Source organism: Allobosea sp. 01N443 (genome assembly GCF_056399325.1).
The window spans coordinates 1-115343 of the sequence record NZ_JBFTRC010000004.1 but is presented as its reverse complement, the minus strand read 5'-3'; the positions used below and the strand labels follow the sequence as shown (position 1 = coordinate 115343).

Below are 115343 nucleotides of genomic sequence, written 5' to 3'. Positions count from 1 at the left end.
GCCCTGCTGGACGGGGCGAAGCCCTACACGCCCGGTTCCGCCCGCGGACCCTTGGGCCGCGCCCGCGCACGCGCTGCGCTCGAACTGGCCTAAAAAGAGAAGCCGCCGGCCCCTCGGGACGGGACCAGCGGCCGATAGGCATAGGCATCTGAACTGCCGAGCATATTAGCCCAGCCTGTCGCCCTCTGTCCAAACTCGCCCGAAGGCCAGCGGCTTTCCTCCAACCCCGGAGTGAAAGCCCATGCCTCATATCCCTGACCCACGGTACGAAGCCYTCGCCGACGCCTGCCGGCGGCGATATCCGCCCCCGGCAGGGCATGTCCTGCCAGTCCTGACCCGTGAGGGCGAGGGCCGCGCGGGAACACCCGGCCCGGCGCCATTCGACATCCTTACCCCGGATTTCCAAGCCCGCCTGGTGATCGTGGAATTCACGCCGTGGGATGTCGCCGCGCAATTGCACGCGCTGACGGCGCGGGGGCTCGTGCAGGCCGATCCCCGGCAGCTCGGGCCAACCCTGATGACCCTGATCGCAGTGGAGCTGATGCTTCGCGACTGGAAGGCGTATCGCCCTGACGACGACAGGGCGGTGATGTTCTGGGTGCATCTCGGCCAAGTATCGCCTGAATACACCTTCACCGCAGCGGAGGCATCGGCCCATGTCTGACGCCTTCAAGCAGAAGCTGGCGCGCGCGTGGGGCAAGCGCGCGCTGGTGGAGACCACCAACATGCTCGCGCACGCCCACGCCAAGGGCTACGGCGACGACCTGACACCCGTGGGGAGGCTCAAGCGCAACCCCGGCTTCAACCCGGCGGCCTACGACCCGGACGACGACAAGACGTGGCCCTTCGACCCTAAGAGCGGCAAGGGCGCGTTCCTGAGCGACAAGGCCAACCATCCGAACGACCCCAACGCAGTGCCGGGCGGCTGGCGGCGATACCGCCTGACGGCACAGGACATCGTCCGCTTCGACCGCGAGGGCGACGGCCTTGGCATCGTCTGCCGGGACGATCCTGCGGACGGCAAGGCCGTCGCATGGATCGATTGCGACATCACGGAATTCGGCGCCAGCTCCAACGCGCTGCACACTCTGCAAAGCTGGATGGCGGCGCCTGGCATGCAGTTCTTCGTCCGCCGCCGGGGCAGCTATTCATGGCTTGTGCCTGTGCGGATCACGGACGGCGTTCCAGCTTACGCAAAGTGGACGACGAAGCGAGGCGGATACTCGCTTGAACGTGGCGGCGCCGGGCATCAGTTCGTCGCGGGAGGGCCGCATGCCTGCGGCGCGTGGCGCTACTGGACACGCTACGACCAGACGACCGAGACCCCGCTTGCCGAGATGCCGGCATGCGATGAGCTACCCGAGCTGACCCTTGACCAGTTCTACAAGCTCTTCGAAGCCGTGGCCGCCGCCTGCGGCGCGGCCAAGGGCAAGGCCCAGGGCGGGAGTGGGGCTGCACCCTCCCCCTCTGGCAGCGGGTTCAAGTTGCTGCCGGCCGAAGACTTCGACCATCACGCCATCCCGAAGGGCAGGGAGGCCGTGTTCCTCGCCGTGCTGGCCGCACTGCCGAACGAGAAAATGCGTGATCCGTGGGTTGGCTGCATGAGCACGCTCATCGGCGCCATGCGCAAATGGCCGGAAGCCGAGGTGCGCGAAGCCGCGCTCGGCTGGTGCGACAAGTATGGTGGCGACCCGAAGAAGGACAAAAAACTGTTCGATGAGAAATGGGCCGAGCGGGGCCGGCTGCCGGGGGGCTGGCCGGAATTCCTCAATTGGGCGAGGACCGAAATAGACTACAGCCATCTGCGGGCGCTCGGCGTCACGGATGAGGACATGGCGCTGGCTGACGCCGAGCGCGGCGAAAGCCGGGCGGCGCTGGTCCAGTTCGAGGCGGCCTTGCAGTCCCTGAGGGAAGCGTGCACCGAGGCGGGGCAGGCCCCCGCAAAGGTACAGCGGCGTCGGATCATCGATCTGGCGGCCCCCATGAGGCTGCCGCAGGAGCCCCCGACGATCACAGACTGGCATGTGCGCGGGGTGATGGGCATGCTGTCGGCCGACCCCGGCAGGGGCAAGACCACACTCGCCATTTCGACGGCGCTGGCGATCGCGCATGAGCGGCCGGAGCTGATCGGCTCGACCATCATGGATTGGTCTGGCGCGGTCGTGCTCGTGCTGAACGAGACGAACCGGAACATAACGCATGGGATGCTCACGGCTGCGGAAAAACATTTCGGGCTCAAGCATGCCGACCGGAAGCACCCCATCATCGTGTGGCCAGAGCCATTGACACTGCTGGCCAAGGACGGCCGGGGCGCACCGGCCCCTACCCCCGCGGCAACAGCATTCGTGGCGGATCTGGCAGAGTTGCGGGGCGATTACCCGATAGCGCTCGTCATCATCGACACGCTGGCGTCTGCGATGAGCGGCCTGGACGAGAATTCGGCGTCCGACATGCAAGCAGCGGCGCGCGTGCTGAGCGAGATCGCGCAGGCCGGATATTGCGCCGTGCAGATCGTGCATCACACGCGCAAGGCGGCCGCAGGCAAGCAGGCCACGGCATCGGACGCACGCGGCAGTAACGCGTTGCTCGGAGCCGCCCGCTGCGTCACGGCGCTGTCGTCGGCTCCGTCGGAGGACCTGCGGCGCTTCAAGGAGGACACAATCCTGCGGCTGAGCTGCGAAAAGCAGAACGACGCCCGGCAAGCCGCCCCGGTCTTTTTGGCGCGCTCGTCGGTATCCATGGATGTGGAAGACCCGCGCCAACCCGGCAAGCCGAAGCAGCGTGAATATGCGGTCCTGTTCCCCGCATCGCCGGTTTCAGCCTTCGGGACGCGCCATGATGTCTATACGGCCTATGCCGCGCTGGAAGCGGCGCAGGTCGCAGGTATTGAGCTGCGCGAGGCCAAGCAGGCGAAGCGCGACGGCTGGGCACGGCCGCAAACCGTCATCGTCGAATATCTCGGGGTGAAGCCGCAGCAGGCCGAGGCACTGTTCACTACGCTGCTGGACCTCGATTGGGTCAGGCTCGTGGTCGCGCGCGCGCCGCGACTGAACGAGCGCGGCCAGAATAAAGGTATGCGCAGCCATGGGGTCTATGAGCTGACCCGGCCGGCGGCTGTCGGGGATGTGGTCTAGGGCGGGTCGCAGCGCGCAGCTGTATTGGTGCACCCCTCCTCTCCCAAAAACCGGCCATCTCCAAAAAACTTTCCCGCTGACGAATGTTTTTGGGGATGCTGCAAATTTCCAAATTAATGCCGCCCCAAATCCCAGAAAAAACACCCCCCTATAGGGGGGTGGATTTTTTGGGGATAGATTTTGGGTCGATGGCGCAGGCCCCGCGACGCCATTCCCCCAAATCCCCAGAAGGTTTTGGAAAGCCCACGCGCGCGACCATCCGCGGCAGAGCAGGAAGCGGAGATGCACCGATGCGCGCGGCAGCAGCGCCTTACGCGGGGCCGTCCGCTGCATCACGGCGCTTACCCTGTCTTCGTCAGAGGATCAGCGGCGCTTTACCGAAGACACCATCCTGAAGCTGAGTTGCGAGACCCATCACCACCCTCACCGCCATCACCACGATGCGCGCGCACGCGCACGCGCCTAGCAGAGCCGTCTCAGAAGCATGGACAAGCAGCCGGCTCCCTATTCCGGCGACCGGCGGAACGCAGTTCTTCTTTCGAAGGGCGGAACGCGGCGGTAGATGCGTGCCCTGCCATCGCCAAGGCAGGCTAGGTCCGCTGGCCGACCCAAGTGTCATTCCTCAGCGCTTAGGCCCCTGCGCCGCATAATCACTAGACGGCCCCACCGCGCGAATTTTAGAAGGCTTCAACCCCTTACATACGTTGTCTTCGCACATCTCCGAGCGTTTCGAGCCTGCGCAAAAATGCTCCCACGCAAACGGTCAACGAGGCGGAAAGCAAAAATTGAAAGTAGGCAATTAAATTAAATCATCACGAGATCGAGATGATCGATCATTGTTGCTGAGTTTCGTCATCGATACTGTCAGATATCGTCAGCTGAAAAATGGAACTATCATCCCATTCAAGTAATTGACGAACCTTCACATTCAAAGTGCCCTTCATTCCCTCGCCAAGGTCAAACGTCAGTTCGGCATGACGGCTGGCCACGCCGGTTTGAGCATACCGAACAGCGCGAAGCGCGGTGGCAGAGAAGAGCCAAGCTTCGCCCGGCGTAAAATCAGCAACAAAAACGTCTATCCCTTCGATCGTAGCGATATAGCCGTGCCCTCCAACGGACGCGCGCTGCTCAATGGATAGCTCGGGACGCTCTATGCGCGGATTGTACAGTAGGCGCCTTAACAACCGTCCTTCGGCATTCCGGGAGACGACTAAAGCAGGGGCAGCGCCGACTGCAGCAGCGAGCGGTTCAATCTCGCGCCAGAAGGCCCGCTCGTCGATTTTGACGCCCAATGCAGTCGGGGTTCGAGGTCGTTGGCAAAACGCCCTCCAAGCGTAATTACCGGCCATCTGACGGCAGCTTGATACAATCATTTCGACAAATGCCGAGCCCGGGGGCTCCATCGGCGGCTCGGTGAGCTGGGCTTTCCCGATCCCGGATATTGCCATTGTACGCCACTCTGCGCCCTCGCCGACGTCGGCAGGGCCGACTTCAACGCCGCGAAAAAACGGCGCCTCCGGTTGTGCGGTCAGCAGCGCCCTCTCGACTGCAGCACGAATTTGTTCGAGCTTTGACGCGTCGACAGGTCGGGCGGCTAAGCGCTGCTTGCGCTCTAACTCAATGGCGGAAATGGCCTCGGCCACGATCTTTCCAAGCCGCGATCTCGACTGCTCTGCATTGCAGTCTGGCGTTAGCAGCGAAACGCTTCGGGCGAGYTGGGGCAGCGGTTGCTCCAATGTCGTACGGAGCTGGTCGAGTTCGTGTTGAATGTTTCGAAGCGCCCCGTCGCGACCTGGAAGCACCTCTTCTTCGCGTGCTAACGCGGAAATCCGGTCAACCAGTCCATCATCACCGTTGTCCGGAACATGCGCCAGCAAAATCGAAAGCTTGGCCAATGTGAGATCGCCATGGCCGTGCAGTGTAGAGGGCGTGAAGACCCGTCCCGGGACCACGCGCCTTTCGGTCATATTGTCGAGCGTTGCAACGAGGCCGTCGAGGTCGTTCGCGTAGGAGCCATCGAGATGTGGCTCACCCGCCATCTCGAAACGCAGAAAATCGAGGAATAGCGATCGGAAGCCGACCCACTCTCGAACGTTGGGCCGATGCTCAGCATCGATCAATTCTCGGTGGAGCAGCGCCCGCGCAGTTCGCCCGCCAATCTCTGAGGCCTGCTTCTGCTTAATTGTCCAAAATAGCAACAGAGCTGCCGTCAACAGGACTGTATCGTTGTGTGCACCATGAATGACGTTCGAAAAGATTTCATCTGGCCTCAACGCTGGTAAATAATCATGTCCGAGCGGCGCAGCCTTTGCGCTGGCCTCTGCCCAAGTGAGGCTAAGGATGTCTGGAAAAAGCAGTCGGCGATGCCGAAGCTCGCTCCGAATGTTCAGGCGGTGATCCATCCCATCCGGCCATCGAACTAGCGCTTCACGGAACAGCGTGGCTCCGGGCTCGTCCTCGTTCCACACAGCGGTAGCGAGACAATACGCGGTGTTAGTCAGATGCTGCCAAAGGAACGGCCAGCTTGCCCTGAAGGCGTCCCAGCGCTCCGCGTCACTTTGGTCGCCTTCATCGCGCCATCCGTACATGGATGCGGGGTAGTGAAGAAGACTTTCCCAGGCACCGACGATTTCGGGTAGCACATTGATGTAGGACTTGGCATCCGAGCCTGCGAGTGCGAGCCGCGGCTCGGCGGTTTGCCCCTCTCGGGTTTCCACCGTCGTACGCTTCGTGACCCAAGCTTCGAGCCTTCCGACGAGTAGCGGGCCAAGGTCTAGAATTGCGCGCACGACGTTGGGCGATAGTTCGGGATCGCCAGACCGAGGAAGCAGGCGACTGGGTGCGTAAGCCAAAGCGCGGATGAAATGGCCATCGTCCACGAGCCGATCAGCGGCACGCTCGAACAAACGTCGATACTGCCTGATCCATTCCTTGTGCGGGGCATGCCAAGCATTTCCGGCAACTTCCCCGAAGTTGAATGCGGCTCCGTCGGGTGTTCGCGAAGCTCCGAGGCCAAGAAGGAAGCGGTGATAGCTCGTCATCTCGCGATAGGCGCTATCAAACGCGACTGGCGCGAGACGCTCAATCTGCGCCGCAGTCTTGTCGCCAAGCTCTTCCAGTATCTCGTCCGGCCTCGGGAGCTTATTCCGCATCACGGCTGCTCCTGAAGCGGAAGGCGTGCCGCAACACAAATCTCTCGATGGCGGTCAGTGGCACGCCCCCCCGCCGTTGGCACCACCCGACCCTGCCCGTGATGGGCTGGTCGATTTGGAGTGTGAACCAAATCCGCGGCTCCCGATGGCCGGCTCCTCGCGAGCGCAAGTTGGGCTGCGTAGAGGCTGCGGCTATGCAACGTGCCGACCACCTCGCCAGCGCCCAGCGCACCCAAGTCATTCGGACATCGTATAGTGCTGCCGGCCGCTTGAAAATTGTCTCGACCTCAATATTGCGCGGATGACCGTAATCGAAGCCGAAAGTCACGCTTGGATCATCGTGATCCTCATCCTCTCCGTCTGCCCTGCCTAAGAGCTCCTTTGATGCCACCCCGTAAATCTGCTCGCGCAGGCGCTGGGTGAGATCGAGTGGTAAGATAATATTGGCAGTATAGCGCTCGCGAATATCCTCGCGCTCCGATTGTTGGACAAAACGGAAAGTTGTCGCAATGAAATATGCGACCGCACTAAGATTTACGAGCAACCAAGCTGTGTGCAAACTGATCAGAACTAGTTTGAAAAACTGAAGATCGGTACCAAATCCTATTCGATGCAGAAAGAACTGCATTGGCCAAAGCAACTGTGCACATAGAACCGCGGCAAGGGAAACGCAACTCGCAACAAGTTCGAATGAAAAAGATTCGTGATAGTATACTTGGACGTCAGTTGCAGATCCTTCTCGCTGCGCTATCAATGTCACGAGAGCAAGAGAAAGTGAAACAACACCAAGCAATCCGATCTGTGCGCCGAGGAGATAGCTGGAGACATTCAACATCAGCACTTTAATGTCGGTCGCCGGTGGTGGACCCGAGGCGGTCCAAGTCGGCAACCAGTGAGGCACAAGCCAAGCGCTGATTGCTTCAGCCAACACAAATATGACGTTCACAATGACATAGAGACCGGCGAAACGAATGAACGTTCCGGCACCAAAAAAGCGGCGAAACGTGCGGTGAGCAAAGCTGTAGCGCACGCGTCGTGCGACTGGGTTTTCGTGAAGCTGCTCGCGCACCTCCCGCCGAACCCAACGGTTCACACTTCCTGACCATCCGCCGCGCCGCCAGTCGATCATGTCGAAATCAGGCCAGACGATCGATATTGTAAACGCTGGCGCTGTTGAGCGAACCCGCCGCGGTGCGCGTCATGGCAAGCCCCTGTAGAGCGAACGCACGACTAGCCAGTTTGCTCAGCGGCCTTTGGAACAGCGCGAGCCGGCCAATATGCCGCAGCATTGTCCTAGCATCTGACGGCAACATTTTCGAATTCCCCCAACGGGAAAGACTTAACCGGTGGCGCCTCAACTTGCTAGCGCCGCACGTTCAATCGATCCGCAAGCGGCTTATCCTTGGTGCAGGGCATCTTGCTGATCGCGTGGACATTCCAACGTGGAGCCATCTGCTACAAAAACTCGGTTGCGGGCGCCGCGCAGGAATTGGGGGTTACCCGGTCAGAGAGCCGCAAGCTTCGTGTCCTCATTTCGAAATTCGACTGAATGCCAGCCGAGAACTGTCACCAGCAGCTCTTTGAGGCGTTGGCGCTCGGACCGGTCGACCTCTAATGCAGCGATAAATTGCTGCACCAGCATCACGCGCTCGATGTCGCGGCACGTCTCGCCCCAGGCCAGCGCCAGCCGCGCAGACGCTATGAGACAATCAACCGGACGATAGGGGCGTACCGCCACGGCCGCCGCATGGACTGCGCGGGCCATTGCCATTGCGCCCCTCTGTGATACCTCCCGTATCAGCCGCTCAGCCTCTGCCACACAGGCACGCTCGTGGCCCGCGCTGTAGGCTCTCGGCCGGTTACGATCCGTCCTGGCCAAGCGTTGCACGAGCCATTCCAGCCGGCCGGCTCTGACCTTGCCCCGGCGCCGATGCGTGCAGATGGCATGCAGTTCCTCGCGATAGCGCCTGACGGCGGCAGCCCCTCCGCCATGCATGCGGCAGCAGCTATGGCCGCGCACCCGGATGGCCTTGCAGCGCTGGCCCGTCACGCGCGCCACCGCGACGCAGCGCAGTTCCGGGGGCCTGTCCACGAACGGGCTTTCCCGGAGCAGGCCGTGGCCGTGCGATGGGCGGAACATATGACCTTATAACACCGCAGCGGGGACGGGGTGCACCCCCGCGCCCCTGCCCCGGCGCGACGCGACCGCACCTTGCCCAAAAATCGGCAAAATGGCGCGTTTGGTCCGGGCGCCTGCGCCCGCGCACTAGCCGGCAATCGACCGTAGGCAGGGGGCTGGCGCAAGCGCCGGGGATGCGGCCGGATACGTCCCGGCATGCGCTCAGTGTGGGAAGAAAGTGTGGGAAATTTCGGCTTCCGCGCCTAACCGAATGAGAAAGCTCAGCGCTTTCAGACGATTAGAGTGGCGCTCCCTAGGGGACTCGAACCCCTGTTTTCGCCGTGAGAGGGCGACGTCCTAGACCGCTAGACGAAGGGAGCAGCGCGGCACGGGCGGTGTTTAGTCGGGCTTCCGCGCCGCTGCAACTGTTTTCGTGCATAAGCCTTGGGATAAATCGAATGAAGGCGGACGGTGCGCTCGCCCGCCCTCATGGTTCCATGCGTCGCGGCGGCCGATCAGGCGGCCTTTTCCGCCAGTGAAGGGTAGTCCGTATAGCCCGTGGCATCGCCGCCATAGAAGGTCGCGACATCCGGCGCGTTCAGCGGTGCATCCTGCTGCAGCCGCTCGACCAGATCGGGATTGGCGATGAACAGCCGGCCAAAGGCGATGAGATCGGCCCGGTCCTCGGCCAGCGTCTCGATCGCAAGTTCGCGGGTGAAGCCGTTATTGGCGATATAGGCGCCCTTGAAGGCCTTGCGCAGCGCCAGATAATCGAACGGCAGATAGTCGCGGGCCTCGCGCGTCGCGCCTTCGACGACATGGATGAAGGCGATACCGGTTTCGTTGAGCCGCTCGACCAGATAGCCGAACAGCGCCTGCGGATCGCTGTCGCGCGCATCATTGGCCGGGCTCACCGGCGAGATGCGGATGCCGATGCGGCCTCTCGGAAATACCGTTGCGACGGCCTCGATCACCTCGAGAACGAGCCGCACGCGATTTTCCAACGAACCACCATAGGCGTCGCTGCGCCTGTTGGATCCGTCGCGCAGGAACTGGTCGAGCAGATAGCCATGCGCACCATGAAGCTCGATGCCGTCGAAGCCGGCCGCCCTGGCGTTCTCCGCCGCCCGAACATAATCGGCGATGATGCCTGGGATTTCGTCGGCAGCGAGCTCGCGCGGCTCGGAGACCGCTGTAAAGCCGCTTTCGATATAGGTCTTGGTATTGGCCGGGATGGCGGAGGGCGCGACCGGCGCCTGCTGGCCGGGCTGCAGCGAGACATGGCTGACGCGCCCCACATGCCAGAGCTGCGTGATGATCTTGCCACCGGCCGCATGGACCGCGTCGGTCACCTGCCTCCAGCCGGCGATCTGCTGGTCGTTATAGATGCCAGGCGTCCAGACATAGCCCTGGCCCTGCTGCGAGATCTGCGTGCCTTCGGTGACGATAAGCCCGGCGCTGGCGCGCTGGCGGTAGTACTCGACATTCAAGGCATTCGGGGCATCGCTGCCCCGCGTCGCGCGGTTGCGCGTCAGCGGCGCCATGACGATGCGGTTCCTGAGTTCGATCTCGCCGAGACTGAACGGAGTGAACAGGGAGGCAGCGTGATCACCGGACTGGCTCATTGGATGGTTCCTCTTGGCTCGCGGCCCTTGCCATGAAGCGCTTGAAAACCGCATGGCAAGACAAGTCACCTCGCCTTGCCATGCGTTGGACGCAAGAGGAGATAAGACTTGCATGCGGAATTGGCAGGGCCGCAAATGCTGGCATGGGATGAAAGCAATGCAGCCACTCATTCCGGGCCGGGATCGACACAGGTATGGTCGCGCGGGGAACCGACGATAGAAAATCCTTCTCCCTGGCCGGCACCGGCTCTCGCTGGCTGAACGTTGTCGGGACCGCCTCCCGGCTTGGGATGCGCAGTGCGATAAGCCTCGTCTATCCACCGTCCTGCGTTGCCTGCAAGGGAGCGACCGCCGAGGCTCAGGGCCTTTGCCCGGCATGCTGGAGCGGAATTGGCTTCATCGAGCGCCCGTATTGCGAGTGCCTCGGCACGCCCTTCGCCATCGATCTCGGCGATGGCATCGTCTCGCCTGCGGCGATCGCCGAGCCGCCGGCCTTTGCCCGCGCCCGTGCCGTCTGCCGTTTCGACGGGACGGCGCGCGAGCTGGTTCATCGCCTGAAATATGGCGACCGCCTCGAGCTCGCGATCACGCTCGGCCGGATGATGACGCAGGCTGGCCGCGAAATCCTCGTCGAGGCCGATTGTGTCGTTCCAGTGCCGCTGCATCGCACACGCCTCTGGCGCCGCCGCTTCAACCAGGCTGCGGCACTTGCAAGGGTCGTCGCGCGCCAGAGCGGCGTCGCCCTCGCTCCAGAGGCGCTGACGCGCGTCAAGCGGACGAAACAGCAGATCGGCCTGACGCGTCCCCAACGTATCGAGAACCTGCAGGGCGCCTTCAAGGTCCTGCCGGCGATGAGAGCCACGATCGCGGGCCGCCGCATCCTGCTTATCGACGATGTCCTCACCACCGGCTCGACCGTCAATGCGGCCGCACGGGCCCTGCTGCGTGCCGGCGCCAGCCATGTCGATGTCCTCACCTTCGCGCGGGTGGTGACGGATGCCTGATGGCACACTACATGATGTGTCAGAACAGTATCGCCGGAACCGTCATGCCGCAGATCACGCTCTACACCACCAGCTGGTGCCCCTATTGCACCGCCGCCAAGTCGCTCCTGAAGAAGAAGGGCGCGGCCTTTGAAGAGATCGATGTCGACGGCAAGCCGGAGCTGCGCCGCGCCATGAGCGAGAGGGCCGGCGGCCGCAGCTCCGTCCCGCAGATCTTCATCGGCAACCGTCATGTCGGCGGCTCCGACGACCTGCATGCGCTCGATGCCCGCGGCGAACTCGACACGCTGCTCGCGGCATGAGGCCGCATCATGAGGAATGACAGAATTGCCGGGCGTCCGCGCCAGGTGGCGCGGCGACGGTCCGGGTGTATCACGGCGACCAGCCGCCTCATGAGTCAACGATGATCCGCTATTCCCTTCTTTGCGACAGCGCCCATGAGTTCGAAAGCTGGTTCGCGAGCTCCACCAGCTTCGAGGAGCAGTCGCGCCGCGGCCTCGTCTCCTGCCCGGTCTGCAACAGCAGCAAGGTCGAGCGCGCCATCATGTCGCCGAGCGTGACGCGGACAGATCGCGGACCGCGCGCCGAGGCGCCTGGTTCGGAGGCTCTCCCTGCCCCGGCAACGCCTGCACCAGCCCCCGTCGCTCTGATGGGCGAGAAGGAAATCGCCTTCCGCGAAATGCTGACGGCTCTGCATAAGCACGTCACCGAGACCGCCGAACATGTCGGTCCCCGCTTTGCCGAGGAAGCTCTCAAGATCCATCACGGCGAAGCCGATGACCGCGCCATCTATGGCGAAGCGACGCCAGACGATGCCCGCCTGCTGCATGAGGAAGGCGTCGAGTTCATGCCGCTGCCGCGGCTGCCGGGCGGTCGAAACTAGTTTTTCCTACCAGTCACCCGGCACGCCCAGGCTATCCACGCGCTTGTCGCCCATTAGTCCAAGACGGGATGCTCCCCCTGTGATGTGAGCATCCCGGAGGGCACCTGAAGGAAGCACCGCAGCGCGTGCCCATTCCAGCACCCCTTGCAAATTCATGATTACGGGCATATACCCGCACCCATGTCCAGCCCTTGCATCTGCACGACCTTGCGTTCGGCCTCTCGCCGCATGGCTGCCTTCTACGACGAGGCCATGGCGCCGGTCGGGGTCAATATCGCGCAGTTCAGCCTGATGCGGACGATCGCGCGCTCCGCCCCCGTCACCTTGACCGAACTCGGGCGGTTGACCGAACTCGACCGCTCGACGATCGGCCGCAATGTCCGCGTGCTCGAGAAAATGAAACTCGTGGCGCTCGGCCGCGGCAAGGACCAGCGCGAGGCCACGGTCTCGCTCTCCGATGCGGGCCGAAAGGTCCTCGAAGACGGCGCTCCGCTCTGGCATGCAGCGCAGAAGGCGCTGGATGACCGGCTCGGCGCCGAGGCCATGCGGAACCTTCGCGCGGCACTCGATTCACTTTGATCTCTCGCACAAATGCGGGCATATACCCGCAACTAGGAGACTCGCATGCCCACTGACGCTCTCGCTCCCGCGGCCCCGACCGGGCTTGCAGCGCTCTTCGCCCGGCGCGGCGTGCATTATGGCTGGGTCGTTGCCGCCGTGACCTTCCTCACCATGCTGGTGACGGCCGGCGCGGTCGGCGCGCCGGGCGTGCTGATCGGACCTCTTCAGAAGGAATTCGGCTGGGCAACCTCGGAGATTTCCTCCGCTCTGGCGATCCGCCTCGCCCTGTTCGGCCTGATGGGCCCGTTCGCCGCCGCGTTCATGAACCGCTTCGGCCTGCGGCCCGTCGTCGGCGTCGCCCTGACCTTCATCGCCGCCAGCGTGCTCGGCTCCTTCGTGATGACGCAGCTTTGGCACCTGATGCTGCTCTGGGGCATCGTCCTCGGTCTCGGCACCGGCATGACAGCGATGGTGCTCGGCGCCACCGTCGCGACGCGCTGGTTTGCGCAACGGCGCGGCCTGGTGGTCGGACTTTTGACGGCAAGCACCGCTACGGGGCAACTCGTCTTCCTGCCCTTGCTCGCGGAACTGACCGAGCGCGTCGGCTGGCGCTCCGCCATGGTCTTCGTGCTGGCCATGATCGTGATCGCGGCCGTGGCCGTGCTCCTGTTGATGCGCGACCGGCCCGCCGATGTTGGTCTCGCCCCCTATGGCGAGACCAGGATCGAGCCAGCGCCTGTGGCTCCGATCAGCCTGCTGACCATGCTGGCCTCTCCGCTCGTTGCGCTCCGCGAAGCGGTGCGCACCCAGACCTTCTGGGTGCTGTTCGGAACCTTCTTCATCTGTGGCGCGAGCACCAACGGCCTGGTGCAAACCCATTTCATCGCGCTCTGCGGGGATTATGGCATGGCGGCGGTCACGGCGGCCGGCGTGCTCGCAGTGATCGGCATCTTCGATTTCGCCGGCACGGTGGGCTCAGGCTGGCTCTCGGATCGCTATGACAGCCGCTGGCTGCTGTTCTGGTATTACGGGCTGCGCGGCCTCTCGCTGCTCTACCTCCCCTTCAGCGACTTCTCGTTCTACGGCCTGTCGCTGTTTGCCGTGTTCTACGGCCTGGATTGGGTCGCGACCGTACCGCCGACCGTGAAGATCGCGGCGGACCGTTTCGGCGACAAGACCAACCTGGTCTTCGGCTGGATCTTCGCCGGGCACCAGCTCGRCGCAGCCTTCGCCGCCTATGGCGCCGGCTTCAGCCGGACTGTCTACGAGAGCTATCTCCCGGCCTTCTTCATCGCCGGAGCCTTGTGCCTGTTCGCGGCTGCCTTTGCGATCACGCTCCGCGGGACCAATGCCCCGCTGGCGAGCGCCAGGGCTACTGCCTGAGAGATCAGGGCCAGCAGCAGTGCGATCCTCACAATTGCCTGCTGGGAAAGGCCGGCTGCGGCCCGGCGCGGGTTGGCACCGCGGCGTGGAGCTTAGATCATCGGATCGGATATCGTATCCGGCCCGATGATCTCGGCTTCTGTGCGCGCTTCGGCGTTCCCGAAAACCGCGGCCCACATTTCGGGCAGGCTTCAGAGTGGCTCGATCGCGGGGACCTTGAAGACCTCGACCGTCGACTTGCCGCCCGCCAGGACCCTCTCCCATTCCACCTCGGCGCGGACGCGTGCAAGGCAGGGCTCCAGCTTCGCCTCGGCCAGCGCATGCGGCACGAAAACGAGCCCGTCATCATCGCCGATGACGAGATCGTTCGGCTGCACCGCGACACCGCCGAACACGATCGGGCCGTTGACGATGCCCCGTTCCATCGAGGAGGGGCCGCGTGGCATCACCCAGCGCGAGAACATGATGAGGTCGGGCCATTGCGAGACCGGCCCGACATCCCGCACCGCCCCGTCGACGACGACGCCGGCAATGCCCTTGAGGCGCGCGGCGCCCCCGAGCAGATCGCCGATCATCGCCGCATCACGCCGCCCGCCTGCCGCGACCACGACGACATCGCCGGGGCCGGCCATCGCGATCGCATGATGCACCGGCCCGTAATCGGCGGGTTCGCACCAGGCCGTCACGGCCGAGCCAGTCAGCCGCGTGCCCGGCGCAAAAGGCCGGATCGGCCGGATGCGCGGATCGGCATGGCCGACACCGCCGAGCTGGTCGGCAATGACCGAGCTCGGGACCGCGCGCCAGGCGTCGATCAGGCCATCGGGAAGGCGGGAATTGCGCGGATTGTCGAGGCGGGTCGGCATGGTGATGGCCTTTTTTGGTAGCGGTTCAGAAACTCGGTTCACGCCCCGCCCTCCCGGGCGACCGGAGGAAGGTTTGGTGCTGGACCAGGCAGGAGGGGTTGAAGGCAGAGAACCCGGATCGTCGCTTTGCTCCGTCCGGGCGGGCATTCAATGAGCGCGAGCTCAGGCCGCCCGTCCCGAACGCCTGCCAAGATAGCGCTGAACAGCCCGCTCCAGCCGGCGCACGCCCTCGGCAAGAACCTCTGGCGAGGAGCGCGTGAAGTTGACACGCATCGCGCTGTTGAGCGCCCCATCGGGATCGAACACGCTGCTCGGCACGAAGGCGACCTTTTCCTCGAGCGCGCAACTGTAGAGTTCGTTGGTGTCGATCTCGTTGGACTTCGCCCGCATCCAAACGAACATGCCGCCGGGCGGGATATCCCACTCGAACCATTCGCCGAGATGGCGCGAAGCGGCGGCACAAAGAGCATCGCGCCGCTCGCGATAGGCTGCGACGATGCGCGGAATATGGGTGGCCTCAAAGCCGCTTTCGAGCAGTTCGAGCGCAACCGCCTGGGTGAACATGCTGCTGCTGATGTCGGTCGACTGCTTGGCGAGCGCCAATGTCGCGATCATCCCGGCTTCGGCCACGATCCAGCCGACGCGCAGGCCGGGCACGAGGCTTTTGGACAGCGTTCCCAGATAGATCACCGGGCCATCATAGGCCCCATCCGGATAGCGCGCGGCATGGGCGGCGAGAATGCTGGGCCCGGCCTCGCCATCGAGCTGCAGCGGCAGATAGGGATCGTCCTCGACCAGCCAGGTGCCGGCCTCGAGAACCTTGTCGAGCAAGGCCGCACGCTCGGCCTGGCTGACGAGCACCCCAGTCGGGTTGGAATAGTTCGGYACGGTATAGACGAACTTGGCCTGGCGCAGTGCCAGGTCGAAGCCGGGCCGTTGCAGGCTCCAGTCCAGCCCCTCATAGCGCGGGTGGCGCGGTCGCCAGGCATCGAGCGCGCCGAGATAGGTCGGGAATTGATTGACGATCAGGTCGCCCGGATCGATCAGCGCCTTGCCGATCAGGTCGAGCCCCTGCATCGCCCCTGTCGTCAGCAGCACATTCTCCGGTCCGAACCGCCTTCCCGTGCTGGCCGTGACGCGCTCGGCGATGGCCTGGCGCAACGCCGGCAACCCCTCGACCGAGCCGTATTCGAGCGCGACGGCGCCCCAGCGTTTCAGCGCCCGCTCGCTTGCGGCAGCGATCGCATCCACGGGGTAGAGCTCGGCCGCTGGCAGTCCGCCGGCAAGGCTGATGATATCGGCCCGCCCGCCGATCGCCATGAACTGCTGGGTGATGCTATTGCCGGATTTGAACCACTGCGAGAGCGCAGGACGTGCTGCCGGCAGCTGGGCATTCGATATCGCCATGACGCTTGAACCACCTTCGTTTCAGCCGGGCACGATGTCCTTTGAGCGACTATAACAGTCGCGAAGTGAGAGAATCCGTGCGATGTTCCGGCCTGCTGCGTTTCCTTTGCGGATAATCGCCATTAACCCGCAATTCCGGAGTGAAAATCACTCATGATCGAATTGGACCGGATCGACCGAAGGATCCTGGCCGCACTTCAGGATAACGGTCGGATTTCAACTCTCGAACTCGCCGAGAGAGTCGGCCTTTCGCCGACGCCATGCAGCCGCCGGATCAAGCGGCTCGAAGACGCCGGCGTCATCGAGGGGTACTCGGCGCAGATCAGTCCGACTGCGCTCGGTTTCGGCATCTGCGTGATGGTGAGCGTGAAACTGGCCAAGCAAAGCCCGGATGCGGCAAGCCAGTTCATGACCGCGATCCAGGGCCAGCCCGAGATTACGGAATGCCTGCTGGTCACCGGCAATGTCGACTATCTCTTGCGCGTCTGGGTCAGGGATATCGAGGCGCTCCGCACCTTCATCAGCGCTGCATTGCAGGCGATTCCCTGCGTCGCGGAGACCTCGACCATGGTGATCCTCGACACGCAGAAATCCAACCAGCTCCTGGAGGTAGCCAGCCACGCACCAGGCAGGAAACCACGGTTCAGCCAGCCCAGGCATGCGCCCGGCAGCGTGTAGCGCCGACTCATCCGAAGGTCGGAGACGACTTGCGCGGCCCTCTGGCGTTATCTTCGCCGCAGTGCAACATTGAGATTGCATTGGGTCCAGGGTGGAACGGCAAGGGAGCGGCGATGAACGCGATCGGCCCAATCGGCGACAAGCCGGCGCAGCGTGAGAAACCCTGGATTTTCCGCACCTATGCGGGCCATTCGGACGCGGCCGAGTCGAACAAGCTCTATCGCACCAATCTCGCCAAGGGACAGACCGGCCTGTCCGTCGCTTTCGATCTGCCGACCCAGACCGGCTACGATCCCGACCATGTGCTGTCGCGCGGCGAGGTCGGCAAGGTCGGTGTGCCGATCAGCCATCTCGGCGACATGCGGGCTCTGTTCGACCAGATCCCGCTGGCGCAGATGAACACCTCGATGACGATCAACGCGACCGCCGCCTGGCTGCTCTCGCTTTACGTCGCGGTTGCCGATGAGCAGGGCGCGCCGCGCGCGACGCTGCAAGGCACGACCCAGAACGATCTCGTCAAGGAATACCTGTCGCGCGGCACCTATGTGTTCCCCCCGCGCCCCTCGATGCAGCTGACCACCGATATCGTCGTGTTCACGGCGCGTGAGCTGCCGAAATGGAACCCGACGAACGTCTGCTCCTATCATTTGCAGGAAGCGGGCGCCTCGCCGGTGCAGGAACTCTCCTATGCGCTCGCGACCGCGATCGCGCTGCTCGACTCGATTCGGGCCCAGCCGGAGGTCAGCGAAGCGGAATTTCCGGGAATCGTCGGGCGCATTTCGTTCTTCGTCAACGCCGGCATGCGCTTCATCACCGAACTCTGCAAGATGCGGGCTTTCGTCGATCTCTGGGACGAGATCACGCTGAAGCGCTATGGCGTGCAGGAGGAGGCGATGCGCCGCTTCCGCTACGGCGTGCAGGTCAATTCTCTTGGCCTGACCGAGCCGCAGGCCGAGAACAATGTCTACCGCATCCTGATCGAGATGCTGGCAGTGACGCTCTCGAAGAAGGCACGCGCGCGGGCCGTTCAGCTTCCGGCCTGGAACGAGGCCCTGGGGCTGCCCCGCCCCTTCGACCAGCAATGGTCCCTGCGCATGCAACAGGTCCTGGCCTACGAGACCGACCTGCTCGAATTCGGCGACATCTTCGACGGTTCGGCGGCAATCGACGCCAAGGTCGAGGAGTTGAAGGCCGCAGCCCTCGACGAACTCGCGAAGATCGATGCCATGGGCGGCGCGCTGGCCGCAGTCGAGTCCGGCTACATGAAACAGGCGCTGGTCGAGAACGGCGCACGCCGCATCGAGGCGATCGAGCGCGGTGAGCAGATCGTCGTCGGCGTCAACAAGTTCACCACCAGCGAGCCCTCACCGCTCTCGGCCGGAGAGGGCAATGTCGTCACCGTGCCGGATTCCGTCGAGATGGAAGCCATCGGCCGGCTCAAGGCCTGGCGTTCGGCCCGCGACGACAAGGCAGCACAGGCTGCGCTCGCGGAGCTCTCGGCAGCCGCCAAGGAAGTCCGAAACGTCATGCCGGCCTCGATCGCCTGCGCCAAGGCCGGCGTCACTACCGGCGAATGGGCCCAGGCCCTGCGCGAGATCTTTGGCGAGTATCGCGCCCCGACCGGCGTCGACACCGGCAAGCGGGGCGACGATCCCGGCCTTGCGACCGTCAAGGCCGCGGTCGCGCGCGCGACCGAAAAACTCGGACGCCCACCGCGCTTCCTCGTCGGCAAGCCTGGCCTCGACGGTCACTCCAACGGCGCCGAGCAGATCGCCGTCCGCGCCCGCGATGCCGGCATGGCGGTGAACTATGGCGGCATTCGCCAGACCCCTGAGGAGATCGTCACGCAGGCGCAGGAGACCAAGGCCGACATCATCGGCCTCTCGATCCTTTCCGGTTCGCATCTGCCATTGGTGCGCGATGTCACGGCCCGGCTGCGCGTCGCCGGCATGRCGATCCCGGTCGTGGTCGGCGGCATCATCCCGCCCGATGACGAGAATGCCCTGCGCAACATGGGCGTGGCCGCGGTCTATACGCCGAAGGATTTCGCCTTGGACGGGATCATCGCGGATGTCGCCGGGCTCGCGGCGAAAACGCAGAAATAGGGCACTCGGCGCGCCATCGGCAAACCCGCCGGGGGTAGATGGGCGAGCCGGCGCACCGGCAGCGCAGCAGGTTACGTCACATGATCATCCCGGAGGGCCCGATAGGTCGTCTCAGACCAGCCCCGTGGTCTTCAGCTGCTGATACGCCTTGAGGATCTCCTGCAGCGTGCCTTCGCGCGAGCGGTCGCCGCCATTGGCGTCGGGGTGGAAGCGCTTCACCAGTTCCTTGTAGCGCGCCTTGATCGCGACGGAATCGGCCGTGTCGTCCAGCCCAAGCGCATCGAGCGCCTTGCGCGCCACGGCGCCGACGCGGGGCTCCGGCTTTGCAGCCTGCTGCTCCCTGCGCGTGCCAAAGATGTTGAAACCGTCCTGCACCTCGGGCCCGGCATCGCCGGCAGCCGCCGCGCGTCCGCGCTGCGACATGCGTGCCGCCTTGGAATTGACGCCGAGTTTCCAGGTTGGCCGGTGGCCGATCTCTTCCTGCTTCTGATAGGCGGCGAGCGCCTCGTCATTCATGCCGGAGAAGTAGTTATAGGTCGCGTTATAGGCCTTCACATGTTCGAGGCAGAACTGGAAGAACTGGCCTTCCCGCCCCCTGCCCTTCGGCGCGCGGAACTCACCGGCGCGCTGGCACCCGGAATGGTCGCAGCGCACAGCCACAGTCTCGACCACCTCTTCCGCCTCGGAAGGGCCGATCCTGATCCGGTCGAAAAGGCGARAATTGAAATTCATGGTCTCTCGGTTATGCGGGCGGAAAGCCAAACGGACAAGCTCTGCACGACAGGCGCTGTCAGGCGCCTGCGGCGGACACATTCGAAACGCTGCAGAGATCGGCCCCGATCGCGTCAGAATCCCAGCAATCCGGGTGGCCGTCAATGCGTCCTAGATAATGACGCGCTGCGCCAGTCTCAACGGCTGCATGCGGGATCACCGCCCGAAGCCAATATCGGCCTGGCCCCACGCGGCACGCGGTAGATCGGAGCCTCGCCCGAATCCGCCGCGACCTCGACCAAGCCGACGCCGACATGAGAGCCCGGAGAATCCGGCTCGAATGAGGCGGCGATGACATTCGCCCCCGATTGCGTCATCGGCACGAAGACTGCGGTCGCCGGAACGTCCAGCCGGCGCGGCCTGAGCTCGACCTTCACCGCCTGGTCCGGATTGATGTTCTCGCGATCGGCCTTCTTCACCGTCCCCTTCTGCTCGACGACGAAGGCCTCGACATCGAGCGAAGCCGGCCCGCCCAATGCGCAGACGGCGATGCCCTTCAGCTTCAGGGCTTCAACCGCAGGCTGGCCCGAGGCCAGCACGATATAGCCTTCCGGCCGCACCCGGCGCCCGGTGATCGTCACCTGGCGCGAGTCGCGGAAATCGACTTCCGTCGGCATGTCGGAAGCGGTGTCGGGATTGACCAGCGGGATCGCCATCTTGACGGTGGCAATGCGGTGGCCGACGACCAGCTCGCCTTCGTTCTTCGCCAGTTCGCCGCGCGCAGCCGCGACCGCCTGCAGCACCGCCTTGTCATTGGCGGCGACCGTATCGAGAACCGACCGGGAAATGACGTAATGCGTCGCGATGCGCCGCTCCAGGTTCTCGAGTTTGAGGCCGACGCCGCGCGTCTCGATCAGAAAGGAGACCGCGCCCGAAAGTCCGAACAGGTTGCGCGCGATGCCGGGCGCATTGCCGCCCATCGAGACGACCTTGTCGTCCTTGTTGTAGCCCGTCGTGAAATACCAGAAGGAGGAGAGCCCCTTCTCGGCCATTGCCTTGTCCATCGCAGGCTTGACCAGCTCGGACGCGAGCTTCGTCGTCTGCTGTGGCACGGCCGGATTGGTCGCGTAGAGGATCATAGCATCGGCGGCATTGAGCCCGCCGAACTTCTCGAGCCAGCGATTGGCGACTGAGAACTCATGCACGTCGACGATGACGTCGGGCGGCAGCTCGGCGAGCTTGGCATGCAGCGCCTTCGTCTCCGGCAAGGTCAGCAGCAGGTGATCACGGTTGAGATCAAAGCCGTTGGCACCGGTGCGCTTGTCGGCCGCTGCCCCGTCAGGGTTGGTGCGCGGCACGATCACCACCACCAGCTTGTCGAGCACGGCCTTGAGGTCGGTCGTGGCCAGATCATTGGCGAGTGCGAGCATCGCTTCACCACCGGCCGGCTCGTTGCCGTGCTGCTGGCCGACGAACCAGACGATGGGCCGCCCCAACGCCCTGAGCGCCGCCGCATCCTTGGCGCCTTCCTTGGAGAAGATCAGATAGGGCAGATCACGTCCCTGCTGCGACGTGCCAAGCGAGCCGAGCACGACCTGGGCCGGCGCCTTGGCGGCGAGATCGGCAACGAAGGCGTCGAGCTCGGCCTGCGTGGTCAGCCCGGGCGTGCCGCGTGTCAGCGACGGCGTCGCCAGCGGGATCGGCACGGATTTGTAGCGGGCAAGCACGGCCTCGCTCTGCTTGTAGTCGGCGACCTTGCCCTCCTCCTGCGCCAGAGCGGGAGCGGCTCCGAGCAGCGTCAACAGCCCAAGAGCGAACGCCGTTCTCGTCTTCATCCCAACCTCCAGCGAAATGCCGCATTCACCTGACACCAGGCGGCGACTATGAAACGGCGACGGAGACCGGACAAGCAATCCGCGATTGCTGACGGCCCAGCGGAACGAGGCGACAGATGACCAGCATGGCGGAACGCATCACCAGCAAGCTCGATTCGGCACTGGCGCCGGAGCATCTGCGTGTCATCGATGAATCGCATCAGCACCAGGGCCATGGTGGCTGGCGCGAGGGCGGCGAGACGCATTTTCGCGTCGAGCTCGTTTCCTCCGCCTTTGCCGGCAAGAGCCGGCTGGAGCGTCATCGCCTCGTCAACGCGGCGTTGGYCCAGGAACTGGCCGACCGGGTGCATGCGCTGGCGATTGTCGCCAAGGCACCGGGAGAGGCCTGAGCCGATCAGCTCTTGGCCGATCAGCTCTTGCCCGGCCGCTCCGGCATGAAGGCGTAGATCGCGCTCGGGACGAGCAGCAGCGCCGCAAAGCCCCAATGGAGATGGGCAAAGGTGGTCGCGGCGTCGAGTCCGGCCTGGCGCTGCTCGGCGATGAACCAGCCCGAGCCGGACTGGATCGCCGCTGCGCCTGCAATGAACAGGAAATTGATGCAGGTCATGCCACGCCCGATCAGGTGCTCGGGAAAGAACAGCCGTGCATGCGCCATCAACACCGCATAGGTGAACCCCGTCGCGCCGATGAGCGCGAACAGGCCGATGGCCAGCGCCGAATGCGCATCCCCCCAGAGTGCCAGGGCGATGAAACAGAACGCGGTCAGCACCGTCCCCCACAAGACCAGCGGCTTGCTGCGGCCGAGCCGCTGTTCGAGCCCACCATAGAGGAAGGCGCCCGCGATCATGGTCATCGCCATCGCCGTTGCGACATGGCCGCTGGCGATCGCATCGAAACCGTGCACGCCGCTCATGAAGGGCGCAATCCAGAGACCGCGGATCGTCGCGATGATCGCGTAGCCGGTGAGGGTGATCGGCGCGAGCAGCCAGAGCGGACGGAGCGCGAGAATGCTCCGCAGCCCCTTGAGCAGGCCTTCGTCACCGCCTGAGGCCGCCTTGGCCCTGGGCGGATCACGAACCAGCGCGGCGGCGACCACGGTCGCGGCCAGGAAGCAGGCGGCCACGACCAGCATCGACGGCCGCCAGCCGAAGCGGGCAGCCGCGACCGCCAGCGGGCCCGCGCCGACGAGATTGCCGATCGAGCCGAGGCCGATAAAGGCCGAGGTCAGGAAACCGAAGCGCTTGGGATCTTGCGTGCGTGCGAACAGGAACAGCGCAGACATGAAGATCGGCGAGCAGCCAAGCCCGAGCATCGCCATGCCGAGCGTGCCGGTGACAGCGTGGGTCGCCGTCGCGAAGAGGAAGGCGCCGGCCGAGCCGATTGCCATCGTCACGGCGACGGTCCGGCGCGGCCCCAGCCGGTCGAGCGCCCAGCCGACCGGGAACTGCGCCAGGGCGAAGGTTATGAACCAGGCCGCGCCCAGAAATCCCAGCTCGCGCGGCCCGATCCCCAGATCCGTCATCACCGGGCTGGCGATGACGCTCAGGAAGGATCGGTAGAAGATCGAGAGGATATAGGCCGGCAGCAGCGCCAGGAAGATCGTCACGTCAGACGGTCACTTGATCCGCTCGAGCACCGAGACATAGTTGGCCACCGCAGCCCCACCCATGTTGAAGATACCGCCCAGGCGTGCGTCCTGGACCTGCATGCCTTCGGGCGCCTCGCCAGTGAGCTGCATAGCGCTGAGCACATGCATCGAGACGCCGGTCGCGCCGATCGGATGGCCCTTGGCCTTCAGGCCGCCGGAGACATTGACCGGCAGCTTGCCGCCCTTCTGCGTCCAGCCTTCCTTGATGGCGCGGGCGCCCTCGCCTTCTTTCGTCAGGCCCATCGCCTCGTATTCGATCAGCTCGGCGACGGTGAAGCAGTCATGCGTCTCGACGAAGGAGAGATCATCCAGCGTGACGCCGGCATCGGCGAGCGCCTTCTTCCAGGCTTCGGCACAGCCGTCGAATTTGAGGATGTCGCGCTTCGACATCGGCAGGAAGTCCTGGACATGGGCCATGCCACGGAAGCCGACGGCCCGGCGCATTTCCATCGCCGTCGCCTGATCGGCCAGTACCAGCGCGGCAGCGCCGTCCGAGACCAGCGAACAATCGGTGCGCTTCAGCGGCCCGGCGACATAGGGGTTCTTCTCGCTCTCCTCGCGGCAGAAGGCGAAGCCGAGATCCTTGCGCATCTGCGCATAGGGGTTCTCGACGCCATTCTTGTGGTTCTTGGCCGCGATCATGGCGAGTGCATCCGACTGATCGCCATGGCGCTGGAAATAGGCGGCGGCAATCTTGCCGAACACACCGGCGAAGCCACCGGGGGTCTCGCCATCTTCCGGCAGATAGGAGGCCTTGAGCAGGAATTTGCCGATATCGGCCGAAGGTGTCTTGGTCATCTGCTCGACGCCGACGACGAGCACGATCTTGGCATCGCCGGCCTTGATGGCGCGCACGCCCTGGTGCACGGCGGCCGAGCCGGTCGCACAGGCATTTTCGACCCGCGTCGTCGGCTTGAAGCGCAGCGCCGGGTCCGCCTGCAGCACGAGCGAGGCCGTGAAATCCTGGGCGGAGAAGCCTGCATTGTAGTGGCCGAGAACGATCTCATCGACCTGTTCGGCGGGAATGCCGGCATCGACCAACGCGTCCGTCGCCACGCGGACGATCAGGCTCTCGATGGTTTCGGCATCCTGCTTGCCGAACGGCGTGTGGGCCCAGCCGACGATTGCAGCGCTCATGACGACCTCTCAGAGTAATGTGCAGTTACACTTATCTGCGCCCGACCACGGTATCGTTCAAGCCGGAAACAGCGCAATCCGGCCGTGCGCAGAAAGGGGGACTGCCCGCGAAGCCCCGCTCGTAACGATATAGCGCGTTGCCGCCCATGAGGGGAGAGGATGAGCCTGTTCGCGCATTCTGCGCCGGCTCTCTGCATGACGCTGGAGACTGTGCTGGGCTTGCCTGGTCGAGCTTTCCGCGTCCACCTGTGCCCGCGGCACGTCCAACTGACGGCCTACATTTTCTCGCCGGGCAGCTGACTGGCTTGTTTCACCCAAGCGGCGAACTGCGCCTCGTCGAGTTCGCCCTCATGGATATCGAGATAGCGCACGTCCTTCTGCTTGGACGCACCGAGCGGAACAGGGCTCAGCGATGCGCCGCGGAAGAACGCAACTTTCACGTATGTCGTGAGGCAATGAAAGCCGAGGAACCAGCCTTGGTCCTGACCCTCCACTCCGTAGAAGGGCGAATTCCATTTGACCGCCTTGCGCGCCCCGGGAACGGTGCGCTCGATGATGGCATCGAGGCGGCGTCCGACGTCGCTTTTCCAGCCCGGCATGGCCGCGATATAGGCCTGCACGGGGGCGTCACCATAGCCCTTGGCAATCTGGGGATTGCCACCCGAAAGCAGGACGACTTCGCCCGGCTGCGCCTTCAGCGCCGATCTGCGCGGTCTGGCCCGCTTCTCGAGAACCGGCTCGGCGGCCTCGTTCTCCGTGGCCTGCTCCGGCTTTCTGGACATCCCAGTCATCATCTTCACTGCTGTCTGGCGGTGCGTCGGCCGCCGCCCGATTTGGCGGCATAGGGCAGCGCGAACATGTAGAGACCGGTGGGCAGAAGCACGAAGAGCGGGAACAGCGGCAGGAAATACACCCACTCGGCAGGCTGCTTCCCAAGGCCCAAGGCGATGAAGATCGCGATGACGACCACCGTAAAAATAATCGACATCCAGCGGTGGATCTGCCGAATCCAGTCGTTCCAGTTCATTGGGACCTCCTCTGAGGGCAAGGTGCAGCGGATCGGGCGACGCAGACGTCAATCCGTCCGMGCCATGACCTCTTCCAGATTTCCAAAGAACCGCGGCCAGCCAGCCATTGCTCCCCGGTAATAGGGCTGCTGGTCCGGCCTGAACCCCGTCTGCTCCATGCGCAGAAAGGTCCCGGTGCTCGTAGGGATGAGCGTCCAGGTGACGACGCTCTCGAGATCCTTGGTGTTCCACGTGTAGGTCAGCGTCTTGTGCGGCTCGATCGCCTGAATTTGACACTCGACGACGCCCCAGTCCGCGCTGAGATTGAACCGGTGGCCCAGATCTGGCTTGAAGTTGTTCTTCATCAGCCACTCCTCGATGAGATGCGGTTGCGTGAGAGCGCGCCAGAGCTTTTCCGGCGGATGGGCTATCTCACGCTCGACAACGACCGAGAGCGTTTCGGTCGACGTTTCGTTCATTGGTCCATCCTCTTCAGCAGGTCTTCGAGGTCGTCGAATTTACTGTGCCAGAACCCGGCCATTTGGTTCGTCCAGTCGATCAGCGGGCCCAGGGCGCCGATTTGCGCGCTATAATGCGTCTGACGCCCTTCATGGCGATCCCGCACCAGCCCGGCCTGCTTCAGAATGCCGAGATGCTTTGAAACGGCCGGCTGCGAGATCCCGGCTTGGGCTGTGAGTGCCCCGACCGTCTGCTCACCTTCGCGACACAGCCGTTCGAAAATGCCCCGCCGCGTCGGATCGGCGAGCGTCCTGAAGAGCGCGTCGTGAGCGTTCAGCATCGGAACCCATAACTCATTGGCTATTGATTTGACTCATAACCGCCGAGATATGCGTAGGTCAAGCGCGGTGCTATCGCAGCACCATGATCGGTCACAGGAACCACCGGACATGTCGTACGGAGAGGCAGCCTCGCCACCCGTTGCGGCGCGGCTGTTCATCGGTCAGCCGGCACATATCGGCGCTGGGTCGAACCTGTCAGGCACCCAAGATCGGCCGTGTCCGCAAGATAGTCGCCCAAGCGGTTCCGTGGAGCGGCGGCCGGCTAAATCGCCAGCATCAGGAGCAGGCCGACACCGAAGACGATCATTGCCATGCCCAGCAGTTCGCGCCGCGTCGTACCTTCCGAGAACATCTTGCGCGAGGCGATCTGCGCCAGTGGCACTTCGATCAAAGCCAGGGTCCGGACATTGGCCGCCGTCGTCAGCGAGAAGCCGATGAACCAGAACTGCGAAGCCGCCGCGCCAAGGAAACCCGCCGTCAGCGAACGGCGCCAGTTCTTCAGGCTCAGGACCAGCGCCTTGCGGTTGGCGATCAGCATGTAGAGCGTCAGGATCAGTGTCTGCAGGCCCAGCCCCAGAGCAAGGGTCGTCGTCGCCCGGATCAGGAAGTCGCCATCCGRCAGAGACTGGATCGCGCCGCGATAGCCGATGGCCGACAGCGCGAAGCAGGCGCCTGAGCCGATGCCGAGCAGCGCGGGACGCAGGCCCGCCCGGCTCAGCTTTTCGCCCGGCTTCCAGGAAACCAGGACGACACCGGCCGTTGCGATCACGATCGCTGCGAATTTCGCCGGGCTCAGCGCATCCCCGAGCAGCAGCGCTCCGAAGACCGCCACCTGGACTGGCTCCGTCTTGGTATAGGCGGTGGTCACGGCGAAGGAGCGCTCTCTCATCGCCGCCAGCATCAGGGCCGTCGCCGCGATCTGGGTCAGCGCGCCCCAGCTCGTGATGCCGAGCGTCGCAAGGCTGATCTGCGGCGGCAGGCGCCCCAGGCCAAGGCAGACGAGGAGCAGGAACAGCAGCGCGAAGGGCAGACCGAACAGGAAGCGCACCTGCGTCGCGCCGACGACGCCGATCACCTCCGTCAGCGAGCGCTGGGTGAGGTTGCGCGCCGTCTGCAGCAGCGAGGCGACGATCGTTGCCGGGATCCAGAAGAGGGTAAAGCTCACGCGGGCATCCGGGGCTGGAACTGTGACCAAGGCTTTACGGCCGCCCGACATGACTAGGCAAATCGCTCCGCTGGGGGTAGGTATGCGTCCATGGGCGGGCCGATCGGTCGCGCCGTCTCGAAAATGCCGCACGCGTCGCGTTGAACCCTGCGCCTTCAACCCTCGTCCAGACAGGCTCAAGACCCGCCCGATGAACGCTCCCCGTCTCGCTGTCCTCGCCCTTGCCCTGTCCGTCAGCGCTCCGGCCCTCGCCGGCACGAGTCTGGTGGTCGATGCGTCCAGTGGCGCCGTTCTCTCCAGCGAGAATGYCAGCCAGGCCTGGCACCCGGCCTCGACCACGAAGATGATGACGGCCTATCTGGCGCTCAAGGCAGTGCGGGCCGGCAAGCTCGGGCTTGAAACGGCGATCCCCGCCTCGAAGCGGGCCGCGAGCCAGCCGCGCGTCAAGGTCTATATCCGCGCCGGGCAGGAGATCACGCTCGACAACGCCCTGCGCATCATGATGGTGAAATCGGCCAACGACATCGCCTATGTCATCGCCGAGGGCGTCGGCGGCGATGTCGAGACCTTCGTCGGGATGATGAATGCCGAAGCCCAGCGCCTCGGCATGAATGACACGGTCTTCACCAATCCGAATGGCTGGCATGATCCGAACCAGCAGGTCAGCGCCCGCGACCTCGCGGTTCTCGCCATGGCGCTGATGCGCGAATTCCCGGACTATTCCGATTACTGGAACACCGGCTCGGTTCAGCTCGGCAAGCAGGTTCTCCAGAACACGAACGGCCTCGTCGGACGCTATTCCGGCATCTCCGGCATGAAGACCGGTTTCGTCTGTGCCTCGGGTTTCAACGTCGTGGCGACGGCGACGCGTGGCGGCCGCACGCTCGTCGCGGTCGTGCTGGGTGCGCTGTCCGCCTCCGAACGCACCGTCAAGGCGGCGCAGTTGCTCGATGACGGCTTCTCGAAATGGGGAGGCTCCGGCTACACCCTCGCCAGCCTGCCCTCCGGCAATGGTGGACGCGCCAACAATATCTGCGACGAGGTTCGCCGCAGAGGCGGCGGCGTGGCTTTGGCCGACGATTCCGACGTGTCCGGCCCCATCGCCGCCAATGCCGCATCCGGCAGCGGCAATGACAACGCCATGAGCGAGCGCTTCGGCGGACCGCAGCCGCAGGCTCGCGCCACAGGCGCCCTGCTGATGCGCACGCCCTCCGGCCGGATCACGCTCGGGCCGCGCGCGCCCATGACACCGGTACAGGTCTCCTTCGGCCGCTCACCGAGCTCTGCTTCGGCCCCGCTCGCCGCCAATGTCACAGCGCGGCCCGACACGCAGTTCGCCCGCGATCGCGCGCCGGTCATTACGCCAGGAGCCCCGGTGTCCGCCGGAGTAGCATCCGGCCCATCGACACGCACCGCCTCGAGCAATGGCGCCATTCCGCGCGGGACGACGGCCTTCGCTCCGAGCAGCGAGGATGTCCAGCCTCCGTCGAATGCCTTCCAGAGCGGCCCCATGAAGCTGCAGGGCGCGATCCGGCCCGGCGCGGCGGCGGCGTCCAGCCTGCGCCCTGGCTCGGCCGCAGGCATCAAACAGGCCGCCCGCCCGCCAGTAAGGCCGGCCCCCGCCAAGCCCGACGCGGCGGCGAAGGCCAAGCCGGAAGCGGCGGCAAAGGCCAAGACCAAGCCGGGGCAGAGCGAACCCAAGCCTCAGCCGGCCCGCACAGGCGCCGTGAAGCCCCCCGTCAAGCCGAAAGCCAAGGTGAACGACGACGCCTGAGTCCTGGAGGGTGCGCGCCGAGACAGCCCGCACCGCCAGTCGACACGGCATCGCCCTGGCGTTTGCCTCGGCTGCCGCCTATGGCAGCAACATCGTCTCGGCCCAGCTCGCGGGCCAGGCCGGCCTGAGCGGGCCGCTGCTGGTTTTCTACCGGGTTTTCATCATGCTCGCGCTGGTGGCCGGAGCCGCCTGGCTTCTGCGGGCAAACTTCAGGGTTCCGCGGCACCAATACCGGGCGCTGCTGGCCTTCGGCCTGACCAGCGCTCTCGTCGGCTCGGCTTACCTGTCCTCGGTCGCCTTCCTGCCCGTGACCGTCGCCGCCGTCATTTTCTACACCTACCCGGTTATCATCGTCCTGGCCGAGCCGCTGCTGACGCCTGCGCGCTTCAGCCTCGACCGACTTGCGGTGGCGCTGACCGCCTTTCTCGGTGTCGGCATGGTCGTCGGGCCCGATCTGCATGGGCTCGATCCGCGCGGGCTTGCGCTCGCGCTCGCAGCCAGCCTCGCGGCCGCGGCACAGTTTTTCGCGGGCTCCGCCTGCGCCGCGACGCCGMTCGCGCCAAAACTGTTCTGGTCGCATCTGCTCATCCTGCCGGTGACAGCGGGCATTCTCGCTTTCGTTGGCGGCTTTGCCCTTCCGAGCGCGCTGGCCTTGGCACCGATGGCCGTCGCGATCACCATTGGCGGCTATCTCGTCGGCTTCCTGTTCCAGGTGATGGCATTGGCCCGTGTCGCGCCAGGCCCCGCTGCCCTCACCTTTTGTGCCGAGCCGGTCTTTGCCGTCGGGATAGCCGCCGTGATGCTCGGCGAGCGGGTCGGCGCGCTGCAATATGCGGGCGGCGCCCTTGTCGTCGTCGCGATCATGGCTAATGTAATATTGGAACAAAATCGGGCGCGACGCGTGCCTGCCCTTAGCCTTGATCGATGATGCCCGACATGACCGGTAGCGACCAGAGACCCATCCCGATCCCGTTGACCTTGCTCACGGGCTTCCTTGGAGCCGGCAAGACGACCCTGCTCAACCGGCTGCTCAAGGACCCCGCGCTTGCCGATACCCTCGTGATCGTCAACGAGTTCGGCGAGATCGGGCTCGACCATCTGATGATCGAGGGTGTCGAGGAGAACATGGTTCTGCTCGCCTCCGGCTGCCTCTGCTGCACCATCCGCGATGACCTCATCGTCACGCTGGAAGACCTCTTGCGCCGCCGCGACAACCATCGCATCGCGCCATTCAAACGCGTGGTGATCGAGACCACCGGCCTTGCCGACCCGGCACCGATCCTCAATGTGCTGATCAACCACCCCTATCTCGCCATGCGCTTCAGGCTCGACGGCGTCGTCACGCTGGTCGATGCCGTCAACGGCATGGCGACGCTCGACGCCCATGAGGAGGCGCGCAAGCAGGTGGTCGCGGCCGACAGGATCGTGCTGACCAAGGCGGACCTGGTCGCGGATGGTCAGGCGGTCGAGGTGCTACGCCAGCGACTCCTGGCGCTCAATCCCGGGATCAACCTTCTCGCGCCGGATGCTCCGGCTGCGGACTTGATCAGCGCCGGCCTCTACGACCTTGCCGACAGGCCCCAGGCCCTGCGGAACTGGCTTGCCGTCGAGGCTCTGGCGACCGGCTCGGGCGGCCATCACCATCACAATCACGATCACGATCATCACGCCGATGGACACGGGCACGGGCATGACAATCATCATCATGATGTGAACAGGYATGACGAGAGCATCCGCGCCTTCTCGCTCTCGGCTGATGCTCCGATCAATCTGGCGACCTTCGAGCTGTTCTGGACCTTGCTGCGCTCGACCCACGGGGCGAAGCTCCTGCGGCTGAAGGGGCTCGTCGCCATAGCCGAACACGCCGGCCAGCCGCTGCTGGTCCATGCGGTCCAGCAGATCCTGCATCCCCCGATCCTGCTCGACAGCTGGCCTGATGCAGACCAACGCTCGCGCCTGGTCCTCATCGTCAAGGACCTCGACGAGGCGATGGTGCAGCGCCTCTGGGCCGCCTTCCTTGGTCAGGCTTCGGCGGCGCTCACGCCTCCGCGCGCAACAGCCGCCGGATGATCTTGCCCGTCGTCGTCAGCGGCAGTTCCTCGCGAAAGGCGATCTCGCGCGGATATTCGTGCGCCGAGAGCCGCTCGCGCACGAAGCGTTGAAGTTCACCGGCCAGATCCTGCGAAGGCGCGAAGCCGGCATTCGGCACGACGAAGGCCTTGACGATCTCGGTCCGGAGTTCGTCCGGCTTGCCGACGACCGCCGCCAGCGAAACCGCCGGATGCTTCAGCAGGCAGTCCTCGATCTCCCCCGGCCCGATCCGATACCCCGATGAGGTGATGACATCGTCGTCGCGGCCGACGAAGTGGACATAGCCATCGGCATCCCGCACGGCCTGATCGCCAGTGGTCATCCAGTCGCCGATGAATTTGTCGACCGTCGCCTCCGGCCGGAGCCAATAGCCGAGGAACATCACCGGGTTCGGCCGCCGGATGGCAATCTGCCCTTCCTCGTCCGGCGCGCATTCCGAGCCATCGGGCCGGATGATCGCGACCTCATGGCCGGGAGTCGGCTTGCCGATGAAGCCGGGCCGGCTGACGCCGATCATCGCGCAGGACGACAGCACGAGATTGCACTCGGTCTGGCCATAAGCCTCGTTGATCGTCAGCCCCAGCGCCTCGCGGCCCCAGCTCAGCGTCTCGGCTCCAAGCGCTTCGCCGGCTGCCGCGACCGTGCGCAGTTTCAGGTCAARGCGGTCGCGCGGCTTGCCCACACTGCGCAGCATCCGGAGCGCTGTCGGCGGGATGAAGGCATTGCGGATGCCGAGATCGGCCATCAGCCGAAAGGCGTCTTCGGGGTCGAAACGGGTATGGGCGCGCGCCACGACCGGAACGCCGAAATGCAGCGCCGGCAGCAGCATATTGAGCAGACCGCCGGCCCAGGCCCAGTCGGCCGGCGTCCAGGCGAGGTCGCCGGGCATCGGCAGGAACTCGTGCACCATCTGCACACCGGGCAGATGCCCCGGCAGAACCCTGTGGCCATGCAGCGCGCCCTTCGGGTTGCCCGTGGTGCCGGAGGTATAGATCATCAGAGCCGGATCGTCGGGCCCGGTGTCCGCAACTGAGAAATCCTCGCTCGCATCCGCCAGCAACTGCCCCCAGTCCTCAGCACCCGCCCCGGCGCCATCCGTGGACACCATCAGGTCGAGATCGGGCAGCGGCTCGGCAATCTGCCGAACCTTCATCAAGCCCGCTGCATTGGAGATGAGCGCGCTCGCGCCGGAATCGCGCAGGCGATAGGCCAGCGCATCGACCCCGAAGAGCGCGGCCAGCGGCACCGCGATGGCGCCCAACTTATAGGCGGCGAGATGTGCGGTGAGCACGGCCTCTCCCTGCGGCAGCAGGATCGCGACCCGATCTCCGACGCCGACGCCGCGCATCGACAGCGCCGTCGCCAGTCGGTTCGATTGCGCTCGCAACCGGCCGAAGCTGACCGGCGTTACCGTCCAGTCAGGGGCGACGTCGAGAATGGCCGGCCGGTCGGGCTCCAGCGCGGCCCAGCGATCGCAGACATCGACAGCAATGTTGTAGCGCTCTGGAATCCGCCACTGGAAGGTCTCGCGCAGGCGGCCGTAATCGCGCAAATCGGGAAGCATGAAAGATTGAGGGTCCGGCGTTGATGGCGCGGCACGATAGGCAGCCCTCGCCGCGCTGTCACCTTGGCGCTAGGTCAGATCCGCTCTGCACCTTGCTCAGCCATTCGCCATCTGCGAACGCCGGGCCCAGCCCGTCATGCGGCTCTCGACAAGGTCGACGATGGCGACGAGAAGCACGCCGAGGACCGCAAGCACGATCAGCGCCGCAAAGATCAGCGGCACGTTGAAATCAGCCGAAGCGCGGGTGATCAGGTTGCCGATGCCGAGATTGGAGGCATTCTGCTCGCCGATCACCGAGCCGACATAGGCGAGCGTGATCGAAACCTTCAGCGCCCCGAAGAAATAGGGCAGCGCGCGCGGAATCCCGACCTTGGTCATGATGTCGTAGCGGCTGGCACCCAGTGCCTTCAGCACATCCTCGGTCTCGGGCTCGATCGTGGCCAGCCCGGTCGCGACATTGACGACGATCGGGAAGAACGAAATCACGAACGCGGTCAGCACCGGCGGCTGCCAGCCGACCCCGAACCAGATCACCAGGATCGGCACGACAGCGACCTTGGGAATCGAGTTGAAGCCGACAAGCAGCGGGTTCAGGCCCGCATAGATCAACCGGGACGAGCCGACGAGCAGGCCGAGCGCCAGACCGAACACGATCGAGAGCACAAAGCCGGCCGTGGTCATCCAGAGCGTGTGAAAGGCGTTCGTGTAGAGCGGCTTTTGATACTGCACCAACGCAGCCCAGATCGCGGAGGGCGGCGGCAGGATGAAGGAGGAGATCGCGAAGGCGCGGCAGGCGATCTCCCAGATCGCGAAGAAGCTAAGCGTGAACAGATAGGGCGCGAGCCTCAGCCAGAGCGAGCGCTTCATGCCGCCTCCCGCGCCGTACGGATATGGCCGCGCAACTCATGCACGACCGACGCGAATTCAGGCGTATAGGTGATGTCGAGATCACGCGGGCGCGGAAAATCGATCTCGCGCTCGGCGATGATCCGCCCCGGCCGCGCCGACATGCAGAACACCCGGTCGGCCAAGAAAACGGCCTCGCGCAGATCATGGGTCACCAGGATCACGGTGATGCCGCGCTCGGCATGAAGATCGCGGATCACGCACCAGAGTTCTTCGCGCGTAAAGGCATCGAGCGCACCGAAGGGCTCATCCAGCATCAGGAGCTTCGGCTCATGGATCAGCGAGCGGCACAGCGAGGCGCGTTGCTGCATGCCGCCGGACAGCTGCCAGGGGAATTTCTGGCCCATGCCCTCGAGTCCGACCTTGGCGAGCAGAGCCTCGGCCCGCGCGACATAATCCGACTTGTTGGCACGCAAGCGCGAACGATGCGGCTCGACGATCTCCAGCGGCAGCAACAGGTTCCGCAATGTCGTGCGCCAGGGCAGCATCACCGGATTCTGGAAGGCCATGCCGGTGATCTTGATCGGCTGCGTCACCCCCTGCCCGGCGACGATCACCGTGCCGCGCCGGGGCCGCTGCAGGCCGGTCGCGAGCTTCATCATCGTGGACTTGCCGCAGCCGGAGGGGCCGACGATCGCCGCGAACTCGCCCTCCCGGATCTTCAGCGAAAGCCCGTCCACGGCGGGGGTGCTTTCGCCTCCGCCGTAGACATGGGTAACTTCGTGGAGTTCGACGAAGGCGCTCAAGCGCGAGCCCGCAAGGTCGAGCGCATCAGAACTTCCGCTCGGCCACAGGCGGCAGGTAGCTGTCGTCGAAAGCCGCCCCGGCCTTCGCCTTGTCCTTGAACGTGAAGGTCAGCCCAATCTGGTCCAGCGCCCGTTCCCAGCGCGCCTTGTCGATACCGCCAAAGCCATCGGCCTTGACTGCTGGCGTCATGACGTTCTGGGCGATCGTCATCTTGAGGCGCTCGACCTCGACCTCGAGCTTGGCGACATCGTTGCGCTGGATCACGAGCTTGCCGCCGAGTTCCGGGTCGGCCACCGTGTCGCGAACGCCTTTGGTGATCGCCCGAAGCAGGCCACGCACGGCCTCGGGCTTTTCGGCCGCGAATTTCGGCGAGACCATCACGACATTGCCGTAGAGCTCGACGCCGTAATCCGACATCAGCAGAGTGACGATGTCGTCGACGGGAACGCCGCGTGATTTCAGGTTGATATAGGAGGAGTTCGCGAAGCCGAACACCGCGTCGACCTCGCCTGAGGCCAACATCGGCTCACGCACGGGGAAGCCGACATTCTCCATCCGCATCTTGCTGTCGTCGAGCTTGTTGACGGTCTTGAAGATCGGCCATTGCGCAAAGGCCGCGTCAGCCGCCGGCGCGCCGAACTTCTTGCCCTCGAGGCTCTTCACGTCTGCGCTGATGCCCCGGCTCTTGCGGCCGACGATCGAGAAGGGCGGCCGGTCATAGACCATCATCACCGCCTTCAGATCGACGCTGGGATTCTCGTCGCGGAACCGGATCAGCGAATTCACGTCGCCGAAGCCGGCATCGTAGGTGCCGGACGCCACCCGCGGGATCGCCTCGCGCGAGCCGTTGCCCGTGTCGATCGTGACGTCGAGGCCCTCGGCTTTGAAATAACCCTTCTCCTGCGCCATCAGGAACAGCGCAGCCGGGCCCTCGAAGCGCCAGTCGAGCGTGAAGCGAACGGCGGTCTGAGCGAAGGAGGGACCCGCGCCGGTCAGGCAGGCTGCGGCGAGCCCCAGGGCGCCCAGCGCACGGCTCATCCCACGCCGGGAGAGCATCGTGGGGCGGAACGGGTTCGTCGACATCGGCAGCTCCGGATCATCACATGCAGGCGGGTCGGCAGGACCCGTTCGAACGGAACGCGACCAGCAAATCCCATGCCGTGGCGTCCTATGCTCAAACTGGCCGAATACAAAACAAGGTCAAGCGCATAGCGCCGAAAATGCATGCACTGCGCCTAAAATATAACGCGACGTCACCAGGCCCGATCGCGATCGGCTAAAGCGGCAGCGCTCCGTCGGTCTTGACCTCCTCCATCACGGCATAGGTCCGCGTCTCACGCACCGCCGGCAGCGCCAGCAGCACTTCGCCGAGGAAACGACGATAGGCGTTCATATCGGCCACCCGCGTCTTCACGAGATAGTCGAAACCGCCGGCCACCATGTGGCATTCCAGCACTTCGGGCGCCCGTTTCACCGCGGTTGCGAAACGCTCGAAGGCGTCGGGCGTCGTCTTGTCGAGATAGACCTCGACGAAGACCAGCAGATGCAGCCCCAGCTTCAGCGGATCGAGCGTCGCGCGATAGCCCGTGATGTAGCCGTCTCGCGAGAGCCGCTTCAGTCGCTCACCGGTCGCGGTTGGCGACAGGCCAACCTTTTCAGCCAGTTCGACGCCGGCGATGCGCCCGTCGGATTGCAGCATGGCGAGGATACGCCGGTCGGTTCGATCGAGCACGGGATTATTCTCTAAAAGCTCCGGAATATTCGAAGATAGATAAAGGCCATCACGGAAAATGGCCATTGATATCCGGCCACGCAAGCGCGATCCTTGAAATCATCCCGTCATTCATTCGGAATCGCACCATGGCCGCTCCTGCCCCCCGTCCGGTCGCCCCGTCCGGTCGCCACGCCTTCCGCGCGCCCTATGCCGAAGACGATACGACGATTGCGGCACGGCTGCTTGCCGGCGCCAGGCGCGAACCCGCAGCCAAGGCGAGGATCGACCAGCGCGCGACCGGGCTGATCGAGGCCATCCGGACCCGCAAGGTCGGCCTGGGTGGCATCGAGGAACTCCTGCGCGAGTACTCGCTCTCGACCAAGGAGGGACTTGCGCTGATGGTTCTGGCCGAAGCGCTGCTGCGCGTGCCGGATTCCACGACCGCCGACCAGTTGATCGAGGACAAGCTCGGCCAGGGCGATTTCGCCCATCACGAATCCAAATCGGATGCCTTCCTGATCTCGGCTTCGTCCTGGGCGCTTGGCATCACCGCCCGCATCATCCAGCCGGGCGAGACGCCGACCAGCATCATCGGCAATCTGTCGAAGCGCCTTGGCCTGCCGGCCGTCCGCACCGCCACCCGCCAGGCGATGCGTGTCATGGGCAATCATTTCGTGCTCGGCCAGACCATCGAGGAGGCTCTGAAGCGCGCTCGCTCGGGCACCGGCAAGCTCTATCGCTATTCCTTCGACATGCTCGGCGAAGGCGCACGCACCCAGGCCGATGCCGACCGCTATTTCGCCTCTTACGCCGCGGCCATCGACGCAATCGGCCGCTCGGCCGGCAATGACCCTCTGCCGAACAGGCCGGGCATCTCGGTCAAGCTGTCGGCCCTGCATCCGCGCTATGAGGCCACCAGCCACGAGCGCGTGCTGAGCGAACTCGTGCCCAAGGTCATCACGCTGGCCCAGCAGGCCAAGGGCTACGACCTGAACTTCACGATCGACGCCGAGGAAGCCGACAGGCTGGAACTCTCGCTCGACGTCATCGATGCGGTGACGGCAGATCCGACGCTCGCCGGCTGGGACGGCTTCGGCCTCGCGATCCAGGCCTACCAGAAGCGCGCCTCGGCGGTGATCGACCATATCGCGGCCCTGGCCGAGCGCCACAACCGCCGCATGATGGTGCGCCTGGTCAAGGGCGCCTACTGGGATACCGAGCTGAAGCGCGCCCAGGAGCGCGGCCTCTCCGACTACCCCGTGTTCAGCCGCAAGGCGATGACCGACCTCAACTACGAGGCCTGCGCCGCGCAGCTGCTGGCCTTGCGTCCACGCATCATTCCGCAATTCGCCACCCACAACGCATTGACGGTCGCAGCGGTCGCCGAGATGGCGGGCGGCTCCCAGGGCTTCGAGTTCCAGCGCCTGCACGGCATGGGCGAGGCGCTCTATGAGAGGTTGCTCCAGGAGGATTCCGGCTTCGCCTGCCGCACCTACGCCCCGGTTGGCGGCCATCAGGATCTGCTTGCCTATCTCGTGCGCCGTCTGCTCGAGAACGGCGCGAACTCCTCCTTCGTCAGCGTGTCCGGCGACCCTGACGTACCGGTCGCACAGCTGCTCGTACCCCCTGCCGACATCATCGGCACCTCGGCAGCGGCTCGCCATCGCCGAATTCCGCTTCCCGCCGACATGTTTGGCGCCTCGCGCAAGAACTCGGCCGGCGTCGAGCTTGGGCATGAGGCCAGCCTCGTCGCGCTTCAGTCGGAGATCGGCCAGGCAGCAGCCAAGCCGTTCCCCGAGGCGACGGTGATCATCGACGGCAAGCCGGCCGGTGGCGTCTCCCGCCCCGTCCTGTCCCCGATCGATGCCCGGCAGGTCGGGACCGTCCTGGAAGCCGATGATGCCCTGGCCGATCGCGCCATCCAGGCGGCCCAGGCCGGCTTCACCAGCTGGAACCGCACCCCCGCCCGGACGCGCGCTGCCGCCCTGCGCAAGGCTGCGGACCTGATGGAGGACCGACGCGGCCTGCTGCTCGCACTGCTCCAGGCCGAAGCCGGCAAGACGCTTGACGATGCCATTTCGGAGGTGCGCGAGGCCGTCGATTTCTGCCGTTACTATGCGGCCGAAGCCGAAGCGCATTTCGCCACGCCGCAGGTACTTCCCGGCCCGACCGGCGAGGAGAACCGCCTGATCTTGCGTGGGCGCGGGCCGTTCGTCTGCATCGCGCCCTGGAATTTCCCGCTGGCGATCTTCTCGGGCCAGGTCGTTGCCGCGCTCGTCGCCGGCAATAGCGTCGTCGCCAAGCCAGCCCCGCAGACGCCGCTGATCGCCGCCGCTACGGTCCGCCTGCTCCACGATGCCGGCATTCCAGCTTCCGCCCTCCATCTCGTGCCGGGAGACGGCAAGGTCGGCGCCCGGCTCGTCGCTCATCCAGCCGTGGCCGGCGTCGCCTTCACCGGCTCGACCGCAACGGCGCGCGCCATCAACCGGACGCTCGCGGCCAAGGATGGGCCGATCGTTCCGCTGATCGCAGAGACGGGCGGCCTCAACGCCATGATCGTCGATGCGACCGCCCTGCCTGAGCAGGTCGCCGACGACGTCGTGATGTCGGCCTTCCGCTCGGCCGGGCAGCGCTGCTCGGCGCTGCGCCTCCTGGTGGTGCAGGAGGATGTCGCCGACAAGATCCTCGAGATGATCGTCGGTGCCGGGAAGGAGTTGAAGCTCGGCGATCCGCGCGCCATCGACGTTCATGTCGGTCCGGTGATCGATGCCGCCGCCAAGAGCCGGCTCGACAATCATGTCGCGGCGATGCGCGCCGAGGGCCGGGTCGAATGGGCCGGCAGCACGCCGGCGCTCGGCGGCACCTTCGTCGCACCGCATATCGTCAAGCTCGACGACATCTCCGACCTCACCCAGGAGCATTTCGGCCCCATCCTGCATGTCGTGCGCTGGAAGGCCGGGGAACTCGACAAGGTCATCAACCAGATCGAGGCCACCGGGTATGGGCTGACGCTCGGCGTGCATTCGCGCATCGAGACGACGGTCGAGCGGGTTGCCGAGCGGCTCTCCACCGGCAATGTCTACGTCAACCGCAACATCATCGGTGCCGTCGTCGGTGTGCAGCCCTTTGGCGGTCACGGCCTGTCCGGCACTGGCCCCAAGGCTGGCGGACCGCACTATCTCGCCCGTTTCGCGACGGAGCAGACGGTCACGGTCAACACGGCGGCAGCCGGCGGCAATGCCAGCCTGATCGCGATGGGCGAATGAGCAAGGCAGGGCGAGTGAACAAGCCCTATCGGCCCAATGTCGGCATTGCGCTCTTCAATGCCCGGGGGCTCGTCTTTGCCGGACGCTCATGGAGCGACGGCCCGGAGATCGTCCACCCCGGACATGACTGGCAGATGCCGCAGGGCGGCATCGCTCCGGCCGAGGAGATCGTCGCAGCAGCGCGACGCGAGCTGGCCGAGGAAACCGGCATCAGCGAGGCCGCGCTCTTGGGCGTCACCGCGGAGTGGTGGCGCTACGACTTCCCGCCCTATGACGGGCCGCCGCACCGGCTCGATCGTTTCGCGGGGCAGGAACAGCGCTGGGTCGCATTCCGCTTCACGGGCAGCGAGGCGGCGATCGACATCGGCCGCCCGAACGGGGACGCCCCACCGGAGTTCACCGAATGGGCCTGGCTGCCGCTGGCCGAAATGCCGGCCCGTGTGACGCCGTTCAAGCGCGAGACCTATGAGCGCGTGGCCGAGGCCTTCGGGCATTTCGCCAGACCGGCCTGATCTCGGGACGCAACGTGCAACAAAAAAGGGCCGCTCGCGCGGCCCTTATGTCATCTCGATGCCGGAAGGCAGGTACGCGATCTCACGCAGCCTTGCGCTGCTGGAAGACGCCCTTGAACTCATGAAGCTGGATCAGCAGCTCCTGCAGGCGACGCTGTTCGTCTTCGGTCGGCGCAGCCGCCAGGCGGGTTTCGACCCGGAGGATTTCGGCGTCGAGCACGTCATTGTCGACGTCYTCGATGAAGCCGGCCTTCTCGGTCAGGATCGTCAGGGCCGTGGGATTGGCTTCGACGATACCGCCGCCAACCACGAATTCCTTGCCGTTGCCCGGCCCCGTCTGGGCGAGCACGATACCCGGCTTCAGCGCGGCGACGATCGGCACGTGGCCGGCGAGAATGGTCATCTCGCCTTCGACCGACGGCACGATGACGCTGACGACTTCGCCCGAGAACAGGATGCTCTCCGGCGAGACGAGTTCGAACTTGAAGGTGGCCATCAAGGGCTCTCCCGCTGCTTCAGTCATCCCGGCTGGAGCGCAGCGTGGAGCCGGGATCCAGGCCAAGGCCTGTGTCGTCGATGCTGGGGCGCGGCTCCCGGGCTGGCTTGCGCCATCCCGGATAGCCGTTGCCCCAGCGGATTACGCCGCTTCGGCAGCCAGGCGCTGGGCCTTCTCGACTGCTTCGTCGATCGAGCCGACCATGTAGAAGGCCGCCTCCGGGAGGTGGTCGTACTTGCCCTCGACCAGTCCCTTGAAGCCCTTGATGGTGTCCTCGAGCGCAACGAGCTTGCCGGGCGAGCCGGTGAAGACTTCGGCGACGAAGAAGGGCTGCGACAGGAAGCGCTCGATCTTGCGGGCGCGGGCGACCGAGATCTTGTCCTCTTCCGAGAGCTCGTCCATGCCCAGGATCGCGATGATGTCCTGCAGCGCCTTGTAGCGCTGGAGGATCTGCTGGACCTGGCGGGCGATGTTGTAGTGCTCTTCACCGACGATCGCCGCGGACAGCATGCGCGAAGTCGAGTCGAGCGGGTCCACCGCCGGGTAGATGCCCTTTTCCGCGATCGAGCGCGAGAGCACGGTCGTGGCGTCCAAGTGGGCGAAGGAGGTGGCCGGCGCCGGGTCGGTCAGATCGTCCGCCGGCACGTAGATCGCCTGCACCGAGGTGATCGAGCCCTTGTTGGTGGTGGTGATGCGCTCCTGCAGGTTGCCCATGTCGGTCGCCAGCGTCGGCTGATAGCCCACCGCCGACGGAATACGGCCGAGCAGCGCGGACACTTCCGAGCCGGCCTGCGTGAAGCGGAAGATGTTGTCGACGAAGAACAGCACGTCCTGGCCGCGGTCGCGGAAATCCTCGGCGACGGTCAGGCCCGAGAGAGCGACGCGCATGCGGGCGCCCGGGGGCTCGTTCATCTGGCCATAGACGAGGGCGCATTTCGAGCCTTCGCCGCCGCCCTTCTTGTTCACGCCCGACTCGATCATCTCGTGATAGAGGTCGTTACCCTCGCGGGTGCGCTCACCGACGCCGGCGAACACCGAGTAGCCGCCATGGGCCTTGGCGACGTTGTTGATCAGCTCCATGATCAGAACGGTCTTGCCGACGCCGGCGCCGCCGAACAGGCCGATCTTGCCGCCCTTCGCGTAGGGAGCCAGCAGGTCGACGACCTTGATGCCGGTGACCAGGATCTGCGCTTCCGTGGCCTGCTCGGCATAGCTCGGCGCAGGCTGGTGGATGCCGCGAGTGGTGGAGGTCTTGATCGGGCCAGCCTCGTCGACCGGCTCGCCGATGACGTTCATGATGCGGCCGAGGCACTCGTCGCCAACCGGAACCGCGATCGGCGCGCCGGTGTCGCTCACTTCCTGGCCACGGACCAGACCTTCGCTCGAATCCATCGCGATGCAGCGCACGGTGTTCTCGCCGAGGTGCTGCGCAACCTCGAGAACCAGGCGGTTGCCCAGGTTCGTGGTCTCGAGCGCGTTCAGGATCGCCGGCAGCTCGCCATCGAACTGCACGTCGACGACGGCGCCGATGACCTGAGCGACGCGGCCCGTACCGGTATTGGCGGACTTCTCGGTCTTGGTCTTGGTGGTCTTGGTTGCGGCTTTGGCCATGGTCGAACCTCGATGAGCGTTCAGCTTTACGGACAAGCCTGCGGGCTTAAGCGCCGCGCAGGCCCTTCAGGCGTTAGAGCGCTTCCGCTCCGGAGATGATTTCGATGAGTTCCTTGGTGATCATTGCCTGACGCGAGCGGTTGTAGAGCTGCGTCTGCTTCTTGATCATCTCACCGGCGTTACGCGTGGCGGAATCCATCGCCGACATGCGCGCGCCCTGCTCGGAAGCGGCATTCTCGAGAAGCGCCCGCAGCACCTGGACAGTCAGGTTGCGTGGCAGCAGAACGTCGAGAATTTCGCCCTCGTCGGGCTCGTACTCATAGACGGCGTCGGTCGTCTTGGTCCCCGCCGGGATTTCGGCCGGAATGATGCGCTGGGCCGTCGGGATCTGCGAGATCACCGACCTGAACTTCGAGAAGAACAGCGTCGCGACATCCAACTCGCCGGCGTCGAAGCGTGCCAGGACGTTCTGCGCGATTGTCTCGGCATTGACGAAGCCGACTTGCTTGAAGCCGCGCAGGTCGACCAACTCGATGATGTCCTGCTCGAACTGCCGGCGCAGGATGTCATAGCCCTTCTTGCCGACGCAGATGATCTTGACCGTCTTGCCCTCGGCCTTCAGCGCCTGCGCCTTGTCACGCGCCAGACGCGCGATCGAAGAGTTGAAGGCGCCGCACAGGCCGCGCTCGGCCGTGCAGACGACGAGCAGATGGACCTTGTCCGAGCCCGTGCCGCCAATCAGCCTTGGAGCGCCGTCACCGGCGACACCAGCAGCCAGACTGGCAAGCACCGTCTCCATGCGCTCGGCATAGGGACGCGCCGCTTCCGCCGCGCTCTGGGCGCGGCGCAGCTTGGCAGCCGCGACCATCTGCATGGCCTTGGTGATCTTCTGCGTCGCCTTCACTGAGGCGATACGATTTCGCAGATCCTTCAATGAAGGCATCGACGATCCTCATATTGCCGGGGTGATGAAACCCCGGTCGACCTCAAGCGAACGACTTGGCGTAATCAGCGACGATCTCTTTCAGCTTCGCGGCATTCGCGTCCGAAAGATCCTTGGTGTCGCGGATTTCGTTGAGTAGGGCGATATGCTTGCCGCGCACCAGCGCGAGCAGGCCGTCCTCGAAAGCGCGAACCTTGTTGACCGGCAGCGGGTCGAGATAGCCGTTCACGCCGGCATAGATCACGACCGTCTGCTCTTCCATCTTCAGCGGCGAGAACTGCCCCTGCTTCAGGAGCTCGGTCAGGCGGGCGCCGCGGTTGAGCAGGCGCTGCGTGACCGCGTCGAGATCCGAACCGAACTGCGCGAAGGCAGCCATCTCGCGATACTGCGCGAGCTCGCCCTTGATCTTGCCGGCAACCTTCTTGGTCGCCTTGGTCTGCGCGGCCGAACCGACGCGCGACACCGAGAGGCCGACGTTCACGGCCGGGCGGATGCCCTGGTAGAACAGGTCGGTCTCGAGGAAGATCTGGCCGTCGGTGATCGAGATCACGTTGGTCGGGATGTAGGCCGACACGTCGTTGGCCTGGGTTTCGATGACCGGCAGCGCCGTCAGCGAGCCCTTGCCGGCCTCGTCGCCCATCTTGGCGGCGCGCTCGAGCAGGCGGGAGTGGAGATAGAACACGTCGCCCGGATAGGCTTCGCGGCCCGGCGGGCGGCGCAGCAGGAGCGACATCTGGCGGTAGGCGACGGCCTGCTTCGACAGGTCGTCATAGATGATGACGGCGTGCATGCCGTTGTCGCGGAAATACTCGCCCATGGCGCAGCCGGCGAACGGAGCCAGGAACTGCATCGGGGCCGGATCGGAGGCCGTGGCCGCCACGACGATCGAGTATTCGAGCGCACCGCGCTCCTCGAGCACCTTCACGAACTGCGCGACGGTGGAACGCTTCTGACCGATGGCGACATAGACGCAGTAGAGCTTCTGGCTCTCGTCCGTGCCTTCGTTCAGGGCCTTCTGGTTGAGGATCGTGTCGAGCGCCACGGCGGTCTTGCCGGTCTGGCGGTCGCCGATGATCAGCTCGCGCTGGCCACGGCCGATCGGGATCAGGGCGTCGATCGCCTTGAGGCCAGTCGCCATCGGCTCATGCACGGACTTGCGCGGAATGATGCCGGGCGCCTTCACGTCGACGCGCGAACGGATCTTTGCCTTGATCGGGCCCTTGCCGTCGATCGGGTTGCCGAGCGCGTCGACGACGCGGCCGAGCAGCTCCTTGCCGACCGGCACGTCAACGATCGCGCCGGTGCGCTTGACGGTCTGGCCTTCCTTGATCTCTCGGTCGGAGCCGAAGATGACGACGCCGACATTGTCGCTCTCGAGGTTGAGCGCCATGCCGCGCACGCCACTCTCGAACTCGACCATCTCACCGGCCTGGACCTTGTCGAGGCCGTAGACGCGGGCGATGCCGTCGCCGACGGAGAGAACCTGACCGACTTCGGTGACGGAGGCTTCCGACCCGAAATTGCTGATCTGAGCCTTCAGGATCGCGGAGATTTCAGCGGGGCGGATTTCCATCAGCCGACCTCTTTCATGGCAAGACGAATTGAATTGAGTTTGGTTTTCAGCGAGGCGTCGACCATCCGCGAACCCATCTTGACGACGAGACCGCCAATGATGGCCGGATCGACCTTGATAGCGACGGCAACATCCTTGCCCGCCACATCCTTGAGCGTCGCGCGGATCTCGTCGAGGCGCTTGGCCGACGGCTCCTCGGCGACCGTGACTTCGGCACTGACGATGCCCTTGGCTTCGGCGACGAGCGCACGATAACCGCGGATCATGCCCGACAGCGCGAACAGGCGGCGCTTGCTGGCGACGAAACCGATGAAATTGCCGGCGATACCGCCGATGCCCGCCTTGGCCAGCAGGGCGGTGATTGCAGAGACCTGCTCCTCGGCCGTGAAGACCGGGCTGCTGATCAGCCGCTTCAGATCGTCGCTCTCGGCGATCATCGCGCTGAATGCGTCGAGATCGGCCGAAACGGCGTCGATCGCACTGGCCTCCGAAGCCAGTTCGAATAGCGCCGTGGCATAGCGCCCGGCTACGCCCGACACCAATGTCTGATCCTGCGATCCGCCTTCAGCCACGCTCACATCTCTCGTTCAATGGACTGCACCGGCGACCTTCTTGATGAAGGTGGAGTGCATCGTCCTGGCGCTGCGATGTTTCAGACAGACGAAAGCCGCGCGAGTGCGCACCTTGCGTCCGAAATGTGGCGGTGCACTAACATGAGGCTTTGGGGGGCGCAATCCGTAGATCGCGATCAACAGGGCCGTTTTCCGCAGCCGGGCCCTGCACTCACAGGAAGCTTTGCGGGTCGACATCGACCTGAACCCGGACGGAACCCTTCGCTCGCGGAGCGCTCTTCAGCCAGGCACGCAGGTAATCCTGCAGATTGACCTCACGTGCCGTTTTCACGATCAAACGCATGCGATGCCGCCCCCGTAGCACGGCAAGAGGGGCTTCTGCGGGCCCCAGAACGACGACTCCGTCCGGCGGTGCCGCGCAGCGCGCCAGTGCACGGGCATGATTTTCGGCCTCCGCCTGGCTGTTGGCGGAGACGATCAGTCCGGCCAGACGCCCAAAGGGCGGCAGGCCGGCAGCCTCACGAGACGCCGCCTCTGCGGCATAAAACCGCTCCGGGTCGCCCGAGACCAGCGCCTTGAGCACGGGATGGCTGGGATCATGGGTCTGGAGCAGAGCTCGGCCCGGCTTCTCKCCCCGGCCTGCCCTCCCCGTCACCTGACGCAGGACCTGGAAGGTTCGCTCGGCCGCGCGGGGATCGCCCGAGGTCAGGCCGAGATCGGCATCGACGACGCCGACCAGTGTCATCCCCGGAAAATTATGCCCCTTGGCGACGAGCTGGGTACCGATGACGATATCGAACTCCCCCTCCGCCACTGCCATCAGTTCCTGCTTCAGCCGTTCGGTACCACCGGGGAAATCGCTGGAGAGCACGATCGAACGCGCATCGGGGAACAGCGTCGCGACCTCTTCCGCAAGCCGTTCGACACCGGGTCCACAGGCCGCGAGGCTTTCCGGCGCATGACAGGCCGGGCACTCGTGCGGCCGGCGTTCGACATGGCCGCAATGATGGCAGACCAGCGCCCGCCGAAAGCGATGATCGACCAGCCAGGTCGAGCAGTTCGGGCACTGGAACCGGTGACCGCAATCACGGCAGAGCGTCAGCGGTGCGTAGCCGCGGCGGTTGAGGAACAGCAGCGACTGCTCCTTCGCCTCCAGATTGGTCGTGATGGCCTTGACGAGCGCGCCCGAAATCCAGCGCCCGCGTTCAGGCTTGTCGCGCTTGAGATCCACGAGATCGAGCGTCGGCAGTTCCCGCCCGCCAAAACGTTCCGGCAGTTTCAGATAGGCATAGCGCCCGCGCTCGGCATTGACGCGCGTTACCAGCGATGGCGTCGCAGAGGTGAGGATGACCGGCGCCTTCTCGATCATGCCGCGCACCACCGCCATGTCGCGGGCGTGATAGCTGACGCCGTCCTCCTGCTTGTAGGCGGCCTCGTGCTCTTCATCGACCACGATCAGCCCGAGATCACGGTAGGGCAAGAACAGGGCCGAGCGCGCGCCCGCCACCACTCTCGCCTCGCCGCTTGCGATCGCCGCCTGCAGCCGCTCCCGCCGCCGCCCCGAGACTGCCGAGTGCCAAAGCCCGGGCCGCACGCCAAACCGGGCCTCGAAGCGGTCGATAAACTGCGCCGTCAGCGCGATTTCCGGCATCAGGATCAGGCTCTGGCGACCGATCCGGATCGCCTCCGCCACAGCTTCGAAATAGACCTCCGTCTTGCCCGACCCCGTGACGCCCTCGAGCAGGGTCACGCCGGAGGCCGCCGCCTTGACGGACGCAACCAGTGCCGTCGCCGCCGCGGCCTGTCCCGCCGACAGGGCCGGTCGCGCGTGATCCGGGTCGGGAATGTCGACGACCTCACCGCGCGGCAGCGCCTCGATGGCAAAAGTCCCCGCATCGACGAGCGAATCGATCACCGCCCCACTCACCGAGGCCGTCTCGGCCAGCGCCGATTTCGCGATCAGCAGGCCGCCCTCCGCCGCCGCGATGGCTCGCGCCCGGGCCGGCGTCATGCGCTGGGGCGGCGGCCCGACGAGTCGGACGCCCATCTTCGGTCGTTCCGGCGTATCATCGGGCGGGCGCCGCAGCGCAAGCGCCAGCACCGAACCCTTGGCCGCAAGCGTGTACCAAGCGACCCAGTCGACCAGCTTCATCAGGGCCGGATCGAGCGGCGGCATGTCCATTTTGGCGCTGACGCGCTTCAGGTTGCCACCACGCCCCGAGCCCAGGCTCCAGACGACGCCCACAGTCTCGCGCGGGCCCAGCGGCACCTGCACGATATCGCCGGGTTTGAGCGCGAGCCCGTCTGGAACCGCATAACTATACGCCTGATCGAGCGCGAGCGGGATCAGCACGTCGACCGTGCCGCCTGTTTCGATGCCTGTCTCAACCTCGCTCATGCGCCCGTGTCTAGCATCGATTCGGTCCCTGTTAAGGCAGGGGCGTCATGCTCGGCTCAGACCACAGGGGACGCCGATGACCGATTTCGAGACCCTGCGCCAAAACTGGCTCGTCCATCTCGCCAGCGAGCGCCGTCTTTCACCCAAGACGCTCGAGGCCTATGGCCGCGACCTTGCGCAGTTCTCCACCTTTCTCGACGGCCATTTCGGCGGCAAGCCGACCCTCGAGAATCTGGCAGCGCTGAAGCCGCTCGACTTGCGCGCCTTTCTCGGCCAGCGTCGGCGTGACGGCGTCGGCAACCGCACACTGATGCGCCAGCTTGCCTCGCTGCGCTCCTTTGCCCGCTTCGGAGAACGCACCGGCAAGCTCACGGCCTCRGCCTTTGCCGCGACGCGCGGGCCGCGCATTGGAAAATCGCTGCCGCGCCCGCTTGATGCCAAGGCCGCAAAGGCCGTGATGCAGGCCGATATCCGCGCCGGCGAGGACCGCGAAACCTGGATCCTGGCACGAGACGCAGCCGTGCTCGCCCTGCTCTATGGCTGCGGCCTGCGCATCTCCGAGGCGCTTGGGTTGTCGCGCGCGCAGGCACCAAGGAGCGCATCGGATACGCTGACCGTGATCGGCAAGGGCCAGAAGACCCGCATGGTGCCTGTTCTGCCGGTCGTGGTCACCGCGATCGAGGAGTATCTCTCGCTCTGCCCCTGGCGATTGCCGCCGGAGGGCCCGCTCTTCCTCGGCGCCAAGGGTGGACCGCTCTCGCCCCGCATCATCCAGCTCGCGGTCGAGGGCCTGCGCGGCGCGCTCGGCCTGCCCTCGTCTGCGACCCCGCATAGCCTGCGCCATTCCTTCGCGACCCATCTGCTCGGGCGTGGCGGCGATTTAAGGGCCATCCAGGAGCTACTCGGGCACGCGTCCCTCTCGACGACGCAAATCTATACCCGCATCGATTCGGCCCGTTTGATGGCGGCTTATGATGCGGCCCATCCCCGCGCCCAACGATAAGAGCCCAAGGCGAGCGAGCCCCCTTGATTCCGCCGCGGAACCCGGCCATTGCCCGCCGTCTCCGGGGGGAACCAGAATCGCATGTCTTCGCCAGCAGCCGACGTCACCGAAACCGCCACCAGCGGCAGCAACAAGCGCATCGCCCTGCTCATCGCGATGCTCGCCCTGATGCTGGCCTTCTCAGAAATCGGCGGCAAGAACGCCGAGCAGGAATCGATCGCCAAGAACATCGAGGCTTCGAATCTCTGGTCATTCTTCCAGGCCAAGACGATCCGCGGCACCACACTGCGCACGGCCGCGGAGGCGATGGAGATCGATCTCGCAGCCGCGACGGACCCCGCCACCCGCGAGCGCATGCAGAAGCGCATCGACGGCTGGAAGCAGACGATTGCGCGCTATGATTCGGAGCCCGAGACCAATGAAGGCCGCAAGGAACTGGTCGCGCGCGCCAAGACGGCCGAGGCCGTGCGTGACATCGCAGCGGCCCGCGACGACAAATACGACATCGTCTCAGGCCTGCTTCAGATCGCGATCGTGATTTCCTCGGCCGCGATCATCACCGGCGTGACGATGCTGGCCCTCACCGGCGCCGGCCTTGGCGTGATCAGTTTCGCCCTGATGCTGGTGGCGCAGTTCGCGCCGACCGCGCTGTTCTGAACCCTCACACGGTCTGTGGCGGCGCAGGCCATGGCACCTCGCTGCCGCGTAGAATTTCCCAGGCCCGCGCCATTCTCAACACGCCGAGATCGTCGAACCGCCGCCCGGTGATCTGCAAGCCGATCGGCAACCCCTCGGGAGTAAGCCCGGCATGGACCGAKACCGCCGGCTGATCCGACATGTTCGCTGAGACCGTGAACGCGATGTGCTCGAAGGGCCGCTCAGGGTCGTGGATGGGCGAGGCCAGCTCAGCCGCATAGGCCGGCACAGGGGAAACCGGCGACAGCACGAAATCGAACGGTGCACAGGCTTTCAGCGCCGCATCGCGCATCGCCAGCATCTGGCTCATCCCGCGATAGACTCTTTCGCCACTCAGATTCCGGCCGCCCTCGGCCCAGGCGTAGATATAGGGCAGAACCCGTCCCTGCCTGGCATCCGACAGGCCGCCAATGTCGACCCAGGCGCGCTGCCGCCAGAAATCATCAAGCCCGTCCAGCATTTCGCGGGTCAGGAAGGGCGCAACCGGCTCGACAATCGCGCCAGCCGCCACAAAGGCCCTGGCCGCCGCCTCGATCGCAGCCCGGGTATGCGGCTCGACGGCAAGCCCGACTCCGGCATCGACCTGGAGCCCCAGCCGCAAGCCCTTGACGTCAAACTCCAGCGCCAGCCAGTCGATCTCCTGTGGCGGCAGGCTCATGCCATCGCGCCTGTCCGGCCGGGACAGTTCCCGCATCATCAGCGCCGCATCCGCGACCGAGCGGGTCATCGGCCCGGCGACGCGGCCGTAATAGGTCGGGTCGATCGGCACGCGGCCAAAGCTCGGCTTGAGGCCGACCAAGCCGCACCAGCCGGCCGGCAGGCGGATCGAGCCACCGATATCGGTGCCGACATGAAGCGGCCCATAGCCCGCAGCTCCCGCCGCACCCGCCCCAGCCGAGGAGCCGCCAGGATTCTTGGTCAGGTCCCAGGGGTTGCAGGCGAGTTCGTGAAAGCTCGACAAACCCGAGGAGAGCATGCCGTAATCCGGCATCGTCGTCTTGGCGAGGATGACGCAGCCGGCCTCCCTCAACCGCGCCGCCGGCGGTGCGTCCGCCGATGCCGGCTCGAGATCGCGCGCGGCCGTGCCGAGCGGCACCGGCACGCCCTTGGTCGCGATGTTCTCCTTGATCGTGCCGGGCACCCCGTCGAGAGCCAGCGCCTCCCCCTTCAGCCAGCGCATCTCGGAGGCCTTCGCCATCGCTCGCGCCGCGGCGGGATCATAGGCATAGAGCGCCTTGAGCTGCGGCTCCCATGCGGTAATCCGTGCGATCACCGCCTCGGTCGCCTCGACCGGCGAGAATGTCCGTGCGGCATAGCCGGCGAGAAGCTCCGTCGCGCTCAGATCGGCAAGATCGGTCATCGTCTCATCCTCATCGTCACTCAGCGGCTTCGGCGCAGGCGCGGGTCGATGGCATCGCGCAGGCCGTCGCCGAGCAGATTGAAGCCGAGCACCGCGATGGCAATCGCCGCGCCGGGAAAGATAGCGAGCCATGGCTGCACCGCCATGAAGGTCTGCGCCTCGTTCAGCATGCGTCCCCAGGACGGATTCGGCGGCTGCGTGCCGAGCCCGAGATAGGACAGCCCCGCCTCCGCCAGGATCGCCAGTGCGAACTGGATCGTCGCCTGTACGACGATGACGCCAGCAACATTCGGCAGGACATGGCGGACGCTGATCTGCACATTGTCGAGCCCGGCCGCCCGCGCCGCCTGGATATAATCCCGCGTCCAGACCTGAATCGCCACCCCGCGCGCCAGGCGCGCGAAATAAGGCAGGTTCAGGATGCCGATCGCGACGATGGCGTTGAGCATGCCCGGCCCGGCGATCGCCGTGATCATGATCGCCGTCAGCACCGCCGGGAAGGCATGGGTGAAGTCGGCCGTGCGCATGATCAGGTTGTCGAGGAAGCCGTCGCGCCGGATCGCCGCCAGCAGACCGAGCGTTGTGCCGAGCACCAGACCGAACCCGACCGCGCCGAGCCCGACCGCCAGCGAGTTGCGGGCGCCCACCATGATCATCGAGAAGACGTCGCGACCGAATTGGTCGGTCCCGAACCAGTTCGTCGCCGAAGGGGGCTTCAGGCGATTCAGGATCATCATCTGCGTCGGCGGATAGGGCGTCCAGACATAGGACAGCAGCGCCCCCGCAACGATGATCCCGGTCAGCGCGAAACCGATCAGGAAGGAGGGGCCCGTCCACCAGCGTTTCGCCGAGACCGGGGCCGACGCACCGGCCGGTGTCACGACGCCTCCCTCAGGCGCGGGTCGATGAGCCCATAGACGAGCTCGACCGCAAAATTCACCAGGATGGCGAGGCCGGCAAACAGCATCACCAGATCCTTCACGACGATCAGGTCATGCTGGGTGATCGACTGGAAGACGAGGCGCCCGAGCCCCGGCAGCGCAAAGACATTCTCGATGATGATCGCGCCGGCGATCAGCACCGAGAATTGCAGCCCCATGATGGTAACGACCGGAATCAAGGCGTTGCGCAGTGCATGCCTGACCACCGTGACCGGTTCTGCCAGTCCCTTGGCGCGAGCGGTACGGACGAAATCCTCCTGCAGCGTGTCGAGCATCGAGGAGCGCGTCACCCTGGCCAGGATCGCCGCCTGCGGCAGGGCGAGCGCGAGGGCCGGCAGCAGCAGCGCCTTCACGGCAGCAGCCGGCCCGGCCTGCCAGCCCGGGAAACCGCCGGCCGGAAACCAGCCGAGCCCGATCGCGAAAAGCAGCACGAGCAAGAGGCCGAACCAGAAATTCGGAACAGCCAGCCCGAGCTGCGCGAAGACCATCACGGCCGCATCGGTCGGCCGATTATGATTGGCTGCGGCGAGCAAGCCAAGTGGAACGCCAATCGATGTAGCCAGCATGATCGCCCCCAGCGCCAATGGCAGGGTGACAGCCATCCGCTCGCCGATCAGCTGGGCCACCGGCACACGATAGGTGTAGCTCAGGCCGAGATCGCCGGTCAGGAGGCCCGAAATCCAGGCGAGAAAACGGACCAGTGCCGGCTTGTCGAGCCCCATCTCCAGGCGCAGGGCCGCCAGCGCCTCGGGAGCCGCATTGAGCCCAAGCGTCACGGCAGCCGGATCGCCCGGCAGCACCTCGAGCGCGATGAAGATCACCAGCGCCGCACCAAGCAGAGTGGCGACAAGCGCCACGCACCGGCGCGCCAGGAACGACAGCACGACCTAGCGCCAGCGCACCTCGGCGAGCGGCGTGATCGGGAGCGGCCAATCCGTCCACATCCCGTCCAGCCCGGCCGCCGTCACCGTGATCTTCGGCAGGATGAAGAGGAAGCCGTTGACCGCATCGCGCGCCAGGATGCGCTGGGCTTGCCTGTACATCTCATTGCGTTGGCCCTCGTCGAGGGTGACGTCGATCTTCGCCATCAGTGCCTTGAACTCGGGGTTCTTGTACTGGAAGTAGTAGTCGTCGCGGGCATAGATATTGATGTCGAGCGGTTCGGTATGGGCGATCACGCTCAGGTCGAAATCCTTGCCGCGGAAGACGCGCTCCAGCCATTGCGGGAATTCGAGCGGCTCGATCGAGGCGTTGATGCCGATCTGCGCAAGCAGCGCCGCAATGATCTCGCCCGAACGCCGGGCATAGGTCGGCGGCGGCAGTTTCAGCGTGCAGGAGAAGCCGTTCGGGAAGCCGGCCGCGGCCAGCAGCGCCTTGGCCTTGGGGATATCGACCGGATAGGTGCCGGTCAGGTCTATATAGGCCGGATGCAATGGTGAGAAATGACTGCCGATCAGGTCGACATCGAAGCCGTAGACCCCGAGCGCGATCGTCTTGCGGTCGAGCACATGAGCGATCGCCTGACGCACGCGCAGATCGTTGAACGGCGCCTTGGCATTGTTGATGGCGAGGATGACCTCGCCCTCCGTCTTGCCGAAACTGACCTTGAGCTTGGGATCAGCCTTGAGCTGCGGCACGGCTTCAGGGGCCGCCAGATTGGTTTGCGCGTGGACATCCCCGGCCCGCAACGCGGCGACCTGCGCCTGCGGATCGGCGATAAAGCGGAAGGTCGCCTTGGCGAGTGTCGGCTTCTCCCCCCAATAGCCGTCGAAGCGTTCGAGCTCGAGCCTGTCGCCACGATTCCAGCGCACGAACTTGAACGGGCCGGTGCCAACCGGATTGGTCTTGTTGTTGGCGGCGCTCGCTGGCGCCACGATCACCGCATCGCCCCAGGCGAGACCGTAGAGGAAATTCGCCGTCGGCTGTTTCAGCCTGATGACCACGGACGCCGGATCAGGCGTCGCGATCTCCGCGATCGGCGTGAACAGCTGGCGCTGGGCGTTGGTCGATTCCGGAGCCACGGCCCGCTCGAACGAGAACCTGACCTGTTCGGAGCTGAACGGGGTGCCGTCATGGAACGTCGCGCCCCGCCGCAGCTTGAAGCTGTAGGTGATATTGTCGGGTGCGATCTCCCAGCTTTCGGCGAGGCAGGGCACGATCTTGCCGGTCCGGTCCATCTTGACCAGGCCTTCGAAGATGTTCTGCAAGGTAACTTCGCGGATCGCCTGCGCCGCGCCCGAGGTCGGGTCGAGCGTCGGCGGTTCCAGCGTCATCGCAATGATGACGCTGTCCTTGGCCTGCGCCAGAGCAACGAAAGGCAACTGGGCCGCCAGCGCGGCTGCGCCTGCTCCGGCAAGAAGGTCACGCCGCGTCGTCATCAGCCACTCCCATGCATGTCGCGGCGCAAGATGGCGCGGGAGATGGGCCCGGCGCAAGACGGCTCTTCCGTTTCGTCCACGCGACAGACCGATCGCGTCAGACGAAGTAATCTGGATGCTTTGCCTGAAGATGCACGAGATCGGGCAGGAGCGTGCCGAGATGGGTGCGCATCGCCGCAACCGCCTCGGTGGCGCGGCCCTTGCGGATGGCATCGACGATCGACAGGTGCTCGCGGATCACCATCGCCATGCGCCCGGGCACCGGCAGGGTCATGCGTCGGCAGCGGTCGATCTGGCTTTTCGCCGCCTGTGCGATTTTCCAGATACCGGGATACCCGGCGGCATCGGCCAGCGTCTCGTGAAAGGCTTCGTCCGCGAGATGGAAATTCTCCTGATCGCCGATATCGAAGGCTTCGTGCAGGCGCGCGACCGTGGCATCAAGTCGGGCGATGGCCTCCGGCGTCGCGATGCGGGCAAGCAATTCCACGGTCGCGCATTCCAGCGCCTGCCGGATGAAGACCGCTTCGGGAATAGCCCCGGTCGGGATGCGCGCAACGAAAGTCCCCGCCTGCGGAAAGATCTCGACCAGCCCCTCTTCCTTGAGACGGATCAGCGCTTCGCGGACCGGGGTACGGCTGACGCCGAAGYGCGCCGTCAGCTCCTTCTCGGAGAGCGGCACGCCGGGCCTCAGCTCCATGGCGAGGATGGCGCGTCGGAGATCGTCCTGAACCAGTGAAGCGGCCGTCGAGCGCCCGGCGGGAGCCACGGCCCGCCCCAGGGGGCGGCGCTCGCGTCGATTATCCGCCGCATGGCCGCGGCCGCCTGCGAGCTCGTTCATCGTCCCGTCCCAGCCACCCATGTCTCCCGAACGCTCCGGCCTAAGCCCTGTGAGCGCCACCCTCCTTAGGCGCTACCACAATCACTTTTGACATACTAGTATATTAGTATATTGATCCGATACGCTTCTCGCCCGTACAGTCGCGGGCCTATCGGGACAGATTGCTGATGTTGCTGCACGATGATCGCCTGTTTCCTGCCGATCCGGTGACGCGAGGCATCGCGCGCCGTCTCTATGCCGGGATTCGCGATCTCCCGATCATCTCGCCACACGGCCATACCGACCCGCGCTGGTTCGCCGAGGACAAGCCGTTCCCGGATCCGGCGACGCTGCTGGTCAAGCCCGACCATTACATCTTCCGGATGCTCTACTCGCAGGGCGTCAGGCTCGAGCAGCTCGGCATCGCCCGCAAGGATGGCGGCCCGGTCGAGACCGATACCCGCGCGATCTGGCGGCTCTTCGCCAGCCATTGGCGGCTGTTCCGCGGCACGCCGACCCGGCTCTGGTTCGAGCATGCCCTGTCCGGGGTCTTCGGCATCAACGAGCGCCTGAGCCCGGAGAATGCGGACCGCATCTACGACCGCATCGCCGAAAAGCTAGAGCAGCCGGAGTTTCGTCCCCGCGCCCTGTTCGAGCGCTTCAACATCGAGGCGATCGCGACCACCGAGGGCGCGCTCGACGACCTGAAATGGCACGACATGATCCGGGAATCCGGCTGGGGCGGCAAGGTCGTCACGGCCTATCGGCCGGACAGCGTCGTCGACCCCGAATTCGAGGGCTTCAAGGACAATCTCGCACAGTTCGGCGAGCTGACCGGCGAAGATGTCACGAACTGGACCGGCTATCTCGCGGCCCACCGCGCTCGCCGGGCCTATTTCAAACAGCGCGGCGCGACCTCCTCGGACCATGGCCACGCCACCGCGCGCACGGCAAATCTCTCGCAGGCCGAAAGCGAGAAGCTCTTCGCCAAGATCCTGAAGKGCAAGTTCTCGGCCGAGGATGCCGACCTGTTCCGCGGTCAGATGCTCACCGAGATGGCGAAGATGAGCCTCGATGACGGCTTCGTCCTGCAGATCCACCCCGGCTCCGTCCGCAACCATAACCCGATGCTGTTCGAAACCTTCGGCCGCGATATGGGCTGCGATATCCCGCGCGGCGTGGATTACGTTTCGGCACTGAAGCCGCTGCTCGATGCGGTGGGCAACGAACCCAACCTGACGGTCATCGCCTTCACGCTCGACGAGACCGTCTATTCCCGCGAACTCGCGCCGCTCGCCGGACATTATCCCGCTTTGAAGCTCGGACCCGGCTGGTGGTTCCTCGACGCGCCGGAAGCCATGCTGCGCTTCCGCGAGCTCACGACGGAGACCGCAGGCTTCTACAATACCGTCGGCTTCAACGACGACACGCGCGCCTATCTCTCGATTCCGGCCCGTCACGACGTCGCTCGCCGCTGCGACTGCACCTATCTCGCCAAGCTCGTCGCCGAGCATCGCCTCGGCGAGGACGAGGCGGCGGAGGTGGCCTACGACCTCGCCTATCGCCTGGCCAAGGAGGCCTACCGCCTGTGACCAGCGCAGCGAGCTCGATCGACGAACGCCAGGCCGCGCATCCACGCGATGTGAAGCGCTACGACACCGAGGCACTGCGTCAGGACTTCCTGGTCGAGCGCATCTTCGTGCCGGGTGAGCTGACGCGGACCTACAGCCATTACGACCGCATGATCGTCGGCGGCGCCACCCCGGTKAGCAAGCCGCTGACGCTCGATCCCTTCGCTCCGACCGGCACGCCCTTCTACCTGGCGCGCCGCGAACTCGGGGTAATCAATATCGGCGGCGCCGGCACGGTCACCGTCGACGGCAAGCAGTTCGCACTGCCGAACCTCGACGCGCTCTATGTCGGACTGGGCGCGAAGGAGGTCAGCTTCTCCAGCGCCGATCCGGCCAACCCCGCCAAGTTCTACCTGACCAGCGCCCCCGCCCATCGCGAGGCGCCGCATCAGCTCATCCGCCAGTCGGATGCCAATACGCTGCATCTCGGCTCGGCCGAGACCTCGAACAAGCGCACCATCCGGCAATACATCATGCCGAACACGACCGGCACCAACCAGCTCGTCATGGGCATGACGGCACTCGAGCCCGGCTCGGTCTGGAACTCCATGCCCTGCCACACCCATACGCGGCGGATGGAAGCCTATCTCTATTTCAACCTCGACCCGGCCCATCGCGTCTTCCATTTCATGGGCGAACCGACCGAAACCCGGCATCTGCTCGTCGCCAACGAGCAGGCCGTGATTTCGCCGAACTGGTCGATCCATTGCGGCTGCGGCACCTCGAACTACGCCTTCGTCTGGGCCATGGCCGGCGACAATGTCGAGTTCACCGACATGGACGCCGCGCCCGTCGAGATGCTGCGCTGATGGTTGCGCGTGCGCCCTTCGATCTCGTCGGGCGCACGGCGCTCGTCACAGGCGCCAATACCGGCATCGGCCAGGGCATTGCGCTGTCGCTGGCTGAGGCCGGAGCCACGGTCGTCGCCGCCGGCCGCTCGTCCATGACCGAGACGGTGGCAATGATCACCAGTGCCGGCGGACGCTGCCTGCCGCTCGCCGTCGATCTGCAGCAACCCGGGATCGCAGCCGAGGCCGTCACCAGAGCCAGCGAAGCCGCCGGTCCGCTCGATATTCTCGTCAACAATGCCGGTATCATCCGCCGCGCCGACGCTCTCGATTTCAGCGAGAGCGACTGGGACGAGGTCATGAACGTGAACCTCAAGGCGAGTTTCTTCCTGTCCCAGGCCTTTGCGAAGGCAGCGCTCGCGGCCGGCCGCAGCGGGCGCATCGTCAACATCGCCTCGCTGCTCTCCTTCCAGGGCGGTATCCGCGTCGCCTCCTATACCGCGAGCAAGAGCGGGCTTGCCGGCCTGACCCGGCTGTTGGCCTGCGAATGGGCGGGCAAGGGCATCAATGTGAACGCGATCGCCCCCGGCTATGTCGAGAGCAACAACACGCAGGCCCTGCGCGAGGATGCCGACCGTAACGCCGCCATCCTTGCCCGCATCCCGGCTGGTCGTTGGGGCAAGCCTTCGGATATCGGCGGGGCTGCCGTCTTCCTTGCAAGCGACGCGGCGGCCTACGTGCATGGTGCGATCATCCCCGTCGATGGAGGCTGGCTGGCACGATGAGCGAGCGTCTCAACTCCTTCTTCCAGCATGAGCGCGACTTCGCCTGGCAGGCGACCGAGCCCGGCGTGAAGCGCAAGATCATGGCCTATGGGCCCGACCTGATGATCGTCCGCGTCGTCTTCGAGGCCGGAGCCATCGGCAAGGCGCACCAGCACCCGCATCGTCAGGCGTCCTATGTCGAGAGCGGCGTCTTCGACGTCACGATTGACGGCAGGACCAGCAGGCTAGCGGCCGGCGACAGCTTCTTCGTGCCCGAAAACCTCGTCCATGGCGTCGTCGCCATCGAGGCCGGGCAGTTGATCGATTCCTTCACGCCGATGCGGAGGGAATTTCTCTAAGGCCGAAGCCGGCATGGGGCGGCACGGCTCCCGAACACGGGGCAAGAACGACCGGGAAAATCCGGCGATCTATTCAAACGGGAGGAACAGGAACATGCTTACAAGACGGACAGTCTCCGCGCTCGTCGGCGCGGCTTTCATCGCAGCGACCGTCGGCGCGGCTCAGGCGCAGAACGTCACCCTGCGCTCCACCGACATCCACCCTGACGGCTATCCGACCATCGAAGCGGTCAAATACATGGGCCAGCTGCTGGATCAGCGGACCAATGGACGCATCAAGATCAACGTCTTCCACTCCGCCCAGCTCGGCCAGGAGAAGGATACGATCGATCAGACGCGCTTTGGCGTCATCGACATGAACCGCATCAACATGGCGCCGTTCAACAACCTGATCCCGGCGACCAACATACCCTCGCTGCCCTTCATCTTCCGCTCGGTCGATCATATGCGGAAAGTCATGGACGGCCCGATCGGCGACAACCTGCTCAAGGATTTTGAGAAGCACGACCTGATCGGCCTCGCCTTCTACGATTCCGGCTCGCGCTCCTTCTATAACGGCAAGCGCCCGATCGGCTCGCCAGCCGACATGAAGGGCATGAAGATTCGCGTCCAGCAGTCCGACATGTTCGTGGCTCTGGTCTCGGCGCTCGGCGCCAATGCCACCCCGATGCCGTTCGGCGAAGTCTATTCGGCGCTGCAGACCGGCGTCATCGACGGCGCCGAGAACAACTGGCCGTCCTACGAGTCGACCCGCCATTTCGAGGTCTCGAAGTTCTATTCGACCACCGAGCACTCGCTCTCGCCGGAGGTGCTCGTGATGTCGAAGCGCAGCTTCGACAAGTTCAACGCGGCGGACCAGGCGCTGATCAAGACCGCAGCCAAGGAATCCGTCGCCAAGATGCGCGAGCTCTGGGATGCGCGCGAGAAGGAGTCGGAAGCCAAGGTCAAAGCTGGCGGCGCACAGATCAACACGGTCGAGAAGCAGCCCTTCATCGATGCGATGAAGCCCGTCTACGACAAGTTCGTCACCGATCCGAAGCTCAAGGAGATGGTGGCTGCCATCCAGGCGGTGAAGTGAAGGCCGGCGCGGCCCTTCCGGCCGCGCCCAGTCACTTGCGTCTCCTTTTCGGCCTTCCCCGGGTGGAGCGGTTCTGACGATCCCGCTTCGCAGGCGGTTTTCACCGCCGGCGAAACTGGAACAAGCCAGCATCACCCGGGAAAAAGCGCCTCACGCGGCGCCGGAGCGTCTTGATGCTTCTCCTTGCACAAATCCTGACCCGGCTGGGCGCCAAGCTCTGCCTCATTGCACTGGTCATCGCCGGGGCAGGTCTTGTCGCCATGACCGTGATCGTCGCATGGGGCGTCTTCGGGCGTTATGTGCTGAACGACACGCCGATCTGGGTCGAGGCCAGCGCCCTCTTCCTGATGTCCTGGTTCATCCTGCTCGGCGCCGCAGTCGGCGTGCGCGAGAGCGATCATCTCGGCTTCGAGGTCGGCCTCGCCATGTCGCCGCCGCCGCTGCGCAACGGRCTGATCATCCTGACCGAGCTTCTGGTGATTGCCTTCGGCCTCGCCATGCTGGTCTATGGCGCGCAGCTCGCCATCGGGACCTGGAGCGACCGCCTGCCGATCATCGGCATCTCGCGCGGCTGGGACTATGTCCCCATCGCGGTCGGCGGCGCCTTGATCGCCCTCTTCTCCTTCGAAAAGCTCATGCTCTTTCTCACCAAGGCGAAATCCGCCCCGCTCGGCTTCACGCATTTCGGCAGCGCACAGGAAGTCTGAGCGATGGAACTCTGGATCCTCTTTGGTACCTTCGCGCTGCTTCTCCTCATCGGCGTGCCCGTGGCTTTCTGCCTGGGCATGTCGTCGATCGCCACCGTCGTCTATATGGGCCTGCCGCCGGTCGTCGTCTTCCAGCAGATGAATTCCGGCATGAACGCCTTCGCCATGATGGCGATTCCGTTTTTCATCTATGCCGGCGACCTGATGATCCGCGGCGGCATCGCCGAGCGCCTGATCCAGATGGCCTCGAGTCTCGTCGGCCATCTGCGCGGCGGCCTGGGGCAGGTCAATGTCGTCACCTGCACGCTGTTCGGCGGCATTTCCGGCTCGGCCGTCGCGGATGCATCCGCCGTCGGCGGCCTGATGATCCCGCAAATGGTCAAACGCGGCTACGACGCGGACTATGCGGTCAATGTCACGGCCAATGCGGCGATCATCGCGCTGCTGATCCCGCCCTCGCACAACATGATCATCTATTCGCTCTCGGCGGGCGGAAACATCTCGATCGCCGATCTGTTTACCGCCGGCATCATCCCCGGGCTGATGCTTTGTGCTGCGCTGATGGTTGCGGCCTGGGCCGTCGCGGTCCGGCGCGGCTATCCGCGCGAGGCGTTTCCGGGATTTGCTGCGGTGGGCCGCTACATGGTGCTGGCGCTGCCCGGCATCCTGCTGATCTTCATCATCTTCGGCGGGGTCCGGTCCGGCGTTTTCACCGCAACGGAATCCTCCTGCGTGGCTGTCGTCTACGCCGTCCTCGTCACCATCTTCGTCTATCGCCAGCTCACCTGGACGGCCTTTGTCGAAGCGACCCTTGGCGCGGTTCGCACCACGGCTATGGTACTGCTGGTGATCGGGACGGCCGGCGCCTTCGGCTGGCTGATGGCCTTCCTGCAGGTGCCGCAGGCGACGATCGGCGCGATGAAGGCGGTCTCGGACAACCCGCTCGTCATCCTGCTGATGATCAATCTCATCCTGCTCGTGCTCGGCACGTTCATGGACATGGCGCCGATGATCATCATCTGCACGCCGATCTTTCTGCCGGTTGTGAAGGCCTTTGGCGTCGACCCCGTGCATTTCGGCGTGATCCTGATCCTGAACGCCGGCATCGGCCTGAACACGCCGCCGGTCGGATCGGTACAGTTCGTCGCCTGTGCCATCGGGCGCGTCTCGATCGGGGAATCGATGCGGACGATCTGGCCCTTCTACGGCGCCAGCGTTGCCGTACTCCTGCTGGTGACCTATGTCCCTGCAATCTCCCTCTGGCTGCCAAGAGTGTTCCATTGACCAGACTGTCGCCGCAAACCCTTGGCAGCCTGCCCAAGACTGTCCGCCGTCCATCCTATGAGCGCGCAGGGCTGAAGCCCGGCATCGTGCATCTCGGGCTCGGCGCCTTCGCCCGCGCCCATCTCTGCGAATATACGGATGATGCGCTCGAGCACGCTTTCGGCGCCTGGGGTATCATCGGCGCCAGCCTGCAGCGCCCCGACCAGCGCGACAGGCTGAAGCCACAAGGCGGTCTCTACAGCTTCCTGAAGCGGGCTCCAGACGGCCCGCAGATGCGCATCATCGGTTCCGTGCTCGATGTGCTCGTCGCGCCCGAGAATCCCGCCGCTCTCGTCACACGTCTCGCCGCCGCCGAAACGCGCATCGTCTCGCTGACCGTGACCGAGAAGGGCTATTGCCACGACCCGGCCACCGGCCGACTGCGGCAGGATCATCCCGACATTGTTCACGATCTGGAACATCCCGATGCCCCGCGCTCGGCCATTGGCCTGATCGTCGCCGCCCTGAAGCTGCGAAAGGCCGAAGGCCTCGCTCCCTTTACCGCGCTGAGCTGCGACAACCTTCCGCATAACGGCAAGGTCCTGCGCGGCCTGGTGCGCGACTTCGCAGCTCTGCAGGACGATACGCTTGCAGCCTGGATCGAAGCGAATGGAGCCTTCCCGGCGACGATGGTCGACCGCATCGTGCCCGCCACCACCGACGCCGACATCGCGGAGGCCGCCGGCCTGCTCGGTGTCGAAGACGCCGCACCGGTGATCGGAGAACCCTTCCGGCAATGGGCGGTCGAGGATCGTTTTGCCAGTGGCAGGCCCGCATGGGACGAAGTCGGCGCCCAGATGGTCTCCGAGGTCGCGCCCTTCGAGTTCATGAAGCTGCGCATGCTCAATGGTGCCCATTCCAGCCTCGCCTATCTCGGCTATCTCTCCGGCCACGAGACCGTGGCCGAGGCGAGCGGCGATCCGGTGCTCGCCCGCTTCCTGCAGGGGCTCTGGGCCGAGATCATCCCGACCGTGCCCGCTCCGCAAGGCGTCGATCTCACCGACTATGCCGGCGCGCTGCTCACCCGCTTCCACAACCCCGCCATTCGCCACCGTACCTGGCAGATCGCCATGGACGGCTCGCAGAAGCTGCCGCAGCGTCTGCTCGGCACGATCCGCGAACGCCTCAAGGCCGGTGCGCCGATCGATCACCTTGCGCTCGGCGTCGCGGCCTGGATGCGTTACGTCACCGGCACGGACGAGACGGGCACCGTCATCGATGTCCGCGACCCGCTGGCGGGCGAATTCGCCCGCATCGCGACGCAGGCGGGCCGGAATGCGCAGGCGCTGAGCAGCGGCCTTCTCGGCATCGAAGCGATCTTCGGTAGCGATCTGCCGCGCGAGACGGCCTTCACCAAGGCTGTCGCCCGGCAGCTCGATAGCCTGTTCTCGCAGGGCGCGAAGGCAACGGCGGCGGCGCTGGCGGCCTGAGGCCGAAGCCCGGAAAGCAACAGCGCATGTGGAACCCTCTCCTGCAGGGACAGGGTTCCACATGCGAATAGCGAAACCTCTTGATCAGGCTCGCCCCCTGTCGCCAGATGCGGCCATGAAGCGGCTCGCCCTCCTTGCCCCCACATTCTGCCTTGGCCTCCTGATAGCCGGCACAGCTGCGGCGCAATCTCCCGCGACCGTCCCCAATTTCTGGGACGGCAAGATCAGGCTCGATCGGCCGGAGCCCGGGCCCCCACGCGTGGTTCGTTTCCTGACCGACGACGACTATCCGCCGCTACATTTTGCTGCGCCGGACGGCGCGCTGACCGGTTTCTCGGTCGAGCTCGCCCGTGCGGTCTGCGAGAGGATGCTGTGGACCTGCACGGTTCAGGCCCGCCGCTTCGACACGCTGCTCGATTCCCTGGCCGAAGGGCGCGGCGACGTCCTGGCGGCGGCGATGGCGGTGACGCCGCAGATCCGCGCCCGTTTCAGCGCCAGCCATCTCTATTTCCGTTCCCCTGCCCGTTTCGTCACGACCCGCGGCAGTGCTCAGCCGGAACTCGACAGCCGCGAGTTGCAGGGCAAGCGGATCGCCGTCATCAGCGGCTCCGCGCATCAGGCCTTCCTCGAACGTCTGATGCCCTTCGCCCAGCGCCGTGAAGCCCCCAGCCTGACGGCAGCGATTGYCGCATTGCGCAGCGGCGAGGTTGAATATGTCTTCGGGGACGGCGTCGCGCTTGCACTCACGCTCGCCGGCCGCAACGGCGGCGAGCTCGCCTTCAGCGGCGGCCCCTTCCTGGAAAGCCGCTATTTCGGCGAGGGGGTCAGCTTCCTCACGCGCAAGGATGACCCGACCCTCATACGCGCAATCGACTATGCGCTCCAATCGCTCTGGGACGACGGCACCTATGCCAGGCTCTATCTGCGGTTCTTTCCGGTGAGCCCGTTCTGAAGGGAAGCCAACCCAGGCTCCTCGCCGATCTCGTGTCCGGAGCGCTCGCAATCGGCGCCCGGCCTACCCGGTTCCCCGAAGGCTCGCTGCCGCCCCAATCTCGTCAGGTTCGGTTGCCCCACGCAGAATCAGGAGGGAGGTGAGCCCGTGGACCCGCCTCCCTCCCGTTTCATCGCGCGGGGCGCGTATTGGAGAGCTCGCCCTCGAGCGCCAGGCGGGCCGCGCTTGCCATCCAGCCAGCCGTGGCGGGCAGGATATCGTCATTGAAGTTGTAGCGCTCGTTGTGGAGCTCGCCACCGTCGGTCACCGGGCCATTGCCGATCCAGACATAGGCGCYCGGCCYGTCCGCCATGAAATGGCAGAAATCCTCGCTCGCGGTGCTCGGCGGCACGTCGCGCCGAACAGTCAGACCAGCCTGCTTCGCTGCCGCGACCGAGATCTCTTCCTCCAGTTCGGTATTCGCCGTGGCGCGACCGCCAGTGATGATCTCGATCTCGGCCCGCATCTCGAAGGCCTCGGCCGTGCTGTTGGCAATGCGCTTGAGGCTCCCGATCACGCGATCGCGCACCGCCGGCCGATAGGTCCGGAAAGTGCCGTCGATGGTGACGCTGGACGGGATCTGGTTCGGCGCCTGGCCGCCATGCACCATGCCGACCGAGACGACCGCGCTGTCGAGCGGATCGACATTGCGGGCGACGATCGTCTGCAGAGCCACGATCAGATGGCTCATCGCAACGATCGGATCGCGCGTCAGGTCGGGCTTGGCGGCATGGCCGGCCGTGCCGTGCAGGGTGATCCGGAATCGGCCGGGTTCGGCCATAACCGGTCCGTGATGAACCGCCACCGTGCCGGCTTCCAGGCCGGGCCAGTTATGGAATCCGAAGACGCGCTCCATCGGGAAGCGTTCGAACAGACCGTCGGCGATCATCGCCCGGGCGCCGGCACCATTCTCCTCCGAAGGCTGGAACAGCAGATGGACCGTCCCGCTCCAGCTTTCGTCGCGCGCCAGCAGGGCGGCGGCTCCGAGCAGGGAGGTCGTGTGGCCATCATGGCCGCAAGCGTGCATCACGCCCTTGTTCGTGGAGACATAGGGCAGGTCATTCGCCTCGAGAATCGGCAAGGCGTCCATATCGGCCCGCAATCCGACGCTGCGGTCCGAGTTGCCGCGCTTCAGCGTCGCGACGACGCCGTGACCACCAATGCCGGCGGTAAAGGGAATGCCGAGTTCGGTCAGCTTCTCCTGAACGAAGGCAGCCGTCGCGCTCTCCTTCAGCGAGAGTTCGGGATGCGCGTGGAGATGTCGTCGCCACGTCTTGAGCGTTTCGAGGAGAGCGTGATCCATGAGGTATCCGATACAGAGCCAATCGCGGAGCGGAGCCTATACGCATGCGCCGCAAGAGCAATTCGACCGAACGCGACCCGGGCAGGCAATGAATGCGGTGCAGGGCAGGCAACGCCCCAGGACAGCCGGCACCGATTGACGCCGCCCGTTCTCATCTGTCAAAGCCGGAGCTTCCGAAAACCTTGAGACAGACGAGGACCCGCCGCAAATGTCCGCTTTCGATCCCACGCTCGTGGATGCCGCCCAGCGTTCGGCCGCCTGGCCGTTCGAGGAAGCACGCAAGCTCGTGGCCCGGATCGAGAAATCGGGCAAGAAAGAGGTGCTCTTCGAGACCGGATACGRCCCCTCGGGCCTGCCGCATATCGGCACCTTTGGCGAGGTCGCGCGCACCTCGATGGATGGTGCGCCCTTCCGCGTGCTCACCGACGACACGGTGCCGACGCGGCTGATCGCCTTCTCCGACGATCTCGACGGCCTGCGCAAGGTGCCGGACAACGTCCCGAACAAGGAATTGCTGGCGAAGCATCTCGGACGGCCGCTGACCGAGGTCCCCGATCCTTTCGGCACGCATGACTCGTTCGGCCGGCATAACAACGCCCGCCTGCGTGCCTTCCTAGACCAGTTCGGCTTCGATTACGAGTTCAAGTCCTCGACCGACAGCTATCGGGCGGGCGAGTTCGACGCGACCCTGCTGAAGCTGCTGGCGCGCTACGACGCGGTGATGAAGATCATGCTGCCAACGCTCCGCGAGGAGCGCGCCGCGACCTATTCGCCCTTCCTGCCGATCCATCCCAGGACCCGCATTGTCATGCAGGTGCCGATCGAGGCGCGCGATGTCGAGAAGGGGACCATCACCTGGACCGACCCGGAGAGCGGCGAGCGTTTCGAGACCCCTATCACCGGCGGCCATGCCAAGCTGCAATGGAAGCCGGATTGGGCGATGCGCTGGGTCGCGCTCGGCATCGACTACGAGATGGCCGGCAAGGACCTGATCGATTCCGTCAAGGTCTCGTCGGCCATCGCGCGCGCCCTCGATGCGACGCCGCCGGACGGCTTCAACTACGAGCTCTTCCTCGATGAGCAGGGCCAGAAGATCTCGAAGTCGAAGGGCAACGGCCTGACCATCGAGCAATGGCTCTCCTATGGCTCGCAGGAGAGCCTGGCGCTCTTCATGTACTCGCGTCCGCGCGAGGCCAAGAAGCTGCATTTCGACGTCATTCCGCGTGCGGCTGACGAATATCTGCAGTTCCTCGGCGGCTACGAGCGGCAGGATTGGAAGAACCGGCTCGGCAATCCCGTCTGGCATATCCATAACGGCAACCCGCCGGCGCCGGAGGTGATCGCCTCGGGCGAAGGCGATAACGCCGCCAAGACGCAGGTCACCTTCGGGCTGCTGATGAACCTCGTCGCCGTCGCCAATGCTGAGGACAAGGATGTGCTCTGGGGCTTCCTGCGCCGCTATGCGCCGGGTGCCTCGCCTGCGACCCATCCGCGTCTCGACGCGCTGGTCGGCTACGCGATCCGCTATTTCCAGGATTTCGTGAAGCCAGCCAAACAATACCGTCCGGCGACGCTGGAGGAGCGGCAGGCCCTGCAGGATCTCTCAGCCAGGCTCGGCGAACTCTCGGCTGCAGGCGTCACCGATGCCGGCACGATCCAGGACGCGGTCTACGATATCGGCCGACGCGATCCTTACAAGACCGTGCAGAAGGACGGCTCGGCCGGCGTCTCGCTCGCCTGGTTCAACACGCTCTACGAGATCCTGCTCGGTGAGCCCAAAGGCCCGCGCTTCGGCTCCTTCGCCGCGATCTACGGCATCGAGAACACCCGCGCGCTGATCGCCAAGGCGCTCGCCGGCGACCTGCTCGCCGAGCACCACGCCTTCCTGAAGGCGCGTGAGGCGGCACGGGGATGAACAAACGCACCGCGCTTGCACCGGATATGGTCGAACAGGCCATCCGCAGTCGCCGCGCGGTGCGTGCCTTTCTGCCGGATCCGGTCGATCCTGCGCTGGTGCGGCTCCTGCTCGAACTCGCCGCCCAAGCGCCGAGCGGGACCAATATGCAGCCCTGGAAGGCGCGTGTGCTCGGCCCCAAGAGCCGGGCACGGCTGGAAGCCGGGTTGCTCGCTGCGCTCGACGATCCCGACTTCAAACCGGCGGAGGAGTACCGCTACTACCCGCAGACCTTCACCGAGCCCTATCAGTCGCGCCGCCGCAAGGTCGGCTGGGACCTCTATGGCCTGCTCGGCGTCACCAGGGGTGACCATGAGGGTATGAAGCGGCAGACGGCTTATAACCTGCGCTTTTTCGGCGCGCCGGTCGCGCTGATGGTGACGATCGACCGCGACCTCGAAATCGGCTCCTGGCTCGATCTCGGCATGTTCATCCAGAATCTGCTGATCGCTGCCCAGGCGCATGGCCTCGATACCTGCCCGCAGGCGATTTTTGCCCGCTTTCATCCGGTCGTGCGCGATGCGTTGGCGATCCCCGAGAGCGAGGTCGTCGTCTGCGGCATCGCGATCGGCCATGCCGACCCTGACGCAGCTGCGAACCGGCTCGTGCCGGAGCGCGAGCCGGTCGAGACCTTCACCGCCTGGCTCGACTGAAGGCAGGAGCTACACCAGCTTCGGCTTGCTCTTGCCGAACAGCTTCAGCACTGGCGCAACGGCGAAGTGAACGCCGATCATCGTTGCCACGCCCGCGGCCAGCCCGACGACCGCCGACAGCGCCGCCGTCACCAGCCATTCGACAACCGCGCCCAGGCCGGGGACGGGGCGGCCCGATGCCACGGCGGCATCGTGAATGAGGTGCCCCACCGCACTGAAGCCATAGCCCTCGAAACCGTGGATCAGGATGCCGCCGCCGACCCAGAGCATGGCGACGGTCCCGACAGCGCTGAGGATCGAGAGCAGCACGGGCATGCTCACCACGAGCCCCCGCCCGAATCCCTTGGACAGGGGCCGCAGCAGGCGGTCGACGGTGCTGGGCTCGGCTTCGGCGGGGCGTTTGCCACGCCCAAGGTGAAGCAGGTTTGAGATGGGGTGATCGTTCTGCGCCAGAGCAACGCCGGCATCATCGGCCTTCACGATCAGCGCGACGAGACCGTAGACGAAGGCGGTCATCCCGATGCCGACGATGGCCAGGACCAGCGCCTGCGTCCAGAACGAGGACTGAGACACGCTTGCGAGCGTGATCGCCATGATCTCCGCCGAGAGGATGAAGTCGGTCCTCACTGCACCGCTGATTCTCTGGTTCTCGAACTGGGTGGCGTCGATCMCCGCCGAGGCGCCCTCGCCTTCGACATCAGCGCCATGAGGCCGGACCAGTTCCAGGACCTTCTCGGCTCCCTCGAAGCAGAGATAGAGGCTGCCCAGCATCAGCAGCGGCGTGATTGCCCAGGGTGCGAACAGCGCCAGCAGGAGCGCCGCCGGCAGCAGGAATACCAGCTTGTTCCGCAATGAGCCCAGCGCGATCCGCCCGATGATCGGAAGTTCCCGATCCGCGCTGAACCCGACGGCATAGCGCGGCGTCACGGCCGTATCGTCGATGACGATGCCGGCAGCCTTGGCACTCGCCTTCGCCGCCTGGCTCGCGGCATCGTCGAGGGACGCCGCAGCGACCTTCGCAAGCGCCGCGATATCGTCGAGCAGGGCGACAAGGCCGGAACTCACGATCGCACCTCCGGGGACACGCACTGGGCCAAACCAGTCAACGACGCGGCCCCGAAGATGACAAGGGGCGCCTCCGTCCGGCAAGTCGCCTCAGGAGGCAGCGACCAGCCCGCCAGCCTGCCCGACCCGCCGCAGATGATGGGGGGTATCGCCGAACAGGCTCTCGATCATGGTCAGGCGCTTGAAATAATGCGCGCCGAGATATTCCATCGTCATGCCGATGCCGCCATGGAGCTGCACCGCCTCCTGCCCCACCAGCCGGCAGGAGCGATTGATCTGGACCTTCACAGCCGACAACGCGGCGGTCCGCTCGCCCGCATCGGGATGGCCGACCATCATCGCGGCATAGAGCGCCATCGAGCGGGCTTGTTCGAGCGCCATCAGCATGTCGACGGCGCGATGCTGCAGCACCTGGAACTGGCCGATCGCGACGCCGAACTGCTGGCGCGTCTTGAGATAGTCGACGGTCAGGCCGTGCAGCGCATCCATGATGCCGACAGCTTCGGCGGCGAGCGCAGCAATGGCGTGGTCAGCGACACGCTCGAGGATCGGCAGCCCTGCGCCGAGCGATCCCAGCAGAGCCTCCTGGCCGAGCACGACGCCGGAGAAGGCGATCTCCGCAGCGCGTCCGCCATCCTGTGTCGGGTAGCCTCGGGTTCTCACGCCGGGCGCCGCCGCATCGACGAGGAAGAGGCTGATACCGGTCCGGTCGCGCCGGCCGCCATCTGTCCTGGCGCTCACCACGATCCGGTGCGCGCTGTCGCCATTGATCACGACGCTCTTGGCGCCATCGAGCACGAACCCTGTCTCCCTGCGCTGCGCGCTCGTCGCCACGTCGAAGAGATCGTAGCGTGACTGCTTCTCGGTGAAGCCCAGCGCCAGGCGCAGGGTGCCGTCAACGATGCCCGGAATGATCCGCGCCTTCTGTTCAGCCGAACCGCCGAACCGGACGGCGCCGCCACCCAGCACAATGCTCGCAAGATAGGGCTCAAGCGCCAGTCCCTTGCCCAGCGCCTCCATCACCACCATGGTCTCGACAGGACCGCCGCCGAAACCGCCCTCCTCCTCAGAAAACGGGATGCCGGTGAGGCCCAGCTCCGCAAGCTGCGCCCAACCCTTCTCGGAGAAGCCGAGCGGCTCCTTCGCCAAGGCCTGCCGCGCGTCGAGCGTGCCATAGGCCGCGCCGATCAGCCGCTCGACACTGTCCTTGAGCTGGGCCTGTTCGGAGGAGAGGTCGAAATCCATCGGGTTTCATCCAGCCTGGCGGGGCGCTAGCCACCGCGTCATGCTCGCCCTTGTGGCGAGCTCTTGCGTCCTGCGACGCGCGTGAAGGGAAGACGGGGGTGGCCGGGACAAGCCCGGCCAGGACGCGGCAGGGCGCCAAGCCTCATCGTCAAAGCCCCAGCACCGCCTTGGCGATGATGTTCTTCTGGATTTCGTTCGAGCCGCCATAGATCGAGACCTTGCGGTTGTTGAAATAGCTCGCTGCAGCCGCATCGGCCCAGTCATGCTCGAAGGGCCAGTCATTGGTGAGGTCGCCCGTCCGCAGCGGCGCGGCAAGCGCGAATGGCCCGGCCACCTCCAGCAGCAGTTCCGTCGTCGCCTGCTGCAATTGGGAGCCCTTGATCTTGAGGATCGAGGAGGCAGGATCGGGTTTGTTGGGATCGCGCCTGCCCTGTGCTGCGACCACCCGCATCTGGGTGATTTCCAGCGCCTTCAGTTCGATCTCGACCAGCGCAAACCGTTCGCGGAAATCGGCGTCATCCCACAGCACACCGTCGCCGGCCGGCATCTCCTTCGCCAGCCGTTTGATCCGGGCAAGACGTTCCTTGGAGAGGCCGATCCGGGCGATGCCGACACGCTCGTTGGCAAGGAGGAACTTGGCATAGTCCCAGCCTCTGTTCTCCTCGCCGACGAGGTTTTCGACGGGCACGCGGACATCGTCGAAGAAAACCTCGTTGACCTCGTGCCGGCCCTCGAGCGTGATGATCGGGCGCAGGGTGATGCCGGGCGTCTTCATGTCGATCAGGATGAAAGAGATCCCGGCCTGCTTCTTCGCCGCGGGGTCGGTGCGCACGAGGCAGAAGATCCAGTCTGCGTGCTGCCCGAGCGTGGTCCAGGTCTTCTGGCCGTTGACGACGTAATGATTGCCATCGCGGACGGCCCGCGTCTTCAGCGAGGCGAGGTCCGAACCCGCGCCGGGCTCGGAAAAGCCCTGGCACCACCATTCGTCGAGATTGGCGATACGCGCGAGGTGCTTCTCCTTCTGGCTCTGGGAGCCGAAGGCCGCGATCACCGGCCCGACCATGTAGCAATTGAACTGCTGCGGCAGCGGCACGGCGGCGAGCAGCATCTCCTCAGTGAAGATATAGCGCTGGATCGGGCTCCAATCCTGCCCGCCCCATTCGCTCGGCCAATGCGGTACGGCCCAGCCGCGCGCGTTCATGACCCGCTGCGAGGTGACATAATCCTCCCGCGCCAGCCCGAGGCCTTCGGAGACCTTCCTGCGGATAGAAGCCGGGATCTCGGTGCGGAAGAACTGCCTCACCTCATCGCGGAAGGCGATTTCCTCGGGCGTGAAGCGCAGGTCCATGATGGCTAGCCCTGATTGATCTCGAACAGCCCCGCGCAGCCCATGCCGCCGGCGACGCACATGGTGACGACGGCATAGCGCGCCTTGCGGCGGCGCCCCTCCAGCAATGCATGGCCAACCAGCCGCGCCCCGCTCATCCCGAAGGGATGGCCGACCGAGATCGCGCCGCCATTGACGTTGACCTTCTCGGGATCGATGCCGAGCGTGTCGCGGCAATAGATCGACTGGGAGGCGAAGGCCTCGTTGAGTTCCCAGAGATCGATATCCGAAACCTTCAGGCCATTGCGCTCGAGCAGGCGCGGCACGGCGAAGACCGGGCCGATGCCCATCTCGTCCGGCTCGCAGCCGGCCGAGGCGAAGCCACGGAAGATGCCGAGCGGCGACAGGCCCCGCCGCGCAGCCTCCTTCGCCGACATCACGACGCTCGCAGCCGCACCGTCCGAGAGCTGGCTGGCATTGCCGGCGGTGATGAACTTGTCCTCGCCGCGCACCGGCTTCAGCTTCGCAAGTCCCTCCAGCGTAGTGTCCGGCCGGTTGCCCTCGTCCTTGGCGAGCGTGACCTGCTCGTTCCGCGTTTCGCCGCTCGCCTTGTCGGTGACGGACATCACTGCGCTCATCGGCACGATCTCGTCGTCGAACAGCAGGCGCTGCTGGGCCGCGGCGGTGCGGCGCTGGCTTTCCAGCGAGAACAGATCCTGCACCTCGCGCGAGATGCCGTAGCGCTSGGCSACGWTGTCGGCGGTCTCGATCATCGYCRTGTAGAKCKCGGGCTTGTGCTTCATCAGCCAGTCGTTCTGGGTGAGTTCGCGCCGCACCACCGGCTGCACCAGGCTGATCGACTCGACGCCTCCGCCGATCGCGACCGGCACGCCGTCCATGACAATGCGCCGCGCCGCATGCGCGATCGCCTCGAGGCCCGAAGCGCAGAAGCGGCTGACGGTGACACCGGCAGACGCGACCGGGATGCCGGCGACCAGCGCGGCATGACGGGCGACATTGCCGCCGGTCGCAGCCTCCGGATAGCCGCAGCCGAGCACGATCTCCTCGATCGCCGCCGGCTCGATCCCGGCCTTCTCATAGGCTGCCTTGATCGCGTGCGCCGCAAGATCGGCACCGCGGGTCTGGTTGAAGGCACCGCGATAGGCCTTGCCGATCGGCGTGCGGGCGGTGGAGACGATGACGGCTTCGGTCATGGATTTTCTCAGGTCCTATGCAGCGGATTCGGGCGAAGCGGGCTTGGCCCGCTTCTCTTGTTCTTCGGCGATCAACACCTTCGCCAGCAGCTTCCCGGCAGCGCTGCGCGGCAGGCTCTCGCGAAATTCCAGCGCGCGCGGCGTCTCGTGCCGGCCGAGGCGATCCTTGAGGAAGTGCAGCAATTCGTCGAGCGTAAAGGCAGGCATGCCGGCCTTGAGCACGACGAAGGCCTTCGCCGCCTGGCCGCGATAATCGTCGTCGATGCCGATCACCAGCACTTCCTGCACCGCCGGATGCTCGTAGATCGCATTCTCGATCGCCACCGGATAGACGTTGAAGCCGCTCGAGATGATCATGTTCTTGCGCCGGTCGACGATCTGGAACAGCCCGTCGGCGTCCATCCGGCCGAGATCCCCGGTCAGGAACCAGCCCTCGTGGAAGGCATCGCGCGTCGCCTCCGCCTCGTTCCAATAACCCTTGAAGACATTGGGGCCGCGAATGGCGATCTCACCGATTTCGTCGGGCGGGCAATCGGCACGCCCGACGTCGAGCGAGACGATCTTCATCTCGAGGCCTGGCAGCGGTACGCCGATCACGCCCGGCCGAGGTTTCGCCTGCTTCGGCAGGCGCGAGCCGGCGGGCGCGGTCTCGGTCATGCCCCAGCCATTGTTCAGCCTGACGCCCAATATGCCTTCGAGTCGGGTCTGGACCTCGAAGGGCAGGGGCGCGCCGCCCGAGACGCAGGAGCGCAACGACGAAAAATCGACCGTCTCGACGCCCTTGCGGTTGAGCAGGGCAAACCACATCGTCGGCACACCGGAGAACATCGTCGCGCGACGGATCGCGATATCCTCGATCAGGGTTTCGACATCGAAGCGCTGGCGCAGCAGGATGCGGTTGYCGTCCCGCAAATGGCGCAGCAGGATCGTGGTCAGCGCGTAGATATGGAACAGCGGCAGCACCGCGATCGCGGTCTGCGCTCCGGCTTCCAACGGTTCGCCATCAGTCCAGAGACGGTAGATGTTCACCGCCGAGACAAGATTGCCATGCGTCAGCATCGCTGCCTTCGGCGCCCCTGTCGTGCCGCCGGTGAACTGCAGCAGCATCACATCGTCGGGTGAAAGCACCGGCCAGTTCGCCGGGTCAGGCGCCGTCATCAGGTCGTCGAGCCAGGCGAAGCCGCCACCAGGCGGCAGATCCTGCGGCTCGGCCTCCCCCGGTCCCCAGCGCGCATCCTCGCCGACCAATACGCGATCGACGAAGCCCGCCGCACGCAACGCCTGCACCTGCGGCAGGAAGCCTGGAAGGTTCGTGGTGATCAGGCGGACCGGCTGCGTCGCCACGAGCTTGTGCTCAAGCTCCCGCAAGGCATCGAGCGCGCTGAGATGCACGACGGTCGCGCCGCAGCGCGCGACCGCGAAGAACGCGACGGGATGCCAGAGCGTATTGGGAAGGAACAGCGCCACCCGGTCGCCCTGCCTGACGCCATCGGCGATCAACCCCGCCGCGAGCCGGGTGGCCAGCCTGTCGAGTTCGCCATAGCTCAGCTCGCTCTCGCGGAACGCGATGGCCACCGCGTCCGGCCGCGCCGCGACGGCCGGCACGAGCAGATCCGGCACCGTACCGGTTTCCACTGCCGCGTCCCAGTCGCAGGCCTGCGGAAAGCGCTCCTGCCAGATCGGGCGCGCTGCCTGGATCACGCCGCCCTGGCCTTCAGGTCCGCGAAGCCCTTGCCCTCGGCCGCGAGCTCGCGCAGCAGCGGCGCCGGTTCGAGCGCGGCATCACCGCTTTCCGCTGCGAGCCTTTCCAGACGCTTGACGATCACGTCGAGCCCGACAGAGTCAGCCCAGTGCATCGGCCCACCGCGCCAGGCCGGCCAGTTATAGCCGTTGATCCAGATCGTATCGATATCGCCCGGCCGCGCAGCAATCCCCTCCGCGAGGATCTTCGCACCCTCATTGACCATCGGATCGAGCAGGCGCGCCAGGATTTCGTCCGGCTTCATCGCCCGGCGCTCAACGCCCTGCTCCTTGGAAACCTGCGCAATCAGCGCCTCGACCTCCGGGTCGCGTTGCCCGGCGCGCGCGCCCTCCGGATAGAGATAGTAGCCACGCCCGGTCTTCTGACCAAACCAGCCGCGCTCGCAGATCGCGTCCGCGACCGCTGCGGTTTTGCCGCGCGACTTGCGCGTGCGCCAGCCGATATCGTTGCCCGCGAGATCCGACATCGCGAATGGCCCCATCTTGAAGCCGAAACCGGTCAGCGCCGCGTCGACCTCATGCGGCAGCGCACCGGCGATCAGCAGCCGCTCGGCGGCCCGCGTGCGCTGTTCCAGCATGCGGTTGCCAACGAAGCCGAAGCAGTTCCCGACCACGACCGGCACCTTGCCGAGCCTGCGTCCGAGCGAAATCGCAGTGCCCACCGCATCATCCGCAACGCCGGCTGGCCGCACGATTTCAAGCAGCTTCATGACATTGGCCGGGCTGAAGAAATGCATCCCGATCACATCCTGCGGCCGCTTCGTTGCCATGGCGATCGTCGCGAGGTCGAGATAGGAGGTGTTCGAGGCCAGGATTGCGCCTTGCTTCGCAATCCCATCGAGCGCGCCGAAGATCTCCTGCTTGACGCCCATCTCCTCGAAGGCGGCTTCGATCACGATATCCGCCTCCGCTGCCGCCTCGAGCCCGAGCTTCGGCGTGATCAGCGCCATGCGCTGGTCACGCGCGGCCTCCGTCAGCGAACCGCGCTTGACCGAGAAGCCGTAGGTGTCGCGGATGCGGGCATAGCCCTTGTCGAGCTGCTCCCGCGTCGTCTCGATCACGGTCACTGGGATGCCGGCATTGGCGAAACACATCGCGATCCCGCCACCCATCGTGCCGGCGCCAATGACGRCCGCCTGCCGGATCTGACGCGTCCCCTTGCCCTCGTCGATGCCCGGGACCTTGGCCGCCTCGCGCTCGGCAAAGAAGGCGTAGCGCAGGGCCTTGGAACGGTCATCGACGACCAGCTTGAGGAACAGCGCGCGCTCGGCAGCAAGCCCCTCGCCAAATGGCAGGGTGAAGACGCCGCGCACCGCCTCGATCAGCGCCAGCGCATTCGGCATGTCGCCCGACCTGGCTGCCGCATCCTTGGCCAAAGCCTCGAACGCCTCGCGGTCGGATGATGTCAGCATGTCCGCGCGCTCGCCGGTCTTCACGGGCGCCCCCTTGGCCGCAAGCTCCTGCGCCAGCGCAATGGCCGCAGCGACGAGGTCGCCCTCGACGACCCGGTCGACGAGGCCGAGTGCGGCCGCCTTCTCCGCAGAGATCGCCTCTCCGCTCAGCATCAGGGGAAAGGCCTTCGCCGCACCGATCACGCGCGGCAGGCGTTGGGTTCCGCCGGCACCCGGAATGATGCCGAGCTTGATCTCGGGCAGGCCGAGCTTTGCCGCTGGTGCCGCCACACGGCCATGGCAGGCGAGCGCCAGTTCCAGCCCCCCGCCCAGCGCGACGCCCTGAATGGCAGCCACCACCGGCTTCGCGGAGCCTTCGATGATCGCGAGCACGCCAGGCAAGGTCGGTTCGACCGGCGGCCTGCCGAACTCGCTGATATCGGCACCGGCGATGAAGGCCCGCCCGGCGGCCGCGATCACGATAGACTCGACCGCCGGATCGGCAGCCGCGCGCGAAAGCGCATCGACGAGAGCGGCCCGCAGGCTCGCACTCAGGGCATTCACAGGAGGATTATCGATGGTCGCGATCGCCACCGGGCCGCGCTGCGAGAGCCGGACGGTCTCCATGGGCATGTTCCTCACGCTTTCAGTCTGCACTGCAGAATTGAATGCTGCATTTCTCGGACTAGAGAGGCGACTGGCCACGGCTTGTCAAGAATGGGCAGGACGGCTCCGGCGGCGCCACAAGCGGGAACTGCATTGCAGAATGAACGCCCACAACTTGACCGCTCCGGAAGCTGCATGTCATGCCTTGCACGGATCGACGCTAGGACGGATCGTTCCTGCGAATCCAGTATCACGGCGCATCCTTCCGACAGGCAGAACAGCGCTGCTGGGATTGCGTGAAGATCGACAGGGGATAGGCAAGGGATGACCGCGACCGTTCTGACTCAAAGCCCCTTTCCCGGCGTCCTCCAGATCACCATCAATCGCCCCGACCGGCGCAACGCGCTCGACCGCGCAACCTATGGCGGATTGATCGCGGCCATCACCGCAGGCGAAGCTGATGAGGCTGTCCGCGCGCTGGTGCTCACCGGCGCGGCCGGGTGCTTCACCAGCGGTAACGACATCAAGGATTTCGCCGCGGCCTCGGGCGACGGTGCGCGCATCGCCATCGATTTCCTGACGACGATCTCGACGGCGAAGAAGCCGATCGTCGCCGCGGTCGAAGGCTTTGCCGTCGGCATCGGCACCACCATGCTGTTGCATTGCGACCTTGCCTTCGCCGGGCGTAGCGCCAGCTTCCGCCTGCCCTTCGTTACGCTCGGGCTCTGCCCCGAAGGCGGATCGAGCCATCTGCTGCCGATGATTGCCGGCAGCAAGCGCGCCGCGGAACTGCTGCTGCTGGGCGAGGCGTTCCCTCCCGAGACGGCAGCCGAAGCGGGCCTCGTCAATGCCGTGGTGGCGGAAGGCGAAGCGCTCTCGATCGCGCTCGACAAGGCGCGGGCGCTCGCTGCCCTGCCGCCGCAATCGGTCGCCCTGACGAAGATGCTGCTGAAGCGCGGCAATGCCGCCGCCGTGGCCGAAACGATCGCGCTCGAAGCCAGGCATTTCGGCGAGCGCCTGGTCTCGGCCGAGGCGCAGGCCGCCTTCGCCGCGTTCCTGATGAAACGCTGAGGCAATGGCGGCGCAGCTGTCGGACGCCCCCGAACGCGGCGAACGAGCCGGGCCGAAGGAAGACCGGCATTTCGTCACCGCCCTGGCGCGTGGGCTCGATGTGCTCGCCTGTTTCAAGCGCAACGAGGATGCGCTCGCCAACTCGGAAATCGCAGCACGCTGCGGACTTGCCCGTTCCACCGTTTCGCGGCTGACCTATACGCTGACCAAGCTGGGCTATCTCCATCATGTCCCGCATAGCGGAGCATACCGGCTTGGCACCGCGCTGATCGCACTCGGCGCCACCGCGCTTGCCGGGCTCGATGTGCGCCAGATCGCACGGCCCGGCATGCAGGAACTCGCCGACTTCGCCAAGGCCTCGGTCGGCCTCGGCGTCCGCGACCGGCTGAGCATGCGCTATATCGAGTGCTGCCGGGGCGAGGTCGCGATCGCCCTCAACATCGATACCGGCTCGCGCATCTCGATGGCACGCAGCGCCATGGGCCGGGCCTATCTCGCCGCCTGCGACCCGGCCGAGCGCCAGGCCATCATGGACGATTTCCGCTCCGTCGACGACGCTGCCTGGCCGAGTCTGCGCGAGGGCATTGAACAGGCGCTCGAGGAGTATCGCATGACAGGTTGCGTCCGCTCCTTCGGCGACTGGCAGCCGACGGTGAGCGCGATCGCAGTGGCCTTCCACCCCGGTGGAGGCCTGCCGCCGATGACGATCAATTGCGGCGCGCCGACCGTCATCCTCGATCCMGGTTTCCTGCTCGAGGACGTCCGGCCGCGCCTGATCGCGCTGGCAGCCAGTCTTGAAGGAGTGATGGGTTCGTGATCGCATCCGACCTTCCCCTCGCCGGCATTCGCGTTCTCGATCTCTCGCGCATCCTCGCCGGCCCCTGGTGCGGCCAGGTCCTGGCCGATCTCGGCGCCGATGTCATCAAGGTCGAGCATCCCCAGCGCGGCGACGATACGCGCGACTGGGGCATGCGGCTCGGAGAGCGCAACACCTGCTATTTCAACAGCGTCAACCGCAACAAGCGCTCGATCGGCATCGATCTCGGCCAGCCCGAGGGCCTCGCCATCATCCTTGAGCTCGCGCGCAAGAGCGACGTGCTGATCCAGAATTTCAAAACCGGCGGCGCCGACAAGCTCGGCCTTGGCTATGCCGCGCTCAGCGCCGGGAACCCCGGCCTGATCTACTGCTCCATTGCCGGCTACGGCTCCGATGGACCGGAGGCCGCACGACCCGGCTACGATCTCGTCATCCAGGGCGAATCCGGCCTCATGGCCATGAACGGCAATGACGACCAGCCCCCGCTGAAATTCGGTGTCGCGATTGCCGATCTCTTCACCGGCCAATATGCGGCGCAGGCCGTGCTCGCGGCTCTCGTCCAGCGCGGACGCACCGGCAAGGGCAGGCATGTCGAGATGGCGCTGTTCGATTGCGGCCTCTCGGTCACCTCCTATTACGGGCTGGAGGCCCTGGCGCTCGGCGGGGACCCGCCGCGCTACGGCAACGCCCATCCCTCGATCGTACCCTATGGCGTGTTCGATGCGGCGGACGGCGCGCTCGTCCTCACGGTCGGGAACAACGCTCAATATGATCGTTTCTGCCGTTCGGTGATCGACCGGGTCGACCTTGCTGAGAACCCGCGCTACGCCACAAATCTCCAGCGCACCACCCACCGCTCCGAACTGTTGCCGCTCATCGAGGCGGAGCTGCGCGCCCGCCCGCGCGCCGAACTGCTCACGAAACTGGCGGCGAACGGCATTCCCAGCGGCGAGGTGCTCGGCCTCAACCGCGCCTTGCGCTCGGAGCGGGCTGGGCGGGCCGGCATGCTGGTGGAGGACGGGGACAATGCCGGCGCACCCGCCGTACTCGCTCCGCCCTACCGCCTCGATGGCGAACGGCTGCCGGTGCGCCATATGCCGCCGGCGCTGGGCCATGACACCTGGGCAGTCCTCGCGGACGAACTCGGTCTGCCTGCCGAGCGTCTGGACGCATTGAAGGCGCGCGACGTAATAGCCTGACGCCGCGCGCCCGCCGCAACTACGCGGCGACCGCCCGTCTCGACCGCAGTTTCTCCAGGGACCACATGAAGACCGGCCAGAGCAGTGCCGCGATCGTCATCGAAGACAGCACCATCGAGACCGGGCGGCTGAAGAAGGGCAGGATGGAACCGTCCGACTTGATCAACGAGGTGACGAAGCTCTGCTCCACCATCGTGCCCATGACGATGCCGAGCACCATGGCAGCAACGGGATAGCCGTTCTTCTCCATCACAAAGCCGAGCAGGCCGAAGATCGCGACGCACCAGACCGCAAACAGGTTGTTGCCCGCCGTTGAGAAGGCCCCGACCGCACAAAAGATCATGATCACCGGCATGACCGCCGAGCGCGGAGCCCCGACGACACGGCTCGCCAGCCTGATCATGATGATGCCGAACGGGATCATGATGATGTTGCCGAGCAGGAAGATGATGTAGAGCGCATACATGCTCGACGCCTGCTCGGTGAACAGCGTCGGGCCCGGATTGAGCCCCTTCATGTAAAGCACGCCGATGGCGATCGCCGTGATCGTGTCGCCGGGAATGCCGAAGAGCAGCGCCGGAACCCAACCCGACGCGAGCGAGGCGTTATTGCTTGCGCCAGCCTCGATCAAACCTTCGGGATGGCCGGTCCCGAATTTCTCCGGGGTCTTTGAGAAGCGCTTGGACATCGCATAGCTAACCCAGGCAGCCATGTCGGCACCGGCACCGGGCAGGACGCCGATGATGATGCCGACGATGTTCCCGCGCGTCTGCTGCTTCGGATATTTCTTGGTCAGCTCGATCTGCCCCTTGAGGATGCTGCCGAGCCGGCGGTGCTCCAGCTTCGGCGGCTCGCGCTCGGTCAGGGCGCGCATCACCTCGGCAAGCGCAAAGACGCCGACCAGCGCCGGTATCGGCTCGATGCCGCCAAGAAGATCGGTCGAGCCGAAGGTGAAGCGCGGGACGCCGCCGGGATTGTCGATACCGATGCAGGTGATGAGCAGGCCAAGCAGCATCGCGGCGATAGCCTTGATCGGCGAGGAGCGGGCGACCAGCGTCGAGCACATCAGCCCCAGCATGGCGAGCCAGAAATTCTCGTAGGTCGAGAAGGACAGCGCAAACTCGGCCAGCAACGGTGCGATCAGCATCAGCGACAGCGTGCCGGCGATGCCGCCGAGCGCCGAGAACCACAGGCAGATGCCGAGTGCCGTCTCGGCTTGGCCCTTGCGGGTCATTGCATAGGCTTCGTCCGTGTAGGCCGCGGAAGCCGGCGTCCCGGGAATGCGCAGCAGGCAGCCCGGAATATCGCCCGAGAAGATCGCCATCGCCGATGCGGTGATGATGGTGGCGATGGCCGCGATCGGTGACAGATAGAAGGTGATCGGCACCAGGAGTGCCGTCGCCATCGTGGCCGAGAGCCCCGGCAACGCGCCGACCGTCAGGCCATAGAAGGCCGAGGCGACGATCGCGATCATCACATCGGTCTGGAAGACCAGTCCGAAGGCCTGGATGACGGTATTCATCGGCTCACCACGGGAAAGGCAGAAGGCCGCCGGGCAAGGGCACGCGCAGCAGCTTCAGGAAAATCAGGTTGATGACGAAAGGCGCGATCAGCGCCAACGGCACCGCGAGCTTCGGCCGCGCCCCGAAGGCGAAGCTCGCGATCACAACCATGATCCCTGCCGTCGGCAGAAAGCCCATTGCCTCGGACGCAAGCGCATAGAAGGCGAGCAGAGCCGGCGGCAGCAATGCAAGCCAGTTCCGCCAGGCCGGCAAGGGCTCGAGCAGTTCCGGCGCACTATGGCTCGCGACATCCGCCTCGGCCACTTCTTCGAAATGCCGCCCGATACCGAAGGCGATCAGCGTGCCGCAGAGGACGAGGGCAGCCCCGACGGCCATTGGAAAGGCGGAGGGGCCGACCTGCTGGCCAGGGACCGGCGGAAGTGTGGATCCATAGAGGAAGGCAGTGGCGCCGAGCGCCACCATCACGCCCCCGGTTATCTTGTCGGATAGAAGCATCGCGAAACGTCCGCTGATCCGTGCCGGGGCGGCGCCATGAGCGCGAGCGACCGCATCTCCCGCACTCATTTCAGGCACAGTCTGAAAGATCGAGAAGCGGCGGAAGGATGAAGCTGCCTCACCCTTCCGCCAACCGTTTGCCGCCTCAGGCCTTGGCCAGGCCCGCCGCCTTCATCGCGGACGCCATGGCCTTGTCACCTTCGGCCATGAATGAAGCAAAGCCTGCCGGGTCGGCGAACTTCATGCCGAAGCCCCGGGCGTTCATGAAGTCCTTGTATTCCTTGGAGTCGAAGGCCTTTTTCAGCGCGGCGGCGAGCTTGCCCTGGATATCGGCCGGCAGCCCCTTGGGCGCGCCGATGCCACGCCAGGCGCCGACCGAGTAGTTGACGCCGAGTGTCTCGTTCAGCGTCGGAACGTCTTTGAACTGCGGATTGCGCTCGGTCGCCATGATGGCGAGCGACTTCGCCTTGCCGGCATCGATCATGGCCCGGGCTTCGGGCACCGAGCAGGTGACGATGTCGATGCCGCCGGCTGCGAGGTCCTGCATGCCGGGTGCTGCGCCATTCGACGGCACCCAGGCGACATGATCGGGCTTCAGCCCCATCGCCACCAGCCAGCCGACCAGCGCGAGGTGCCAGATACCGCCCTGRCCTGTTCCCGAGGCCTTGAGCTTGCCGGGAGGCGCAGCCTTGATGGCTTCGGCAAGAGCCTTGATGTCCTTGTGCGGGCTCGAGGCGCTGACCTGCACGCCTGGCGGATCCTCGTTCATCAGCGCCAGCGCGGTATAGCTTGCCGGCGTGAGATCGGTGAGACCCTGATGATGCATCATCGAGATCTCGACCGTCAGCATGCCGATATTGTAGCCGTCGGGAGCCGCCGTCGCGATCGCCGAATGGCCGACGACGCCCGAGCCGCCGGTGCGGTTGACGACGTTGCAGGGCTGGCCGAGATCCTTCTCCAGGAGCGAAGCGACGATGCGCGCCGTCGCGTCCGTGCCGCCACCTGCGCCCCAGGGGCAGATCATCGTCAGGGGGCGGCTCGGCCATTGTGCCTGCGCGATTGCCGGCTTGACGATCAGACTTGCCGCGCCTGCCGCTGCCGCACCCTTCAAAAGCTTACGTCTGTTGATGCCGTCCGTCATTCCCGTGTTCCCTCCGCTTAATCGATTTAGGTCCGGGATGCTTCTCCGCGGATGCGGGGCTCCCTTGTCAGTCCGACGCTATCTGAGCCGATTGTCGTAACGGAAACAACTGCTCTTTGAAGACGGGTTCACAGTCCGCATGCGACGGGCAATGCAGCCTTTCCGACCTTCTCGACCACCGCCCCGGTGCTGATCTCCGGCCCCGACGTCGCGGCTTGAAGCGTTACGCCTGCCTTGCCCAGCAGCGCCTGCATGGCAGCCCCGGCGGCAATCGCGTAGGCGCGCTGCGGCGCGACCCCTGCAATCAGCACCCTGTCCGAGGGGTTGGACGTCACCAACCCGGCAAGACGACCCTGGCGATCGAAGACCGGGCTGCCCGCCTGGCCGGGTTGCAGCGGCGCGAACACCGCCTCGCCGGCGCCGAGGCGCACGGATTGTCCCGGCAGGGCCATCGCCGTGCGCTGCCCGCCGGAATCGCCGAAAGCCATCAGCACGACGCTCTCCTGCGCCACCAGCGCCCCACTCCGAAGGCCTGGGGGAGCTCCGGCCGCAGTGCCGTCGACATCCAGCAAGGCAAGGCCGCTCGCATCGTCCTTGATGCGCAGCCGCGCCGGCCGACCGGAAACCTTGAGCGATTTGCAGGGGTCGATCGCCGCCGTCGCCGTCAGGACGAGCTTGTCCGAGACAGCGAGGCCGACACCGAAGCGCTCCGTCGGCCTCGCCGCGACCACGACCGGAGGCGCCGCGCCTGGTGTCGGCACGCTCGCGACCGCAGGACCCGCCGTCGCAGGCGCAGGCCCGGTCGGAAAGGGTTCGAAGCTGCTGGCAATAGCGATGACGAGCTTGTCGATGCTCGGCGCGAGAGCCTTGTCGTAGCCGATCGAGAAGCCGCGCAGGCCGCCCGGCCCCGACGACAGGCGCCGGTAGAACCGCCCCGACGGCGTCTCGCCAGTGACTACGAAGAAATCCGGCCGGAGCAGCTTGTATGTGATTTTCCGCCCTGGAACGGCCGCGCTCGTGGCCTTCTCGAACAGCGCCTCGACAGTATCCCCTGCCGGTGCCGTGCTCGTGTCGAGCGTCACCCTGCCATCCTCKCTCTGCCAGCGGCCGCCGCCGGTCGCGGTCGCCTCGCGGCGCGGCAGCAGCTTGGTCGGAATGCCGATGCGGATACCGGTGCGTTCGTCGGTGATGACGCGGAAGCCCGCCGCCTCGCGCGCCGCCCCCGCCGCCTGCGCCAATGCCCGGCGCTCGACGGGCGTCAGGATGCCGTCCGGCATGCCGCGCGAGCCGGCCTTCAGCGCGTTGATGCCACGAAAGGTCAGCGGCCCGTAGGAGCCGCTGACCGCGCCGTTGAAATGTCCCGCCCAGATCAGGTCGTTCTGGATCGCCTTGCGTTCGAGCTCGGGCAAGGCGTCGAAGGCAGCCTGCGCCGCGGCAAGTTGCGGATTCGCCGCAGGTTGCGGCTGGGCTTGCGCGAGCGCCGGCAAGAACAGCAGCCCGGCAGCGACGAGCAGCCCCCTTGTCCCAAGCGAAGACCTCAACCCCGTCGCCATCACGCGCTCCCCTGCAATCGGCAGCATTGAAGCGTCATTGCCGGCGCATCCGCAACTGGTCTCGTCAGGCAAGCATTTCGTGGACCAGAGGCACGACCCTGCGTCCATAGAGCTCGATGCAGCCCATGAGCCTGTCATGGCTAAGAGGCCCGGCGCTGTATTTCATCTGGAAGCGCGCCGCATCGAGCGCCTTGACCGTCGCGGCGATCTTGCGCGCGACCGTCTCCGGCGACCCGACATAAAGCGAGCCGAAATCGATCTCCTGATCGAACTCGGCGCGATTCATAGGCGGCCAGCCGCGCTCACCGCCGATCCGGTCGCGCATCCGCTTGTAGTCCGTGAAGAACTCCTCGCGCGCCCGCTCGTCCGTTTCCGCCACATAGCCCGGCGAATGCACCCCGACCGGCGGCACCGGTTTCCCCAGTTGCGCAAAGGCGCGGTGATAGAGATCGACATAGGGCCGGAAGCGCGCCGGATCGCCGCCAATGATCGCGAGCATCAGCGGCAGGCCGTAGCGGGCGGCACGAACGACGGATTCGGGACTCCCGCCAACCCCGATCCAGGTCTTCAGCACCCCGGTTTCCAACGAGGGAAAGACGCGCTGGTTCTTGAGCGGCGGCCGCGTCGTGCCCGACCACGTCACCGCATCCTGGCTGATCAGTGCCGCGAAGATTTCGAGCTTCTCCTCGAACAGGGTTTCGTAATCGCGCAGCTCATAACCGAAGAGCGGGAAGGACTCGGTGAAGGAGCCACGGCCGAGAATGACCTCTGCCCGTCCGCCCGACGCCGCGTTGAGCGTCGAGAAACGCTGGAACACCCGGATCGGATCGTCGGAGCTCAGCACCGTAACGGCTGAGCCGAGGCGGATCCGCTCTGTGCGCCCGGCTATCGCCGCAAGCACGACCTCCGGCGAGGAAATGGCGAAATCCGCGCGATGATGCTCGCCGACACCGAAGAAATCGACCCCGACCTGATCGGCCAGCACGGCCTCGTCGATCAGGTTGCGGATGACCTCTGCGTGCGGCAACGGCTGGCCGTCCGCCCCGGAGGTGACATCGCCAAACGTGTCCAGGCCCAGTTCGAGAGGCTGTGTCATGCACATGTCCGTTCAGGCTGGCTACGGTCGAGGGAGATTGTGCCGAGATGAGCCCGGCGGAACGCATCCGCACCAATTGAGGCGCAGGACGCGTGCTTTCAAGGAGGCCCGCCATGCGTGCCGGTTCAGAGCCTCAGGCAGCGGATGCGCGGCTGGCTCCGCCTATGCTGCAGACACTCCGTCATCAGCTTTCACGTTGCACCGGCGAGCACGGATGCTAGCCTTTGGTGATACCGTGCCGCCCTTGCGACTGCGCAGCACTATCGATGACGACAGGCCGGACCGGCCGAAGGGACTGATCATGACCTTGCTCTCCCGGCTCGCGCTGATTCTCGGTCTTGCCCTCGCCGCCACCCCGGCACTCGCCCAGAAGGCCTATATCCGCAACGATCTCCAGGCTGATGGGCAAAGGCTCGAGGAACGCCTGAAGCGCGACGTCTCGGCCAGCACACGCCCCGCGGCGGTCGCGCTGCGTGACGGCGAAGCTGCGCTCTCCCGAGGCGATGCCCGTGCCGCCCTGCCCCAGGCCAATGCCGCCGTCGTCGCCGATCCCCAGAATTCCGCCGGCTGGCGCCTGATGGCACGCGCCGCCAATGCTATCGAGCCGCGTGACTATCGTGAGCGCTGGGAACTGCGCGAACGCGCGATCAGTGCAGCCTACCTCGCCTATCAGCGCGCAACCTCCCGCCCGGACGAAGCAGCCTCGCTCGCGGTGCTCGCCCGCACCTTCGAGCGCAACGAACTCTGGCGCCCGGCCCTGACCGCCTATCGTCTCAGCCTCGATCTCCAGGACAATGCGCAACTGCGCACCGCCTATGAAGGCCTGCGCGAGAAGCGCGGCTTCCGCTTGCTCTCCAACAAGGTCGATGCCGATGCGGCGAGCCCGCGCGCCTGCTTCGAATTCTCCGAGCCGCTCGCCCGCGGGCGCATCGATTTCGCGCCCTATGTCGCGATTTCCGGCGGCAAGGGCGATTTCGCCGTCAGCGCCGAGGAGCGCCAGATCTGCGTCGACGGCCTGCGCCACGGCGAACGCTACGCGTTCGTCATTCGCCAGGGTGTGCCTTCCGCACTCCCCGACGAGAAGCTGCTGAAATCCGCCGATTATGAGGTCTATGTCCGCGATCGCACACCGTCAGTGCGCTTCACCGGCAAGAACTATGTGCTGCCGCGCACCGGTCAGCAGGGCATCCCGGTCGTCTCCGTGAATGCCGACAAGCTCGACCTCGAAGTCATGCGCATCGGCGACCGCAACCTGATCAACTCCGTCCATTCCGACGATTTCCTCAGCCAGCTCGGCAGCTACAACGCGGGCCAGATCGCGTCCGACAAGGGCCAGCGCGTCTGGGCCGGCGCGATGGACGTCAAGTCCGAGCTCAACAAGGATGTGATCACCGCCTTCCCGGTGCTGGAAGYGGTCGGGCAGCTCAAGCCCGGGGTCTACGTGATGTTTGCCAAGCCGACGGGCGGACAGGCCGCGCAGCCCTCGGGCGACGGCGACTATGACGACGGCTCGACCCGCGCGACACAATGGTTTGTCGTCTCCGATCTCGGCCTGACCTCCTTCTCCGGTCCCGATGGCGTGCATGTGCTGGCGCGCTCGCTCGCCAACGCAGCGCCGATCCCGAATGCGGTGCTGCGCCTCATCGCCCGCAACAACGAGGTGCTCGCCACCGCCCGCACGGATGCGAAGGGCTATGCCCGCTTCGATGCCGGCCTTGCCAAGGGCCAGGGCGGCAATGCGCCGGGCCTCGTCACCGCCCTGCTCGACGAGGATTATGGCTTCCTTGACCTGAAGCAGACTGCCTTCGATCTCTCCGATCGTGGCGTGAAGGGCCGCGTCGCCCCGGCCGGCCTCGACGCCTATCTCTATACCGAGCGCGGCGTTTATCGCTCCGGCGAGACCGTCTATCTCACCAGCCTGCTGCGGGATTCCGCCGGCGCTGCCGTCACCGGCCTGCCGCTGACTCTGGTGGTGAAGCGACCGGACGGTGTCGAGTACCGCCGCCGTCAGGTCGAGGATCAGGGTGCCGGCGGGCGGGCTCATTCCATCCCGCTGATCTCCGGCGCGCAGACAGGCACCTGGCGCGTCCAGGCCTATGCCGACCCGAAGGGCGCAGCCATCGGCGAGGTTTCCTTCCTCGTCGAGGATTACGTGCCCGAGCGCCTCGAGCTGACGCTCGCGCCGAAATCACCCGTGCTCCAGGCCGGCGAACCGGCCGAGATCGATGTCAATGCACACTATCTCTACGGCGCGCCGGGCTCCGAGCTCGACGTCAACGGCTCGACCACGATCCGCGCCGCCGCGAAATCCGCCATCCCGGGCTTCGCCGAGTTTCAGGTCGGCCTCACCGACGAGGCCTTCGAGTCGATCCAGAGCGACCTCGAGGAGAGCGCCACCACCGACGCCGCAGGCAAGGCCACGATCTCGGCCGGCGTGCAGCAGCCCGAGACCAACCGCCCGCTCGAGGTCGAGATCACCTTGCGCGTCGGTGAGCCGGGCGGCCGCGCCATCGCCCGCTCCGTCACCTTGCCGATCGTGCCGAAGGGCGCCGCCATCGGCGTGAAGCCCCTGTTCAAAGATGGCGAGCTCGGCAATGGCCAAACGGCGAGTTTCGACGTCATCATGGCCAATGGCGACGGCCGCCGCCTTGCCAAGCCGGGCGTGAAATGGACGCTGTCCAAGGTCAATCGCAACTATCAGTGGTTCTTCCAGGATGGTCGCTGGAACTATGAGGGAGTGAAGACGACGCGCCGCGTCGCCGATGGCGAGGTCGCCGTCAGCGAGACGGCCGCGGCCCGCATCGCTGCCCCGGTTCAATGGGGCAATTACCGGCTCGACGTCGCCTCCGATGGCTCCGACGCGACCGAGACCAGCGTCTCCTTCACCGTCGGCTATGAGAGCGACAAGACCGCCGACACGCCCGATGTGCTGGAGGTCGCGCTCGACAAGCCGTCCTATGCGATTGGCGAGACCATGCAGGTCAGGCTCTCGCCGCGCTTCGCGGGCAAGGCAACGCTCGCCGTCGTCGGCGACAAGCTGAACGAGATCCAGACGATCGACATCGCTCCCGGCGGCAGCACGGCCTCGATCCCGGTCAAGGCGGAATGGGGTGCGAGCGCCTATCTCGTCGCGTTGGCCCACCGCCCGATGGACACCGCCGCCCAGCGCCTGCCCGGGCGCGCCATCGGCCTGTCCTGGTTCTCGATCGGCAAGGAACAGCGCACGCTCCAGGTCGACCTCGGAGCGCCCAATCTGGTGCGCCCGCTCTCGACGCTGTCCCTGCCGGTCAAGGTCAGCGGGGCACGCGCCGGCGAGGAGGCTTTCGTCACGGTTGCGGCGGTCGATGTCGGCATCCTCAATCTCACCCGCTTCGAAAGCCCGGACGCCAGCAAGTACTTCTTCGGCCAGCGCCAGATCGGCCATGAACTCCGTGATCTTTACGGCTATCTGATCGACGGCATGCAGGGCGTGCGCGGCACCATCCGCTCCGGCGGTGACGCAGCCCCTGCATTGCAGGGCGAGGCGCCTACGCAGGAGCCGCTCGCGCGCTATTCCGGGGTGGTCAAGCTCGGCCAGGACGGCACTGCGAAGATCGATTTCGAACTGCCCGCCTTCAACGGTTCGGTCCGCGTCATGGCTGTCGCCTGGTCGCAAGGCCGCACCGGCCAAACCAGCACCGACGTCATCGTGCGCGACCAGATCGTCGCCCAGGCGACGCTGCCGCGCTTCCTCGCGATCGGCGACCAGTCGCGCTTCCATCTCCAGATCGACAATGTCGAGGGACCCGCGGGCCCCTATCTCGTCGATCTCGACGTGAAGGGGCCCGTCCTCGTTGCCGCCGATGCAACACGGCGCACGCTGACGCTCGCGGCCGGCGCCAAGAGCCAGATGACGATCCCGGTCACGGCGGCGGGTCTCGGCCGCGCCGAGTTCGATGTCCGGATCAGCGGCCCGAACGGCGTCGGTACCGTGCAGAACCTCGCGGTGCGCGTGCAGCCCTCGGCCAACACGATCGCCCGCCGCATCGTCCGGCCGATCCCGGGCAATGGCGGCTCTATCACCGTGTCGTCGGACCTCCTGGCCGATCTCGTACCGCGCTCCGGCCAGGTCTCTGTCTCCGTCTCGCCGCTGGCCGCGCTCGACGTGCCGGCGATCCTGAAGGCGCTTGACCGCTACCCTTATGGCTGCACCGAGCAGACCGTCAGCCGCGCCTTGCCGCTGCTGCATGTCAACCGGCTGGCMAGTCTCGAGCAGCTCGCGCTCGATGCCAACGCCGACGAGCGCGTCAACGGCGCAATCGAGCGCGTGCTCGCCCGCCAGGGCGGCAACGGCTCCTTCGGGCTCTGGGGTGTCGGCGGCGAAGACCTCTGGCTCGATGCCTTCGTTACGGACTTCCTGACCCGCGCCCGCGAGCGCCAGTTCAACGTTCCGCAGATCGCCTTCAATCTCGCGCTCGACCGGCTGCGCAATCAGGTCGTCAACACCAGCGAGATCAACAAGGAAGAAGCCGCCGGCATCGCCTATGCGCTCTATGTGCTCGCGCGCAACGGCCGGCCCGTGATGGGCGACCTGCGCTATCTCGCCGACAACAAGCTGGCCGAGTTCGCCTCGCCGCTGGCACGCGCGCAGATTGGAGCGGCACTCTCGCTGCTCGGCGATCGCGGTCGCGGTCGCGCCGCCTTCACCAGCGCGCTTGCTGGCCTCCAGGAGGCGCGTGACGACGGCCTGTCACGGCCCGACTAYGGCTCGCGCCTGCGCGACGGCACGGCGGTCCTGACCCTGATCGCCGAAACCAATGGCGAGCGTGCCGACATCGCCCGCGCTTCCGCAATCGTCGAGAGCGCCCGCGGCTCCGCCCGCTACACCTCGACCCAGGAGAACATGTGGATGGTGCTGGCGGCTCAGGCCATGGCCAAGGAGGCCGAGGGCATGGCGCTGACCGTCGACGGCACCGAGCGCAAGGGCGCCTTCTACCGCACGCTTTCGGATGAGGCGCTGGAAGCAAAGCCGCTCGTCATCGCCAATCCCGGCGCCGCCTCCGCGCAGGCCGTGATCACCGTTGCCGGCATTCCGACCGCCGCCGAACCCGCCCTGAACCAGGGCTTTGCCCTGGAGCGGACCTATTACACCATGAAGGGCGAGAAGGCTGATCCGGCGCGTCTGCGCCAGAACGAGCGCTACGTCGTCGTGCTGGGGGTGACCGAGCCCTCGGTTCGCTACGGGCGACTGCTGCTGGTCGATCCACTGCCGGCCGGGCTCGAGATCGAGAATGCCAATCTCACGGAGGGGGCATCGACGCAGGGGTTGAGCTGGCTGAAGCAGGACGTCACGCCGGTCCACACGGAAGCGCGCGACGATCGCTATGTCGCAGCCTTCGAACGGCCTGGCTCGTCCAACCAGCCGCTCTCCTTCACGGTCGCCTATATCGCGCGCGCCGTCTCGCCCGGCCGCTATGTCGCGCCCGCAGCCGCCATTGAGGACATGTACCGTCCCGACCGCTTCGGCCGCACCGCCTTCGGCACGGTCGACATCGCCTCGGCCAGGTAAGGGCACGAAGGCTCGTGATCACGCAGGGCGAGCAAAGCGGCACCCCTCCTCCCTCCCCTTCGCAGGGTGCAAGGGGTCGACGTCGCTGGCTGAAACCCGTTGCGCTGGCATCAGCGCTCGGGCTTGCGCTCATGGGTTTGGCTGCCGGCTCCGTTGCCTTCTACGCCTCGACCCTCCCCCCACTCGATGTCTCGGCTGCGCATGACCGCTCGACCGTGGCGCTCGATCGCGAGGGCAAGCTGCTGCGCCCCTTCCTCACCGCTGACGGTCGCTGGAAGCTCCCGGTCGGCGTCGAGGATGTCGACCCGCGCTATCTCGCGATGCTGAAGGCCTTCGAGGACAGGCGCTTCGACAGCCATTCCGGGATCGACCCGGTCGCGATGCTACGTGCCGCCGGGCAGATGCTGATCAATGGCCGCATCGTCTCCGGCGGCTCGACGCTGACCATGCAGGTCGCGCGGCTGCTCGAACCGCGCGAGGAGCGCTCGCTTGCCGCCAAGCTGCGCCAGGCCGTGCGTGCGATTGAGCTGGAACGCCGCTTCAGCAAGGATCAGATTCTCGATCTCTACCTGGCGCTCGCGCCCTTCGGCGGCAATCTCGAAGGCCTGCGAGCAGCAAGCTTCGCCTATTTCGGCCGCGAGCCGAAACGTCTTTCCACGGCCGAAGCCGCCCTGCTCGTCGCGCTGCCACAAGCACCGGAGCAACGTCGTCCCGACCGCTTCGCCGAGACCGCCCGCAAGGCGCGCGACAGGGTGCTCGCCCGCATCGAGGCAGCAGGCCTCGTGACGCAGTCCGAAGTCGCGGCCGCGCGTGATGAGCCGGTTCCGACCGCACGAAGGGCCTTTCCCAATCTGGCGCCGCATGTCGCCGAGCAGGTCGTGGCCGAGGCACCGACCGTTCGCCGCCACCACCTGACCATCGATGCAAGGCTGCAGGCCAATCTCGAACAGCTTGCCCGCGAACGCAGCCTCGGCCTCGCCCCGCAGGTCTCGATTGCCGTTCTCGCCGTCGACAACGAGACCGGTGAGATCCGTGCCTCGGTCGGCGGCGTCGATTATTTTGCAGCCGAGCGCGCCGGCTCGCTCGATCTCACCCGTGCCCTGCGCTCGCCGGGTTCGGCCCTCAAGCCCTTCATCTATGCGCTCGCCTTCGATAACGGCCTCGCCCATCCCGAGACCATGCTGGAGGATCGGCCGGCGCGTTACGGGCTCTATGTGCCGGAGAATTTCGATCTCGGCTTCCAGGGCATGGTCAGCGCGCGCAAGGCCTTGCAGCTTTCGCTGAACGTCCCGACCGTGGAATTGCTTTCGTCACTCGGCCCGCAACGTTTCCTGTCGCGGCTGCGCGATTCCGGCGTCGCGATCGCCATGCCGAAAGAGGGCGGTGCGCCAGGGCTCGCGGTGGGCCTTGGTGGTCTCGGCATCACCCTGTCCGACCTGACGCGGCTCTATGTCGGCCTCGCCCGCGGCGGCGAGATGCTGCCGCTCAAGGTCAAGGCCGGCGATCAGCCGGCCGGAGAGGCGCCTCGCCTCGTCGATCCCGTCGCAGCCTGGTATGTCGCCGACACGCTCCTAGGCGCTCCGCCGCCGCTCAATGCCGCACCAGGGCGTATCGCCTACAAGACCGGCACATCCTATGGCTATCGCGATGCCTGGGCCGTCGGCTTCGACCGCAAGCACACGATCGGCGTCTGGGTCGGCCGCGCCGATAACGGAGCCGTGCCGGGGCTCGTCGGGCGCGTCGTCGCGGCACCGATCCTGTTCGATGCCTTCGCACGTCTCGGCCATGATCCGCGGCCATTCCTGCAGCCGCCGAACGCCATCATATCCTCGACATCGAACCTGCCGCCACCGCTGCGCCATCTCCGGCAGGACGTGCCCAAGACGCTGACCGCACTGGCCCGCCCTGGCCTCACGCTGGCCTTCCCGCCGGAAGGCGCGCGCATCGATCTCGCGGCGTCGGCCGTCGACGGGCACGCGCTGCTCAACCTCAAGGTCGCCGGGGGCGCCCCGCCCTATACCTGGCTGGTCGACGGGGCGCCGGTGACCGCACCGACCCGCCGCCGTGAAACCGCCTGGCAGCCCGGCGGCAAGGGCTTTGTCCGGATTTCGGTGATCGACGGCGCAGGCGCGAGCGAGAGCGTCTCGGTCAGGCTGCAGTAGCGCAAGGCATCAGCGCGGACTCAGCGATCCAGGCGCCGGCGATGCGGCCTGGATCGCCTTTCCGCACAGTTCATTCCGCGGGCTGGACCTGTGTCTGGCCATGCGCCGCGTCCTCGCCATGCACGGGCCGATGCGCCCGCGCCAGATAGCTATAGGCGACCGGCACCACATAGAGCGTCAGCAGGGTGCCGAAGGTCATGCCGCCGACGATGACCCAGCCGATCTGAGAGCGGCTTTCGGCACCGGCGCCATGGGCGAGCGCCAGCGGCACCGCACCAAGCACCATCGCGCCCGTCGTCATCAGGATCGGCCGCAGGCGCAGTTCCGCGGCCTMGACCAGCGCATCGACGAGGTCCTTGCCCTCCTCGCGCAACTGGTTGGTGAACTCGAGGATCAGGATGCCGTGCTTGGTGATGAGGCCGACGAGCGTGATCAGGCCGATCTGGCTGTAGACGTTGAGCGTGCCACCGCTGAAATACAAAGCCGCCAGCGCGCCCGTGATCGAGAGCGGCACCGAGACCATGATCACCACCGGGTCGATGAAGCTCTCGAACTGCGCCGCCAGCACCAGATAGATGAAGCCGAGCGCCAGGAGGAACACGATCGCGATCGAGGAGCCAGCCTGCTTGAACTCGCGGCTCTGGCCGGAATAGTCGATCTGCACCGATTTCGGCAGCACCTTGGCGGCCGCCTGCTCCAGGACGGCCAGTCCATCGCCGAGCGAATAGCCCGGCGCCGGCACCGCCGTGATCGTCGCGGAGCGCAGCTGGTTGAAGCGGATCAGCTCCTTGGGCGCGACGTTCTCCTCGATGCTGACAAGGCTGGAGAGCTGTACCACCGTGCCGTTGCGACCACGCAGATAGATCGACTGCAGCGCCTGAGGCGTGTTGCGATCCTCCCCGGCGACCTGCAGCATCACGTCATACTGCTCGCCGTTCATGTTGAAGCGCGTCACCTGCCGCCCACCGAGCAAGGTCTCCATCGTCCGGCCGATGATGTCGACGCCGACGCCAAGATCGCTGGCGCGCTGCCGATCGATCGAAACCTTGATCTGCGGCTTGTCCAGGATGAGGTTGGATTCGAGGTTGGTCAGCACCGGCGAGGAGGACGCCTCCGCGATGACCGCATCGACATAGTTCTTGATCTCGGCATAGGAATCCGAGGAGCGCAGCACGAACTCGATCGGCTTGCTGTTGGCTCCGCCGCCGCCAAGCGAGGGCGGATTGACCGCGAAGAGGCGGATGCCCGGAATCTGCGACAGCCCGCGATTGATCTCGGCAACGAGATCCTGCTGTTTGCGGTGGCGCTCTTCCCACGGCTTCAGCCGCGCGAATGCGATGGCGCGCGTCACGTCGGGGAAGCCGGTGATGACGAGATAGCTCTCGACTTCGGGAAGATTCTTGAAATACTCCTCGACCTGCCGCGCATAGCTCGCCGTGAAGCTCAGCGTTGCGCCCTCAGGCGAGACGCCGATGGCGTTGATCGTGCCACGGTCTTCCACCGGAGCCAGCTCCGAGCGCAGGTTTGTGAAGAAGTAATAGCTGCCGCCAGCAACACTGAGCGCCAGCAGCACGATGACCGGGCGCATCGAAAGCGCCCCACGCAGCGAACGGCGATAACCGCGGGAAAGCGCATCGAAACCGCGCTCCAGCACGTTGTAGAGCCAGCCATGCGACTCGTGCGGCTTCAGGAGTTTGGCGCACATCATCGGCGTCAGCGTCAGCGCGACGAAGCCGGAGACGAGCACCGCACCTGCCAGTGTCAGGGCGAACTCGATGAAGAGCTTTCCGGTACGCCCGGTCGAGAACGCCATCGGTGCATAGACCGCTACCAGCGTCAGCGTCATCGCGACGACCGCAAAGGCGATCTCGTTGATGCCGCGGATCGCCGCCTTGCTTGGTTCCATGCCGTTCTCGACATGGCGGTGCACGTTCTCCAGCACGACGATGGCATCGTCGACGACGAGGCCGATGGCGAGCACCATCGAGAGCAGCGTCAGCGTGTTGACGGTGAAGCCGAGCGCATACATCAGCGCGAAGGAGCCGATCAGCGAGACCGGAATCGTGACCAGCGGGATCAGCGTCGCGCGCAGCGAGCGCAGGAAGACGAAGATGATCAGCACGACGAGGACGACCGCCTCGCCGATCGTGGTGTACACCGCCTGGATCGAGCGATCGATGAAGATCGAGGTGTCGTAGGAGGTCGCGATCGCCATGCCGTCGGGCAGATCATCGGTGATCTCCGGCAGCGCCGCACGAACACCGGAGGAGACATCGAGCGGATTGGCCGTCGCCTGCTTGACGATGCCGATCGTCACCGAAGGGCGGCCGGCGAACCAGGCGGCGTTACGCTCCTCGCGCGCGCCGAGCTCGACCTTCGCGACATCGCTCAGCTTCACCGGAAATGCGCTGACATCCTTGATCACGATCTGCTGGAATTGCTCGGGCGTGGTCAGGCCGGTCTGCGACAGCACCGTGAACTCACGGTCGTTGCTCTCGATGCGGCCGGACGGGATCTCGACATTCTGCGCCCGCAGCGCCGCCTCGATCTCCTGTACGGTGATATTGTAGGCGGCCATGCGGGCCCGATCGAGCCAGATGCGCATCGCATATTGCCGTTGGCCGAGAATGCGCACTTCGGCGACGCCGGTGATGTTCTGCACCCGGTCGGCAATGAAGCGGTCGGCGAAGTCGGTCAGCTCCAGCGGGCTGTGCCGCGTGCTGGTCAGCGACAGATACATCACCGGCTGGGCGTCGGCCTCGACCTTGGCGATGATCGGCTCGTCGATCTCGTCCGGCATGCGCCCACGCACGCGGCTGACGCGGTCGCGCACGTCGGAGGCCGCGACATCCGGATCCACGTCCGGACGGAAGCGCACAGAGATGCTGCTGCGCTCCTGACGGCTGTTCGAGGTGATGATCTCGATGCCCTCGATGCCCGCGATCGAGTTCTCCAGGATCTGCGTGACCTGGGATTCGATGATCTCGGCGCTGGCGCCGCGATAGGTCGTGTTCACCGAGACGATCGGCTCGTCGATGTTCGGGTATTCGCGCACCGTCAGCCGGCCATAGGAGACGATGCCGATGAGGATGACGAGCAGGCTGAGGACGGTCGAGAGAACCGGCCGGCGGACGAAGAGCGCAAACAGGCTCATCGTGCGTCGCTCGTCTGCACCGGAGCCGGAGCATTCTTGACGGCAACGGCCGAGCCGTCACGCAGGCGCATCTGGCCGGCCGTGACGATCTGCATGGTCGGGGTCAGCCCCTTCACGATCTCGACCTTGCCCGGAAGGCGCTTGCCGAGTTCGACCGGCATGCGCTTCGCCTTGCCGTTCTCGACCACGAAGATCATCTTGCCGGTGCCATCGGGGACTACGGCCGTCTCCGGCACGACGAGCGCGTTCTCGCGCTGGTCGACGATGATGTTGATCCGCGCGAACAGGCCGGGCTTCAGGACGCCGTCGCCGTTCGGGATGGTGGCGCGCAGCCGGATCGCACGGCCGTTCACATCGACGATCGGATCGATCGCGAAGATCGTGCCGGTGAAGCCGGTGTCGGGCAGCGCATCGACCTTGAGCTGGATGGTCTGCCCGACCTTGACCCGTGTCAGGTAAATCTCGGGAACCCGGAAATCGACCTTCATCGGGTCGGTTGCGGTGAGCGTGATCAGCTCCTTGCCGACCGAGACATAGTCTCCGACGCTGACCGAACGCAGGCCGACAACCCCGGTGAAGGGCGCACTTATGGCGGTCAGAGCGCGGCGCGAGGTCGCGAGCTGCAGGCGGGCCTCGCTGGAGGCCAGTTGCGCCGTCGCCTGTTCGAGCGCGACCTGCGTGCCCGAGCCACGGTCGACCAGCGCCCGGTTGCGCTCATAGGTATCGCGCGCCAGCCGCAGATCCGCCTCGGCCAGTTTCACTTCGGCGTCGAGGATCGCCCGGTCGAGCTTGACCAGTTCCTGGCCCTTGGTGACGCGCTCACCTTCCTTGAATCCCAGTGCCACGACCCGGCCGGCGATCTCGGGAGCGATGACCACTGTTTCATTCGCGGTCAGCGTGCCCAGCGCCTGGACCTCTTCATTGACCGTTACGGCCTCCACCCGGCTGACCTCGACGGGCACGCCGGCAGCCTGCGGGTTCGCCACCGCGCGCGCTTGCGCAGGCTGCGCGCCAGCCTTGAAGCTGCGGTAGCCGTAATAGCCGCCGCCAGCGACGCCGGCGATCAGGAGGACAAGGACAAGCCGCTTCATAGGTCAGGGTGCTCCGGTATCGTCGCAAGCCCTATGGGACTGGACGATGCAGTTCAAATTACAAATCCGTAAGTGTGGTTTCATGACGGCCGCGACGGTTTAATGAACCAACCGGCTTTTTCGCATGCAAGACCGGAACCAAGACACGAAACAAGTCCGGAACGGGCTGCTGGCGGCAGATTTCGGGGGCCTGTGGCCGAATTAAGCCTTTAGTGGAAGTCGCGAGAGCGCGGCAGCACCCYGACATTGCGCGGGTGCGTATGTTGGCGCGGCGGCAGGCGGCTGTCGGATTGCGGGTGCTGCACCTCGTCGGCCCGCGCCAGGGTGCGGTGCAGCAGCCCGTCGGCGAGCCGCGCCAGTTCCTCCGAGCGATCCTCGATCCTGTCGACCACGAGATGGACGATGCCTTCCGGACTGCGTTGCAGCCGGCCGGCGAGCAGGACGAGCCGCGCGCCCATCGCCTGCCGGCGATAACGCTCGAAGGTCTTTGGCCAGAGCACCGCATTGGCGATGCCGGTCTCGTCCTCCAGCGTCATGAACATCACACCCTTGGCGCTGCCCGGCCGCTGGCGCACCGTGATGATGCCCGCCAGCCGGCAGCGCGTGCCGTCGGATGCTGTCAGGACCTGATCGCAGCTCAGGGCCCGCTCACGTGCGAAAAGCGGGCGCAGGAACTGCATCGGATGCCCCTTCAGCGACAGGCGAAGATGCTGGTAATCCGCGATGACCTGTTCGGAGTCCCGCATGCGCGGCAGCAGGGTCTCGGGCTCCTGGGCGAGTTCGGCGCTCTCGCTCGCCGCAAAAAGCGGCAGCGGCCTGTCATCCGGGAGCCTTCGCACCTCCCAGAGCGCCTCGCGCCGGCTGAGCCCGAGTGAGCCGAAAGCATCGGCATCGGCCAGCGCGACGAGGGCACGCGTGGGCAACCTCGCGCGCCGCGCCAAGGCCTCGACGCTGTCATAACCCTGCCCGCGCGCCGTCACGAGCGCCTCGCCAAAAGCCTTCGAGATCCCGTCGATCTGGCGCAAGCCGAGCCGCATCGCGAGGGCGCCGTCCTCGCGGCGCTCCAGCGTGTTGTCATGATCGCTCAGATTGATGTCGGCTGGCCGGATCTCGACCTTGTTGTCCTGCGCAGCGCGGATGATCTGCGCCGGAGCATAGAAACCCATGGGCTGCGAGTTCAGAAGCGCCGCGGTGAAGGCAGCGGCATGATGACACTTGAGCCAGGCCGAAGCGTAGACCAGCAGGGCGAAGGAGGCCGCGTGGCTCTCCGGAAAGCCATATTCGCCAAAGCCCTTGATCTGGTTGAAACAAGCGGACGCGAAGGCGCGGTCATAGCCGCGCGCGACCATGCGCTCGACCATCATCGTCTCGAAATTCTGGATCGTGCCGACATGGCGGAAGGTCGCCATGGCACGCCGCAAACCATTGGCCTCATCCTCGCTGAACTTCGCCGCCTCGATGGCGATGCGCATCGCCTGCTCCTGGAACAGCGGCACGCCGAGCGTCTTTTTCAGAACCAACTCCAGCTCGTCGGGAAACCCATGTTCCGGCGCAGGCGAAGGGTAATGCACCTCCTCGGCTCCGTTCCGTCGCCGCAGATAGGGGTGGACCATATTGCCCTGGATCGGGCCCGGCCGGACGATCGCGACCTCGATGACGAGATCGTAGAATTCCTTCGGCCTCAGCCGCGGCAGCATGTTCATCTGCGCCCGGCTCTCGACCTGGAAGACGCCGATCGCATCGGCCCGGCAGAGCATGTCGTAGACCTCGCCATCTTTGGATGGGATCGTCGCCAGCTCCCGGCGTTCTCCCCCGTGCAGGGCGATCAGGTCGAGCGCCTTGCGGATGCAGGTCAGCATGCCGAGCGCGAGCACATCGACCTTCATCATCCGGAGCGCGTCGATATCGTCCTTGTCCCACTCGATGAAGCTGCGGTCCTTCATGCCGCCCCAGCCGATCGGCACGCATTCGTCGAGCCGCCCGCGCGTCAGCACGAAGCCGCCGACATGCTGCGAGAGATGGCGGGGAAAGCCGATCAACTCGGTCGCCAGCGCGGCCGCGCGCGCGATCATCTGATTGGCGGGGTCGAGCCCCGCCTGCCGGACATGGTTTTCCGGCAGGCCGTCGCCCCAGCTGCCCCAGACCGTGTTGGCGAGCGCGGCCGTGACATCCTCGCTCAGGCCGAGCACCTTGCCGACCTCGCGAATGGCGCTACGCGGCCGATAGCAGATCACCGTCGCGCAGATGCCGGCGCGCAGCCGGCCATAGCGCTCATAGATATACTGCATCACCTCCTCGCGCCGCTCATGCTCGAAGTCGACATCGATATCGGGCGGCTCCTTGCGCTGTTCGGAGAGAAAGCGGGCCAGGAGCGAATTGCCCTCCATCGGGTCGACCGCGGTGACCCAGAGGCAGTAGCAGACCGCCGAATTCGCCGCCGAGCCCCGGCCTTGGCACAGGATCGGCGGCTCCTGTGCACGGGCGAAGCGCACGATGTCGTGGACCGTCAGGAAGTAGCGCGCGTAATCGAGCTTCGCGATCAGTGCGAATTCCTTGTGCAGCAGGTCGCGTACCTTGCTCGGGATGCCCTCGGGATARCGCCTGTTCGCTCCTTCCCAGGCGAGATGCTCCAGATGTTCCTGCGGGGTGCTGCCCGGCGGCACCGGCTCGTCCGGATACTCATATTGCAACTGGTCGAGCGAGAACCGGCAGCGTTCGAGGAAGCGCACCGTCTCCGCCACCATCTCCGGCGCGTGCCGGAACAGGTGGGCCATCTCGCGCGGCGATTTGAGATGGCGCTCGGCATGGGCCTCCAGCATGCGCCCGGCTCGCTCGATCGGGACATGCTCGCGGATGCAGCTGACGACATCCTGCAAGGGCCGCCGCTCGGGCGCATGATAGAGCACGTCGTTGACGGCAAGGCAGGGCACGCCCGCCCTGGTCGCGAGCTGCACCAATGCATCGGCGCGGCGCCGGTCGTCGCCGCGATGCGGCATGTCGATACCCAGCCAGAGTCGACCGCGCGCAAATTCGAAAACGCTCGCGAGTGCCGCCGCGATCTCGCTGTCCGGCCGCCGGTCCGGCATCAGGATCAGCAGCATGCCTTCCGCGAATTCGCGCAGGTCGGAGAGCGTGAGGATGCATTCGCCCTTCTTCTCGACCTTCATCTTGCCGTGGGTCAGCAGGCGGCAGAGCCTGCCATAGGCGTCGCGATCCTGGGGATAGGCGAGCAGGTCGGGCGTGCCATCGGACAGGACGAGGCGGACCCCGACCGCGAATGTCAGCTTCGTTGTGGCGATACCCCCCTCGCGCATCGCCGCATGGGCCCGCACCACGCCGGCCAGAGAATTGCGGTCGGCGAGCCCGATTCCGGCAAGGTCGAGTTCGGCCGCCCGGCCAACCAGTTCCTCCGGACTCGAGGCTCCGCGCAGGAAGGAGAAGTTGGAGGTAACCGCGAGTTCGGCATAGCGCGCGGCTGGTCCTCCCGGGGCAGCCTCGACCAGGCGATTGTCATTGAGCCCGCTCACGCGAAAAGCCCGTGCATGAACCAGGGTGGATGCGCGGCCTCGCGGCCATAGAGTCCGTCGCGATAAAGCCAGAAGCGCCTCCCGCCCGGCTCTTCGACGCGAAAATAGTCGCGGGTCGGCGCGATCCTGCCCGTCGTCGCCCACCATTCGGCGGCGATCCGCTCCGGCCCCTCCGCCTTGGCGACCTCATGCAGCACGCGCCGCCAGCGGAAACGCGTCGGCGGTCCGTCCGGAATTTCGGCCAGGACCTCGATCGGCTCAGGCCGCGACAGCAGCCGCAGGGGCCGTTCCGGGGCAGCGCTCGGTGCCGGCCAGTCTGGGGAAAGGCCGAGCCGTACAAGCTCGCCATGCCGCAGGGCGGGCACCGCCAGCGCCGCACGCTCGGGATCATGGCTGTCCTGCGCCAGGAAACGCCGCACGCGATCCGGGCCGATCCGGGCCGCGATCGCATCGGCGACCTCCGTCAATGCCCGCTCGGCGGCGGCTTCGTCGGGCTCCTCCTTCCCCCCGGCGGCGAGCGTTCCCTGATCGACGGCGAAAGGCTCGGTCGCACCGGCCGAGAGCCGGATCAGGTCGAAGCCGAAGCCGGGATCGAGCGGGTCCGCCAAGGCATCCAGCTTCAGGGCGAAGAGCCGGTCGAGCGCAGCCGGATCGCGCAACGGCATCCCGGTCTCGATGCCGAGACGGCGCACGGCCCCGTCACTGCGGAAAAAGCTCGCCTCGAACAGTCTTGCGCCTTCGCCCCGCGCTTCCAGCATGCCGGCGAGACTTTCCTCCAGGCCGGCCAGGGCGGCCCGGATACCGGCCTCATGCGCCAGCGGCTCGGCAAAACGCCGCTCCGCCATACAGTCCGGCAGCGGTCGTCGCGGGGACAGCGCCTGCGGCAGGCGGCCAAGCGCCTGGTCGAGCCTGTCGAGCAGGTCGCGGCCGAAACGGGCGGCCAGCGGCGCGCGCGGCCGCGTCTCCAGATCGGCGATATGGGTGAGGCCCATGCGCGCGAGCCCGTGCTGCCGTGCCGCCTCCAGTCCAAGCGCCGCGGTCGGCAAGGGCCACAGGGCCTCGCTCTCCCCGTCCGGCGGCACGATGCCGCCGCGCCCATAGCGCGCGACACCCCAGGCGGCGCGCGCCGTCCCGGCAATGGCGGCGCGCAGCGTAAAGCCCTGTCGTTTCAGCCGAAGCAGGCAGTCGCGGCCAAGCGCGGCCTCGCCGCCAAAGAGATGGGTGCAGCCCGAGATATCGAGCAGCAATCCATCCTCGCCATCGAGCGCGACCAGCGGTGTATAGCGGTCGCACCAGTCGGCAACGGCGTAGAGCAGGGCCGCATCGGCCGCCCTGTCCTCCTCGACCACGACCAGCCGCGGGATCATCGCCCGCGCATCGGCCAGCGCCATGGTCGCATGAAGGCCGAGACGTTCGGCTTCGACATCGAGGCTCGTCAGCCGGAAGGCGCCCTTCGCCTTGCCCACCACAACAAGAGGACCAGGATCATCCGCTGGCCCGCCGGGCTGCGGGCCAGGCCTCTGCGATATTGCCCGAACGGATGCGCCCTGGCTGCGTCTGATCCGGTCGATGGGCAGGCGCGGGAACCAGAGCGACAGGAAGCGGCTCGCGGAAGCTATACGCATGACTGTCCCACTCCATCACCCACTGCCCTGTCGCCCCATGCCGGTTGCGCAGCACCGTGACCGCAAAACTCGGCCGGCCCGGCCCATGCGCTCTCATCCGCCCCTCCGAAGGCGCCGCCGAAACCGACCAGCGGATCGTCGCCGCGCTTGGAGCAGGACTGCTTCCCAGCCGCAGGAGAAAAGCCGTCGCGCCGGCATCCCGCGCCGCCAGGACGAGACGCCGGCTGGCCGTGAGATCGAGGCAGGCCGGCGCACCTTCGAGCTCGATCACCACCGCGCCGATACCCGAGCGCGGGTCATTGCCGCGCGGAAAGGCGTCGCCCGCCGCCTTCAGCACGGCAAGCGGATCGCGCCCCCGCACCGCAAGCACCCGGTCGGGATCGAGCCCGAACGCTGCAAGCCCCGGCGCATAGAGTTCGCCCCCTTCCGCGCCGGCGGAATCCTGCCGCAGCCAGACGACCGGCCGCCGCTCCAGCCGCGCGATCAGCCCGGCGACGAAGCCCGTCGCCGCCGGAGCCTGATGCGCCGCAGCCACGATCTCGTGCAGGGCATGGCGGCGCAGCGGCCCCAGCGCCGCATCGGCCGCCGCGTGGCCAAGGCTGAAGCTCGCCTCCCCGCCCAGCGAGACGGAGACGCTTTCCAAACCGGCAATGCTTCGCCGCAGCGCGGCGACGGCATGATCGCTCACGTCTTGGCACTCCAAATGTTCCTATTTTGTTCTTTATGACTCCGCCGCCTCAGACGAGTCAACAGCCTCCGTGACGCCCCGCCCCATAGCCCCCGATCCTGCTGTCACGGCCCTGTCATCTGTCGCCGATACCGGTTTGCGCACTGCAAGAGAGCATGAGCTCCGGACTGCGCCTCGCCCATGTCCGGATGTCGYCATGCTCGCTCCTCGATGGGAAGACCGTTCATGCTGCGTATCGAAGGCCTGACCAAGCGCTTCAGCGGCAAAGCCGCCGTGGACAATGTCTCGCTGTCGATCCCGAAGGGCGAAATGGTCGGCGTCATCGGCCGCTCCGGCGCCGGCAAGTCGACCCTGCTGCGCATGATCAACCGCTTGGCGGAGCCGAGTTCCGGCCGCCTGATCAGCGACGAGCGCGATGTCACCGCATTGAAGGGCCCCGAACTGCGCGCCTGGCGTCGCGACACCGCGATGATCTTCCAGCAGTTCAATCTCGTCGGCCGCCTCGACGTGCTGACCAATGTCCTGCTTGGCCGGCTCAATCACCGCTCGGCCTTCCTGACGCTGGTGAAGAGCTTCTCGCCGGACGACAAGATCCGCGCCATCGCCGCACTCGAGCGTCTCGACATGGGCCATCTTCTGGCCCAGCGCGCCGAGACCCTCTCGGGCGGCCAGCAGCAGCGCGTCGCGATCGCCCGCGCCCTGGTCCAGGAGCCGAAGGTCATTCTCGCCGACGAGCCGATCGCTTCGCTCGATCCGCGCAACACCCAGGTCGTGATGGATGCGCTCTTCCGCATTAATCGCGAGGACGGCATCACCGTGATCTGCAATCTGCATGATCTCGATATCGCGGCGAAATATTGCGACCGACTGATCGGCATGGCCGCAGGCAAGGTCGTGTTCGACGACGTGCCGCAGGCGCTGACCCGCGAGATCGCGGCCGAACTTTACGGCATCGAGGCCAAGGATGCCGGCGCCGAGGCGCTCGACGCGCTCGATGCCATCGCCATCGCCGAAGCCAAGCGCGCCAAGCAGACCGCGGCCTGAGCCGAGTTCAAGCCCGGCCAGGACCGCTCACACCTGAAAAGACCGCCAACAGCCTTCAACAGGAGCAAACCATGCTGACCCGTCGTCATACCCTCACGCTCGCCGCCGCCGGCCTGGCCGCGACGCTCGCCGCTCCCGCCTTCGCGCAGGACTGGAAAGCCAAGTATCCGGAGCTGATCTTCGCCATCATCCCGTCCGAGAACGCGTCTGGCGTCGTCGAGCGCTACACCCCCTTCGTCAACTACCTCGCGAAGGAACTCGGCACCAAGGTGACGCTGCGCATCGCCAACGACTATGCCGCGATCATCGAAGGCCAGCGCGCCGGCAACATCCATATCGGCATGTACGGCCCCGCCTCCTTCGCCCGCGCCCGCATGACCGGCGCCAAGGTCGATGCCTTCGCGATCGAGACCAATCTCGACGGCACCAAGGGCTACCACTCCGTCTTCTACGTGAAGAAGGACTCGCCCTATCAGAAGGTCGAGGACCTGAAGGGCAAGAATCTCGGCCTCGTCGATCCCAATTCCACCTCTGGCAACAATGTGCCGCGCTTCGTGCTCGACGGCATGAAGATCGAGCCCGAGACCTTCTTCGGCAAGGTCGTCTATACCGGCAGCCACGAGAACGCGGTCATCGCGCTCGGCCAGGGCACCGTCGACATCGCCGCCAACTGGTGGAACGACGAGCAGGAATCCAACCTGCAGCGCATGGCCCGCAAGAACATGGTCAAGGCCGACGATTTCCGGATCATCTACAAGTCCGAGCAGATCGTGAACTCGCCGATGGCCTATCTTTCCGACCTGCCGGAGCCGCTCAAGGCCTCGATCCGCGACGCCGTCCTCAACCTCGCCACCAAGGACAAGGTCGCCTTCGACAAGATCTATGAAGGCAAGCAGGGCCCGCTCGTCGCGGTCGACAACAAGGCCTACGACCCGATCATCGAACTGAACAAGTTCGTCGACGCGCTCCGCAAGAAGAAGTCTTCGTAAGCGCTTACCCGCCGACCGTCATGGCCAGGTTTATCCCGGCCATGACGGAGTGGCGTCCCGCCGCGACTGGCGAACCCCGCGACGGAACCAACATGACCCTGACGATCGATCGCAACGACCCCACCATTCGCGGCCATGCCGATCTCTATCGGCGCGAGATGGGCGCAAAGCGCCGCCAGGCCCTGCTCGGCGCCGCCATCTTCATCGCCTGCGTCACCCTCTCCGCGATCGGCTCGGAGGTCGATCTCGCGAAATTCGCCGCAAACGCCTGGCGTTTCCCGAAATACATCCTCGAGACCCTGCCKACCCTGCACCTCGCCACGCTCGGTGCCGATCTCAAGGAATGGTACTGGGGCCTGAACGGCTGGCTGAAACTGCTCTGGCAAACCCTGTTGATTGCCTATGTCGGCACCGTGCTGGGCGCCGTCGGCGGCTTCCTGCTCTGCTTTTCCGCCGCCGCCAATCTCGGCCGTGCCGGCTGGCTGCGCTGGGCCACCCGCCGATTCCTCGAATTCTGCCGCACCGTGCCGGAGATCGTCTTCGCGCTGATCTTCGTCATCGCCTTCGGCCTCGGCCCGCTGCCGGGCGTGCTCGCCATCGCGATCCACACCATGGGCGCAATGGGCAAGCTCTTCTCCGAGGTGGTCGAGAACATCGACATGAAGCCGGTCGACGGCCTCACCGCGACGGGCGCGGGCTGGTGGCAGACGATCCGCTTCGCCGTCGTCCCGCAGGTGCTCTCCAATTTCGCCAGCTACGCGCTGCTGCGTTTCGAGATCAATGTCCGCGGCGCCTCGATCATGGGCTTCGTCGGGGCCGGTGGCATTGGCCAGGATCTGATCGAGGCCATCCGCAAATTCTACTTCACCGATGTCAGCGCCATCCTGCTGCTGATCATCGTCACCGTCATGCTGATCGACTACGGCACCGAGCGTCTGCGCCACGCCCTGCTCAGCCTGGAGCACCGCTCATGAGCCTCGCCCTCAACGCCACCGAGCGCGCCGATCTCGTCCGTCGCCATCAAGGCGCCATCGACGGCTCGCTGAAGACACGCCTGACCACCATCGCGGTCGTTGCCGCCCTGCTCGGCCTCTTCCTCTATGGCCTGACCACACTGGAAGTCTCGTTCTGGAAGATCATCACCGGCATCGGCAATCTCGGCACATTCGTCGTGCTGATGCTGCCGCCGGATCCCGGCTCTGCGGCCCGCGCCGTGATCTTCGTGAAAGCGCTGTTCGAGACCATCGCCATCGCCTTTCTCGGCACCATCCTCGCCGCGATCCTCGCCTTCCCGCTCGGCTTCCTCGCAGCCAAGAACGTCGTCGCCAACCGCGTCATCCATTTCCTGGCGCGCCGCTCGCTCGACACCGTGCGCGGCGTCGATGCCCTGATCTGGGCCCTGATCTGGGTCAATGTCGTAGGCCTCGGCCCCTTCGCCGGCATGCTCGCAATCATGACCAGCGATCTCGGCGCCTTCGGCAAGCTCTATTCGGAAGCGATCGAATCCGCCGACCGCAAGCCCGTCGAGGGCGTGACCTCCTCCGGCGGCGGCAAGCTCCACGAGATCCGCTTCGGCCTGATCCCGCAGGTGTTGCCGGTCATCGCCAGCCAGGTGCTCTACTATATCGAGTCGAACACCCGCTCCTCGACCATCATCGGCATTGTCGGCGCCGGCGGCATCGGCCTCTATCTCGCCGAGACCATCCGCACCCTGGAATGGCAACAGGTCTCGTTCCTGATCCTGCTCGTGCTTGCCGCCGTGACCGCGATCGACTTCCTGTCCAGCAAGCTGCGCTTCGCTATCATCGGCAAAAGGGCCATCTGACGGACTGGCTCGTCATATGGCCCGGGCCTGCCCCGACCATTCGCACCTCGCCGGGAGCACGAGCGGCTGCCCTCACTCCGTGAACGGCTCGACCACCATTTCCATCCGCTCGCCGGCAAAGATGCCGTCGACCAGATGGATCGGGGTCAGGTCAGGCAGCGCGTCGACAGCCGCGGAGAGCATGACCGCGGCGCCGGGCTCGATCCTGAGCAGCAACGCCTCGCGCTCGCTGGCGAGCCGCGCCGAAAGCCGTGTCGAGAGTCGCACATAATCCGGGATGCCGCAGGCGGCGAAGGCTGCCGAGATCGACGAGCCGGCCCGGCTCAGCATCTTGTCGAAATCCGGGAAGCGCTCGGCCGAAAGGAGATGCACGCCGGTGCTCACCGGCACGCCACCGGCAAGGCTCAGCGTCTCGATCCGCCAGAGCGGCGCCCCGTCCTCCAATCGCAGCGCCGCGCAGGCCTCCGCCTCGCCCTTGACGATCTCGGCGCCCAGGATCGAGCCTGCCACGGTGATGCCGGCCGCACCAAAATTGGTCCGCATGCTGACGCGCCGGCCGATGCGATAGGGGAAGCGCGGCGCCGTGACCTGCGTCCCGCGGCCGCGAGAGACGCTGACCAGCCCACGATCGGCGAGATGCCGAAAGGCCTGGCGAACCGTATGCCGGTGCACGCCATAGCGCTCGGCCAGCGCGAGCGAAGAGGGCAGCGTCGCGCCCGTCTCGTATTCGCCGCGCCCGATCRCCGCTTCGATCTCGTCCGCGATACGCCGCCATGCCGTGGCGGCTTCGCCGGCCTGGCTGGCTGCATGGGCATCCGTCATCAAAGCTTCATCCAAAATGTATAGACCTTTCCCCGTGACGACCTTATCGTAGTCTAGACATTAGGCCCTGACCAGAGAGCGACCTGAGATGAGCGGGACCACTCCACGACAGCAATGGCTGGCAATCCTCGCCCGAGCCTCACGCGCCGAGATCGAGAGCCTCGCCGGCGGGCTCGGCGCCCTGCCCGACCATGACGTGCTGAAGGCGCCCGAAACCGGGACCGTCATGGTCGAGGGCCGCGCCGGCGGCGCGGGACGCCGCTTCAACCTGGGCGAAGCCACCGTGACGCGCTGCGTCGTGCGCCTCGGCGACGGCACCATCGGCTTTTCCTACGCTCTCGGTCGCGATGGCCGCAAGGCGCGGCTCGCAGCCGTGATCGACGGGCTGCTGCAGGGCGAAGGCGAGGCTGGGCCGCTCCGCAGCGGCGTCGCCGAACTCGCAGATCGCCAGCAGGCGGCGCGCATCCTCGCCTCCCGCAAGGCTGCAGCCACCAAGGTCGATTTCTTCACTCTGGTCCGGGGCGCGTGATGCAGAACGACACACTCATTGGCGCCGGCTTTTCCGACCCGGTCTTCCAGTCCCAGGCCGCCTTCCGCGCCCTGCTCGCCGCCTTGTCGGAGCCAGGTCTCGTCCAGGACGTCGAAACCGGCTTTGCTGCGCCGGCAGGACTGGAACCGGCAACCGCCATCGCCCTGCTGACCCTTGCCGATTACGAGACGCCGATCTGGCTGCCGGCCGATCTGCGGGCCGGCCCCGCCGGCGCCTGGCTGCGCTTCCATTGCGGCGCGACACTGGTCGAAAGCCCGGCTGAAGCCGCCTTCGCCGTGCTGAACGGCACCGATATCGCTCCGGCKCTGTCCGCCTTCAGCCCGGGCACCGACCAGTTTCCGGATCGCTCGGCCAGCGTGATCGTACAATGCGCCAGCCTCGCAGGTGGCGACGCCGTGACGCTGGCCGGCCCGGGCATTGCTGACAGCCGCGAGATTGCACCGAAGGGACTGCGCCCCGGCTTCTGGACCGAGGTCACGGCCAATGCCGCGCGCTACCCCCTCGGCATCGACCTTATCCTCAGCCATGGCGAGGCGATCATCGGCCTGCCGCGCTCGACGCAGATCCTGGAGGCCCGCTGATGTATGTCGCCGTCAAGGGGGGCGAGACCGCCATCCTCGCCACACATGATCTCATCGCGGAAGCCCGCCGCGGCAACGAGGCCGTGCCCGAATTGGCCGTCGCGCAGATCCGCGAGCAGATGGGGCTCGCCTGCGCCCGCGTCATGAACGAAGGCTCGCTCTACGATCCCGATCTCGCGGCGCTGGCGCTGAAGCAGGCGCAGGGCGACGCGATCGAAGCCGCCTTCCTGATGCGGGCCTATCGCACGACCTTGCCGCGCTTCGGCTCGTCGGAGCCGGTCGACACGGCGCAGATGGCGATCCGCCGCCGCGTATCCGCCACCTACAAGGATCTGCCGGGTGGCCAGGTGCTTGGCCCGACCTATGACTACACCCACCGCCTGTTCGATTTCGCGCTGATGGATGGCGCCTCGCCTGTCGCAGTACCAGCGGCGGCGGCCGACCCGCTCGACGCCACCATGCCGCGCGTGCCCGACATTCTCGGTGCCGAAGGCCTGATGGAAGCCGAAGAGCCGCCCGAGGGCGATCCGCGTCCCTTCGACCTCACCCGCGAGCCGGTCTCCTTCCCCGCCGACCGTGATGTCCGGCTCCAGGCCATGGCGCGCGGCGATGAGGGTTTCATGCTCGGCCTCGGCTATTCCGTGCAACGCGGATACGGCAATTCGCACCCGTTCGTCGGCGAGGTCCGGGTCGGCGAGGTCAGCGTCGAATTCGTGCCCGAGGAACTCGGCTTCGCCGTCGATCTCGGCGAGATCACGCTGACCGAATGCCAGATGGTCAACCAGTTCAACGGCACCAAGGACGTCCCGCCGCAGTTCACGCGCGGCTATGGCCTCGCCTTCGGCCATGCCGAGCGCAAGGCGATGTCGATGTCGCTGGTCGACCGTGCGCTCAAGGCACGCGAGTTCGGCGAGGCGGCGGAGTATCCCGCGCAGCAGGACGAATTCGTGCTCTACCACTCCGACAATGTCGAGGCGGCCGGCTTCGTCGAGCATCTCAAGCTGCCGCATTATGTCGACTTCCAGGGTGAGCTCGAACTGATCCGCCGCATCCGCCGCGAGCGCGAGCAGCGCCTGGCGGGCGAGACCCAAGAGACCCAGGTCCGAGAGACGCAAGACACCCTGCCGGAGGCCGCGGAATGACCCTGCATCAGATCGTCTCCGGCGAAGATACGAAGCCGGCTTATAATTATGCCTATCTCGACGAGCAGACCAAGCGGATGATCCGCCGCGCCCTGCTCAAGGCGGTCGCGGTGCCGGGCTATCAGGTGCCGTTCGGCTCACGCGAAATGCCGTTGGCGCGCGGCTGGGGCACGGGCGGCATCCAGATCACCGCCGCGATCATTGGCCCGGACGATGTGCTGAAGGTCATCGACCAGGGCGCGGACGACACCACCAACGCCGTCTCGATCCGCCGCTTCTTCGAGCGCACGGCCGATGCGAACACGACCGAGGCGACGGACAGGGCCACCATCATCCAGACCCGCCACCGCATCCCGGAAGCGCCGCTGAAGGCCGGGCAGATCATGGTCTACCAGGTGCCGCAGCCCGAACCCCTGCGGAAGCTCGAGCCGCGCGAGGCCGAGACCCGGAAGATGCACGCCTGGGCCGAATACGGGCTGATGCAGGTCAAGCTCTACGAAAATATCGCCCGCTTCGGCGAGGTGACGACGACCTATGACTATCCGGTCGACGTCAATGGCCGCTATGTGATGGCGCCCTCGCCGATCCCGAAATTCGACAATCCGAAGATGCATATGTCGCCCTCGCTCCAGCTCTTCGGAGCCGGCCGCGAGAAGCGCATCTATGCGGTGCCGCCCTATACCAGCGTGCGCAGCCTCGACTTCGAGGACCATCCCTTCCGCATCCAGAGCTGGAACGAGCCCTGCGGGCTCTGCGGCGCGACCGATTCCTATCTCGACGAAGTCATCACGGACGACCGCGGCGGCCGCATGTTCGTCTGCTCCGACAGCCACCATTGCGAGACGCGGCGCGCCGACGGTCATCGCGGCGCGATGCTGGCCGACGCATCGGCGCTCCATCTCGTCGACGACAAGCAGGCCAAGGACGAGGTGTCGAAGTCATGACCCAGCATGTCTCCCCGCAGGATCTCGGCATCGATCCCGATCCGCTGCTCTCGGTCTCCGGCGTCAGCCGCTTCTACGGCGAGCGCATCGGCTGCGCCGATGTCTCCTTCGATCTCTGGCCGGGCGAGGTGCTCGGCATCGTAGGCGAATCCGGCTCGGGTAAATCGACCTTGCTGCGCTGCCTTGCCGGCATCGACGCACCGGACGAGGGCGAAGTGCTGTTCCGAGGCTCCGGTCAGCCGCTCGACATCTATTCGGTCGCCGAGCAGGATCGCCGCCGCCTGATGCGCACGGCCTGGGGCATCGTGCACCAGAACCCGCGCGACGGCCTGCGCATGGACGTCTCGGCCGGCGGCAATGTCGGAGAGCGCCTGATGGACCGCGGCGACCGGCATTACGGCAAGATCCGCGAGCGCGCGCTCGACTGGCTCACCCGTGTCGAGATCGCCGAGAACCGCATCGACGATCGTCCGCGCCAGTTCTCGGGTGGCATGCAGCAGCGCCTGCAGATCGCCCGCGTGCTGGTCTCGGAGCCGAAACTCGTCTTCATGGACGAGCCGACCGGCGGCCTCGACGTCTCCGTGCAGGCGCGGCTGCTCGATCTGCTGCGCGTGCTGGTCCGTGATCTCGGTCTGGCCGCCATCATCGTGACGCATGACCTTGCCGTCGCGCGCCTGCTCACCGACCGGCTGATGGTGATGAAGGACGGCCGTGTCGTCGAGCAGGGACTGACCGATCAGGTCCTGGACGACCCCCATCACGCCTACACGCAATTGCTCACCTCGGCCGTGCTGAGCGTATGAGCGTCACAATCGCGTCACCGGAACCGCGCAAGGCATCCCGACCATGACCACGATGATTCACGTCGAGAACGTTGCCAAGACCTTTACCCTGCACAATCAGGGCGGGGTCCGGCTGCCTGTCTTCGACAATATCAATTTCAGCGTCGAGGCCGGCGAGGCGCTCGTCCTGGCCGGAGCCTCCGGCGCCGGCAAGTCGAGCCTGCTGCGCATTCTCTACGGCAACTACCGGCCGAGTTCCGGCCATATCCACATCACCCATGCCGGCCGGGCCATCGACATCGTCGCGGCCGTGCCGCGTACCGTGCTCGATATCCGCCGCCGCACGCTCGGCTTCGTCTCGCAATTCCTGCGCGTGATCCCGCGCGTTTCGGCGCTCGACATCGTCCGCGATCCGCTGCTGGCACGCGGCGTCTCCCCTGATGAGGCCAGCGCGCGCGCCAAGGCGATTCTCGCCCGGCTGAACCTGCCGGAACGCCTCTGGCACCTCGCGCCCGCCACCTTCTCCGGCGGCGAGCAGCAGCGCGTCAACATCGCCCGTTCCTTCGTCGATCCGGCGCCGATCCTGCTGATCGACGAACCGACCGCCTCGCTCGATGCCGCCAATCGCGACGTCGTGGTTGACCTGATCGGCGAGGCGCGCGCAAACGGGTCCGCCATCGTCGGGATCTTCCATGACGAGGCGGTGCGCGAGCGCGTCGCCACCCGCTATCTCGACATCACCGCATTCCGGAAGGCCGCCTGATGCAGACCGTTCTCACCAATGCCAAGCTGATCCTGGAGAACGAGGTCGTCACCGGCACGATCGCCTTCGACGCAACCGGGATCACCGCTGTCGACCAGGGCCGCTCGCAATTGCCGGGCGCGATCGACATCGGCGGCGACTATGTCGCGCCCGGCCTCGTCGAGATGCATACCGACAACATGGAAAAGCACTTCATGCCCCGGCCCAAGGTGTTCTGGCCGAACGGGCTTGCAGCCGCGCTGGTCCATGACGCCCAGATGGCGGCCTCCGGGGTCACCACCGTCTATGACGCGGTCTGCGCCGGCACGCCCTTCTCGGCCAAGGACTACCGCAAGGACATCTTCGCCGACGTGATGAAGGCCTTGCGCGAAGGCAAGGCCGAAGGCGTCTTCCGCATCGACCACCGCATCCACATGCGCTGCGAACTGACCAGCCCGGACCTGATGCGCGACATCGAGCCCTATCGCGAGGACGATCTCGTCCAGCTCGTCTCGCTGATGGACCACACGCCCGGCCAGCGCCAGTGGCGCGACATCCAGCACCTGCGCACCTATGCGCTCGGCAACGGCAAGACCGAGGCCGAGTTCGAGGAGGACGTCGCCGTCCGCCAGTCCGAAGGCACGGCCAATGTACCGAGCAACTGGAGCGCCGTGGTCGAGATGTTCCGGACGCGCGGCATCCCGATTGCAACCCATGACGACACGACGGTCGACCATGTCGAGGCCGGTGTCGCATCGGGCGCCGTGATCTCGGAATTTCCGACCACGATCGAGGCGGCGGCTGCCGCGAAGCAGCGTGGGCTTGCCACCATCGCCGGTGCACCGAACGTCGTGCGCGGCGGCTCGCATTCCGGCGGCGTCTCGGTCTCCGAACTGGCCGAGAAGGGCCTGCTCGACGGCCTCTCCTCGGATTATGTGCCGGCAAGCCTGCTGCAGGCGGTGCTGAAGCTGCACGCCAGCCATGGCATCGCGCTGCCCGACGCCATGGGCATGGTGACCTGGAAGGTCGCCGACATCCTCGGCCTGAAGGATCGCGGCCATCTCAAGACCGGCCTGCGCGCCGACCTGGTGCGCTTCAAGGCACTCGGTGCGACGCCGGTGATCGCCGCCGTCTGGTCGAAGGGCGAGCGCGCATTTTGAGCACGCCGCGCTACGCTCTCTATTACGCCCCCGCCGCCGACAGCGCCCTCTGGCGCTTCGGCAGCGCCGTGCTGGGCTATGACGCCGTCACCGGCGCGGATGTCCCCGCCCTCGTGCCGCCCGGCTGCGATCACAGCCAGTGGCCGACGCTGACTGAGGAGCCGCGCCGCTACGGTTTCCACGCCACGCTGAAGGCGCCCTTCGAACTGGCTGCCGGTCGCAGCGAAGGCCAGTTGCGCGCCTTCGCCCATAATTATGCGGCAGGCCTCGAGAGCGTCCGTCTCGACGGCCTGAGTCTCACTGCGCTCGGTTCCTTCATCGCGCTGACTCCTTCGGCCGAAAGCCCGGCGCTGCAGCACTTCGCCTTTGCCCTCGTCCAGGCCTTCGAGCCGTTCCGCGCTCCGCTGGCCGAGGCCGACATGGCGCGGCGGCTGAAGCACCCGCTGACCCCGGCCCAGCGCGCCTATCTCGAAGCCTATGGCTATCCCTATGTCGGCGACGCCTTCCGTTTCCACATGACGCTGACCGGCTCGCTGCCGATGGATCAGGGGGCTGCGGTGCAGATCGCTCTCAGCGATGCCTATGCACGGGCCGTTCCGGCGAAGCCCGCCGTGATCGACCGCATCGCGCTGTTCAAGCAGGACACGCGGGCAGGCCGCTTCCGCCTGCTCGACAGTTTCCCGCTGGCCTGATCAGCGATGCGGGCTGAGCGCGGTCAACACGGCGACGAACTCGCCAGCCGCCTCGGCCACGGTCCGGTCGTTCTGGATCGAAACCAGTTGCGCGCGCTCGGTCGTCAGCGGCACCTCACGGGCAAGCCGGGCACGGATATCGGCCTCGCTTTCGCGTCCACGCGCTGCCAGCCGCCTGGCAAGAACCTCGTTCGGGGCGGTGATGTTGACCACCGTCACCTGGCCGGCAAGACGCTCGGCCGCGGGAACGGCCCGGCGCGAGCCATTGGCGATGACCACCTGCCCGCTCGCGATGCCGGCCAGCGCCGCGGCCGGAATGCCGTAGCAAAGGCCATGGGCGCGCCAGCTGAGCGCGAGTGCGCCGCGCGCCTCCGTCGCGTCGAATTCAGCCTCGCTGCAGCTGTCATGGTCCTCCGCGCCGGCCATGGCCTGGCGGGTGATCAGACGGCGGACGAAGGCGAAGCGGCCATCACCTGCCAGCGCGGCACGGGCGGCCTCCATCAACGTGTCCTTGCCCGCTCCGGACGGGCCAACCACCAGCACCAGGACTCCCGATCCTGCGGCCGTCATGGCTGCAGAGGGTTCCAGCAGATCTTGAGAGGATGATGACATGACGGGCAAGAAACTCGGACTTGAACCTGTGATCGACCCGACCGCTCATGTGCGGCAGGCGACGCTCGGGCGCTACACCGAAATCGGCGCGCGCACCTCCTTCGTCGAGTCGACGATGGGGGACTACTCCTATGTCGTGAACGACTCGAATGTCATTTACACGACAATCGGCAAGTTCTGTTCGATTGCGGCCATGACCCGCATCAACCCCGGCAACCACCCGATGCAGCGGGCGAGCCAGTCGCATTTCAGCTACCGCGCCAGCGCCTATTTCGACGATGCCGAGGACGATGCGCCCTTCTTCGCCTGGCGCCGCTCGACGCCGGTGACGATAGGTCACGATGTCTGGATCGGCCATGGCGCGATCGTGCTGGCCGGCCGCTCGATCGGCACGGGCGCGGTCGTCGCCGGCGGCGCCGTCGTCACCAAGGACGTRCCGGCCTACACCATCGTCGCCGGCAACCCGGCCAGGCCGATCCGCCGGCGCTTTCCCGAAGACATCGCCGAGCGGCTGATCGCGCTGTCCTGGTGGGACTGGGATCATGCCGCCTTACGCTCCGCACTCGACGATTTCCGGACGCTGCCCGTCGAAGCCAGCC

The 115343-nt window shown here is 65.9% G+C and carries 98 protein-coding genes and 1 tRNA gene (1 of these 99 running past the window's edge); 47 read left to right on the top strand and 52 right to left on the bottom strand.

What is annotated here, in order from left to right:
- The 3 genes from AC1DRP_RS02760 to AC1DRP_RS02750 all read left to right on the top strand — a co-directional run.
- On the top strand, positions 1 to 93 hold the 3' portion of the coding sequence (locus AC1DRP_RS02760) for a hypothetical protein (protein ID WP_476767739.1). 162 nt of this gene lie to the left of the window's left edge; only the last 93 of its 255 coding nucleotides appear in the window; its start codon lies beyond the left edge, outside the window; it ends in the stop codon at positions 91 to 93.
- Between the two features lie 148 nt (positions 94 to 241).
- Positions 242 to 664 carry a hypothetical protein gene (locus AC1DRP_RS02755; RefSeq protein WP_476767738.1) on the top strand — a complete coding sequence of 141 codons (423 nt, stop codon included), beginning with the start codon at positions 242 to 244 and terminating at the stop codon, positions 662 to 664.
- Positions 657 to 3134, top strand: a complete 2478-nt coding sequence (locus tag AC1DRP_RS02750; RefSeq protein ID WP_476767737.1) for an AAA family ATPase — start codon at positions 657 to 659, stop codon at positions 3132 to 3134. Before AC1DRP_RS02755 ends, AC1DRP_RS02750 begins: the two co-directional genes overlap by 8 nt.
- An 833-nt stretch (positions 3135 to 3967) precedes the next feature.
- Here AC1DRP_RS02750 and AC1DRP_RS02745 read toward each other — a convergent pair.
- From AC1DRP_RS02745 to AC1DRP_RS02720, 6 genes are all read right to left on the bottom strand, one after another.
- Positions 3968 to 6286, bottom strand: a complete 2319-nt coding sequence (locus AC1DRP_RS02745; RefSeq protein WP_476767736.1) for a hypothetical protein — start codon at positions 6284 to 6286, stop codon at positions 3968 to 3970.
- Complete coding sequence (locus AC1DRP_RS02740) at positions 6276 to 7415, bottom strand: hypothetical protein (RefSeq protein WP_476767735.1); 1140 nt, start codon at positions 7413 to 7415, stop codon at positions 6276 to 6278. Before AC1DRP_RS02740 ends, AC1DRP_RS02745 begins: the two co-directional genes overlap by 11 nt.
- 7 nt (positions 7416 to 7422) lie before the next feature.
- Positions 7423 to 7575, bottom strand: coding sequence for a hypothetical protein (locus AC1DRP_RS02735; RefSeq protein WP_476767734.1), 153 nt, complete (start codon positions 7573 to 7575; stop codon positions 7423 to 7425).
- 215 nt (positions 7576 to 7790) lie between these two features.
- Positions 7791 to 8057 carry a hypothetical protein gene (locus AC1DRP_RS02730; RefSeq protein WP_476767733.1) on the bottom strand — a complete coding sequence of 89 codons (267 nt, stop codon included), beginning with the start codon at positions 8055 to 8057 and terminating at the stop codon, positions 7791 to 7793.
- Between the two features lie 652 nt (positions 8058 to 8709).
- Positions 8710 to 8785, bottom strand: a tRNA-Glu gene (locus tag AC1DRP_RS02725).
- A gap of 135 nt (positions 8786 to 8920) precedes the next feature.
- Positions 8921 to 10030: an alkene reductase gene (locus AC1DRP_RS02720; protein ID WP_441504456.1), complete on the bottom strand. Its 1110-nt coding sequence runs from the start codon at positions 10028 to 10030 to the stop codon at positions 8921 to 8923.
- Positions 10031 to 10320: 290 nt separating this feature from the next.
- On the opposite strand from AC1DRP_RS02720, the gene AC1DRP_RS02715 reads away from it, so the two are divergent.
- The 5 genes from AC1DRP_RS02715 (at position 10321) to AC1DRP_RS02695 (ending at position 13861) form a co-directional block, all read left to right on the top strand.
- Positions 10321 to 11034, top strand: coding sequence for a ComF family protein (locus AC1DRP_RS02715; RefSeq protein ID WP_441504455.1), 714 nt, complete (start codon positions 10321 to 10323; stop codon positions 11032 to 11034).
- Positions 11035 to 11078: 44 nt separating this feature from the next.
- Positions 11079 to 11336: a glutaredoxin 3 gene (gene grxC / locus AC1DRP_RS02710; RefSeq protein WP_113512981.1), complete on the top strand. Its 258-nt coding sequence runs from the start codon at positions 11079 to 11081 to the stop codon at positions 11334 to 11336.
- 101 nt (positions 11337 to 11437) lie between these two features.
- On the top strand, positions 11438 to 11917 hold the full coding sequence (locus AC1DRP_RS02705) for a DUF1178 family protein (protein WP_441488067.1): 480 nt from the start codon (positions 11438 to 11440) through the stop codon (positions 11915 to 11917).
- Between the two features lie 228 nt (positions 11918 to 12145).
- Positions 12146 to 12496, top strand: coding sequence for a MarR family winged helix-turn-helix transcriptional regulator (locus AC1DRP_RS02700; protein ID WP_441504454.1), 351 nt, complete (start codon positions 12146 to 12148; stop codon positions 12494 to 12496).
- A gap of 45 nt (positions 12497 to 12541) precedes the next feature.
- Positions 12542 to 13861 (top strand): MFS transporter, encoded by a 1320-nt coding sequence (locus AC1DRP_RS02695; protein WP_476767732.1) that lies wholly within the window; start codon positions 12542 to 12544, stop codon positions 13859 to 13861.
- 191 nt (positions 13862 to 14052) lie between these two features.
- Here AC1DRP_RS02695 and AC1DRP_RS02690 read toward each other — a convergent pair whose 3' ends face one another.
- Both AC1DRP_RS02690 and AC1DRP_RS02685 read right to left on the bottom strand, forming a co-directional pair.
- Complete coding sequence (locus AC1DRP_RS02690; RefSeq protein WP_476767731.1) at positions 14053 to 14724, bottom strand: RraA family protein; 672 nt, start codon at positions 14722 to 14724, stop codon at positions 14053 to 14055.
- A gap of 162 nt (positions 14725 to 14886) precedes the next feature.
- Entirely contained in the window at positions 14887 to 16131 is a 1245-nt protein-coding gene (locus AC1DRP_RS02685; RefSeq protein ID WP_441504451.1) for an aminotransferase-like domain-containing protein, read from the bottom strand.
- Between the two features lie 153 nt (positions 16132 to 16284).
- On the opposite strand from AC1DRP_RS02685, the gene AC1DRP_RS02680 reads away from it, so the two are divergent.
- A complete protein-coding gene (locus tag AC1DRP_RS02680) occupies positions 16285 to 16809 on the top strand; it encodes an Lrp/AsnC family transcriptional regulator (RefSeq protein ID WP_441504450.1) in 525 nt (174 codons plus the stop codon).
- 113 nt (positions 16810 to 16922) lie between these two features.
- Positions 16923 to 18914, top strand: a complete 1992-nt coding sequence (locus AC1DRP_RS02675; protein ID WP_476767730.1) for a methylmalonyl-CoA mutase family protein — start codon at positions 16923 to 16925, stop codon at positions 18912 to 18914.
- Between the two features lie 111 nt (positions 18915 to 19025).
- Here the strand turns inward: AC1DRP_RS02675 and AC1DRP_RS02670 are convergent, their stop codons facing one another.
- Both AC1DRP_RS02670 and AC1DRP_RS02665 read right to left on the bottom strand, forming a co-directional pair.
- Positions 19026 to 19646, bottom strand: coding sequence for a DnaJ domain-containing protein (locus AC1DRP_RS02670; protein ID WP_476767729.1), 621 nt, complete (start codon positions 19644 to 19646; stop codon positions 19026 to 19028).
- A gap of 176 nt (positions 19647 to 19822) precedes the next feature.
- Positions 19823 to 21460, bottom strand: coding sequence for a M14 family metallopeptidase (locus AC1DRP_RS02665; protein WP_441488060.1), 1638 nt, complete (start codon positions 21458 to 21460; stop codon positions 19823 to 19825).
- Between the two features lie 116 nt (positions 21461 to 21576).
- On the opposite strand from AC1DRP_RS02665, the gene AC1DRP_RS02660 reads away from it, so the two are divergent.
- Positions 21577 to 21849 (top strand): BolA family protein, encoded by a 273-nt coding sequence (locus AC1DRP_RS02660; RefSeq protein WP_476767728.1) that lies wholly within the window; start codon positions 21577 to 21579, stop codon positions 21847 to 21849.
- Positions 21850 to 21869: 20 nt separating this feature from the next.
- Here AC1DRP_RS02660 and AC1DRP_RS02655 read toward each other — a convergent pair whose 3' ends face one another.
- From AC1DRP_RS02655 to AC1DRP_RS02625, 7 genes are all read right to left on the bottom strand, one after another.
- Entirely contained in the window at positions 21870 to 23066 is a 1197-nt protein-coding gene (locus AC1DRP_RS02655) for an MFS transporter (protein WP_441488058.1), read from the bottom strand.
- 9 nt (positions 23067 to 23075) lie between these two features.
- The gene (locus tag AC1DRP_RS02650; protein ID WP_476767727.1) at positions 23076 to 24245 is read right to left on the bottom strand and encodes an acetyl-CoA acetyltransferase; all 1170 of its coding nucleotides are present in this window, start codon (positions 24243 to 24245) and stop codon (positions 23076 to 23078) included.
- 275 nt (positions 24246 to 24520) lie between these two features.
- The gene (locus tag AC1DRP_RS02645; protein ID WP_441504448.1) at positions 24521 to 25036 is read right to left on the bottom strand and encodes a DUF1801 domain-containing protein; all 516 of its coding nucleotides are present in this window, start codon (positions 25034 to 25036) and stop codon (positions 24521 to 24523) included.
- Positions 25037 to 25041: 5 nt separating this feature from the next.
- Positions 25042 to 25272 carry a hypothetical protein gene (locus tag AC1DRP_RS02640; RefSeq protein ID WP_441488055.1) on the bottom strand — a complete coding sequence of 77 codons (231 nt, stop codon included), beginning with the start codon at positions 25270 to 25272 and terminating at the stop codon, positions 25042 to 25044.
- 48 nt (positions 25273 to 25320) lie between these two features.
- The gene (locus AC1DRP_RS02635) at positions 25321 to 25731 is read right to left on the bottom strand and encodes an SRPBCC family protein (RefSeq protein WP_441488054.1); all 411 of its coding nucleotides are present in this window, start codon (positions 25729 to 25731) and stop codon (positions 25321 to 25323) included.
- The gene (locus AC1DRP_RS02630) at positions 25728 to 26051 is read right to left on the bottom strand and encodes an ArsR/SmtB family transcription factor (RefSeq protein ID WP_441488053.1); all 324 of its coding nucleotides are present in this window, start codon (positions 26049 to 26051) and stop codon (positions 25728 to 25730) included. The genes AC1DRP_RS02635 and AC1DRP_RS02630 overlap by 4 nt, the downstream gene beginning before the upstream one ends.
- Positions 26052 to 26314: 263 nt before the next feature.
- Entirely contained in the window at positions 26315 to 27217 is a 903-nt protein-coding gene (locus tag AC1DRP_RS02625; RefSeq protein WP_476767726.1) for an EamA family transporter, read from the bottom strand.
- Between the two features lie 190 nt (positions 27218 to 27407).
- On the opposite strand from AC1DRP_RS02625, the gene AC1DRP_RS02620 reads away from it, so the two are divergent.
- The 3 genes from AC1DRP_RS02620 to AC1DRP_RS02610 are packed head-to-tail and all read left to right on the top strand — an operon-like array spanning position 27408 to position 31061.
- Entirely contained in the window at positions 27408 to 28991 is a 1584-nt protein-coding gene (locus AC1DRP_RS02620; protein ID WP_476767725.1) for a D-alanyl-D-alanine carboxypeptidase family protein, read from the top strand.
- Positions 28992 to 29001: 10 nt separating this feature from the next.
- The gene (locus tag AC1DRP_RS02615; protein ID WP_476767724.1) at positions 29002 to 29919 is read left to right on the top strand and encodes a DMT family transporter; all 918 of its coding nucleotides are present in this window, start codon (positions 29002 to 29004) and stop codon (positions 29917 to 29919) included.
- Complete coding sequence (locus AC1DRP_RS02610) at positions 29919 to 31061, top strand: CobW family GTP-binding protein (RefSeq protein ID WP_476767723.1); 1143 nt, start codon at positions 29919 to 29921, stop codon at positions 31059 to 31061. The genes AC1DRP_RS02615 and AC1DRP_RS02610 overlap by 1 nt, the downstream gene beginning before the upstream one ends.
- On the opposite strand, the gene AC1DRP_RS02605 is transcribed toward AC1DRP_RS02610, so the two are convergent.
- The 5 genes from AC1DRP_RS02605 to AC1DRP_RS02585 form a co-directional block, all read right to left on the bottom strand.
- Entirely contained in the window at positions 31030 to 32646 is a 1617-nt protein-coding gene (locus AC1DRP_RS02605; RefSeq protein ID WP_476767722.1) for an AMP-binding protein, read from the bottom strand. The genes AC1DRP_RS02610 and AC1DRP_RS02605 overlap by 32 nt on opposite strands.
- 96 nt (positions 32647 to 32742) lie before the next feature.
- Entirely contained in the window at positions 32743 to 33513 is a 771-nt protein-coding gene (locus AC1DRP_RS02600; RefSeq protein WP_441504442.1) for an ABC transporter permease, read from the bottom strand.
- A complete protein-coding gene (locus AC1DRP_RS02595) occupies positions 33510 to 34298 on the bottom strand; it encodes an ABC transporter ATP-binding protein (RefSeq protein ID WP_441504441.1) in 789 nt (262 codons plus the stop codon). Before AC1DRP_RS02595 ends, AC1DRP_RS02600 begins: the two co-directional genes overlap by 4 nt.
- Positions 34299 to 34323: 25 nt before the next feature.
- A complete protein-coding gene (locus AC1DRP_RS02590; protein ID WP_441504440.1) occupies positions 34324 to 35382 on the bottom strand; it encodes an ABC transporter substrate-binding protein in 1059 nt (352 codons plus the stop codon).
- A 193-nt stretch (positions 35383 to 35575) separates the two neighbouring features.
- Entirely contained in the window at positions 35576 to 36031 is a 456-nt protein-coding gene (locus tag AC1DRP_RS02585; protein WP_441488044.1) for an Lrp/AsnC ligand binding domain-containing protein, read from the bottom strand.
- Positions 36032 to 36159: 128 nt separating this feature from the next.
- On the opposite strand from AC1DRP_RS02585, the gene putA reads away from it, so the two are divergent.
- Both putA and AC1DRP_RS02575 read left to right on the top strand, forming a co-directional pair.
- Positions 36160 to 39279 (top strand): bifunctional proline dehydrogenase/L-glutamate gamma-semialdehyde dehydrogenase PutA, encoded by a 3120-nt coding sequence (putA, locus tag AC1DRP_RS02580; protein WP_476767721.1) that lies wholly within the window; start codon positions 36160 to 36162, stop codon positions 39277 to 39279.
- A gap of 14 nt (positions 39280 to 39293) precedes the next feature.
- Entirely contained in the window at positions 39294 to 39791 is a 498-nt protein-coding gene (locus tag AC1DRP_RS02575; RefSeq protein ID WP_476767720.1) for an RNA pyrophosphohydrolase, read from the top strand.
- 82 nt (positions 39792 to 39873) lie between these two features.
- On the opposite strand, the gene atpC is transcribed toward AC1DRP_RS02575, so the two are convergent.
- The 6 genes from atpC to AC1DRP_RS02545 form a co-directional block, all read right to left on the bottom strand.
- On the bottom strand, positions 39874 to 40287 hold the full coding sequence (gene atpC, locus AC1DRP_RS02570) for an ATP synthase F1 subunit epsilon (protein ID WP_441488041.1): 414 nt from the start codon (positions 40285 to 40287) through the stop codon (positions 39874 to 39876).
- Between the two features lie 141 nt (positions 40288 to 40428).
- Positions 40429 to 41898, bottom strand: coding sequence for a F0F1 ATP synthase subunit beta (atpD, locus tag AC1DRP_RS02565; protein WP_113517308.1), 1470 nt, complete (start codon positions 41896 to 41898; stop codon positions 40429 to 40431).
- A 73-nt stretch (positions 41899 to 41971) separates the two neighbouring features.
- Entirely contained in the window at positions 41972 to 42841 is an 870-nt protein-coding gene (locus tag AC1DRP_RS02560; RefSeq protein ID WP_476767719.1) for a F0F1 ATP synthase subunit gamma, read from the bottom strand.
- 43 nt (positions 42842 to 42884) lie between these two features.
- A complete protein-coding gene (gene atpA, locus AC1DRP_RS02555; protein WP_441488039.1) occupies positions 42885 to 44414 on the bottom strand; it encodes a F0F1 ATP synthase subunit alpha in 1530 nt (509 codons plus the stop codon).
- Positions 44414 to 44986, bottom strand: a complete 573-nt coding sequence (locus AC1DRP_RS02550) for a F0F1 ATP synthase subunit delta (protein WP_441488038.1) — start codon at positions 44984 to 44986, stop codon at positions 44414 to 44416. Before AC1DRP_RS02550 ends, atpA begins: the two co-directional genes overlap by 1 nt.
- 211 nt (positions 44987 to 45197) lie before the next feature.
- Positions 45198 to 47384: a primosomal protein N' gene (locus tag AC1DRP_RS02545; RefSeq protein ID WP_476767718.1), complete on the bottom strand. Its 2187-nt coding sequence runs from the start codon at positions 47382 to 47384 to the stop codon at positions 45198 to 45200.
- Between the two features lie 76 nt (positions 47385 to 47460).
- On the opposite strand from AC1DRP_RS02545, the gene AC1DRP_RS02540 reads away from it, so the two are divergent.
- Positions 47461 to 48387 carry a tyrosine recombinase XerC gene (locus AC1DRP_RS02540; RefSeq protein ID WP_441504435.1) on the top strand — a complete coding sequence of 309 codons (927 nt, stop codon included), beginning with the start codon at positions 47461 to 47463 and terminating at the stop codon, positions 48385 to 48387.
- An 81-nt stretch (positions 48388 to 48468) separates the two neighbouring features.
- Entirely contained in the window at positions 48469 to 49044 is a 576-nt protein-coding gene (locus tag AC1DRP_RS02535) for a DUF4337 domain-containing protein (protein WP_441504434.1), read from the top strand.
- Between the two features lie 4 nt (positions 49045 to 49048).
- On the opposite strand, the gene AC1DRP_RS02530 is transcribed toward AC1DRP_RS02535, so the two are convergent.
- The 5 genes from AC1DRP_RS02530 to AC1DRP_RS02510 form a co-directional block, all read right to left on the bottom strand.
- Complete coding sequence (locus AC1DRP_RS02530; protein WP_441488034.1) at positions 49049 to 50443, bottom strand: amidase; 1395 nt, start codon at positions 50441 to 50443, stop codon at positions 49049 to 49051.
- 20 nt (positions 50444 to 50463) lie between these two features.
- Positions 50464 to 51324 carry an ABC transporter permease gene (locus AC1DRP_RS02525; RefSeq protein WP_441488033.1) on the bottom strand — a complete coding sequence of 287 codons (861 nt, stop codon included), beginning with the start codon at positions 51322 to 51324 and terminating at the stop codon, positions 50464 to 50466.
- The gene (locus AC1DRP_RS02520) at positions 51321 to 52268 is read right to left on the bottom strand and encodes an ABC transporter permease (protein WP_441504433.1); all 948 of its coding nucleotides are present in this window, start codon (positions 52266 to 52268) and stop codon (positions 51321 to 51323) included. Before AC1DRP_RS02520 ends, AC1DRP_RS02525 begins: the two co-directional genes overlap by 4 nt.
- Before the next feature lie 3 nt (positions 52269 to 52271).
- Positions 52272 to 53762 carry an ABC transporter substrate-binding protein gene (locus tag AC1DRP_RS02515; RefSeq protein ID WP_441504432.1) on the bottom strand — a complete coding sequence of 497 codons (1491 nt, stop codon included), beginning with the start codon at positions 53760 to 53762 and terminating at the stop codon, positions 52272 to 52274.
- A 97-nt stretch (positions 53763 to 53859) separates the two neighbouring features.
- The gene (locus AC1DRP_RS02510) at positions 53860 to 54600 is read right to left on the bottom strand and encodes a GntR family transcriptional regulator (protein WP_476767717.1); all 741 of its coding nucleotides are present in this window, start codon (positions 54598 to 54600) and stop codon (positions 53860 to 53862) included.
- Between the two features lie 167 nt (positions 54601 to 54767).
- On the opposite strand from AC1DRP_RS02510, the gene uxaC reads away from it, so the two are divergent.
- From uxaC to AC1DRP_RS02465, 9 genes are all read left to right on the top strand, one after another.
- Positions 54768 to 56171 (top strand): glucuronate isomerase, encoded by a 1404-nt coding sequence (uxaC, locus tag AC1DRP_RS02505; RefSeq protein WP_476767716.1) that lies wholly within the window; start codon positions 54768 to 54770, stop codon positions 56169 to 56171.
- Positions 56168 to 57019, top strand: coding sequence for a 5-dehydro-4-deoxy-D-glucuronate isomerase (kduI, locus tag AC1DRP_RS02500; protein WP_441504429.1), 852 nt, complete (start codon positions 56168 to 56170; stop codon positions 57017 to 57019). The genes uxaC and kduI overlap by 4 nt, the downstream gene beginning before the upstream one ends.
- Entirely contained in the window at positions 57019 to 57783 is a 765-nt protein-coding gene (kduD, locus tag AC1DRP_RS02495; protein WP_441504428.1) for a 2-dehydro-3-deoxy-D-gluconate 5-dehydrogenase KduD, read from the top strand. Before kduI ends, kduD begins: the two co-directional genes overlap by 1 nt.
- A complete protein-coding gene (locus tag AC1DRP_RS02490; protein WP_441504427.1) occupies positions 57780 to 58121 on the top strand; it encodes a cupin domain-containing protein in 342 nt (113 codons plus the stop codon). Before kduD ends, AC1DRP_RS02490 begins: the two co-directional genes overlap by 4 nt.
- A gap of 94 nt (positions 58122 to 58215) precedes the next feature.
- Complete coding sequence (locus AC1DRP_RS02485; protein WP_441488025.1) at positions 58216 to 59199, top strand: TRAP transporter substrate-binding protein; 984 nt, start codon at positions 58216 to 58218, stop codon at positions 59197 to 59199.
- Between the two features lie 173 nt (positions 59200 to 59372).
- Positions 59373 to 59906, top strand: coding sequence for a TRAP transporter small permease (locus AC1DRP_RS02480; protein ID WP_441488024.1), 534 nt, complete (start codon positions 59373 to 59375; stop codon positions 59904 to 59906).
- A 3-nt stretch (positions 59907 to 59909) separates the two neighbouring features.
- The gene (locus AC1DRP_RS02475; RefSeq protein ID WP_441488023.1) at positions 59910 to 61190 is read left to right on the top strand and encodes a TRAP transporter large permease; all 1281 of its coding nucleotides are present in this window, start codon (positions 59910 to 59912) and stop codon (positions 61188 to 61190) included.
- Complete coding sequence (locus tag AC1DRP_RS02470; protein ID WP_441504426.1) at positions 61187 to 62659, top strand: mannitol dehydrogenase family protein; 1473 nt, start codon at positions 61187 to 61189, stop codon at positions 62657 to 62659. The genes AC1DRP_RS02475 and AC1DRP_RS02470 overlap by 4 nt, the downstream gene beginning before the upstream one ends.
- Before the next feature lie 115 nt (positions 62660 to 62774).
- Positions 62775 to 63611: a transporter substrate-binding domain-containing protein gene (locus AC1DRP_RS02465; protein ID WP_476767715.1), complete on the top strand. Its 837-nt coding sequence runs from the start codon at positions 62775 to 62777 to the stop codon at positions 63609 to 63611.
- A 169-nt stretch (positions 63612 to 63780) separates the two neighbouring features.
- Here AC1DRP_RS02465 and AC1DRP_RS02460 read toward each other — a convergent pair whose 3' ends face one another.
- Complete coding sequence (locus AC1DRP_RS02460) at positions 63781 to 64953, bottom strand: amidohydrolase (protein WP_476767714.1); 1173 nt, start codon at positions 64951 to 64953, stop codon at positions 63781 to 63783.
- Between the two features lie 208 nt (positions 64954 to 65161).
- Here AC1DRP_RS02460 and AC1DRP_RS02455 point away from each other — a divergent pair, with 208 nt between their 5' ends.
- Positions 65162 to 66868, top strand: a complete 1707-nt coding sequence (locus tag AC1DRP_RS02455; protein ID WP_476767713.1) for a lysine--tRNA ligase — start codon at positions 65162 to 65164, stop codon at positions 66866 to 66868.
- Positions 66865 to 67560: a nitroreductase gene (locus tag AC1DRP_RS02450; protein WP_441504422.1), complete on the top strand. Its 696-nt coding sequence runs from the start codon at positions 66865 to 66867 to the stop codon at positions 67558 to 67560. Before AC1DRP_RS02455 ends, AC1DRP_RS02450 begins: the two co-directional genes overlap by 4 nt.
- 9 nt (positions 67561 to 67569) lie before the next feature.
- On the opposite strand, the gene AC1DRP_RS02445 is transcribed toward AC1DRP_RS02450, so the two are convergent.
- The 6 genes from AC1DRP_RS02445 to AC1DRP_RS02420 form a co-directional block, all read right to left on the bottom strand.
- Positions 67570 to 68625, bottom strand: a complete 1056-nt coding sequence (locus tag AC1DRP_RS02445; protein ID WP_476767712.1) for a DUF808 domain-containing protein — start codon at positions 68623 to 68625, stop codon at positions 67570 to 67572.
- A 90-nt stretch (positions 68626 to 68715) separates the two neighbouring features.
- Entirely contained in the window at positions 68716 to 69870 is a 1155-nt protein-coding gene (locus AC1DRP_RS02440) for an acyl-CoA dehydrogenase family protein (RefSeq protein WP_476767711.1), read from the bottom strand.
- A gap of 148 nt (positions 69871 to 70018) precedes the next feature.
- Positions 70019 to 71218 carry an acyl-CoA dehydrogenase family protein gene (locus tag AC1DRP_RS02435; RefSeq protein WP_441504419.1) on the bottom strand — a complete coding sequence of 400 codons (1200 nt, stop codon included), beginning with the start codon at positions 71216 to 71218 and terminating at the stop codon, positions 70019 to 70021.
- Positions 71219 to 71223: 5 nt separating this feature from the next.
- On the bottom strand, positions 71224 to 72411 hold the full coding sequence (locus tag AC1DRP_RS02430; protein WP_476767710.1) for an acetyl-CoA C-acyltransferase: 1188 nt from the start codon (positions 72409 to 72411) through the stop codon (positions 71224 to 71226).
- A gap of 15 nt (positions 72412 to 72426) precedes the next feature.
- Positions 72427 to 74112 (bottom strand): AMP-binding protein, encoded by a 1686-nt coding sequence (locus AC1DRP_RS02425; protein WP_476767709.1) that lies wholly within the window; start codon positions 74110 to 74112, stop codon positions 72427 to 72429.
- Positions 74109 to 76196 (bottom strand): 3-hydroxyacyl-CoA dehydrogenase NAD-binding domain-containing protein, encoded by a 2088-nt coding sequence (locus tag AC1DRP_RS02420; protein ID WP_476767708.1) that lies wholly within the window; start codon positions 76194 to 76196, stop codon positions 74109 to 74111. Before AC1DRP_RS02420 ends, AC1DRP_RS02425 begins: the two co-directional genes overlap by 4 nt.
- 297 nt (positions 76197 to 76493) lie before the next feature.
- Here AC1DRP_RS02420 and AC1DRP_RS02415 point away from each other — a divergent pair, with 297 nt between their 5' ends.
- The 3 genes from AC1DRP_RS02415 to AC1DRP_RS02405 are packed head-to-tail and all read left to right on the top strand — an operon-like array spanning position 76494 to position 79256.
- Positions 76494 to 77240 (top strand): enoyl-CoA hydratase-related protein, encoded by a 747-nt coding sequence (locus AC1DRP_RS02415; protein WP_441488011.1) that lies wholly within the window; start codon positions 76494 to 76496, stop codon positions 77238 to 77240.
- Positions 77241 to 77244: 4 nt separating this feature from the next.
- Positions 77245 to 78057, top strand: coding sequence for an IclR family transcriptional regulator (locus AC1DRP_RS02410; RefSeq protein WP_441504414.1), 813 nt, complete (start codon positions 77245 to 77247; stop codon positions 78055 to 78057).
- Entirely contained in the window at positions 78054 to 79256 is a 1203-nt protein-coding gene (locus AC1DRP_RS02405) for a CaiB/BaiF CoA transferase family protein (protein ID WP_441504413.1), read from the top strand. Before AC1DRP_RS02410 ends, AC1DRP_RS02405 begins: the two co-directional genes overlap by 4 nt.
- A gap of 19 nt (positions 79257 to 79275) precedes the next feature.
- Here the strand turns inward: AC1DRP_RS02405 and AC1DRP_RS02400 are convergent, their stop codons facing one another.
- The 5 genes from AC1DRP_RS02400 to AC1DRP_RS02380 all read right to left on the bottom strand — a co-directional run bounded on the left by AC1DRP_RS02400 (position 79276) and on the right by AC1DRP_RS02380 (position 85064).
- On the bottom strand, positions 79276 to 80778 hold the full coding sequence (locus AC1DRP_RS02400; protein ID WP_441488008.1) for a tripartite tricarboxylate transporter permease: 1503 nt from the start codon (positions 80776 to 80778) through the stop codon (positions 79276 to 79278).
- Positions 80779 to 80782: 4 nt separating this feature from the next.
- Positions 80783 to 81274 carry a tripartite tricarboxylate transporter TctB family protein gene (locus AC1DRP_RS02395; RefSeq protein WP_441504411.1) on the bottom strand — a complete coding sequence of 164 codons (492 nt, stop codon included), beginning with the start codon at positions 81272 to 81274 and terminating at the stop codon, positions 80783 to 80785.
- Between the two features lie 145 nt (positions 81275 to 81419).
- Positions 81420 to 82415 carry a tripartite tricarboxylate transporter substrate binding protein gene (locus tag AC1DRP_RS02390; protein ID WP_441504410.1) on the bottom strand — a complete coding sequence of 332 codons (996 nt, stop codon included), beginning with the start codon at positions 82413 to 82415 and terminating at the stop codon, positions 81420 to 81422.
- A 128-nt stretch (positions 82416 to 82543) separates the two neighbouring features.
- Positions 82544 to 83995, bottom strand: a complete 1452-nt coding sequence (locus tag AC1DRP_RS02385) for a trypsin-like peptidase domain-containing protein (RefSeq protein ID WP_476767707.1) — start codon at positions 83993 to 83995, stop codon at positions 82544 to 82546.
- 37 nt (positions 83996 to 84032) lie between these two features.
- Positions 84033 to 85064 carry an LLM class flavin-dependent oxidoreductase gene (locus AC1DRP_RS02380; RefSeq protein WP_441504408.1) on the bottom strand — a complete coding sequence of 344 codons (1032 nt, stop codon included), beginning with the start codon at positions 85062 to 85064 and terminating at the stop codon, positions 84033 to 84035.
- 301 nt (positions 85065 to 85365) lie between these two features.
- Between AC1DRP_RS02380 and AC1DRP_RS02375 the strand changes: the two genes are divergently transcribed.
- On the top strand, positions 85366 to 90612 hold the full coding sequence (locus AC1DRP_RS02375; RefSeq protein ID WP_476767741.1) for an alpha-2-macroglobulin family protein: 5247 nt from the start codon (positions 85366 to 85368) through the stop codon (positions 90610 to 90612).
- Positions 90613 to 90743: 131 nt separating this feature from the next.
- On the top strand, positions 90744 to 92774 hold the full coding sequence (gene pbpC / locus AC1DRP_RS02370; protein WP_441504407.1) for a penicillin-binding protein 1C: 2031 nt from the start codon (positions 90744 to 90746) through the stop codon (positions 92772 to 92774).
- A gap of 70 nt (positions 92775 to 92844) precedes the next feature.
- Here the strand turns inward: pbpC and AC1DRP_RS02365 are convergent, their stop codons facing one another.
- The 5 genes from AC1DRP_RS02365 to AC1DRP_RS02345 all read right to left on the bottom strand — a co-directional run bounded on the left by AC1DRP_RS02365 (position 92845) and on the right by AC1DRP_RS02345 (position 102859).
- Positions 92845 to 95928, bottom strand: coding sequence for an efflux RND transporter permease subunit (locus tag AC1DRP_RS02365; RefSeq protein WP_476767706.1), 3084 nt, complete (start codon positions 95926 to 95928; stop codon positions 92845 to 92847).
- The gene (locus AC1DRP_RS02360) at positions 95925 to 97019 is read right to left on the bottom strand and encodes an efflux RND transporter periplasmic adaptor subunit (protein ID WP_441488001.1); all 1095 of its coding nucleotides are present in this window, start codon (positions 97017 to 97019) and stop codon (positions 95925 to 95927) included. Before AC1DRP_RS02360 ends, AC1DRP_RS02365 begins: the two co-directional genes overlap by 4 nt.
- 209 nt (positions 97020 to 97228) lie before the next feature.
- A complete protein-coding gene (locus AC1DRP_RS02355; protein ID WP_476767705.1) occupies positions 97229 to 100546 on the bottom strand; it encodes an error-prone DNA polymerase in 3318 nt (1105 codons plus the stop codon).
- A complete protein-coding gene (locus tag AC1DRP_RS02350) occupies positions 100543 to 102012 on the bottom strand; it encodes a Y-family DNA polymerase (RefSeq protein ID WP_476767704.1) in 1470 nt (489 codons plus the stop codon). Before AC1DRP_RS02350 ends, AC1DRP_RS02355 begins: the two co-directional genes overlap by 4 nt.
- Positions 102013 to 102031: 19 nt before the next feature.
- A complete protein-coding gene (locus AC1DRP_RS02345; RefSeq protein ID WP_441504403.1) occupies positions 102032 to 102859 on the bottom strand; it encodes an ImuA family protein in 828 nt (275 codons plus the stop codon).
- Positions 102860 to 103084: 225 nt separating this feature from the next.
- Between AC1DRP_RS02345 and phnC the strand changes: the two genes are divergently transcribed.
- From phnC to phnE (AC1DRP_RS02325), 4 genes are all read left to right on the top strand, one after another.
- Positions 103085 to 103903, top strand: a complete 819-nt coding sequence (gene phnC, locus AC1DRP_RS02340; protein ID WP_476767703.1) for a phosphonate ABC transporter ATP-binding protein — start codon at positions 103085 to 103087, stop codon at positions 103901 to 103903.
- Positions 103904 to 103974: 71 nt separating this feature from the next.
- Positions 103975 to 104892 carry a phosphonate ABC transporter substrate-binding protein gene (gene phnD / locus AC1DRP_RS02335; RefSeq protein WP_441487997.1) on the top strand — a complete coding sequence of 306 codons (918 nt, stop codon included), beginning with the start codon at positions 103975 to 103977 and terminating at the stop codon, positions 104890 to 104892.
- 92 nt (positions 104893 to 104984) lie between these two features.
- Complete coding sequence (phnE, locus tag AC1DRP_RS02330; RefSeq protein ID WP_476767702.1) at positions 104985 to 105866, top strand: phosphonate ABC transporter, permease protein PhnE; 882 nt, start codon at positions 104985 to 104987, stop codon at positions 105864 to 105866.
- Positions 105863 to 106717 (top strand): phosphonate ABC transporter, permease protein PhnE, encoded by an 855-nt coding sequence (phnE, locus tag AC1DRP_RS02325; RefSeq protein WP_441504401.1) that lies wholly within the window; start codon positions 105863 to 105865, stop codon positions 106715 to 106717. The genes phnE (AC1DRP_RS02330) and phnE (AC1DRP_RS02325) overlap by 4 nt, the downstream gene beginning before the upstream one ends.
- 72 nt (positions 106718 to 106789) lie before the next feature.
- On the opposite strand, the gene phnF is transcribed toward phnE (AC1DRP_RS02325), so the two are convergent.
- Entirely contained in the window at positions 106790 to 107539 is a 750-nt protein-coding gene (gene phnF / locus AC1DRP_RS02320; protein ID WP_476767701.1) for a phosphonate metabolism transcriptional regulator PhnF, read from the bottom strand.
- A gap of 88 nt (positions 107540 to 107627) precedes the next feature.
- Between phnF and phnG the strand changes: the two genes are divergently transcribed.
- Genes phnG through AC1DRP_RS02280 form a run of 8 tightly spaced genes read left to right on the top strand, consistent with a single transcriptional unit; the run spans position 107628 to position 114132 of the window.
- Positions 107628 to 108068, top strand: a complete 441-nt coding sequence (gene phnG, locus AC1DRP_RS02315; RefSeq protein WP_476767700.1) for a phosphonate C-P lyase system protein PhnG — start codon at positions 107628 to 107630, stop codon at positions 108066 to 108068.
- Positions 108068 to 108670 carry a phosphonate C-P lyase system protein PhnH gene (gene phnH, locus AC1DRP_RS02310; RefSeq protein WP_476767699.1) on the top strand — a complete coding sequence of 201 codons (603 nt, stop codon included), beginning with the start codon at positions 108068 to 108070 and terminating at the stop codon, positions 108668 to 108670. Before phnG ends, phnH begins: the two co-directional genes overlap by 1 nt.
- The gene (locus AC1DRP_RS02305) at positions 108670 to 109812 is read left to right on the top strand and encodes a carbon-phosphorus lyase complex subunit (RefSeq protein WP_476767698.1); all 1143 of its coding nucleotides are present in this window, start codon (positions 108670 to 108672) and stop codon (positions 109810 to 109812) included. The genes phnH and AC1DRP_RS02305 overlap by 1 nt, the downstream gene beginning before the upstream one ends.
- Entirely contained in the window at positions 109809 to 110756 is a 948-nt protein-coding gene (locus AC1DRP_RS02300; RefSeq protein ID WP_476767697.1) for an alpha-D-ribose 1-methylphosphonate 5-phosphate C-P-lyase PhnJ, read from the top strand. The genes AC1DRP_RS02305 and AC1DRP_RS02300 overlap by 4 nt, the downstream gene beginning before the upstream one ends.
- 29 nt (positions 110757 to 110785) lie before the next feature.
- A complete protein-coding gene (gene phnK, locus AC1DRP_RS02295) occupies positions 110786 to 111559 on the top strand; it encodes a phosphonate C-P lyase system protein PhnK (RefSeq protein ID WP_201788699.1) in 774 nt (257 codons plus the stop codon).
- Between the two features lie 43 nt (positions 111560 to 111602).
- On the top strand, positions 111603 to 112301 hold the full coding sequence (gene phnL, locus AC1DRP_RS02290) for a phosphonate C-P lyase system protein PhnL (protein ID WP_476767696.1): 699 nt from the start codon (positions 111603 to 111605) through the stop codon (positions 112299 to 112301).
- The gene (locus tag AC1DRP_RS02285; protein WP_476767695.1) at positions 112301 to 113440 is read left to right on the top strand and encodes an alpha-D-ribose 1-methylphosphonate 5-triphosphate diphosphatase; all 1140 of its coding nucleotides are present in this window, start codon (positions 112301 to 112303) and stop codon (positions 113438 to 113440) included. Before phnL ends, AC1DRP_RS02285 begins: the two co-directional genes overlap by 1 nt.
- Positions 113437 to 114132 carry a DUF1045 domain-containing protein gene (locus AC1DRP_RS02280; RefSeq protein WP_476767694.1) on the top strand — a complete coding sequence of 232 codons (696 nt, stop codon included), beginning with the start codon at positions 113437 to 113439 and terminating at the stop codon, positions 114130 to 114132. Before AC1DRP_RS02285 ends, AC1DRP_RS02280 begins: the two co-directional genes overlap by 4 nt.
- Here the strand turns inward: AC1DRP_RS02280 and phnN are convergent, their stop codons facing one another.
- Positions 114133 to 114702 carry a phosphonate metabolism protein/1,5-bisphosphokinase (PRPP-forming) PhnN gene (gene phnN / locus AC1DRP_RS02275; RefSeq protein ID WP_441487986.1) on the bottom strand — a complete coding sequence of 190 codons (570 nt, stop codon included), beginning with the start codon at positions 114700 to 114702 and terminating at the stop codon, positions 114133 to 114135.
- Between the two features lie 40 nt (positions 114703 to 114742).
- On the opposite strand from phnN, the gene AC1DRP_RS02270 reads away from it, so the two are divergent.
- Positions 114743 to 115343, top strand: a 601-nt coding sequence (locus tag AC1DRP_RS02270; protein ID WP_476767693.1) for an LbetaH domain-containing protein, incomplete at its 3' end; no start/stop codon positions are given.

Excerpts from the sequence above, each read along its gene's own strand:
- AC1DRP_RS02750 (WP_476767737.1), top strand. The coding sequence starts at position 657 with ATGTCTGACGCCTTCAAGCAGAAGCTGGCGCGCGCGTGGGGCAAGCGC.
- AC1DRP_RS02740 (WP_476767735.1), bottom strand. The coding sequence starts at position 7,415 with ATGATCGACTGGCGGCGCGGCGGATGGTCAGGAAGTGTGAACCGTTGG.
- AC1DRP_RS02735 (WP_476767734.1), bottom strand. The coding sequence starts at position 7,575 with ATGCTGCGGCATATTGGCCGGCTCGCGCTGTTCCAAAGGCCGCTGAGC.
- AC1DRP_RS02730 (WP_476767733.1), bottom strand. The coding sequence starts at position 8,057 with ATGGCAATGGCCCGCGCAGTCCATGCGGCGGCCGTGGCGGTACGCCCC.
- AC1DRP_RS02720 (WP_441504456.1), bottom strand. The coding sequence starts at position 10,030 with ATGAGCCAGTCCGGTGATCACGCTGCCTCCCTGTTCACTCCGTTCAGT.
- AC1DRP_RS02715 (WP_441504455.1), top strand. The coding sequence starts at position 10,321 with ATGCGCAGTGCGATAAGCCTCGTCTATCCACCGTCCTGCGTTGCCTGC.
- grxC (WP_113512981.1), top strand. The coding sequence starts at position 11,079 with ATGCCGCAGATCACGCTCTACACCACCAGCTGGTGCCCCTATTGCACC.
- AC1DRP_RS02705 (WP_441488067.1), top strand. The coding sequence starts at position 11,438 with ATGATCCGCTATTCCCTTCTTTGCGACAGCGCCCATGAGTTCGAAAGC.
- AC1DRP_RS02700 (WP_441504454.1), top strand. The coding sequence starts at position 12,146 with ATGGCTGCCTTCTACGACGAGGCCATGGCGCCGGTCGGGGTCAATATC.
- AC1DRP_RS02690 (WP_476767731.1), bottom strand. The coding sequence starts at position 14,724 with ATGCCGACCCGCCTCGACAATCCGCGCAATTCCCGCCTTCCCGATGGC.
- AC1DRP_RS02680 (WP_441504450.1), top strand. The coding sequence starts at position 16,285 with ATGATCGAATTGGACCGGATCGACCGAAGGATCCTGGCCGCACTTCAG.
- AC1DRP_RS02665 (WP_441488060.1), bottom strand. The coding sequence starts at position 21,460 with ATGAAGACGAGAACGGCGTTCGCTCTTGGGCTGTTGACGCTGCTCGGA.
- AC1DRP_RS02650 (WP_476767727.1), bottom strand. The coding sequence starts at position 24,245 with ATGAGCGCTGCAATCGTCGGCTGGGCCCACACGCCGTTCGGCAAGCAG.
- AC1DRP_RS02645 (WP_441504448.1), bottom strand. The coding sequence starts at position 25,036 with ATGACTGGGATGTCCAGAAAGCCGGAGCAGGCCACGGAGAACGAGGCC.
- AC1DRP_RS02640 (WP_441488055.1), bottom strand. The coding sequence starts at position 25,272 with ATGAACTGGAACGACTGGATTCGGCAGATCCACCGCTGGATGTCGATT.
- AC1DRP_RS02630 (WP_441488053.1), bottom strand. The coding sequence starts at position 26,051 with ATGCTGAACGCTCACGACGCGCTCTTCAGGACGCTCGCCGATCCGACG.
- AC1DRP_RS02600 (WP_441504442.1), bottom strand. The coding sequence starts at position 33,513 with ATGAAGCGCTCGCTCTGGCTGAGGCTCGCGCCCTATCTGTTCACGCTT.
- AC1DRP_RS02590 (WP_441504440.1), bottom strand. The coding sequence starts at position 35,382 with ATGTCGACGAACCCGTTCCGCCCCACGATGCTCTCCCGGCGTGGGATG.
- putA (WP_476767721.1), top strand. The coding sequence starts at position 36,160 with ATGGCCGCTCCTGCCCCCCGTCCGGTCGCCCCGTCCGGTCGCCACGCC.
- atpD (WP_113517308.1), bottom strand. The coding sequence starts at position 41,898 with ATGGCCAAAGCCGCAACCAAGACCACCAAGACCAAGACCGAGAAGTCC.
- AC1DRP_RS02560 (WP_476767719.1), bottom strand. The coding sequence starts at position 42,841 with ATGCCTTCATTGAAGGATCTGCGAAATCGTATCGCCTCAGTGAAGGCG.
- atpA (WP_441488039.1), bottom strand. The coding sequence starts at position 44,414 with ATGGAAATCCGCCCCGCTGAAATCTCCGCGATCCTGAAGGCTCAGATC.
- AC1DRP_RS02535 (WP_441504434.1), top strand. The coding sequence starts at position 48,469 with ATGTCTTCGCCAGCAGCCGACGTCACCGAAACCGCCACCAGCGGCAGC.
- AC1DRP_RS02515 (WP_441504432.1), bottom strand. The coding sequence starts at position 53,762 with ATGACGACGCGGCGTGACCTTCTTGCCGGAGCAGGCGCAGCCGCGCTG.
- kduD (WP_441504428.1), top strand. The coding sequence starts at position 57,019 with ATGGTTGCGCGTGCGCCCTTCGATCTCGTCGGGCGCACGGCGCTCGTC.
- AC1DRP_RS02490 (WP_441504427.1), top strand. The coding sequence starts at position 57,780 with ATGAGCGAGCGTCTCAACTCCTTCTTCCAGCATGAGCGCGACTTCGCC.
- AC1DRP_RS02485 (WP_441488025.1), top strand. The coding sequence starts at position 58,216 with ATGCTTACAAGACGGACAGTCTCCGCGCTCGTCGGCGCGGCTTTCATC.
- AC1DRP_RS02475 (WP_441488023.1), top strand. The coding sequence starts at position 59,910 with ATGGAACTCTGGATCCTCTTTGGTACCTTCGCGCTGCTTCTCCTCATC.
- AC1DRP_RS02450 (WP_441504422.1), top strand. The coding sequence starts at position 66,865 with ATGAACAAACGCACCGCGCTTGCACCGGATATGGTCGAACAGGCCATC.
- AC1DRP_RS02440 (WP_476767711.1), bottom strand. The coding sequence starts at position 69,870 with ATGGATTTCGACCTCTCCTCCGAACAGGCCCAGCTCAAGGACAGTGTC.
- AC1DRP_RS02435 (WP_441504419.1), bottom strand. The coding sequence starts at position 71,218 with ATGGACCTGCGCTTCACGCCCGAGGAAATCGCCTTCCGCGATGAGGTG.
- AC1DRP_RS02415 (WP_441488011.1), top strand. The coding sequence starts at position 76,494 with ATGACCGCGACCGTTCTGACTCAAAGCCCCTTTCCCGGCGTCCTCCAG.
- AC1DRP_RS02400 (WP_441488008.1), bottom strand. The coding sequence starts at position 80,778 with ATGAATACCGTCATCCAGGCCTTCGGACTGGTCTTCCAGACCGATGTG.
- AC1DRP_RS02395 (WP_441504411.1), bottom strand. The coding sequence starts at position 81,274 with ATGCTTCTATCCGACAAGATAACCGGGGGCGTGATGGTGGCGCTCGGC.
- AC1DRP_RS02380 (WP_441504408.1), bottom strand. The coding sequence starts at position 85,064 with ATGACACAGCCTCTCGAACTGGGCCTGGACACGTTTGGCGATGTCACC.
- pbpC (WP_441504407.1), top strand. The coding sequence starts at position 90,744 with ATGGGTTTGGCTGCCGGCTCCGTTGCCTTCTACGCCTCGACCCTCCCC.
- AC1DRP_RS02360 (WP_441488001.1), bottom strand. The coding sequence starts at position 97,019 with ATGAAGCGGCTTGTCCTTGTCCTCCTGATCGCCGGCGTCGCTGGCGGC.
- phnC (WP_476767703.1), top strand. The coding sequence starts at position 103,085 with ATGCTGCGTATCGAAGGCCTGACCAAGCGCTTCAGCGGCAAAGCCGCC.
- phnD (WP_441487997.1), top strand. The coding sequence starts at position 103,975 with ATGCTGACCCGTCGTCATACCCTCACGCTCGCCGCCGCCGGCCTGGCC.
- phnE (WP_441504401.1), top strand. The coding sequence starts at position 105,863 with ATGAGCCTCGCCCTCAACGCCACCGAGCGCGCCGATCTCGTCCGTCGC.
- phnG (WP_476767700.1), top strand. The coding sequence starts at position 107,628 with ATGAGCGGGACCACTCCACGACAGCAATGGCTGGCAATCCTCGCCCGA.
- AC1DRP_RS02305 (WP_476767698.1), top strand. The coding sequence starts at position 108,670 with ATGTATGTCGCCGTCAAGGGGGGCGAGACCGCCATCCTCGCCACACAT.
- AC1DRP_RS02300 (WP_476767697.1), top strand. The coding sequence starts at position 109,809 with ATGACCCTGCATCAGATCGTCTCCGGCGAAGATACGAAGCCGGCTTAT.
- phnL (WP_476767696.1), top strand. The coding sequence starts at position 111,603 with ATGACCACGATGATTCACGTCGAGAACGTTGCCAAGACCTTTACCCTG.
- AC1DRP_RS02285 (WP_476767695.1), top strand. The coding sequence starts at position 112,301 with ATGCAGACCGTTCTCACCAATGCCAAGCTGATCCTGGAGAACGAGGTC.
- phnN (WP_441487986.1), bottom strand. The coding sequence starts at position 114,702 with ATGACGGCCGCAGGATCGGGAGTCCTGGTGCTGGTGGTTGGCCCGTCC.